85 protein-coding genes are annotated in these 86,311 nt (G+C 73.0%); 43 read left to right on the top strand and 42 right to left on the bottom strand.

Going from position 1 to position 86,311, the window contains the following annotated elements; translation table 11 throughout:
* Positions 1-69 precede the first annotated feature (69 nt).
* Entirely contained in the window at positions 70-1,014 is a 945-nt protein-coding gene (locus tag ABD091_RS04835; protein WP_343916016.1) for an alpha/beta fold hydrolase, read from the bottom strand.
* A 65-nt stretch (positions 1,015-1,079) separates the two neighbouring features.
* On the opposite strand from ABD091_RS04835, the gene ABD091_RS04830 reads away from it, so the two are divergent.
* Positions 1,080-1,916 carry an esterase/lipase family protein gene (locus tag ABD091_RS04830; RefSeq protein WP_343916015.1) on the top strand — a complete coding sequence of 279 codons (837 nt, stop codon included), beginning with the start codon at positions 1,080-1,082 and terminating at the stop codon, positions 1,914-1,916.
* Between the two features lie 23 nt (positions 1,917-1,939).
* On the opposite strand, the gene glpX is transcribed toward ABD091_RS04830, so the two are convergent.
* The 6 genes from glpX to ABD091_RS04800 are packed head-to-tail and all read right to left on the bottom strand — an operon-like array spanning position 1,940 to position 7,180.
* Complete coding sequence (glpX, locus tag ABD091_RS04825; protein WP_343916014.1) at positions 1,940-2,959, bottom strand: class II fructose-bisphosphatase; 1,020 nt, start codon at positions 2,957-2,959, stop codon at positions 1,940-1,942.
* The gene (locus ABD091_RS04820) at positions 2,956-3,951 is read right to left on the bottom strand and encodes an ABC transporter ATP-binding protein (RefSeq protein ID WP_343916013.1); all 996 of its coding nucleotides are present in this window, start codon (positions 3,949-3,951) and stop codon (positions 2,956-2,958) included. Before ABD091_RS04820 ends, glpX begins: the two co-directional genes overlap by 4 nt.
* On the bottom strand, positions 3,948-4,739 hold the full coding sequence (locus tag ABD091_RS04815; RefSeq protein WP_343916012.1) for an ABC transporter permease: 792 nt from the start codon (positions 4,737-4,739) through the stop codon (positions 3,948-3,950). Before ABD091_RS04815 ends, ABD091_RS04820 begins: the two co-directional genes overlap by 4 nt.
* On the bottom strand, positions 4,736-5,491 hold the full coding sequence (modA, locus tag ABD091_RS04810) for a molybdate ABC transporter substrate-binding protein (protein ID WP_343916011.1): 756 nt from the start codon (positions 5,489-5,491) through the stop codon (positions 4,736-4,738). The genes ABD091_RS04815 and modA overlap by 4 nt, the downstream gene beginning before the upstream one ends.
* On the bottom strand, positions 5,488-5,883 hold the full coding sequence (locus ABD091_RS04805; RefSeq protein ID WP_343916010.1) for a TOBE domain-containing protein: 396 nt from the start codon (positions 5,881-5,883) through the stop codon (positions 5,488-5,490). The genes modA and ABD091_RS04805 overlap by 4 nt, the downstream gene beginning before the upstream one ends.
* A 58-nt stretch (positions 5,884-5,941) precedes the next feature.
* Positions 5,942-7,180, bottom strand: a complete 1,239-nt coding sequence (locus tag ABD091_RS04800) for an SLC13 family permease (RefSeq protein WP_343916009.1) — start codon at positions 7,178-7,180, stop codon at positions 5,942-5,944.
* Positions 7,181-7,214: 34 nt separating this feature from the next.
* On the opposite strand from ABD091_RS04800, the gene ABD091_RS04795 reads away from it, so the two are divergent.
* Positions 7,215-7,748: a DUF4245 family protein gene (locus ABD091_RS04795; RefSeq protein ID WP_343916008.1), complete on the top strand. Its 534-nt coding sequence runs from the start codon at positions 7,215-7,217 to the stop codon at positions 7,746-7,748.
* Here the strand turns inward: ABD091_RS04795 and ABD091_RS04790 are convergent.
* On the bottom strand, positions 7,745-7,957 hold the full coding sequence (locus ABD091_RS04790; protein ID WP_343916007.1) for an exodeoxyribonuclease VII small subunit: 213 nt from the start codon (positions 7,955-7,957) through the stop codon (positions 7,745-7,747). The genes ABD091_RS04795 and ABD091_RS04790 overlap by 4 nt on opposite strands.
* Positions 7,954-9,186, bottom strand: coding sequence for an exodeoxyribonuclease VII large subunit (gene xseA / locus ABD091_RS04785; RefSeq protein ID WP_343916006.1), 1,233 nt, complete (start codon positions 9,184-9,186; stop codon positions 7,954-7,956). Before xseA ends, ABD091_RS04790 begins: the two co-directional genes overlap by 4 nt.
* A gap of 66 nt (positions 9,187-9,252) precedes the next feature.
* Here xseA and ABD091_RS04780 point away from each other — a divergent pair, with 66 nt between their 5' ends.
* Positions 9,253-10,263, top strand: a complete 1,011-nt coding sequence (locus ABD091_RS04780) for a 4-hydroxy-3-methylbut-2-enyl diphosphate reductase (RefSeq protein WP_343916005.1) — start codon at positions 9,253-9,255, stop codon at positions 10,261-10,263.
* Positions 10,264-10,266: 3 nt separating this feature from the next.
* Entirely contained in the window at positions 10,267-10,890 is a 624-nt protein-coding gene (locus ABD091_RS04775; protein ID WP_343916004.1) for an L-threonylcarbamoyladenylate synthase, read from the top strand.
* On the opposite strand, the gene ABD091_RS04770 is transcribed toward ABD091_RS04775, so the two are convergent.
* Positions 10,836-11,327, bottom strand: a complete 492-nt coding sequence (locus ABD091_RS04770) for a DUF6542 domain-containing protein (protein ID WP_343916003.1) — start codon at positions 11,325-11,327, stop codon at positions 10,836-10,838. The genes ABD091_RS04775 and ABD091_RS04770 overlap by 55 nt on opposite strands.
* On the bottom strand, positions 11,317-12,363 hold the full coding sequence (locus tag ABD091_RS04765; RefSeq protein WP_343916002.1) for a DNA recombination protein RmuC: 1,047 nt from the start codon (positions 12,361-12,363) through the stop codon (positions 11,317-11,319). Before ABD091_RS04765 ends, ABD091_RS04770 begins: the two co-directional genes overlap by 11 nt.
* 57 nt (positions 12,364-12,420) lie before the next feature.
* Between ABD091_RS04765 and ABD091_RS04760 the strand changes: the two genes are divergently transcribed.
* Positions 12,421-13,650, top strand: coding sequence for a polysaccharide biosynthesis protein (locus tag ABD091_RS04760; RefSeq protein ID WP_343916001.1), 1,230 nt, complete (start codon positions 12,421-12,423; stop codon positions 13,648-13,650).
* Between the two features lie 3 nt (positions 13,651-13,653).
* Here the strand turns inward: ABD091_RS04760 and rffA are convergent, their stop codons facing one another.
* From rffA to ABD091_RS04735, 5 genes are all read right to left on the bottom strand, one after another.
* On the bottom strand, positions 13,654-14,808 hold the full coding sequence (gene rffA / locus ABD091_RS04755; protein WP_343916000.1) for a dTDP-4-amino-4,6-dideoxygalactose transaminase: 1,155 nt from the start codon (positions 14,806-14,808) through the stop codon (positions 13,654-13,656).
* On the bottom strand, positions 14,805-15,563 hold the full coding sequence (locus ABD091_RS04750) for a sulfotransferase family protein (RefSeq protein ID WP_343915999.1): 759 nt from the start codon (positions 15,561-15,563) through the stop codon (positions 14,805-14,807). The genes rffA and ABD091_RS04750 overlap by 4 nt, the downstream gene beginning before the upstream one ends.
* Positions 15,560-16,501, bottom strand: a complete 942-nt coding sequence (locus tag ABD091_RS04745; RefSeq protein ID WP_343915998.1) for a glycosyltransferase family 2 protein — start codon at positions 16,499-16,501, stop codon at positions 15,560-15,562. The genes ABD091_RS04750 and ABD091_RS04745 overlap by 4 nt, the downstream gene beginning before the upstream one ends.
* Complete coding sequence (locus ABD091_RS04740) at positions 16,498-18,036, bottom strand: hypothetical protein (RefSeq protein ID WP_343915997.1); 1,539 nt, start codon at positions 18,034-18,036, stop codon at positions 16,498-16,500. Before ABD091_RS04740 ends, ABD091_RS04745 begins: the two co-directional genes overlap by 4 nt.
* 83 nt (positions 18,037-18,119) lie before the next feature.
* Entirely contained in the window at positions 18,120-18,716 is a 597-nt protein-coding gene (locus tag ABD091_RS04735; RefSeq protein WP_343915996.1) for a VOC family protein, read from the bottom strand.
* 118 nt (positions 18,717-18,834) lie between these two features.
* Here ABD091_RS04735 and ABD091_RS04730 point away from each other — a divergent pair, with 118 nt between their 5' ends.
* A complete protein-coding gene (locus tag ABD091_RS04730; RefSeq protein WP_343915995.1) occupies positions 18,835-19,242 on the top strand; it encodes a cupin domain-containing protein in 408 nt (135 codons plus the stop codon).
* 34 nt (positions 19,243-19,276) lie between these two features.
* Here the strand turns inward: ABD091_RS04730 and ABD091_RS04725 are convergent, their stop codons facing one another.
* Positions 19,277-20,047, bottom strand: coding sequence for an exodeoxyribonuclease III (locus tag ABD091_RS04725; protein ID WP_343915994.1), 771 nt, complete (start codon positions 20,045-20,047; stop codon positions 19,277-19,279).
* A gap of 138 nt (positions 20,048-20,185) precedes the next feature.
* On the opposite strand from ABD091_RS04725, the gene ABD091_RS04720 reads away from it, so the two are divergent.
* Together ABD091_RS04720 and ychF are read left to right on the top strand one after the other, a co-directional pair.
* Entirely contained in the window at positions 20,186-21,010 is an 825-nt protein-coding gene (locus tag ABD091_RS04720) for a M57 family metalloprotease (RefSeq protein ID WP_343915993.1), read from the top strand.
* A 53-nt stretch (positions 21,011-21,063) separates the two neighbouring features.
* Complete coding sequence (gene ychF / locus ABD091_RS04715) at positions 21,064-22,140, top strand: redox-regulated ATPase YchF (RefSeq protein WP_343915992.1); 1,077 nt, start codon at positions 21,064-21,066, stop codon at positions 22,138-22,140.
* A 35-nt stretch (positions 22,141-22,175) separates the two neighbouring features.
* Here the strand turns inward: ychF and ABD091_RS04710 are convergent, their stop codons facing one another.
* The 3 genes from ABD091_RS04710 to ABD091_RS04700 are packed head-to-tail and all read right to left on the bottom strand — an operon-like array spanning position 22,176 to position 26,837.
* Positions 22,176-23,540 (bottom strand): FAD-binding oxidoreductase, encoded by a 1,365-nt coding sequence (locus ABD091_RS04710; RefSeq protein WP_343915991.1) that lies wholly within the window; start codon positions 23,538-23,540, stop codon positions 22,176-22,178.
* Positions 23,533-26,340 carry an ATP-binding protein gene (locus ABD091_RS04705; protein WP_343915990.1) on the bottom strand — a complete coding sequence of 936 codons (2,808 nt, stop codon included), beginning with the start codon at positions 26,338-26,340 and terminating at the stop codon, positions 23,533-23,535. The genes ABD091_RS04710 and ABD091_RS04705 overlap by 8 nt, the downstream gene beginning before the upstream one ends.
* A 17-nt stretch (positions 26,341-26,357) precedes the next feature.
* Positions 26,358-26,837: a cupin domain-containing protein gene (locus ABD091_RS04700; RefSeq protein WP_343915989.1), complete on the bottom strand. Its 480-nt coding sequence runs from the start codon at positions 26,835-26,837 to the stop codon at positions 26,358-26,360.
* Positions 26,838-26,897: 60 nt separating this feature from the next.
* On the opposite strand from ABD091_RS04700, the gene ABD091_RS04695 reads away from it, so the two are divergent.
* The gene (locus ABD091_RS04695; protein ID WP_343915988.1) at positions 26,898-27,224 is read left to right on the top strand and encodes a glyoxalase superfamily protein; all 327 of its coding nucleotides are present in this window, start codon (positions 26,898-26,900) and stop codon (positions 27,222-27,224) included.
* Positions 27,225-27,298: 74 nt separating this feature from the next.
* Here the strand turns inward: ABD091_RS04695 and ABD091_RS04690 are convergent, their stop codons facing one another.
* Together ABD091_RS04690 and ABD091_RS04685 are read right to left on the bottom strand one after the other, a co-directional pair.
* The gene (locus ABD091_RS04690) at positions 27,299-31,987 is read right to left on the bottom strand and encodes a chitobiase/beta-hexosaminidase C-terminal domain-containing protein (RefSeq protein WP_343915987.1); all 4,689 of its coding nucleotides are present in this window, start codon (positions 31,985-31,987) and stop codon (positions 27,299-27,301) included.
* Positions 31,988-32,101: 114 nt separating this feature from the next.
* Positions 32,102-32,428: a DMT family transporter gene (locus tag ABD091_RS04685; RefSeq protein ID WP_343915986.1), complete on the bottom strand. Its 327-nt coding sequence runs from the start codon at positions 32,426-32,428 to the stop codon at positions 32,102-32,104.
* A gap of 65 nt (positions 32,429-32,493) precedes the next feature.
* Here ABD091_RS04685 and ABD091_RS04680 point away from each other — a divergent pair, with 65 nt between their 5' ends.
* Positions 32,494-33,045 carry a TetR/AcrR family transcriptional regulator gene (locus ABD091_RS04680; protein ID WP_343915985.1) on the top strand — a complete coding sequence of 184 codons (552 nt, stop codon included), beginning with the start codon at positions 32,494-32,496 and terminating at the stop codon, positions 33,043-33,045.
* Here ABD091_RS04680 and ABD091_RS04675 read toward each other — a convergent pair.
* Positions 33,042-35,558, bottom strand: a complete 2,517-nt coding sequence (locus ABD091_RS04675; protein WP_343915984.1) for a hybrid sensor histidine kinase/response regulator — start codon at positions 35,556-35,558, stop codon at positions 33,042-33,044. The two genes, ABD091_RS04680 and ABD091_RS04675, sit on opposite strands and share 4 nt — an antisense overlap.
* Positions 35,559-35,635: 77 nt before the next feature.
* Positions 35,636-36,697, bottom strand: coding sequence for a hypothetical protein (locus ABD091_RS04670; RefSeq protein WP_343915983.1), 1,062 nt, complete (start codon positions 36,695-36,697; stop codon positions 35,636-35,638).
* 37 nt (positions 36,698-36,734) lie between these two features.
* Between ABD091_RS04670 and ABD091_RS04665 the strand changes: the two genes are divergently transcribed.
* The 5 genes from ABD091_RS04665 to ABD091_RS04645 are packed head-to-tail and all read left to right on the top strand — an operon-like array spanning position 36,735 to position 40,476.
* Positions 36,735-37,127 (top strand): (deoxy)nucleoside triphosphate pyrophosphohydrolase, encoded by a 393-nt coding sequence (locus ABD091_RS04665; protein ID WP_343915982.1) that lies wholly within the window; start codon positions 36,735-36,737, stop codon positions 37,125-37,127.
* The gene (locus tag ABD091_RS04660) at positions 37,124-37,423 is read left to right on the top strand and encodes a hypothetical protein (RefSeq protein ID WP_343915981.1); all 300 of its coding nucleotides are present in this window, start codon (positions 37,124-37,126) and stop codon (positions 37,421-37,423) included. Before ABD091_RS04665 ends, ABD091_RS04660 begins: the two co-directional genes overlap by 4 nt.
* Positions 37,424-37,456: 33 nt before the next feature.
* Complete coding sequence (mshB, locus tag ABD091_RS04655) at positions 37,457-38,365, top strand: N-acetyl-1-D-myo-inositol-2-amino-2-deoxy-alpha-D-glucopyranoside deacetylase (protein WP_343915980.1); 909 nt, start codon at positions 37,457-37,459, stop codon at positions 38,363-38,365.
* Positions 38,366-38,369: 4 nt separating this feature from the next.
* Positions 38,370-38,738, top strand: a complete 369-nt coding sequence (locus ABD091_RS04650; RefSeq protein ID WP_343915979.1) for a hypothetical protein — start codon at positions 38,370-38,372, stop codon at positions 38,736-38,738.
* A 10-nt stretch (positions 38,739-38,748) separates the two neighbouring features.
* Entirely contained in the window at positions 38,749-40,476 is a 1,728-nt protein-coding gene (locus tag ABD091_RS04645; RefSeq protein ID WP_343915978.1) for a VanW family protein, read from the top strand.
* A 4-nt stretch (positions 40,477-40,480) separates the two neighbouring features.
* Here the strand turns inward: ABD091_RS04645 and ABD091_RS04640 are convergent, their stop codons facing one another.
* On the bottom strand, positions 40,481-41,557 hold the full coding sequence (locus tag ABD091_RS04640) for a sulfite oxidase (RefSeq protein WP_343915977.1): 1,077 nt from the start codon (positions 41,555-41,557) through the stop codon (positions 40,481-40,483).
* 83 nt (positions 41,558-41,640) lie between these two features.
* Between ABD091_RS04640 and ABD091_RS04635 the strand changes: the two genes are divergently transcribed.
* Positions 41,641-42,609 carry a DUF389 domain-containing protein gene (locus ABD091_RS04635; protein ID WP_343915976.1) on the top strand — a complete coding sequence of 323 codons (969 nt, stop codon included), beginning with the start codon at positions 41,641-41,643 and terminating at the stop codon, positions 42,607-42,609.
* Here ABD091_RS04635 and ABD091_RS04630 read toward each other — a convergent pair.
* Complete coding sequence (locus ABD091_RS04630; RefSeq protein WP_343915975.1) at positions 42,585-43,541, bottom strand: GNAT family N-acetyltransferase; 957 nt, start codon at positions 43,539-43,541, stop codon at positions 42,585-42,587. The genes ABD091_RS04635 and ABD091_RS04630 overlap by 25 nt on opposite strands.
* A gap of 59 nt (positions 43,542-43,600) precedes the next feature.
* On the opposite strand from ABD091_RS04630, the gene fdxA reads away from it, so the two are divergent.
* A complete protein-coding gene (fdxA, locus tag ABD091_RS04625) occupies positions 43,601-43,927 on the top strand; it encodes a ferredoxin (protein WP_343915974.1) in 327 nt (108 codons plus the stop codon).
* A complete protein-coding gene (gene dapC, locus ABD091_RS04620) occupies positions 43,924-45,036 on the top strand; it encodes a succinyldiaminopimelate transaminase (RefSeq protein WP_343915973.1) in 1,113 nt (370 codons plus the stop codon). The genes fdxA and dapC overlap by 4 nt, the downstream gene beginning before the upstream one ends.
* Positions 45,037-45,045: 9 nt before the next feature.
* Here dapC and ABD091_RS04615 read toward each other — a convergent pair whose 3' ends face one another.
* The 8 genes from ABD091_RS04615 to ABD091_RS04580 form a co-directional block, all read right to left on the bottom strand.
* Positions 45,046-45,324, bottom strand: a complete 279-nt coding sequence (locus ABD091_RS04615; RefSeq protein ID WP_343915972.1) for a hypothetical protein — start codon at positions 45,322-45,324, stop codon at positions 45,046-45,048.
* Between the two features lie 130 nt (positions 45,325-45,454).
* A complete protein-coding gene (locus ABD091_RS04610) occupies positions 45,455-46,423 on the bottom strand; it encodes a VldE C-terminal domain-containing protein (protein ID WP_343915971.1) in 969 nt (322 codons plus the stop codon).
* Positions 46,424-46,433: 10 nt separating this feature from the next.
* Positions 46,434-47,402: a 2,3,4,5-tetrahydropyridine-2,6-dicarboxylate N-succinyltransferase gene (dapD, locus tag ABD091_RS04605; protein ID WP_343915970.1), complete on the bottom strand. Its 969-nt coding sequence runs from the start codon at positions 47,400-47,402 to the stop codon at positions 46,434-46,436.
* A gap of 26 nt (positions 47,403-47,428) precedes the next feature.
* On the bottom strand, positions 47,429-48,223 hold the full coding sequence (locus ABD091_RS04600; RefSeq protein ID WP_343915969.1) for an alpha/beta hydrolase: 795 nt from the start codon (positions 48,221-48,223) through the stop codon (positions 47,429-47,431).
* 64 nt (positions 48,224-48,287) lie between these two features.
* Positions 48,288-48,980 (bottom strand): hypothetical protein, encoded by a 693-nt coding sequence (locus ABD091_RS04595; RefSeq protein ID WP_343915968.1) that lies wholly within the window; start codon positions 48,978-48,980, stop codon positions 48,288-48,290.
* A gap of 82 nt (positions 48,981-49,062) precedes the next feature.
* Positions 49,063-49,974: a DMT family transporter gene (locus tag ABD091_RS04590; RefSeq protein ID WP_343915967.1), complete on the bottom strand. Its 912-nt coding sequence runs from the start codon at positions 49,972-49,974 to the stop codon at positions 49,063-49,065.
* 43 nt (positions 49,975-50,017) lie between these two features.
* Positions 50,018-50,842, bottom strand: a complete 825-nt coding sequence (locus ABD091_RS04585; protein ID WP_343915966.1) for an ABC transporter permease — start codon at positions 50,840-50,842, stop codon at positions 50,018-50,020.
* A complete protein-coding gene (locus ABD091_RS04580; protein WP_343915965.1) occupies positions 50,839-51,822 on the bottom strand; it encodes an ATP-binding cassette domain-containing protein in 984 nt (327 codons plus the stop codon). The genes ABD091_RS04585 and ABD091_RS04580 overlap by 4 nt, the downstream gene beginning before the upstream one ends.
* Before the next feature lie 195 nt (positions 51,823-52,017).
* Here ABD091_RS04580 and ABD091_RS04575 point away from each other — a divergent pair, with 195 nt between their 5' ends.
* The 8 genes from ABD091_RS04575 to ABD091_RS04540 all read left to right on the top strand — a co-directional run bounded on the left by ABD091_RS04575 (position 52,018) and on the right by ABD091_RS04540 (position 60,930).
* Positions 52,018-53,061: a hypothetical protein gene (locus tag ABD091_RS04575; RefSeq protein WP_343915964.1), complete on the top strand. Its 1,044-nt coding sequence runs from the start codon at positions 52,018-52,020 to the stop codon at positions 53,059-53,061.
* A 349-nt stretch (positions 53,062-53,410) separates the two neighbouring features.
* Positions 53,411-56,620, top strand: coding sequence for an isoleucine--tRNA ligase (gene ileS, locus ABD091_RS04570; protein ID WP_343915963.1), 3,210 nt, complete (start codon positions 53,411-53,413; stop codon positions 56,618-56,620).
* Between the two features lie 31 nt (positions 56,621-56,651).
* Positions 56,652-57,575 (top strand): NAD-dependent epimerase/dehydratase family protein, encoded by a 924-nt coding sequence (locus ABD091_RS04565; protein ID WP_343915962.1) that lies wholly within the window; start codon positions 56,652-56,654, stop codon positions 57,573-57,575.
* Positions 57,576-57,604: 29 nt separating this feature from the next.
* Positions 57,605-58,663 carry a succinyl-diaminopimelate desuccinylase gene (gene dapE, locus ABD091_RS04560; RefSeq protein ID WP_343915961.1) on the top strand — a complete coding sequence of 353 codons (1,059 nt, stop codon included), beginning with the start codon at positions 57,605-57,607 and terminating at the stop codon, positions 58,661-58,663.
* Positions 58,663-59,367 carry an LOG family protein gene (locus ABD091_RS04555; protein ID WP_343915960.1) on the top strand — a complete coding sequence of 235 codons (705 nt, stop codon included), beginning with the start codon at positions 58,663-58,665 and terminating at the stop codon, positions 59,365-59,367. Before dapE ends, ABD091_RS04555 begins: the two co-directional genes overlap by 1 nt.
* Positions 59,364-59,681, top strand: a complete 318-nt coding sequence (locus tag ABD091_RS04550) for a DivIVA domain-containing protein (RefSeq protein WP_343915959.1) — start codon at positions 59,364-59,366, stop codon at positions 59,679-59,681. Before ABD091_RS04555 ends, ABD091_RS04550 begins: the two co-directional genes overlap by 4 nt.
* Before the next feature lie 14 nt (positions 59,682-59,695).
* A complete protein-coding gene (locus tag ABD091_RS04545) occupies positions 59,696-60,118 on the top strand; it encodes a hypothetical protein (RefSeq protein WP_343915958.1) in 423 nt (140 codons plus the stop codon).
* An 11-nt stretch (positions 60,119-60,129) separates the two neighbouring features.
* On the top strand, positions 60,130-60,930 hold the full coding sequence (locus ABD091_RS04540; protein WP_343915957.1) for a M14 family zinc carboxypeptidase: 801 nt from the start codon (positions 60,130-60,132) through the stop codon (positions 60,928-60,930).
* Here the strand turns inward: ABD091_RS04540 and ABD091_RS04535 are convergent.
* Together ABD091_RS04535 and ABD091_RS04530 are read right to left on the bottom strand one after the other, a co-directional pair.
* Positions 60,927-61,718: an enoyl-CoA hydratase-related protein gene (locus ABD091_RS04535; RefSeq protein ID WP_343915956.1), complete on the bottom strand. Its 792-nt coding sequence runs from the start codon at positions 61,716-61,718 to the stop codon at positions 60,927-60,929. The genes ABD091_RS04540 and ABD091_RS04535 overlap by 4 nt on opposite strands.
* Positions 61,719-61,749: 31 nt before the next feature.
* Positions 61,750-62,526, bottom strand: coding sequence for a PaaX family transcriptional regulator (locus tag ABD091_RS04530; RefSeq protein ID WP_343915955.1), 777 nt, complete (start codon positions 62,524-62,526; stop codon positions 61,750-61,752).
* Between the two features lie 138 nt (positions 62,527-62,664).
* Here ABD091_RS04530 and ABD091_RS04525 point away from each other — a divergent pair, with 138 nt between their 5' ends.
* Genes ABD091_RS04525 through ABD091_RS04515 form a run of 3 tightly spaced genes read left to right on the top strand, consistent with a single transcriptional unit; the run spans position 62,665 to position 64,744 of the window.
* Complete coding sequence (locus tag ABD091_RS04525) at positions 62,665-62,832, top strand: DUF3117 domain-containing protein (RefSeq protein ID WP_343915954.1); 168 nt, start codon at positions 62,665-62,667, stop codon at positions 62,830-62,832.
* 5 nt (positions 62,833-62,837) lie between these two features.
* Positions 62,838-64,394: a leucyl aminopeptidase family protein gene (locus ABD091_RS04520; protein ID WP_343915953.1), complete on the top strand. Its 1,557-nt coding sequence runs from the start codon at positions 62,838-62,840 to the stop codon at positions 64,392-64,394.
* Positions 64,394-64,744: a hypothetical protein gene (locus ABD091_RS04515; RefSeq protein ID WP_343915952.1), complete on the top strand. Its 351-nt coding sequence runs from the start codon at positions 64,394-64,396 to the stop codon at positions 64,742-64,744. Before ABD091_RS04520 ends, ABD091_RS04515 begins: the two co-directional genes overlap by 1 nt.
* 15 nt (positions 64,745-64,759) lie before the next feature.
* Here ABD091_RS04515 and ABD091_RS04510 read toward each other — a convergent pair whose 3' ends face one another.
* On the bottom strand, positions 64,760-65,314 hold the full coding sequence (locus ABD091_RS04510) for an O-methyltransferase (RefSeq protein ID WP_425571484.1): 555 nt from the start codon (positions 65,312-65,314) through the stop codon (positions 64,760-64,762).
* A gap of 330 nt (positions 65,315-65,644) precedes the next feature.
* Here ABD091_RS04510 and sigE point away from each other — a divergent pair, with 330 nt between their 5' ends.
* Genes sigE through ABD091_RS04495 form a run of 3 tightly spaced genes read left to right on the top strand, consistent with a single transcriptional unit; the run spans position 65,645 to position 68,054 of the window.
* Positions 65,645-66,217: an RNA polymerase sigma factor SigE gene (sigE, locus tag ABD091_RS04505; protein ID WP_343915951.1), complete on the top strand. Its 573-nt coding sequence runs from the start codon at positions 65,645-65,647 to the stop codon at positions 66,215-66,217.
* A complete protein-coding gene (locus ABD091_RS04500; RefSeq protein WP_343915950.1) occupies positions 66,214-66,711 on the top strand; it encodes an anti-sigma factor in 498 nt (165 codons plus the stop codon). The genes sigE and ABD091_RS04500 overlap by 4 nt, the downstream gene beginning before the upstream one ends.
* Positions 66,712-66,743: 32 nt before the next feature.
* Positions 66,744-68,054, top strand: a complete 1,311-nt coding sequence (locus ABD091_RS04495) for a S1C family serine protease (RefSeq protein WP_343915949.1) — start codon at positions 66,744-66,746, stop codon at positions 68,052-68,054.
* A 30-nt stretch (positions 68,055-68,084) separates the two neighbouring features.
* Here the strand turns inward: ABD091_RS04495 and ABD091_RS04490 are convergent, their stop codons facing one another.
* Positions 68,085-68,327 carry a helix-turn-helix domain-containing protein gene (locus ABD091_RS04490; RefSeq protein ID WP_343915948.1) on the bottom strand — a complete coding sequence of 81 codons (243 nt, stop codon included), beginning with the start codon at positions 68,325-68,327 and terminating at the stop codon, positions 68,085-68,087.
* A gap of 101 nt (positions 68,328-68,428) precedes the next feature.
* On the opposite strand from ABD091_RS04490, the gene ABD091_RS04485 reads away from it, so the two are divergent.
* Both ABD091_RS04485 and ABD091_RS04480 read left to right on the top strand, forming a co-directional pair.
* Complete coding sequence (locus tag ABD091_RS04485) at positions 68,429-69,067, top strand: hypothetical protein (RefSeq protein WP_343915947.1); 639 nt, start codon at positions 68,429-68,431, stop codon at positions 69,065-69,067.
* Positions 69,064-70,284 carry a CpaE/TadZ family protein gene (locus ABD091_RS04480; protein ID WP_343915946.1) on the top strand — a complete coding sequence of 407 codons (1,221 nt, stop codon included), beginning with the start codon at positions 69,064-69,066 and terminating at the stop codon, positions 70,282-70,284. Before ABD091_RS04485 ends, ABD091_RS04480 begins: the two co-directional genes overlap by 4 nt.
* On the opposite strand, the gene ABD091_RS04475 is transcribed toward ABD091_RS04480, so the two are convergent.
* Together ABD091_RS04475 and ABD091_RS04470 are read right to left on the bottom strand one after the other, a co-directional pair.
* Positions 70,263-71,588 carry a hypothetical protein gene (locus ABD091_RS04475; protein WP_343915945.1) on the bottom strand — a complete coding sequence of 442 codons (1,326 nt, stop codon included), beginning with the start codon at positions 71,586-71,588 and terminating at the stop codon, positions 70,263-70,265. The genes ABD091_RS04480 and ABD091_RS04475 overlap by 22 nt on opposite strands.
* 1 nt (position 71,589) lies before the next feature.
* The gene (locus ABD091_RS04470) at positions 71,590-71,952 is read right to left on the bottom strand and encodes a hypothetical protein (protein WP_343915944.1); all 363 of its coding nucleotides are present in this window, start codon (positions 71,950-71,952) and stop codon (positions 71,590-71,592) included.
* Positions 71,953-72,081: 129 nt separating this feature from the next.
* Between ABD091_RS04470 and ABD091_RS04465 the strand changes: the two genes are divergently transcribed.
* The 4 genes from ABD091_RS04465 to ABD091_RS04450 all read left to right on the top strand — a co-directional run bounded on the left by ABD091_RS04465 (position 72,082) and on the right by ABD091_RS04450 (position 75,839).
* Positions 72,082-73,527, top strand: a complete 1,446-nt coding sequence (locus ABD091_RS04465; RefSeq protein ID WP_343915943.1) for a WS/DGAT/MGAT family O-acyltransferase — start codon at positions 72,082-72,084, stop codon at positions 73,525-73,527.
* Positions 73,524-73,868: a DUF6912 family protein gene (locus ABD091_RS04460; RefSeq protein ID WP_343915942.1), complete on the top strand. Its 345-nt coding sequence runs from the start codon at positions 73,524-73,526 to the stop codon at positions 73,866-73,868. Before ABD091_RS04465 ends, ABD091_RS04460 begins: the two co-directional genes overlap by 4 nt.
* 44 nt (positions 73,869-73,912) lie before the next feature.
* Positions 73,913-75,541, top strand: a complete 1,629-nt coding sequence (gene pruA, locus ABD091_RS04455; RefSeq protein WP_343915941.1) for an L-glutamate gamma-semialdehyde dehydrogenase — start codon at positions 73,913-73,915, stop codon at positions 75,539-75,541.
* A gap of 136 nt (positions 75,542-75,677) precedes the next feature.
* Positions 75,678-75,839: a hypothetical protein gene (locus ABD091_RS04450; protein WP_343915940.1), complete on the top strand. Its 162-nt coding sequence runs from the start codon at positions 75,678-75,680 to the stop codon at positions 75,837-75,839.
* Here ABD091_RS04450 and ABD091_RS04445 read toward each other — a convergent pair.
* Complete coding sequence (locus ABD091_RS04445) at positions 75,830-76,732, bottom strand: hypothetical protein (protein WP_343915939.1); 903 nt, start codon at positions 76,730-76,732, stop codon at positions 75,830-75,832. The genes ABD091_RS04450 and ABD091_RS04445 overlap by 10 nt on opposite strands.
* The gene (locus tag ABD091_RS04440; protein WP_343915938.1) at positions 76,714-77,199 is read right to left on the bottom strand and encodes a DUF2505 domain-containing protein; all 486 of its coding nucleotides are present in this window, start codon (positions 77,197-77,199) and stop codon (positions 76,714-76,716) included. The genes ABD091_RS04445 and ABD091_RS04440 overlap by 19 nt, the downstream gene beginning before the upstream one ends.
* 99 nt (positions 77,200-77,298) lie before the next feature.
* Here ABD091_RS04440 and ABD091_RS04435 point away from each other — a divergent pair, with 99 nt between their 5' ends.
* From ABD091_RS04435 to ABD091_RS04415, 5 genes are all read left to right on the top strand, one after another.
* Positions 77,299-82,140, top strand: a complete 4,842-nt coding sequence (locus ABD091_RS04435; RefSeq protein ID WP_343915937.1) for an NAD-glutamate dehydrogenase — start codon at positions 77,299-77,301, stop codon at positions 82,138-82,140.
* 43 nt (positions 82,141-82,183) lie between these two features.
* The gene (locus ABD091_RS04430; RefSeq protein ID WP_343915936.1) at positions 82,184-83,572 is read left to right on the top strand and encodes an amidase; all 1,389 of its coding nucleotides are present in this window, start codon (positions 82,184-82,186) and stop codon (positions 83,570-83,572) included.
* A gap of 31 nt (positions 83,573-83,603) precedes the next feature.
* Positions 83,604-84,353: an ABC transporter ATP-binding protein gene (locus tag ABD091_RS04425; protein ID WP_343915935.1), complete on the top strand. Its 750-nt coding sequence runs from the start codon at positions 83,604-83,606 to the stop codon at positions 84,351-84,353.
* Positions 84,350-85,423: an ABC transporter permease gene (locus tag ABD091_RS04420; protein WP_343915934.1), complete on the top strand. Its 1,074-nt coding sequence runs from the start codon at positions 84,350-84,352 to the stop codon at positions 85,421-85,423. Before ABD091_RS04425 ends, ABD091_RS04420 begins: the two co-directional genes overlap by 4 nt.
* A 10-nt stretch (positions 85,424-85,433) precedes the next feature.
* The coding region (locus ABD091_RS04415) for an SDR family NAD(P)-dependent oxidoreductase (RefSeq protein ID WP_343915933.1) at positions 85,434-86,311 on the top strand (878 nt) is incomplete at its 3' end.

Raw genomic sequence — 86,311 nt, 5'->3', positions numbered from 1 at the left:
GTCGCGCCCCGGTGACACCTCGGTGTCGCCGCCCCGCGACTCATGTGTCACGAGTCCGCGACTCGCGCGTCACAGGTCCGCGACTCGACCTCGGGTGGCGCGGGCCGCGGTGCGGGTGATGGCGTCGACGAAGGTCGGGAAGAGGTCGCGGGGCAGGTCGTGGCCCATCCCGTCGACCACCAGCAGCTCGGCGCCGGGGACGGCGCGCGCGGTCGCCCGGCCGCCGGAGACGTGCACCATCTTGTCGGCCGTCCCGTGGATGACCAGCGCGGGGAGGGACAGCGCCCGCAGCCGCGGCCCGCGGTCGGGCTCGGCGAGGATCGCCAGCATCTGCCGCAGCACCCCGCTCGCGGACACGCCACGGTCGAAGGTGTCGAAGGCCCGGGACAGGACCTCCTCCTCGGTCTGCGGATAGGCCGGCGAACCGATCAGGTGCCACATCCGCGCCGAGCCGGCGGCGTACGCCTCGCGGCCGGAGCCACGCGGGGCGATCATCATCGGCAGCAGTCGTGGGTGCTGCCAGCCGACGGTGCGCTTGCCGGTCGTCGACATGATGCTGGTCAGCGAGCGCACGCGAGCGGGCTCCGCGATCGCCATCGCCTGGGCGATCATGCCGCCCATCGAGACCCCGACGACGTGGGCGGACGCGAGCCCGAGGTGGTCGAGCAGGCCGAGGCCGTCGCGGGCCATGTCGGTCAGCGTGTAGGGCGGTCGCACCGGGCGCCCCGCGAACGCGCGGATCAGCGCGCCACGGCGTACTCGCTCCTTCATCCGGGTCGACCGGCCGGTGTCGCGGTTGTCGTAGCGCACGACGTAGTGGCCACGGGCCGCGAGCTGGCGGCAGAAGTCGGGGTCCCACCAGGTCATGGGGCCGCCGAGACCCATGACGAGCAGGACCGGGGCGTCGTCGGGACTGCCGTAGGTCTGGTAGCAGAGCTCCACGCCGTCGCCGACCGGGGCGAAGAGCTCCTCGGACACGGCGACCTCGGCCCCCTGGCTGGTCGGTGACGTCATACCGGCAGTATCCCCACCCGCCGAAATCCCGCACAACCGGGTGCAGGACCCCTAGCCTCGATCGGGTGGCACGCAGCGTGGGCACCTTCCTGCTGCCCGAGGGCTTCGCGCCCCCGGGTCTGGCCGCGGTGCTCCGCGAGGGCTCGGTGGTCGGCGAGGCCGGGCGCCACCTGGTCTGGGCCGCGGGCGAACGGCGGACCCGCCGCGCGACGCCGTACGCCGCCCGGCCCTCGACCCGCGGCGCGCCGGTCGTGCTCGTCCCCGGTTTCCTGGCCGGTGATGCGTCGCTGTCGCTGATGGCGCGCTCGCTGCGGCGCCAGGGCTACCGCACCTATCGCTCGCTCATCGGCGTGAACGCCGGCTGCACCCTGGCCGCGGCGACCCAGCTCGAGGCGCGGATCGAGGCCGTCGCCCAACGGCGCGGCGCCCGCGTCCACGTCGTCGGTCACAGCCTCGGCGGGATGCTCGCGCGGGGCCTCGCCGTACGCCGCCCCGACCTGGTCGCCGGCATCGTCACCCTCGGCAGCCCGATGCTCGCGCCGGGAGCCCACCACGCCTCGCTGGCCCGCAGCGTGGACGTGCTCGTCCGGCTGAGCCGTGCCGGGCTGCCCGGGCTGATGGCGGAGGACTGCGTGGCCGGCGTGTGCGCCCGGCAGAGCTTCGACGAGAGCCGCCAGCCCGTCCCCGGCGGCGTCGGCTTCACCGCGGTCTACAGCCGTCGCGACGGCATCGTCGACTGGCGGGCGTGCGTCGACCCCGTCGCCCACCAGGTCGAGGTCACCGCGTCCCACGTCGGAATGGCGGTCGACCCGTCGACGATCGAGGCGGTGCTGGCGGCGCTGCTCGCTCAGCAGCCCGCCGCCGCGGGGGAGGCCTGGTCGCCGCTCGCCGGGTCCGCCTGAGGCCCGACTCCGCCGGCGACGTCTCAGTGGTCGAAGTCGATGGAGGCGAAGGTGCGGAGCTTGGCGAGCTGGTGCTCGCTGCTGATCAGCCGGATGGTGCCGCTGCGGGCGCGCATGACGAGCGACTCCGTGGTGCAGCCACCGGCGCGGTAGCGCACGCCCTGCATCAGCTCGCCGTCGGTGATGCCGGTCGCGACGAAGAAGGCGTCGTCGCCGCGGACCAGGTCGTCGGTGGAGAGGACGTGGTCGTCGGAGAGGTCGTGACCCGCGTCGAGGGCCCTCTGGCGCTCCGCGTCGTCCTGCGGCCACAGCTGGCCCTGGATCACGCCACCGGTGCACTTCATCGCGCAGGCCGCGATGATCCCCTCGGGCGTGCCGCCGATGCCGAGCAGCAGGTCGATGCCGGTGTTGGCGCGGGCGGCCATGATCGCGCCGGCGACGTCGCCGTCCTGGATGAACTTGATGCGCGCGCCCGTACGCCGGATCTCGGCCGCCAGCTCCTCGTGGCGGGGCCGGTCGAGCAGCACGACGGTGACGTCCTCGACCTGGGAGCCCTTGGCCTTCGCCACCGCCCGGATGTTCTCGGCGACCGGCTTGCGGATGTCGACGACGTCGGCGGCCTCGGGGCCGGTGACCAGCTTCTTCATGTAGAAGACCGCGGAGGGGTCGTACATCGCGCCGCGCGGGGCGACCGCGAGCACCGCGATCGCGTTGTTCATGCCCTTGGCGGTCAGCGTGGTGCCGTCGATCGGGTCGACGGCGACGTCGCACTCGGGGCCGGTGCCGTCGCCGACCTCCTCGCCGTTGTAGAGCATCGGAGCCTGGTCCTTCTCGCCCTCGCCGATGACGACGGTGCCGGCCATGCTGATCGAGGAGATCATCACGCGCATGGCGTTGACGGCCACGCCGTCGGCGCCGTTCTTGTCGCCCTTGCCGACCCAGCGGCCGGCGGCCATGGCGGCGGCCTCGGTGACCCTCACCAGCTCCATCGCGAGGTTGCGGTCGACCTTGCCGGCGTTGAGGGGGAGCTGGGCCTCAGTCATGGCGAGACCGTACCCCAGTCGTCGGGGTGCGACTCGTAGCGCCTGACCGCCGTCTCCTTGGCCGAGAGCCACACCGCGCGGCCCGGCGCGAGGCCGAGCTCGGTGGCCGCGCCGGGGGTCACGTCGGCGATCAGGTCCGGACCGCCCGTGGTGTGCACCAGCAGCCGTACGGCGTCGCCGTGGGGCGACACGTCGGCGACCTGCCCCTCCCAGCGCAGCCGCGGCGAGCCCTCGGGCGGCGCGAGCGACACCGCCACGACCTCGGGCGGGAAGGCGACCAGCGTCTCGGCCTCCCGGACCACGTTGAGCCCGACCAGCCGCGCGACGTGCTCGGTGCGGGGACGCTGCGAGACCTCCGCCGGCGTGCCGACCTGGGCGACCTGGCCGCCGTCGAGGACCAGCACCCGGTCGGCGATCGTGAGGGCGTCGATCGCGTGGTGGGTCACCAGCAGCGTCGCCCCGTCGTACGCCGCGAGGTGACGGCCGAGCTCGATGCGCAGCGCCATCGCGACCTTGACGTCGAGGCCGGTCAGCGGCTCGTCGAGCAGCAGCAGCCACGGGTCGGTGGCCAGCGCCCGGGCGATGGCGACCCGTTGGGCCTGGCCGCCGGAGAGCTGGCCCGGCCTGCGGTGCCCGAGGTCGCCGAGGCCGAACCGCTCCAGCCAGTCGGCGGCGACCCGCTCCGCCTCGGCGCGGCCGGTGCCGCGGGCTCGCGGACCGAAGGCCACGTTGGCGAGGGCGGAGAGGTGGGGGAAGAGGAGCTGCTGCTGGAAGACGAGCCCGACGTGACGGTCCTTGGCCGGCAGGGCCAGCAGGTCACGACCGTCGAGCAGCGCGGTGCCCTCGGCCGGCACCAGGCCGGCCAGCGCCTGCACGAGGCTCGACTTGCCGGCGCCGTTGGGGCCGATGACGGCGAGGACCTCGCCCCGCGCGACCTCGAACGCCGCCTCGACCCGGCCCGGCACGCGCAGGTCCACCTGCAGCCCGCTCACGGCGTGCCCAGCCAGCGGTCGCGGAGCAGCAGCAGCACGGCCACCGAGACCAGCAGCATCACCAGGCTCAGCGCGAGGGCGGCGTCCTGGTCGGACTGGCGGGTGACGTAGATCAGGTTCGGCATCACCTGGGTGGTGCCGGGGTAGTTGCCGTTGAAGGTGATGGTCGCGCCGAACTCGCCGAGCGCCCGGGCCCAGCCGAGGACCAGGCCGGCGACGATGCCGGGCAGGGCGAGCGGGACGCTGACCCGCCGGAAGGCCGTCCAGCGGCCGGCGCCCAGGGTGGCCGCGGCGGCGTCGTACTCGCGACCCGCGGCACGGAAGGCTCCCTCGACCGAGATCACGACGAAGGGCAGCGCGACGAAGACGTGGGAGAGGACCACGCCCCAGGTGGTGAAGGGGAAGCTGAACCCGGTCAGCTCGAGGATCGGCTCGCCGAGCAGGCCGCGGCGGCCGAAGGCGGTGCGCAGCGCGACGCCCGCAACGACCGGCGGGAGCACCAGCGGCACCGACACCAGGGCGCGCACCACGCTGCGGCCGGGGAAGTCGATGCGCGCCAGGACCCAGGCCAGCGGCAGGCCCAGGACGAGGCAGATCAGCGCGGCCGCCGTCGCGGTCGTGAGCGAGAGCCACAACGCCTCGCGCAGCGGCTCGGACCGCAGCTGGGCGGGCAGCCCGGACCAGGTGGTCGCCGCCACCATGGCGGCGAGCGGGACGACGAGGAGCGCGGTGGCCAGTGCGGCGGGGACCAGCAGGACGGCGGGGGCGCGGCCGAGCGGATCCCTCACGGGGAGGAGAATCCCGCGTCCTCCAGCGCCTGTCGACCCGACGCGCTCTCGACGAGCTCGATCCAGTCGCCCGCCAGGTCGGCGTCGGAGCTCTGGGCGAGGGGAGCCAGGTAGTAGACGGCGGGGACCTCCTGGGCTCCGTCGATCGCCACCGACTCGACGTCGTCACCGGCGGTCACGGCGTCGGAGGCGTAGACGAGGCCGGCGTCGGCCTCACCGGTCGCGACCTTCTCGAGCGTCGCCTTGACGTCGACCTCGAGGCTGACCGGTTCGGCGGTGACGCCGGCGCCGTCGAGGAGCGAGAGGGCGACCCGACCGCACGGGACGTCGTCGGCGCAGCGGACCCAGTCGACGTCGGCGAGGTCGTCGAGCGACTCGACGCCCGCGGGGTTGCCGGGGGCCGTGACGATGACGAGCTGGTTCTCGGCGAAGACGACCGGCTCCTCGGCCGTCACGTCGGCGTCGACCGCGATCTGCATGGCGGTCTCGTCGGCGGTCGCGAGGACGTCGCCGGGCGCACCGTCGGCGACCGTCTCGGCGAGGTCGGTGCTCGAGCCGAACTGGAGCTCCACCTCGACGCCGTCGTGATCGGTCTCGAAGTCGTCGGCGAGGGTGGTGAAGGCCTCGGTGAGGGATGCCGCAGCGAGGACCTGGAGCTTCTCGGGATCGCCGGCACCTGCCTCGGAGTCGCCACCGCACCCGGCGAGGGCGAGGGGGAGCAGGAGGACGAGGACGGGCAGGTTCTTGGTCACGGGCGCTCCACGACGACGTTGGTGGACTTGACCGACGCGATGGCCCTGGCCCCGGGTTCGAGGCCGAGCTCGTCGGCGGCCTCGGCGCTCATCAGGGAGACCAGCCGGTAGGGGCCGCAGATCATGTCGACCTGCGCCATGACGGTGTCCTTGACGACGCGGGTGACGATGCCGGGCAGCCGGTTGCGGGCGCTGACGGCGCTCGCGCGGTTCTGCTCGCGGTCGGGATGGTCGGCGAGCTCCTCGGCGAGCCGGGCCACGTCCACTCCTCTGACCGTGGCCCGGCCTCCCCCCGAGCCGGCGGGCAGCCGCCCCGCCTCGACCCAGCGCCGCACCGTGTCGTCGCTGACGCCGAGCACCTCGGCCACCTCCGCGATCCGGTACGTCGTCACGGTGGGAGAATGCCGCACCTGCGGAAGATTTACAACGCTGAGTCCGCACGTGCGGGATTCAGGAGGTCAACCAGAGGGTGGCGACGGCGGCCACCAGGCACGCCGGCGTCAGGGTGAGCGACACGCGGTGCAGCTCCCGCGACGGCGCGGGGAGCCCCTGGCGCAGCAGCGAGCGCCGCCACAGCAGGGTGGCCAGCGACCCCGTCCACGTCAGGCCCGACCCGATCGTCAGCCCGAGCAGGGCAGCGAGCACGGCCTGGTCGCCCAGACCGGTGAGCATCGGCACCAGCAGCAGGGTCGCCGAGAGGTTGGTGACCAGCGCGGACAGCAGGGCCGCGACCACCGCGATCCAGAGCAGGTCGACCAGGTCGGTCCCGTCCGGCACCAGGCGCGCCAGGTCGTCGCCGAGAACCCCCTCGCCCAGCGCCGCGACCACCAGGCCGAGCGCGAGCACGAACACCGCGAACGACGGGTGGGCCGCATGCAGCACCCGCGCCGGGGTGGTGAGGCCGCGTCCGGCGGCCCAGGCGGTCATCGCCAGTGCGGTCACGCCCGACACCCAGGCCGGGTCGAGACCGGCCGCGGACGCCGCCGCGAACCCGACCAGCATCAGCCCGACCGCGGTCACGGGCACGACCGGCACCGGCAGCGGCGCGGTGGCCGGCGCGCGGGTCGGAGGCTGCGACAGGTCGCGCCGGTGGAGCAGCCGGAGGCCGGCGTACTCCACCACGAGGACGACGGCCAGCACGGGTGCCATCGCCAGCGCGAACCCGGTGAAGCCGAGGTCGAGGTGGGGGAGGGCCAGCAGGTTGGTGAGGTTGGAGACGGGGAGCAGCAGCGAGGCGGAGTTGGCCATCCGCAGGCAGGCCGTCGCGCCGGGTCGGTACGGCGTGCCGAGGGCGAGGCTGGTGGCGACGACGACCGGCGTGAGCAGCACCACGGTCGCGTCCAGGCTCAGCGCGGTCGTCACGAGGGCGGCGGCGACGAAGGTGCCGGTGAACACCGCCGTCGTACGACCGCCGCGGAGCCGGCCGATCCGGTCGGCCGCCCACGTGAAGACGCCCGCGGCCGCGCAGACGTCGGCGACGACCAGGATGGTCACGAGGAAGACGACGACCGGACCGAGGTGGGTGATCGTCGGCCCGACCACGGTGTCGTCGAGGTGGCCGGTCGCGGCCACGACCGCCACGGCCAGGACGCCCACGACCAGCTCGACCCGCCCCGACGGGTGCCGGAAGGCGGTCACCAGGAGGGCTGCGAGCGCGCCGAGGGCGAGCAGGTCGGCGACGGGTGGCACCTGCGGAATCTACGGCACCTGTGAGACTGGTTCCGTGAGCGAGCAGCCCGGCCGTTACCAGCGATCCTTCTCCGGCATGCTCGGAGCACTGGTGGTCCTGCTGCTGGTCATCGGCGGCTACGTCGCCTTCCGGGCGATCACGCGTGAGGACCTCGAGGTCGAGGTCGATGCCGTCGACTACCTCGAGACCGTCGGCTTCGCCCAGGACGCCGACCTGACCGTGGTCTACCCGCCGACCGTGCCGGAGGGCTGGAAGGCGACCAGCGTCGACTCCCAGCCGGGGCGCGAGTGGAGCATCGGGTTCCTGACGCCCGACGGGTTCGCCGGCGTCCACCAGTCGGAGGCGTCGTCGTCCTCGATCATCGAGACCTACGTCGACCCGGACGCCAACGAGGGCGATCCTGTCACCATCGCCGGCTCGGACTGGGACACCTGGACCGACGAGGGCGGCGACGTCGGCTACCTCGGCGAGGTCGACGGCCAGCAGGTCCTGGTCTACGGCTCGGCGCCCCCCGACGCCCTCCGGTCCCTCGCCGCCTCCCTCACCACCGAACCGCTGACGGGTTAGCCCTCGTCGGCCTCGAGGACGGCGTCGAGGCGCTCGCGGGCTCCGTCGAGCCAGGCCTGGCAGGTGGTGGCGAGCTGCTCGCCCTTCTCCCACAGGGCGAGCGACTCCTCGAGCGTCAGGCCACCGGCCTCGAGGGCGCGCACGACCTCGACGAGCTCCTCGCGGGCCCGCTCGTAGGGGATCTGCTCCTCGCTCGCTTCCTTGCTCATGACGACTCCTTCTCGGTCTCGGTGGTGGTGGCGAGCACCCGGCCGTCGGCGACGCGGACGCTCACCGACTGGCCGGCGCTGACCCCGTCGACGCTGGTCACGACGTGGCCCGCGTCGTCCTGGAGGACGGCGTAGCCGCGCTGGAGGGTGGCCAGCGGTGAGAGCGCGCGGGCGCGGGCGCGCTGGTGGTCGAGGTTGTCGGCGGCCCGGTCGAGCGCGTGGCGCAGCGATCGTCGGGCGCGGTCGCGCAGGGCGACCACCTCGTCGGCGCGCTCGGCGACGAGGCTGCGGGGGTCGGCGAGCACCGGGCGTGACCGGAGCGCGTCGAGCGCCTGCTGCTCGCGCGCGACGAGCCGGGTGATGTCGCCGCGCAGGCGGGCGCGGGCGGCGTCGACCTGGGCCAGCTCCTCGGCCATGTCGGGCACCAGCAGCTTGGCGGCGTCGGTCGGGGTCGAGGCCCGGACGTCGGCGACGAGGTCGAGCAGCGGGCTGTCCGGCTCGTGGCCGATCGCCGAGACCACCGGGGTCCGGACCGCGCGGACGGCGCGGACCAGCCCCTCGTCGGAGAACGGCAGCAGGTCCTCGACCGAGCCGCCGCCCCGGGCCACGACGATCACGTCGACGTGGGCGAGCCGGTCGAGCTTCTCGACCGCCTCCATGACCTCCAGCGCCGAGCGCTGCCCCTGCATCGCGGCGTACGCCGTCTCGAACCGCACCGCCGGCCACCGCCGCCGGGCGTTGTCGACGATGTCGCGCTCGGCGGCCGAGCCCGGGGCGGTGACCAACCCGATGCAGGAGGGCAGGAACGGCAGGCGCTGCTTGAGCGCGGGGTCGAAGAGCCCCTCGGCCGCGAGCAGCTGGCGCCTTCGTTCGAGCCGCGCCAGCAGCTCGCCCAGGCCGACCATCCGGATGTCGGTGGCGGCCAGCGAGAGGCTGCCGTTGGCGGGGTAGTAGCTGGGGCGGGCGTGGATGACGATGCTCGCCCCCTCGACCAGGGGCGGGTTGAGCGAGTCGAAGAGGGTGCGCGAGCAGGTCACGGGCACCGACACCTGGGCGACGGGGTCACGCAGGGTGAGGAAGACCGTCGCGAGCCCGGGTCGGCGGCTGAACTGGGTGACCTGGCCCTCGACCCAGACGGCGCCGAGCTGGCCGATCCACTGGGACAGGGCGTTGGCGACCGCGCGCACCGGGGCCGGTGACTCGACCGTCGCGTCGCGGAGGGAGGGCACGCGCTCACCCTAGGGGCAGCTGCCGACGACTCGGCGCGAGCCGCCGTGGTCCGTAGACTGAGCCGCATGTCGACCGACCTCGGAAACCCGCGTGTCCTGACCGAGGACGAGCGCAGCGTGCTCCTCGCAGCCCCCCGCGGCTACTGCGCCGGTGTCGACCGGGCGGTGGTGACCGTCGAGCAGGCGCTCGACCTCTACGGTGCCCCGGTCTACGTGCGCAAGCAGATCGTGCACAACAAGCACGTCGTCTCCACGCTGGAGGACCGCGGCGCGATCTTCGTCGAGGAGCTCGACGAGGTGCCGGAGGGCGCCACCGTCGTCTTCTCCGCCCACGGCGTCTCCCCGGAGGTCCACCGCCAGGCCGGCGAGCGGTCGCTGAAGACGATCGACGCGACCTGCCCGTTGGTGACCAAGGTCCACCACGAGGCGAAGCGGTTCGCGAACGAGGACTACGACATCCTGCTGATCGGCCACGAGGGCCACGAGGAGGTCGAGGGCACCGCCGGCGAGGCGCCGGACCACATCCAGCTCGTGCAGAGCCCCGCCGACGTCCCGGGCATCGTCGTGCGCGACCCCGAGCGGGTCGCCTGGCTCTCGCAGACCACCCTCAGCGTCGACGAGACGCTCGAGACGGTGGCGGCGATCCGCGAGCGCTTCCCGGCTCTGCTCGACCCGCCGAGCGACGACATCTGCTACGCGACCCAGAACCGCCAGCTCGCGGTGAAGGAGATCGCCCAGGACGCCGACCTCCTCATCGTGGTCGGCTCCGGCAACTCCTCCAACAGCGTGCGGCTGGTCGAGGTCGCCCTCGAGGCCGGCGCGAAGGCCTCCTACCGCGTCGACGACGCGAGCGAGATCGACGAGGCCTGGCTCGAGGGGGTCTCCACGGTCAGCGTGACCAGCGGTGCGAGCGTCCCCGAGGAGCTCGTCGAGGGCGTGCTCGCGTTCCTCGCGGAGCGGGGCTACCCGGACGCGAAGGCGGTCCACTCCGCCGAGGAGTCGCTGATCTTCGCGCTCCCCAAGGAGCTGCGCAGGGACCTCAAGGCGGCCCAGGCCGCCGCGGCGGGCCGGGCCTGAGCCGTGGCCCGCTACGTCGACATCCACCCCGTCGACCCCCAGCCCCGGCTGGTGGGCCAGGTGGTCGAGGCGCTGCGCGACGACGCCCTGATCGCCTACCCGACCGACTCGGGCTATGCGCTGGGCTGCCAGCTCGGCAACCGTGACGGCCGCGACCGGATCCTGCGGATCCGTCAGCTCGACGACCGCCACCACTTCACGCTGATGTGCAAGGACTTCGCCCAGCTCGGGCAGTTCGTCCACATCGACAACGCGGCCTTCCGGGCGATCAAGGCGGCGACGCCGGGTCCCTACACCTTCATCCTGCCGGCCACCGGCGAGGTCCCGAAGCGGCTGATGCACCCCAAGAAGCGCACCGTGGGAGTCCGGATCCCCGACCACACGCTGGTCTGCGCGCTGCTCGAGGAGCTCGGCGAGCCGATCCTCACCAGCACGCTCATCCTCCCCGGTGAGGAGGAGCCGCGCACGATGGGGTGGGAGATCAAGGAGGACCTCGACCACCAGGTCGACGTCGTCGTCGAGGCGGGTGAGACCAGCGCCGAGCCGACCACCGTCGTGGACTGGTCGGAGGGCTATCCGGAGGTCGTGCGGGTGGGAGCGGGCGACCCGGACAGGTTCGCCGCCTGACGCTCCCGGCCCCGGGTCACGAACCGGTGGCGTACGGCGAGCACCGCCAGGCAGAGCAGGTAGCCGACGACCAGGGCGCCCGCGTGGTGGGCCAGCCCGGTGACGACCGACTGGACGGCGCCGTCCTGGGGCTCACCGAGGACGGCGGGCCGCGTCACCTCGATCAGCACGAGGACGCCGAGCATCAGCAGGGGCGGCAGGACCCCCACGGTGAAGAAGTCGCGGGGCCGCACGAGCAGCGCGACCGCGAGGCAGAGGCCGACGAAGGCGATGTCGAAGAGCCAGCCGAGGTCGCCGCCGAGCGCGAGATCGAGCGCCACGCCGGTCAGCGCCACGGCCGCTCCGAGCGCGACGACCTGCCGGCCGGGCTCGTGGCCCTCCTCCCAGAGGGTCCGCCCAGCCGGGCCCGTCCGTGCAGGCGCGTGGCTATCGGGCACGAGGCCAAACTAGGGCGACCTCGTCGTCCTCGGGGGGCGGCGCGCCGAGCGAGCGCACCCCGGCCTCGACCTGCCGGGGGCCCTCCAGCGCCTCGTCGGTGACCGAGAGGTCGCGGAACCGGCGGGCCGAGACCATGACCCGTGCCTCGAGGCTGCCGACCGCGGCGTTGTAGTGACCGACCGCCGCGCCGAGCGACCGACCGACCGAGTCGAGGTGGCCCGCGAACGTGCCGAGCCGGTCGTGGAGGTCGCGTCCGAGCGCCTGCACCTCGCGCGCCTGGTCGGCGAGCGCCTCGTGGCGCCAGCCGTGGGCGATGGTGCGCAGGAGGGCGATCAGGGTCGTCGGCGAGGCGAGCACGACGCCACGGTCTGCGGCGTACTCGATCAGGTCGCGGTCGGCCTCGAGGGCAACCGCGAGGCAGGACTCGGCCGGCACGAACAGCACCACGAACTCCGGGCTCTCGTCGAGCGCCCGCCAGTAGGCCTTGGAGCCGAGCTGGTCGACGTGGCTGCGGAGCTGGCGGACGTGGCGACGAACGGCCTGCTCGCGCGCGGCCGGGTCGTCGGTGGCCGTCGCGTCGAGGTAGGCCTCGAGCGGCACCTTGGCATCGACGACGACGCTGCGCCCGCCCACGAGCCGCACGACGAGGTCGGGGCGGAGCGTGCCGCCCGCGACCTGCACCTGCTCACGGAAGTCGCAGCGGTCGACCAGGCCGGCCAGCTCGACGGCGCGGCGGAGGTGGAGCTCGCCCCAGCGCCCCCTCACCTGGGGACGCCGCAACGCGGTCGAGAGGGTACGCGTCTCGGTCTGGAGGTCGCTCACATGGCGGCGGAGCTCGCCCTGCCAGGTCGCCCGCTGGCGGTCGAGGTCGATCAGCTGGTCGCTGAGCCGGTCGAGGCCCTGCATCACCTCGGCGCGCTCGAGCGCACCCTCGACGACCTCGCCCGTGGCACGCGTGCGCGCCCATAGCGCGCCGATCACGCCGCCGAGCACGAGCCCGAGCGCGAGTCCGGTCACCAGCCACACGATCTCCATGGCGCTCAGCATGCCGGTGACCACCGACAAGGCCGGGGACCGGCACAATCACCCCCGATGACCGACACCAGGACGGACGGGCGCGGACGGCGCGACACCACGGCGCTCGCCGTGGGGTCGGTGCTCAACGGGGTGCTGGCCTATGTCTTCTTCGCGCTCGTCACCCGCGCCCTCGGCGCGGGTCCGGCGGCACCCGTGGCCGTGCTCTGGGCCTGGTGGAGCTTCGCCGGCGCCGCCTTCACCTTCCCGGTGCAGCACTGGATCACCCGCACCTGCTCGCTCCCCGCCGGGGAGCAGGGCGTACGCCGCGGGCTGGGCCGCGTCGCCGCCGCCGTCGTGGCCGCGTCGCTGGTCGCGGGCGCTTTGTCGTGGGCGTTCGGGGAGCGGCTGTTCGGCGCGGACGCCGGCGGGTTCCCGCTGCTGGTCGTGGCGGTCGGCGTCGGCTCGGGAGTCCTGGGCGTGGTCCGCGGGCTGCTCAGCGGCCGCGACCGGTTCGGGGCGCTCGGGCTCAACCTCGTGCTCGAGAACGGTGTGCGCTGCGTCGTCGCCGGGGTGCTGATGGCTGCCGACAACGAGCACGCGGCCGCCTACGGGCTGGCGCTGCTCGCCGGCTATGCCGTCGCGCTCCTGAGGCCCTCGGCGCTGGTGCCCCGCTCGACCGGCGAGGGAGAGGCTCCCGGGGCGTTGTCCTTCGTCACCGGGGCCTCGGCCGGCCAGCTCCTGGCACAGGTGACGCTGACCGGCGGTCCGGTGCTGCTCGCCGCCGTGAACGGCGCGCCCGCCGAGGTGACCGCCCTCTTCGCGGGGCTCGCCCTGTTCCGCGCTCCCTACACGCTCGCCCTCGGGATGGTGGCCGGCCTGACCGGCCGCCTGACCCGGCTGGTCGAGGACGGCCGCCACGACGCGCTCGTCCGCGTGCGCGAGGTGGTGGTCGTGGCGACCCTGGTCCTCGCCGTGCTCGGAGGGCTCGGGGGTGCGTGGCTCGGCCCGTGGCTCATGGAGCTGGTCTTCGGCGAGGGGGTCCGCCTCGGTGGGGGAGACACCGCGATCGTCGCGGTCGGCAGCGTCTTCGCGCTCGCCAACCTGGTCCTGACCGTCGGCCTGCTCGCCCGCGGGCTGCCGGGCACGGTCGCCCGTACGTGGCTCGCCTCGCTGCCGTTCGGGGCGGTCGCGCTCGTCGTCGCCCCCGGCGACGCGCTCACCCGGACCTGCTGGACCTTCCTCGTCGTGGAGGTCGCCGCGTGGATCGGGTTCCTGCTGCTGGAGCGTCGCGCCGACCGCGGCTAGGTCTCAGCCGTGGCGCTCGACGGCCGCCACGAACGACGTCGCCACGCGGGAGACCTCGTCCGGGGTCAGGGTGTTGAAGAACGGCAGCCGCACCAGGCGGGAGCTCGCGTCGACGGTCACCGGGCAGTCCGTCTCGCGCCTGGCGAAGCGGCGGCCGCCCTCGGAGTCGTGGAGCGGGACGTAGTGGAAGGTCGTCGCGATGCCCTCCGACCGCAGGTCGTCCATGACGGCACGGCGGGCGTCGGCCCTCGGCAGCAGGACGTGGAACAGGTGCCAGGCCGGCGCGGCACCCTCGCGTACGCCGGGCAGCGTCAGGCCGAGCCGGTCGGCGTGGGGCGCCAGCGCGGCGGCGTAGCCCTCCCAGACGGCGCGGCGCCGGGCCTGGATGTGGTCGGCGACCTCGAGCTGGCCGGTGAGGTAGGCCGCGAGGACGTCGGACATGCCGAACGAGGAGCCGGTGTCGCGCCAGGAGTACTTGTCGACCTGGCCCATGAAGAAGGCCTGGCGGTCGGTTCCCTTGTCGTAGAGGACCCGCGCCCGGTCGACGTCGGCCGGGTCGTTGAGCAGGAGAGCGCCGCCCTCACCGCAGCTGAAGTTCTTGGTCTCGTGGAACGACAGGCTCGCGAACCGCCCGATGCTGCCGAGCTTCTCGTCGCGGAAGGCGCCGTGGAGACCGTGGGCGGCGTCCTCGACGATGACGACGTCGGGTCGGTCGGCCAGCACCCCGCGGATGCCGTCGACGTCGCAGGCGATGCCGGCGTAGTGGACGATGACGACCGCCCTGACCGAGTCGTCGAGCAGCTCGGCGAGGTGTCGGGGGTCGAGACCCAGGGTGTCGCGCTCGACGTCGCAGAACAGCAGCTTCGCGCCCTGGCGGGCGAAGGCGAGGGCGCTGGTGGTGAAGGTGAACGACGGCACCACGACCGTGTCGTAGGGGCCCAGGTCGAGCAGCATCGCGCTGAGCTCGAGCGCGGAGGTGCACGAGGTGGTCAGCAGCACCTCGCCGGCGTCGGTGGCCCCCTGGATGAGGGCGCCCGCCTGCTTCGAGAAGGGCCCGCCGGAGGAGGTGTGGCCGCCGGTGATGGCCTCGCCGACGAGCTCGAGCTCGCGTCCTGCGACCTCGGGACGGTTGAACGGGATGGAGGGAGGGGTGGTCATGGGTCCTTCCGGCTGTCGGTTCGCCAGGGCAGCTCGCGCCCCAGCAGCTCGGCGACCTGCTCGTCGCTCTCGCGGTAGTGGTCGCGGAGCTCGGCGACCAGGTCGGGGTCGAGGTCGGGCGACTCGGTGGCGCTGGCGTTGACCGGCCCGTCGCCGAGCTCGGGTCGGACGTCGGGGTCGACGCCCAGCCAGGAGTAGAGGCCGCCGATCGTGTCGCGGTCGGCGAGCAGGTCCTCGAGCAGCTGGACGTGGATGCCGGCGTCGCCGAAGTGCTCGCGCCAGCGCAGCAGGTCGGCGGCGTAGCGCCCGCGCGAGACGTAGGCGTAGGGGGAGACCGACGACGACGTGCGGTCCCACTCCTGCGCCCCGTCGAGGTCGGCCCGCAGGGCCTCCTCGAGCGGCCGCTGCTCGACGCCGTGGTCGCGGCTGAAGCTCCAGTTGGAGACGGCGCGGGCGACCGGGTCGCGCAGCTGGACGACGATCAGGGGCCGCCCCAGCACCGCCACCACGCGTTCCGGCACCCCCTCGACCTCGAGGTAGGACGTGCTCTTCTCGCCCAGCAGGTCGTCGGGGCCGGCGTGGCCGAAGAACTCGGCGCGGTAGTCGGCGGCCGACGGCGGGCGCTCACGCAGGAAGACCTTCGGCTCGGGGCGCATCGGGCGCGCCATCGAGACCTGCGGGTGGCCGGCCAGCAGGTCGTGGAGGTACGTCGTGCCGCAGCGCTGGGCGCCGACGACGAGGAAGTGGCGGTTCACCGACCCACCCGCCGCGTGACGTGGAAGTTGTCGCCGGTCGAGACGGTCTGCAGCGTCCGCACGACGTACTCACCGATCATCGACAGCAGGGCGATGATGAACCCGGCGAACAGCGAGAGCAGGACCATGATCGAGGTCCACCCGGGGAAGACGGTGTCGAGGACGAGCGCGCGCACGACCAGGTAGGCGCCGAGCAGGAAGCTCAGCCCGGAGATCGCGAAGCCCAGGACCGCCGCCGCCCGCAGGGGCCACGAGGAATAGCTGAAGAGGATCGTCAGGACGAGGCGGGCGATCCGGCTCAGGCTGTAGGTGCTCTTGCCGACCGGGCGGGGGTCGTGCCGCACGAGCACGTTGGCGCGGTCGCCGGAGAACATCAGCGCCTGGCCGGTGATGTAGGGGAACGAGGTGCGGTGGGCGACGATCCGGTCGACGACGTCGCGGCGCAGGATCCGGAAGTTGCTGACGGTGAGGTCGACGGGCTTGCCGAAGATCCGGTTGTTCATCATCCCGATGACCTTGGTCCCGAGGACCCGGAAGCCTGCGGCCTGCTTCTGCTCGAACTGGCCGAAGACCACCTCGTGGCCCGCCATCGCGGCGTCGATGAGCAGCAGCGCCTGGTCCGGCGGGTTCTGGAGGTCGTCGTCCATCGTGATGACGTAGTCGCCGCGCGCCTCGGTGAGGCCGGCGAGGTTGGCGTAGTGCTGGCCGTAGTTGCGCATCAGGTCGAGGGCGACGACCTGCTCGTGGCGCGACGCCCGCTCGGAGATGACCGACCAGCTGTCGTCGGGGCTGCCGTCGTTGACCAGGATCAGCTCGAAGCGGAGTCCGGCCTGCGTGAAGACGTCGACGACCCTCTCGACCGTGTCGCCCACGATCTGCTCGGAGTTGTAGACGGGGATGACGATCGAGTAGAGGAAGTCTTCGCGGTTCAGGGTCACGGTCCGCTCTCCAGGATCTCGCGCATCTCGGCCAGCTTCTCCTCGCCGAGCGAACGGTCGGCGTACCACGTGAAGTCGAGGGTGGTGCCGACCTCCTCGTAGTGGGCGTCGATCGTCGGGTCCATCCAGTAGTACCAGTCGGGGTGGTCCATGGTGATGTAGGTCGGCCGGGCGTCGTCGATGGCGGCGGCGACGCCGGCGAGCCCGCCGGGGTAGTTCTCGTCGAGGTAGTCCTGCAGACCGGCGATGAACATCTGGTGCTGGATCGGGTTGCGGAGCTGGCCGAGCACGAGCGGCTGGGGTGCGCCGACCGACGCGACGGAGACCTCGGGCCCGGCGAGCGCCAGCATCGCGTCGGTCTCGGCCCGCATCGGCGCGAGCTCGTCGGGCCGGGTCACCCACGTGTCGACGGCCGCGACCACCAGGACGACGACGGTGTAGGCCGCCACGACCGCCGCGCCCCGTGGCTGCACGCGGCGGAGCACCAGCGCGCCGAGCCCGCCCATGCCGATCGCGGCGAAGGGCAGCATGACGACGGCGTCGGCCCAGCCGTTGAAGACGCCGATCGACCACAGGACGTAGCCTGCGGTGCCGATCCCGAACGCGATGACGGCCGCGTCGTGGCGGTCGCGCCGGTCGCCGTGGCGCCAGGCGCGCACCCCGAGTGCCACGGAGGCGACCAGTCCGGCCACCACGAGCCAGATCGACCAGCCGAAGCCGCTGCTGATCTCGTAGGGCTCCTCGATCAGCATCTGCACCAGGCCGATCTGCCGGGTGGAGGTCGCGTTGAGGAGCAGGAAACCGTCGAAGAACGCGTCGAGCGCTCCGACCGACACGAAGTAGAGCGTCATGAGGGCGGTGGCCGCGATCCCGCCGAGGGCGACGCGGACCACGCCCGTGAGGCGGCGGCCCCCCTCCGCGCCCACGAGCACCCCCGCGACGGCCATCGCGATGGTGGCCCAGAAGGCCGGCTGCCAGGTCAGGGTGGCCAGCGCGATGGCGAACCCTGCCCAGAACCAGCGCCGGTGGAGCACCGCGAGCATCGCGCAGACGACCAGCAGCATCATCGTCGTCTTCTCGCGGGGCCCGCCGCCGGAGTAGGTGACGAAGCCCTGGAAGGCGAGCAGGGTGGCGACCGACGCGGCGCCTGCCAGGCGCGAGCGGAAGGTGTCACGGCCGAGCAGGTAGGTGAGCCACACCGCGACGACCGACAGCCCCATCATGAGCGCCCGCTGGGTGATCAGGTCGTCGGTCCCGAGGCCGCGGGCGATCAACGCCCCGAACCCCGGGACGATGTGGGCAAGCGGCCCGGCCCGGTTCATGACGCCCTCGTAGGGCGGCACCCCCTCGGCGAACTGCTGGCCGGCGTAGGCGTAGAGCGCGAGGTCGCGGGTGAGCAGTCCGCCGAATCCGTGGAGCAGGAAGATCACGAGTCCCACGAGCGAGAGCACGGGTCCCCAGGGGTCGACCTGCCACCAGCGGCGCTCGCCGTCGGTGGTGGCCCGCTCGGCAGCCGTGTCGTCGTGGGTCAGCACGTCCGTCAGCGTAGGGGGAGGCAGCGACCGGGGGGTGAATCGGCGGCGCGTGGGGGGCGTCGGGCAGCGGGCCCGGCGTACTCTCAGCGTGGCAGGGGGTTCGGGCCCGTCGCGGTCACGAGCCGCTGCGGCACCCAGTCCTCGACGTGGTGGAAGCCCGGCCGGAACGGTCCGGCGTCCTGCTCGACCGAGGCTCGCAGCGAGTGTCGGTAGAACTTCACGTGGGTGAAGTCCTCGAACAGGATGTAGACGGGATCGGGGTTGCTCCGGGGGCCCTGGAACTGCTGGCCCGTCAGCACCGGCTTGTGCACCGTGACGAACTCGTCGAACGTGTCGCCGACCACGACCCCGAGGTGCTCGAGCCCCATCTTGTAGACCCGCTGGTGCACCGGCGGGATGAGCTCGATGAGCGGGACCTCCTTGCCGTCGAGGACCTCGAGGGGTTCGGCGAGCACGATCAGGGAGATCGGACGTCCGTTCCACACGTTCTCGCTGTTGCTGACCGCACAGCGCTCGAGCTGGTCGCGTACCCGGAGGTAGTCGTCCCACTCCGCCGTGCGGAAGGCGAGATGGCTGAGGGCGCACGACTCGATGTCGATGCCACGCTCGGTCAGGCGCTGCCGCTGCGTGGCTGCGAACGCGTCGTAGTCCCCGATGACCTGGGCCACTGGGTCGATCACGTCGCCTCCTCTCGGCCGCAGCCTAGAGCGGGTCGACGCACCCCACCAGCACGGATCGAGCCGGACCCCAGGACGACCGGCGCTAGCCTGTGGCGGGGCACCCGACGGAGGAGGTCATGTGAGGACCACCAGGCTCGAGACGGCCGTCCTGGGACGCTCACCTCTCGGGGCCCACATCCGGTTCCTGATGGAGGGGCCGCACGGGAACATGATCCACTCCACCGTGCCCCCGACCATGGTCGGCCGGGCCTGCCACTTCCGCACGATCGACGAGTACTGGTTCGTCCTCTCGGGAGCGGGAGAGCTCTGGCGCCGGTCGCCCGACGGGCAGGAGACCACCACCCGGCTGGTGCCCGGTGTCTGCGTCGACATCCCGCTCGGGACGAGCTTCCAGTACCGCTGCACCGGCAGCGAGGCACTGGTCTTCACCTGCACGGCGCTCCCGCCGTGGCCGGGCGACGACGAGGCCGTCCTCATCGATGGTCCGTGGGTTCCGAGCGTCGGCACGGAGGCCGGGGGCGAGTGACGACCGGACCGAGCGGATCGGGAACCGGGAGCGCTCAGTCGGCGAGGTCGACGACCACCGGCGCGTGGTCGGACGCGCCGGTCCCCGCCCGCTCCTCACGGTCGATGAATGCGCCGGTCACCTGGCCCGCCAGCGGGGGAGAGGCGACCACGAAGTCGATCTTGAGGCCGCGGTCGCGCTCGAAGCGCTGCCGGTAGTAGTCCCAGTAGGTGTAGCCGGGCGCGTGCTCGCGGGTGACCTCGGCGTAGCCGTCGTCGAGGAAGGCCTGGAAGGCGACCCGCTCCGGAGGGGTCACGTGGGTGCTCCTCGCGAACTGGGCGGGATCGAAGACGTCGTCGTCGGTCGGGCAGATGTTCCAGTCGCCGACGAGCGCCGTCGGGGTGTCGAGCCAGGCTCCCGCCGCCTCCCGCAGCCGCGCCAGCCAGTCGAGCTTGTAGACGTAGTGGGGGTCGTCGGGCTTGCGGCCGTTGGGCACGTAGAGCGACCACACCCGTACGCCGCCGCACGTCGCGCCGAGCGCGCGCGCCTCCGTCTCGGCCGGCTCGCCCCACCCCGGCTGGCCGGGGAACCCGACCTCGACCTCGTCGAGCCCGACCCGGCTGATGACGGCGACGCCGTTCCACTGGTTGGTGCCGGCGGCGGCGACCTCGTAGCCCATCGCCTGCAGGCCCATCAGCGGCAGCTGCTCCTCGCGTGCCTTGGTCTCCTGGAGTGCGAGGACGTCGACGTCGTGGCGCTGGAGGAAGGCCTCGACGCGGTCGATGCGGGAGCGGAGGGAGTTGACGTTCCAGGTGGCCAGGCGCACCGCTCGAGGCTAACCGGCGACGTTGCCTCATCTTCTGGCAGTGCAGGTTTCTGAGGCGCCGGGGGTGTGGTCGGGCGTCCGGAAGTCGCGCTTCACTGCCCGGCATCCGTTCGACCCCCGACGCGAAGGAAGTCACGCATGAACCCGCGCAAGACCCGGACGCTCGCGGCCGCCACCCTGGCCGCCGGCGCCCTCGCCGCCTCGATGCTCCCCGCGACCGCGGCCACCGAGTACGGCGACATCCCCACCTACCAGCAGTTCCGAGCCGACACCTTCGTCGACGCCGACGCGCAGTACGTCGTCAACGGTGACGAGCCCGTCTCCAGCGACGGCAAGCTGCGCCAGTTCTACGACGACATGGTCGGCGACAAGCACACCGGCAAGCAGCTCGAGGGTGGGCTCATCGTCAACACCGTCCAGGGCAAGGACGACAAGTGGAGCGCGTCGCAGGCGATGAACCTCACCTACTGCGTCTCGACCAAGTTCGGCAGCGACTACTCGCGCATGGTCACGGCCATGGCCAGCGGCTCCGGCCAGTGGGAGGCGGCGTCGTCCAAGGTCGACTTCGTCCACGTCCCCTCCCAGGACAGCAGCTGCAACACGCGCAACAACAACGTCCTGTTCTCGGTCGAGCCGGTGAACACCACGCAGTACATCGCGCGTGCGTTCTTCCCGAGCACCTCCAAGCGCTCGCGCAACGTGCTGGTCGACGACTCGATCTGGACCTCGGGCTCCTGGACGCCGTCCAACATCCTCGCCCACGAGCTCGGCCACTCCCTGGGCTTCCGCCACGAGCACACCCGTCCTGAGTCGGGCACCTGCTTCGAGGACAACAACTGGCGGCCGCTGACGCCCTACGACTCCTCGTCGATCATGCACTATCCGCAGTGCAACGGCTCCTCGTCCGACCTCAGCATGACCAACCAGGACCGCGCCGGCATCCAGGCGCTCTACGGCTCCTGAGCGCGCCCTTGTGATTCGGTGAGCCACGGGCGGCCCCTCTAGACTCGCCGCCCGTGGCTCTCACCATCGGCATCGTCGGACTCCCCAACGCGGGGAAGTCGACCCTCTTCAACGCCCTGACCAAGAACGACGTGCTCGCGGCGAACTACCCGTTCGCGACGATCGAGCCCAACGTCGGCGTCGTCGGGGTCCCCGACGAGCGGCTACCGCGGCTCGCCGAGGTGTTCGAGAGCCAGAAGGTGCTGCCCGCGACGGTCGAGTTCGTCGACATCGCCGGCATCGTCCGTGGCGCCAGCGAGGGCGAGGGCCTCGGCAACAAGTTCCTCTCCCACATCCGCGAGTCGGCGGCGATCTGCCAGGTGACCCGCGTCTTCCGCGACGAGGACGTCACCCATGTCGACGGCAAGGTCGACCCCGCCAGCGACATCTCCACGATCCAGACCGAGATGATCCTCGCGGACCTCCAGACCGTGGAGAAGGCGATCCCGCGGCTGGAGAAGGAGGCGCGCGGCACCAAGTCGCTCACCGCCAACCTCGACGCCGCCAAGGAGGCGCTGGCGGCGCTGGAGGGTGGAACGCCGGTGATCGCGACGACGATCGACCGTGACCTGCTCCGCGAGCTCTCGCTGCTGACGGCCAAGCCCTACATCTACGTCTTCAACTGCGACGCCGACGAGCTCGCCGACGAGGACCTCAAGCAGCAGATGCGCGACATCGTCGCCCCCGCCGAGGCGATCTTCCTCGACGCCAAGTTCGAGGCCGAGCTCGTCGAGCTCGACGACGACGCCGAGGCCCGCGAGATGCTCGCCGAGATGGGCGTCGAGGAGTCGGGCCTCGACCAGCTCGCCCGCGTCGGCTTCGACACCCTCGGGCTGCAGACCTACCTCACCGCCGGCCCCAAGGAGTCGCGCGCGTGGACGATCAGGAAGGGCGCGACCGCGCCCGAGGCCGCCGGCGTCATCCACACCGACTTCCAGCGCGGCTTCATCAAGGCCGAGGTCGTCTCCTTCGACGAGCTGATGGCCGCCGGGTCGATGCTCAAGGCCAAGGAGGCCGGCAAGGTCCGCATGGAGGGCAAGGACTACGTCATGGCCGACGGCGACGTGGTCGAGTTCCGCTTCAACGTCTGAGGCGCGAACGTTCGGGGCCCGTGACCCACAACTCCTCACGTGGCGGGCGCGACGTTCTGGTTCAGGCTGAAGACGTTGTGCGGGTCGTACGCCGCCTTCACCGCGGCGAGCCGGGCGAGGCGGTCCCCGAACGCCGCCGGGACGTGGGCACCGCCGGCGTCGGGCTCGTAGTTGACGTAACCACCGCGCGAGTGAGGGGCGAGGGCGGCAGCGGTGTCGCGGGCCCAGGCGACGCAGTGAGCCTCGTCGGCGGGATCGGTCCAGTTGGCTGCGATGAGGACGTCGTGGCTGGCACCGCGATGGGCGAACGCGCCGTCGCCTGCGGTGATCGCACCACCGAGGTGCTCCACGATGAGCTCGAGCGCGGGCGGTGCGGAGACGTCGCTCGCCCGGTCGACCAGGACGTCGATGACGGCGTCGGTGAGGTCGTCGAGGAAGCACGAGCGCCAGTAGTGGTAGGCGCCCCGGGGGTAGGCCTCGTCCATCCTGCTCTGCTGCTGGAGGTAGGTCAGCGGCCCCAGGCCGTCGAGCAGCGGCTCGCCCACGGCGGCCTTGAGGGGGTCGAGCAGGCGGGCTCCCTCGGCCGGATCGCCGGCGTAGCACGCGGCAACCGCGGCCACGGGCGTCCCGTCGGGACCGTCCGTCATCGCGGTGTAGGTCGTGAGGTCGTCGGGGGCCTCCCGGGTCAGCTCCCGGTAGGCCTCGAGGACGGCACGTCGCCGCCCGCGGTCGAACATCACGCCCCCGCCGTAGACCGTGGGACCGACCGGGTGCAGCCGGTACTCGAAGGACGTGGCGACCCCGAAGTTGCCGCCGCCTCCCTTGAGGGCCCAGAAGAGGTCCGGGTGCTCGTCCGCGCTCGCCCTGAGGACGCGGCCGTCGGCGGTGACCAGCTCGACAGCGAGCAGGTTGTCGCAGGCGAGCCCGTGCTTGCGCATCAGCCACCCGATCCCGCCGCCCAGGGTCAGCCCGGCGATCCCGGTCGTGCTCACGACTCCGAGCGTGGTGGCGAGGCCGTGCTCCTGGGTCGCGCGGTCGACGTCGGCCCCGGTGGCCCCGCCCCCGGCCCGCGCCACGCGCCGCTCCGGGTCGACGCTCACGGCGCGCATCCCACCGAGGTCGATGACCATCCCGTCGTCGCAGGTCGAGAACCCGGCGACGCTGTGCCCTCCACCGCGTACGGCGACCGGGAGGCCGCGAGCCACGGCGAAGCCCAGGGCGGTCTGCACGTCGGTGACGTCGGCGCAGGAGGCGATCAGCGCTGGTCGCCGGTCGGCGGTGGCGTTCCACACGCGCCGCGCCTCGTCGTACCCCGGTTCGCCCGGCGCCAGCAGCCGGCCGTGCATGGCCTCCCGCAGGTCCCCGACGTCTGCCTCGTTCGCGAGTCCTGTCTCAGCCATGCGTCGAACGGTAGGGCGTGGAGCGGCCCTCCGTAATCGGGGAAGTCCCTCGGCCGTCAGTGTCCGCGGCGGTCGCCGAGGCGCCCGACAGGCGGGCGACCAGCTCGGCTCGCGAGCGGACGCCCAGCTTCCGGTAGGAGCGGGAGAGGTTCGCCTCGACCGTCTTCGTGCTCAGGGAGAGCGAGGCGGCGATCTCCCGGTTGGTGTAGCCCCGGGCGACCAGGGCCGCCATCTGCTGCTCGACCGGGGTGAGGTCGGCCTGGGCCGCCGAGCGCACTCCCAGGCGGGCGATCTCCCCGCGCGCCCTGCCGGCCCAGAGGGTCGCGCCGCGCCCCTCGAAGAGGGCGAGCGCCTGCTCGAACGTCGTCCGCGCGGCCGCCCGTCGTCTCATCCTGCGCTGGACCACGCCGCGGGCGAGGAGGGTCCGACCGAGCTCGAGCGGCATGGGCAGTCGTTCGTGGGCGGCCAGGGCCCGGTCCAGGGACCGGTTCGCGGCGTCGAGGTCGTTGCCCGCAGCCAGGACCAGGGCGCGGGACCGAGCACTGGTGGCCGTGGTCCAGGCCCGTCGCGTCGCCCGCGCGACCTCCTCCGTCCACGAGGTCAGGTCCTCGGCGCGTGCCAGGTCACCGGCGGCCACCAGGGCCTCGATCTCGTCGGGGACCATGTGGCAGTCGCCGAACTCCCGGTGCCACCGCGGCCGCATCAGGTCGGTCGCCTCGCCCAGCGGCCCGAGCGCGGACTGGTGGTCGCCGAGCGACAGGTCGACGAAGCCCAGGACGTGCAGGTTCTGCATCTGGAAGACCACGTCCTCCGTACGCCGCGCCTCGGCCAGGCCCGCCGCGGCCAGGGTGCGCGCGTCCTCGACGTCGCCGAGGCACGCGCGTGCCATGGCCTCGACGTAGAGGGGCGCCTCCGACTGGTGGAGGTGCTGTCGCAGCTGGAGGCTCTCCCGGGCGTGCTCGACGGCTGCGCCCCACTCGCCGGCCCACAGGTCCAGCTCGGCCAGGTGGAACCGGTGGGTCGACGCCGAGTCGAGGTCGCCGGTTGCCATGGTCTGGTCGAGCAGAAGGGTGAGCATGGCCCGGGACTCGTCGTGCCCGTCGTCGTCCATGAGGACCTTCGCCAGGTGGCTCCGCGGGGATGCGGCGGCGGCCGACCCGTCAAGCGTGATCGCGCGATCGAAGAGGTCGCGGCGGATCCCTCCGCCGCCGCAGTAGGTCCAGTGGGCGAGCTCGGCGACGGCCATCCCCAGTGCCTCGTCGTCACCGCCGCGCTCGGCCAGTGCGACGCCCAGCCCGGCGTGACGCTCGGCCTCGGGCACGTCGCCCAGGAAGTAGCAGATCGCGCCCCGGGTCCGGTGGACCCGGCTCGCGAGCGCCCAGTCCTCGCCGGCCTCGTCGAGTGCCTGGTCGCACAGGGCGATGCCCTGGCCCAACGGCGTCGAGAGCTCCGCCAGCCATCGCTGGGCAGCGGCACGTGCGGGTCCCGCGGGCGCCTCCACGACCGCGCGCTCGAACAGGGTGCGCGAGCGGGTGCGGTCACCGGCCGCCAGGGCGTGCACGCCCGCGGTCGTCGCACGGCGGTAGCAGGCGGGGTGGTCGTCCGCCGGGGTGAGCTCCAGGGCCTGCTGTGCATAGGTCGCGGCGACGTCGCTGGCGCCCCTCAGGGCGATGCGGGCGGAGGCGTCCTCGAGCGCCGCGGCCACCGCCTCGTCCGGAGCGGCGCAGGCGCGGGCGAGGTGCCGGGCTCTTTCCTCGGGCTCCTCGCCCGCGTCGGCCAGCTCCCGGTGGACCATGCGCCGTTGCGCGGGTGAGGCGGCGTCGTACACGGTCGCCGCCATCAGCGGATGGGTGAACCTCACCGTCCCGTCACCGGAGTCCACGACTCCCGCCAGCTCCGCCAGCGCCAACTCCGGCTCCACCGGGTGGCCGCAGGCCCGCTCCAGCCGCGGCACCCCCGGCGTTCCCATCGCGGCGGCGAGGAGCAGCACGCGCCGCGTGCTCCCCGGCAGGTCCTCCAGCCGGCGACGGAGCAGGGCGCCGAGGTGCTCCGGCACCGGGAGGTCGTCCACGCCGGCCGTGCCGTGGTCGGTCCAGGCCCGGGCAAGCTCGAGGCTGAGGAACGGGTTGCCCCCCGATGCCTCGTGGACCCGGGCGAGGACCGGCTGCGGGAGGGTGACGCCGAGCCTGCTGTGCACGAGCCGGTAGGTCGCGCCCGGTGACAGCGGCGGGACCGCGATCCGGGTGACCGGGAGGCGGGCGGGGAGCAGGTCGACCGGCTGGGCGTCGCGACGCGTGGTGATCACCGCGACCGGCGCGGAGCCGAGGCGTCGCAACGCGAACCCGAGGGCTTGCGTGGTGGGGACGTCGAGCCACTGCGGATCGTCGATCGCGACGACCGTCGGCGCGTCGCCGGCCAGGGTGCGCAGGAGGTTGACCACCGCGAGGGCGACCGCGCCCTGGCCCACGGGGGCTTGCGACGTGCTGCGCAGCAGTGCTACGTCGAGGGCACGGCGCTGGGGTTCGGGCAGCGCGGGAGAGGTCTCCTCGACCCACGGACCCACGAGGTCGATCAGGCCGGCGAACCCCAGCCCGACCTCGTTCTCGCCGGGGCGGCAGACGAGCACTCGGTGACCGCGCTGCTGCGCCTCACGCACGGCCTCCTGCCACAACCACGTCTTGCCGATGCCGACCTCGCCCTCGATCACCAGCGCGCTGGGCGGGCCGACGGCGCCGTCCAGGAACGCGCGGATCGAGACGAGCTCCGGGTCGCGCCCGATCGTGGTCTGCGGGGTGTCCATGACGCGCAGGCGTGGTGTCAGCCGAGCGGCGGCCCGACGACCGGGCGTGTCTCGGCGCCGGGCAGCGTCGCGAACGCTGCCGGGTCGGGTGCCTGACCCGGCGGGAGCGAGGCCAGGTGGTCGCGCTGGACCCGGAAGAAGTCCTCGATGCCGCCGGGGGTGACGACCGTGAGGAAGCGGCACGGCGCGGCGCCGAGGTTGGCCACCGCGTGCGGGACCCGACGAGGGAACCACAGCAGGCCTCCGGGGGAGAGGACGCCGTCCTCGTCGCCGACCCGGTAGGTGAGCTCGCCCGCGAGCACCACCACCACCTCGTCCTCGGCCTCGTGGACGTGGAGCGGCGGGCCGCCCTGCTCGACGACCCCCTCGAACACCGTGACGAGCCCCGCCGACTGCTCGCTGGTCACCCGCAGCAACAGCACGCTGCCACCGCCCATGTCGAGGTGCTCCAGCGCGTCGCCGGGCGCGAGGGCCTGTCCGCCGTCGTGCAGGGTCATGCACCGATGATGGCTGCGACCCTCGCGCCGCGCCAGCCTCGCGGTTAGGTTGGCCGGGTGGTGAGCGCCGTCCCGGTCCTGCGCGTGAGCGACGTCGACCGCGCGCTCGCGTGGTGGGCCCGACTCGGCTTCGTCGAGGAGTTCCGCCACCGGTTCGAGGGCACCGAGCCGCGGTACGTCGGGATCGTGCGCGACGGCTGCCGGATCCACCTGTCCGAGCACGAGGGGGACGCCTACGGACACGGACTCGTCTACCTCTGGGTGCCGGATGTCGACAGGGTGGCCGCCGACTTCGGCGTCCCGGTCGACGACATGCCGTGGGCACGTGACTGCGAGGTGACCGACCCCGACGGCAATCGGATCCGCGTCGCCACGGCCCACGACTGACGGGCACGGGGCACCGGGACGCACGTCGACACCGGGACCCGCCTGGGGGACGGGGCCCGGTGCGACGTGCCCGATCAGCGGGTGACGGTCAGGCTCGCGGTCGCGGTGGCGGCCAGGTGGTCGGCGTCGCCGCCCCAGTCGGCCCTCACGGTCCAGACGCCTTCCTTGCCGGGCGCCTTGGTCGCCACCGACCAGGTGCCGTTCGCGGCGACCGTGGCCGTGACGGCCTTGGGTGAACGCTGACCGGTGAGGGTGAAGTTGACGGTCACCCTGCTGCCCTGGTGCGCCGGGTTGAGCGTGCCCGACACCGTCATGTTGCGTCCCCGGCCGATCGAGTTCATCGGGTTGATGGTCACGATCGCCCGGACGCCGACCTGCTGGGTGGCGCTCACGGAGCCCTGGGCCTGGGCGCCGCCCGCGTAGGCGACGCGGTAGCGGGTGGTGGCCGTGGGTGCGACGCCCGCCAGGGTGAATCGTCCGTCCGTTCCGGTGGTGGCGCTCAGGCCGGTCGACTGCCAGGTGGTGGCGCCGATGGCCTGCGACTCCAGGGCCACGACGGCGCCGGAGATCCCGGTCGTGCCCGTCAGGAGTCGTCCGGACAACGTCGTCGACTCACCGATCGTCAGTGTCGCCGGCGACGGAGTCCCCAGGGTCAGGCTCGAGGTCGGCAGCCCGATCACGAAGCTCCACGACCCGACCTGGCTCTGGTTCCCGGCGGCATCGAACGCGCGCGCCTTGAGGGTCAGGCTCTGGGTCACGGTCAACGGAGCGGTGTAGCGGGTGCTGGTCGCCGTCGGCGTCGAGCCGTTGGTGGTGTAGCGGATGACCGCGTCCGGGTCGTCGCTGCTGAGCGTCACCTGCTGCGAGCCGGGGAAGCTGCCCCCCGCCGGGCTGGCCGAGACGGTGGGAGCCACCGTGTCGATGACGTAGGTCTCGGTGACGACCGGCGAGGTGCTGCCGTCCGTCCCGATCGCCAGGAACTTCAGCTGCGTGGCCCCCTCGGCGGTGATCGCCACCGGGCCCGTGTAGAGCGTGCTCGCTGCCGTCGGTGTGGAGCCGTCGGTGGTGTAGTGGATCTCGGCCGTCGGCTCGCTGGCCGCGAGCGTCACCTGCTGGGCCGCGGTGAAGGTGCCGCCCTTCGGAGTCGCCGTGACCCGCAGCTCGGCCAGCTTGCCCTGGACCACGAACTGGTCGGTCTGGCCGAGCGTGACCGGGGTGGCCAGGGGTGCGCCGCCGCCCGTGGTGACCTGCTCCATCCGGAACACGTTCGTCCCGTAGGGGCTGCCGACCACGGCGTGCGGGGTGGCACCGTCACCGACGTAGCCGGTGGGGGCGCCGGTGTCCCAGCGGAGGAAGGGACCGATGGGGCCGCGGAGCACCAGGCCGAAGTCGCACGGTGCGCTCAGGCACCCGGTGTCGTCGGTCACGAAGATCGATCCGGCACCGTCCGCGCGGAGCTCGACCACGCCGTAGGGGTGCGTCACCCGGTAGGTCGCGCCCGGCACCAGGTTGTCGGCCCGCACCCGGATCCGGGCGAAGGCGATCTGGTCGTTGGCCTTCGGGGCACCGCCACCGAAGGCGGCCTCGGCGCCGAGGACCAGCCGGGCCTTGGTGGCACCCGCGTCGAAGCCCGCGTCAGCGGACCACCAGAAGGCCTCGTCCGGGAAGTTGCCCGGGAAGGCCACGGGCGAACCCGGGTCCGGCCGGTCGCCGATGACCGGGCACAGCGGGTCGTCGAGGCACAGCTCCAGCTTCGCCGGCTCCAGGGTCGGCGAGCCGAAGTCCTGGAACCAGGTCGGGAACCCGTTGGCGGGGGACACCGGCCCGACCGCTCGGAGGTTCTTGATGTCGTAGTCGAACCTCGCCACGGGGCCGGGGGAGCCCAGCTCGCTGATCGCGAAGGCACGGACGGTCGTCGGACGGCCGACCGTGAACGGTCCGGTGTAGGCCCGGGTCGATCCCATCGGTGCCCCCGAGGCGTCGACCGCCGGGGTCGTCCCGTCGGTGGTGTAGAAGATGTCGTTGACCGAGCTGGTGAGGGTGACCTGCTGGGCCCCTTCGAAGGTCGTCCCGGTCGGGTCCGGGGTGGCCGACACGGTCGGCAGGGCCCCTTCGACCCGGTACTCCTCCGTGTAGACCTCGGAGGTCATGGTCGGGTCAGCGAGGTCGATCGCCTGGAACTTCAGCGTGGTCAGGCCCTCGGGGATGGTCAGCTGGGCCGACTGTGGCGGCGAGGACGGACCCGAGCTGCTCGGCACGAACACCTCGGTACCCGTCCCGGGCACGGGGTCTCCTGCCGCATCGACCTGGGGATCCGAGCCGTTGGTCGTCCACACGATCTTCGCGTCGTCCGGGAACGATGCGGTGATCCGCACGTCCTGCGGCCCACCGTAGAGCCCGCCCCCCGGCGAGGCGGCCGCGCGCAGCTCGGCGATCTTGCCCTGGACGGCGAACATGTCCGTCTCGGCGCTGCCCACCCCCGGGCCCTCGACCCGGAAGTAGTTCGTGCCGCGCGGGCTGCCGACGACCTCGTGCTCGACCAGCGGGTTGCCGACGTAACCGGCGGGCGCGGCCGGGGAGACCGCGGGGTCCCAGCGGAGGAACGGGCCGACCCGGCCGTCGAGCGCGGCCTCCCAGGTGGTGCACGGGGTGGTGAGGCACCCGATGTCCTCGGTCATCCGGGCCCGGCCACGGTCGTCGGCCTCGACCACGTCCACGCCATAGGGCGTCGTGACCGTGTAGCGGGCGAAGGGGGTGACGTCGTCGAGCCGGATGCGGAGCCGGGCGAACGCGATCTGCTCACCGGGAGCGACGTCGGCCGCGAACGCGGCCTCCTGCGCCAGCACCAGGAGCGCCGAGCCGCCACCCGGAAGGTCCATCGCTGCCTCGCCGGACCACCAGAAGCTCTCGTCGGGGAAGTTGTCGGGGAAGGACAGTGGCTGGGCCGGGTCGGGGAGGTCGCCCACCACCGGGCACAGCGGGTCCTGCAGGCACAGCTCGAGGCGCACCGGAGGCTCACCCGAGCCGGTGCCGCTGGAGGTGCCGCCGTCGCCGTACCAGTACGGGTAGCCGTTGGAGGCGTCCACGGGACCGACGGCCTCGAGGTTGCCCCCCTGACGGTTGTCGGGGATGTCGACGTTGTAGACCTCGGTCATCACGGTGGATTGGCCGGCGGTGCTCGCGGCGAGGAACTTCAGCGTCGTGAGCTCCGTCAGGTGGATCGGGTCGTTCGTGTACTCCGTGCCGTGCACCACGCCGGTGACGGCCAGCGTGTCGGGGTCCTGGGTGATCTCGGGGTCCTGGCCGTCGACGGAGTAGTAGATCGTCGCGGCCGGGTCCGTCGCCTCGAGGGTCACGTCGACGGCCTGGCCGAAGGAACCGCCCCGTGGGCTGGCCGTCACGTCGGGCGCGTCGATCGTGTACTCGCGGCGCACCACTGGGGAGGCGTTGCCCGCGTCGTCGTAGGCGATCGCCTTGATGACGGTGGTGGCCTCGTCGAGGTTGCCGTTGACCGGGATCCTGCCGGTGTACGGCGTGCTCTCCTCGTTCGGGTCGGCGGGGTCCTGCCCGCCCGGGGGCACGAGGGCCTTGGTGTAGTAGATGCGCGGCGTGGAGGCCTTGTCGTCGGTGGCCGTCAGGGTCACCAGCTGGGCCGAGGCGTAGGTGCCGCTCGAGGGACTGGCCGCGAGGTCGGGGGCGACGGTGTCGACGACGTAGGCGACCTCCGTCGCTGCCGCGACCTGGCCGGTGACGGGGTCGTCGACCGCCACGCCGGCGACGGCGTTGACGGCCCTGATGGTCACGTCGTCGGTCACCGGGACCGGGCCGGAGTAGACCGCGGCGGTCGCGCCCTGGGCTCCGGTGGCCGTGGCGGGGTCGGACCCGTCGGTGGTGTACCAGACCTCGCCACCGGGCTCGGTCCCGACGAGGGTGGCGTCGAATCCGGCGGCGTAGGAGCCGGCGACCGGTGTCGCCATCACGCGGGGGCGGGCGATCTTGCCCTGGACGCTCATCGCGTCGGTCCGGGCGACCTCGGTCTCGAGGGTGGCGCCCGGGTCGGTCGGGTCGTCGGTGAGGCGCACCACGGCGACGTGGTTGACGCCGATCGGGCTGCCGGTGATCCGGTGCTCGGTGACGCCGTCACCGAGGAAGCCGGTGGGCGCCTCGGGGGCGAAGGCGGGGTCCCACCGCAGGAACGAGTCACCGACACCGCCGTCGCCGGAGTCGGCGAGCTCGGCGAAGTCACCGCAGGGCGAGGTCAGGCAGCCGATGTCCTGGGTGTCGTTGATGCGCAGGTCCGCGCCGACGTCGTAGGTCTTCGACCCGTAGGGGTAGTCGACCCGGTAGCGGCCGGGCTCGGGGAGGTCGAGTCGGATGCGCACCCGGTTGAAGGCGATCTCCTGGTCGGGACCGTCGGCGCCGAACGCCGCTTCCGTGGCGACCTCGACCAGACCGGACGCGTCGCCGGTCAGCGTGGCCCCGGCCTGGAACCAGAAGGCCTCGCCGTCCGGAGGCGCGAGGTCTGCTCGGGTACCGAGACAGTTCGGGCCGTCGAGGCACAGCTCGAGGCGGTCGGTCCCGGTCGTCACCCACGCGGGGAACCCGGTCGCGGGGTCGACCGGTCCGACCGTGAGGGTCCCGGCCGCGGCCGGTGCGACCAGTCCCAGCTGGGCCGCGACGACGGCCAGCAGGGCGATCAACGCCTGTCCGATCCTGCGTCGTGCCGTCGTGCTGGGTGCTTCTGTGCTGCGCTGGTTCTGCATGACTACCCCTCCCGGAGTCCGCGGTCGTGCACGCACAGAGCGGGCACGGGAGGAGGGTCGCGCAGGCGACTTGCGGAATCCTTGGGCCCGGGTCAGGGGGGCGAGGCCGCAGGCTCAGTGGGCGCCGGCGAGGTTGAGGCCGACGACGCCGACCACGATCATCGCGAGCGAGGCGGCCTTCAGGGCGGTCATCTGCTCGCCCAGCCACAGATAGCCGATCACCGCGACGATGGCCGTCCCCAGGCCCGACCACACGGCGTACGCCGTCGACACCGAGATGGTCCGGACCACGACGGCGAGCAACCAGATCGACACGGCGTAGCCACCCATCACGGCCACCGACCACCACAGGTCGGTGAACCCGGCGGTACGGGGGAGCAGAGCGGTGGACGCCACCTCGATGGCGATGGCGACCACGAGCAGCAGGGCGGCGACGAACATGACTTCCTCTCACTGATGTAGCGAGTGCTACAGCAGGCCACTGTAGCACTCGCTACAGTGGAGGCGTGAGTCGTCGCGAGGAGCTGCTGGACCAGGTCGCCGCCCACGTGCTCGAGCACGGGCTGATCGGGTTGACGCTGCGACCTCTGGCGGCAGCCATCGGCACCAGCGACCGGATGCTGATCTACCACTTCGGCAGCCGGGACGGGCTGGTCTCCGACGTGGTCTCACGCGTCACCGAACGTGCGATCGCGGCCGTCGAGGCGATGCCGGCCGCGCCGTCCGTACGCAGCGCCGTCAACCGGCTCTGGGATTCCTACTGCGACGACCCGCTCGGGCCCTGCCTCACGCTCTACTGCCAGGCCGCGGCAACGGGCCTCATCGGCGAGGAGCCCTACCTCACCGCGGCACGCGCCACCAACGCGCAGTGGGCCGGTGCGCTCGGCGACTACCTGCGCCGCTCCGGCGCGCCCGTACGCCGCGTGCGCCGGATCGTGACGCTGGTCGACTCCGCGCTCTACGGCTTCCACCTCGACCTGACGACCGACCGTCCCGAGGAGCTCGCCCGCGGGGTCGACGACCTCGCCGTCGCCGCGCAGGCGCTCGCGGACCGCTAGCGGGGACCGGCCTGCGGGACCGGCACCCACCGCTCGAGCGTCGCAGCCAGTGCCTCCAGCGCGATCGGGCGGGTGACGTGGTCGTCGATGCCGGCCGGCCCGAGGACCTCCATGGCGTCGCCGTCGGCGTCGTCGGGGTCGCGGGTGGTCATCGCGACGACCGGGAGCCGGCCACCGGCACCCTCGAACCGACGGATCTCGGCCACGGTCGCCGCCTCCTCGCGCAGCGGGAGGTGGCAGTCGAGGAGCACCACGTCGTAGGGCGCCCGGGCGAGCGCGATCAGGGCCTCCACGTCGTCGCCGGCGGTCGAGGCGTGGAAGCCGAGGTACTCGACCATGCCGGCGGTGATCAGCTGGTTGGTGGGGTTCTCGTCGACCACGAGCACGCGGACCGGGGCGGGCTCCTCGGGAGCCGCCTGGGGTGCCTGTGCCAGGGCGGCGAGCACCCCCCGCAGCTGGTCGGAGTGCACCGGCTTGGTCAGCGTCGCCGAGAACCCCGCCCGCGAGGCGCGTGCCTGGTCGACGGCGGGATCGGAGGTCAGCAGCACCAGCCGCGGACCGCCCCCGGCCGCCTGCTGGACGCGGGCGGCCAGCTCCATGCCGGTCATCACGGGCATCATCAGGTCGAGCACGCAGACGTCGTAGTGGGCGTTGTGGGCGAGCGCCTCGAGCGCCGCCGTGCCGCCGTCGACGGTGTCGACCTCCGCCCCCCAGCCGCGCAGCAGGTCGCCGACGACGAGCCGGTTGGTGGCGTTGTCGTCGACGGCGAGCACGCGGAGGCCGTCGAGCCGCGGGAGCTCGGCCTGGTCCTGCGGCGCGAGCACCTCGAGGTGGAGCTCGACCCAGAACGTGCTGCCCGAGCCGGGCTCGGACTCGACCCCGATGCGGCCGCCCATGAGCCGCACCAGCTTGCGCGCCGTCGCGAGACCGAGGCCGGTGCCCTCGTACTGACGGGTGTGGGAGGAGTCGCCCTGGGAGAAGGCGTCGAACAGCTGGCCGCGCAGCTCCTCGCCGATGCCGATGCCGGTGTCGTGGACCTCCAGGCGGACGTCGACCCAGCCGTCGCCCTCGCCGAGCACCGCACCTCGCAGGGTGACCTCGCCCGCGGCGGTGAACTTGACCGCGTTGCTGGCCAGGTTGAAGACGATCTGGCGCAACCGGGCACCGTCGGCCCGGACCAGGTCGGGGACCGGTCCGTCGATCCGGGTGACGACCTCGAGCCGCTTGCCGTGGGCGGTGGGGGCGATCAGGTCGGCGGTCTCCTCGAGCACGTCGACGAGGGACACCTCGCCGAGCCTGAGCTCGACCTCGTCGTTCTCGACGCGGGCGAAGTCGAGGATGTCGTCGATGAGGTTGAGCAGCATGCCGCCGGCGCCGGACACGCCCTCGGCGTACTGGCGCTGGCGCTCGTCGAGGTCGGTCTGCATCAGCAGCTCGGACAGCCCGATGACCCCGTTCATGGGCGTACGGATCTCGTGGCTGATCGTGGCGAGGAACTCCGACTTCGCGCGGGAGGCCTGCAGCGCCTCGTCGCGGGCGGCGGCGAGCGCCGCCTGGTCGCGCTGCTGGGCGCCCAGCAACCGGGCCGTGCGCACCAGGGCGAGGAGGAGCAGCACGGTCGCGCCGAGGATCAGCGGGATCGACCCGACCGGCTGGGCGGTGAAGCGGTCGTAGGCCAGCAGGACGGGGACGGCGAAGAGCGGCCCGATGGCGACGAAGAGCCGGACGACCGTGTGGTCGCCCCGGCCGAGCTCGTGGGTCCACGCGCGTCCGCCCCGGTGGAAGCGCGCCATCAGCAGCGCGCCGAGCATCCAGCCGGCGTTCTCCCAGTTCTCGTGGAAGTCCGTCAGCGGGAGCGTCAGGAACCCGATGTCGGCGACCAGCCAGGCGGCCACGCCGACGCCGAACCACGGGTCGACCCACTGCCGAGCGTGGCGGTCGGTGGCGATGCGCAGCACCAGCGCGATCAGCAGCGCGTCCGCGATCGGATAGCTCGACCACACCAGCTTGATGAAGGGCGTCAGCGTGGCGTCGCCGGCGATCGCCGAGACGGAGATCGTCCAGAGCACCATCACGCTGACGGTCACGATGGTGGCGGCGTCGATGAGCGAGTCGACGTCGCGCTCGTGCCCGGCGCGCGAACGGCGCAGGACCACGACCAGGGCCGCGATGAGGAAGACGTAGGCGGTGAGCCAGCCGACGTCGGCCAGCGAGGCGTCGGTCGACTCCGAGTCGATGATCCAGAGATACCAGGACAGCTCGCCGAGGGCGTTGCTGGCCAGTCCGGCGGCGACGAGGCGGGCCGGGAGCCGCAGCTCCTCCCGGGCGGTGCGGCTGCCCCACCAGGCCGCCGCGGCCGAGCCGGCCTGGACCCCGACGAACGCGACCGCGACCCACGTGTCGGACGGGCGGACGACGTGGACCGCGACGGCGACCACCCAGACCGCCGTGACGGCGGCAGCCCACAGCGCCCGGCGGACTCGCGCCGGCGTCTCCGCGGAGGGCGGGGTCATGTGGGGTCCCCCTGTCTGTCCCGAGGACCCGATTGTCGTCCCCGCTGACCTGCGGGGACGGGGATTTGGACGATTTGTTACCCGTCGCGCGTACGCCGCGGGGCGGCCGGTCCCGGCCACGAGAACACCCACCGCCGACCCGGGTGCTCCGACACCGACCAGAACCGCCCGCTCGAGGGCCACCAGGTGAGGTCCTCCGGACCCATCGGCAGCGCCAGCGGCCGCAGCCGCAACGCCCCGGGACGACCGTGCGCGAGCCCACCCGGGACCCACGGCCCCATCGAGACCGTCGCGTGCCACGTCCCGCCCACGCAGGCCGCACCCTGCATCCGGGCCCGGGCCCCGTCCTCGACCGAGGTCGGACGCGCGCGGCCGTCGTCGTCGGTGGCCAGCAGCGAGCTGGCGGCGCCGACGCCGAACCGGGCCAGCCGGGTGGTCGCGCCCCGCCGGCGCCCGTACTCACCGGCGACGAGGACGGGCGCGCCTCCTGGGTCGGTGCGGTCGAGGGAGACGAAGGAGTAGCGCAGCCGCTCGTGACCACGCTCTGCGCCTGCCCGCCAGGCCGAGCGGACGGGCAGCACGAGGTCGTGGCCGTGGGACTCGACCCCCGGCCCCGCGACCATCACGTCGTCGAGGTGGCAGGTCAGCAGACCCCGGGCCGTGGCGGCGACGTGGACCGCGCCGCCGAGCCACACGATCCCCCCGGCGTGGACGGTCAGCGGCTCCGTCGTCGCCCGTCCCTCGTCGTCGATCCGCGGGACCACCAGCAGCACGTGCCGATAGCCGAGCGAGTCGAGGTCGAGCACGGTCAGCCGCACTCCGTGGGACGCACCGCCCACGGGGTGGGCGTACCAGCTGACCAGCACCAGCCGCCGGCCCAGGACGCGTTCGGAGGGGTCGGCGTCGGCCGAGCTGGAGACGCCCTGCGGCCACCACCGGCGGTCGCGGGCGTCCTGCCGCTCCCAGGCGTAGGCCTCGTCGACGAGCCGACCGGCCAGCCGACCGAGTCGTGAGGGTTGCGCGCGCCGGTCGAGCCGGTCGAGCACGCCCGCCAGCCCGACGCGACCGCCGAGCAGCTCGGCGAGTGCGTCGATCTCGACCGCACGGTCGTCGGTGAGGGTCAGGTGCACGCCGGCCACGCCTCGCACGCTAGCCGCTCGGCGTAGCCTCCTGCGGGTGACGCGGGTGCTGGTGGTGGGTGCGGCGGTGCTCCGTGACGGCCGGGTCCTGGCGGCCCGGCGTACGGCGCCGCCCGAGGCGGCGGGCCGGTGGGAGTTCCCGGGCGGCAAGGTCGAGCCGGGCGAGTCGCCCGAGACCGCCGTGGTGCGGGAGGTCCGGGAGGAGCTCGGCTGCACCGTGGCGGTGGAGGAGTGGCTCGGGGGCGAGGTGCCGATCGGGGAGCGGCACCTGCTCCGGGTCGCGCTCGCCACGCTGGTCGAGGGCGATCCCGTCCCCGTCGAGCACGACCGGCTCCGCTGGCTCGGCCCCGACGAGCTCGACGACGTCGACTGGCTCGAGCCGGACCGCCCGTTCCTGCCGGTGCTCCGGCAGGCGAGGATGGCGCCGTGAGGGGCATCTTCTTCGAGGAGGACGACGCGCAGGCGGCGGCCGCCCAGCTGCGGGCGGACGGCTACGACGCGGTCGTCGCACGAGAACGACTGGCCGGCGAGGACGACGACGAGGACCACCCCTGGGCGGTCACGACCGACGCGCCGGAGATCGCGCTCGAGCTGCTCGTCGAGCGCTACGACGGCTGGCTCGACGTCGAGCCGGACGCCCGGGAGCGGCCGCGCCCGGTCCTCGACCTGCCGACCGGGCCCCGACGCCACCACCGGCCGCCCGGTCCGGGGCAGCCACCGGTCTGAGGCGCCGTCAGGGGGCGTGGCTATTTTGGAGCCATGCCCGACACGCCCGACCAGCGGCTGCTGCTGGTGCACGCACACCCCGACGACGAGACGATCAACAACGGCGCGACGATGGCGCGCTACGTGGCCGAGGGACGCGGGGTCACCCTCGTCACCTGCACCGCCGGGGAGATGGGGGAGGTCCTGGTCCCCGAGCTCGAGCACCTCGCCTACGAGCGCGACGGCGGCCTCGGCGACCAGCGGCTGGAGGAGATCACCGAGGCGATGTCGATCCTCGGGGTCACCGACCACCGGTTCCTCGGCGGCTTCGGGCGCTTCCACGACTCCGGCATGGCCTGGCACCCCGACGGCCACGCGATCGCCGGTGAGTTCGTGCCCGACAATGCCTTCTGGCACGCCGACCTCACCGTCGCCTCCGACGAGCTGGTCCGCGTCATCCGCGAGGTCCGGCCCCAGGTGCTGGTCACCTACGACCAGTTCGGCGGCTACGGGCACCCCGACCACATCCAGGCCCACCGGGTCGCGACCTACGCCGCCGACCTGGCGGCGGTGCCCTCCTACCGGCTCGACCTGGGCGAGCCGTGGGAGATCGCCAAGGTCTACTGGACCGCGATGTCGGAGGGCCGGATGCGCGAGGCGCTGCGGGCGATCCGCGAGAGCGGCGACACCGAGACCTTCGCCGGCATGGAGCCCGACGGGGACCTGCCGCCCTTCGTGACCCCTGACGACCTGATCACCACCGAGGTCGCCGCCGACGACCTGGTCGACCTCAAGATGCGGGCGCTGAAGGCCTACCGCACGCAGATCCGCTCCGACGACAAGGCGTTCGGGGGTGGCGAGAGCGGCCACGCGTTCTGGGGGTCGGAGTACTACCGCCTGGCCCGGGGCACGGCCGCCCCCGGGCCGGACGGTCGCGAGACCGACCTCTTCGCCGGGCTCTGACCCCGTGCCCCGAGCGCGACGCCTGGCTGCCGCGGCCGGCCTGCTGGTCGTCGGCGTCATGACCGGCCTGGCGGCCGCGGTGTCCCACGAGCTGTGGTGGAGCCTGCCGCTGACGACCGCCGGGCTCGGGGCGGCCTACCTCGCCGTGGGGCCGGGCTTCACGACCCGGCTGCCGCTGGCACTGGGCTTCACGGGTGCGGTCGGCTGGGCCCTGCGCGGGCGACCCGAGGGTGACTACCTCGTGTCCAGCTCGACCCGCGGCCTGCTGCTGCTCGGCGTCGTGCTGCTGTCGATCCTCGTCGCGGTCGCGACCCTGCCGCGACCGGGCTCGTCCCGCGTGCCGGGGCCCGGACCGGTCGACACCACGACCTAGCATGGCGCGCGTGACTGGTCCGGAGCGCGAGAAGGAGGGCGGCCGCGTCGTCCTGCTGCTGCTGGTCGGGCTGGCGCTGCTCGCCGGCGGTGCCTACGCAGCGGCCTACCTCGCCGCGGGCGACCGGGTGCCGCGAGGCGCGACGGTCGCGGGAGTGGCGATCGGAGGCCAGACCCCGGCCGAGGCGCGCGCCACGCTGGAGGAGGAGCTCGCCCAGCAGGTCCGCGCCCCGATGGAGGTGAGCGTCGGTGCGACCACCCGGCGGCTGCGTCCCGACGACCTCGGCCTGGCGGTCGACGTCGCCGCCTCGGTCGAGGCGGCCGGCGGCGGCCGCTCCTGGGACCCCGCGCGGCTCTGGAACTACTACACCGGCGGCGACGAGCTCCCGGCGGTGCTCGACGTCGACGACGACGCCATGACCGCCGCGCTCGCCGAGCTGGGCGAGGAGGTCGGGACCCCGGCCCGCGACGGCGCCGTCACCTTCGAGGGCGGCCAGATCGTCCAGCGCGAGCCGCGGGACGGCCGGCAGCTCGACGTCGAGGCCGCCCGCGCCGCGATCGAGGAGGGCTGGCCCGCCGAGGAGGGCCGTCCCGTCGAGCTCGAGCTGGTCACGGTCGAGCCCGCCATCGACGCCGCCGACGTGCGTGCGGCCGTCGCCGAGTTCGCCAACCCGGCCGTCTCCGCCCCCGTGACGCTGCTCTTCGACGACTCCGAGATCCGCCTCAACCAGCGGGAGTTCCTGCCCGCGCTCCGGCTGCGCCCCCAGGACGGCGAGCTCGTCCCGGGTGTCGCGAAGAAGCCGCTCTCGCGGCTCCTCGACCGCCGCATCAGCTCCGGCGAGCCGGTCGACGCGACCGTCCGGCTCGTGGGCGGTCGGCCGCGCGTGGTGCCCGCCAAGCCCGGGGTCACCTTCGAGCCCGTCGACGTCGAGCGACAGCTGCTGCGCGTCGTCGTCCGGCCGTCGGGGGAGCGGGAGGCCCGGATCGAGGCGGTGGCCGAGAAGTCCGAGGTGTCGACGAAGGAGGCGCGCAGCTGGAAGATCAAGGAGCGCGTCTCGACCTTCACGACCTACTACCCCCACGCCGACTACCGCAACACCAACATCGGCCGGGCCGGGGAGCTCATCGACGGCACGGTGCTCGCGCCGGGCGAGACCTTCTCCCTCAACGGCATCGTCGGAGAGCGCACCCGCCAGAACGGGTTCACGGAGGGCTTCATCATCTCCGACGGCATCCTGGTCGAGGACCTCGGTGGCGGTGTCTCCCAGATGGCGACGACGGCCTTCAACGCTGCCTTCTTCGCCGGGCTGAAGGACGTCGAGCACAAGCCCCACTCGTTCTACATCGACCGCTACCCGGTCGGCCGCGAGGCCACCGTGGCGTGGGGTGCCGTCGACCTGCGGTTCCAGAACGACACCGACTACGGCGTGCTGGTCGACGCCGAGGTCACGCCGAGCACACCCAGCACCTCCGGCGTCGTGACGGTGAGCATGTGGTCGACGAAGACGTGGGACATCACGACGCGGACCTCCGACCGCTACAACATCACGCAGGAGGACACCCGGCGCATCGACACCCCCGACTGCCACGCCAACGACGGCTACGGCGGGTTCGACGTCGACGTCTGGCGCTACTTCCGCCGACCCGGCTCCGACGAGCTGGTCAAGCAGGAGAAGCTCCAGACCACCTACACCCCCAGCGACACCGTCATCTGCACCAACCCGCGAGCCGACGGCTGACGGGTCAGTCGGCGCAGCCGGCGACCGTCAGCGACTGCCGGATCGGGGCCGAGAACAGGTAGCCCTGGTCGTTGTCGGGCGAGACGTCCGGCTGCGTGCGACCGTCGGTGTCGACGGCGCGGGTGACCAAGCAGTGCTCGCCGGCCCGGTCGAAGACCACCTCCGCCTCCCAGGCGGTCCAGCACGACGCCCGGTTCTGGCCGACGAGCCGCGCCGCGCGCCACGACGCGCCACCGTCGGTGCTGAGCTCGACGCCGGCGATCGCGGCCTCGCCGGACCAGGCGCGGCCGCGGAGCACCACCGGCCTCCCGGCCGGCACCGGCTCGAGCGTGTCGACCAGGCTCTTGACCGGCATCCGGCCCAGGACGGCCTCCTCGCCGTGCCAGCCCTCGCCGTGCATGCGGTACCACCGGGTGTTCCAGGGCGACGGCTCCGGACGGCGGGTCACGCGGAGCTCGCCGAGCCACTTGATCGAGGCGATGCCGACCCAGCCGGGCACGACCAGCCTCACCGGGAACCCGTGGTCCGGCGGGAGCGGCTCCCCGTTCATCTCCCAGCAGACGAGCACGTCGTCGAGGGCCTTCTGGATCGGTAGCGGCCGGCGCACGCGCCCGTGGTCGACACCGTCCTCGACATAGGGGTCGTCGAGGCCGACGGCCATGACCGAGACCGCGTCGGGGCGGAGGCCCACCCGTCGGAGCACCCGCGCGAGTGGTACGCCGGTCCAGCGGGCGACGCCGATCGCGCCGGTCTCCCACTGGGTCCCCGGTCGCGGCGTCCCCTGCTGGCGGTCGAAGTAGTGCCGCCCGTTGCCGGTGCACTCCAGCGCGAGCTCCTCGGTGACGGGGGAGAGGTCACGGAGGTCGGCGAGCGAGAGCGTCGTGTCCTGGTAGAGGCCGTCGCCGGTCAGCAGCAGCCGCCACAGCCCGGCGTCGACGACCGGCGGCCGTGTGTGGTTGCGCACGAAGAACCGGTCGATGGGGGTCACGGCGGGAACGTCGGACTCCCACCGGGTCTCGACGTCGGTGCCGTGGACGATGAAGCCGTCGGTCAGGGGTCGGTCGAGGGCGTCGCGCAACATGGTTTAACTCTATCCAATGAGTAGACAATGGGTGTGGGTGGGTCGGCACCCCGGCGGGTCGGAGCGGTCCTACTCTCGGGGCCATGCTGGTGCACCTGAGGATCACCGTGCCGACCGACATGACCGACGACGTACGCCGCCTGCTGCTCGCCGAGCGGTGCGTCACCAACCTGGTGGTGCTCGAAGGGGTGGTGGTGGAGCCCGAGGGCGACCTGCTCGAGGTCGACGTGGCCCGGGAGGAGACCGGTGCGCTGCTCTCGCAGCTCGACGACGCGGGGGTGACCGAGCGCGGCGGCGTCGTGGTGGTCAGGCCGTCGGCGGCGCCGTTCGCTCGGGCCCGCGAGCTCGAGGCCGAGGCGCCGGGGCACCCGGACGACGCGGTGATCTGGGAGTCGGTCGCCGCAGCCGCCGACGACGGCAGCGTGCCGACGGTGTCCTACCTGGTGTTCCTGGTGCTCGCGGTCGTCCTGGCGGCCATCGCCGTGGTGACCGACTCCTCGGTGCTCGTCGTCGGCGCGATGGTCGTGGGCCCGGAGTTCTCCGCCGTCGCCGCGGCCTCGGTCGGGGTGGTGCTTGGCCGCTGGGCGACGGTCGGCCGGTCGTTGGCGCTGCTCGCGCTCTCGTTCACCTTCGCGGTGGTGGTGGTCGTGCTGCTCGCCCTGCTGGCGCGGGCGACCGGCCTGCTGACGGCCGACCTGGTCACCCGGCCTCGCCCCAACACGGGCTTCATCTGGCACCCGGACATCTGGTCGTTCATCGTCGCGCTGGTCGCAGGAACTGCCGGCGCGCTCGCGCTGGCGATCGAGAAGACGGCCACCATGGTCGGGGTGTTCATCTCCGTGACGACCGTGCCGGCCGCGGGCAACCTCGCCCTCGGGCTGGCGGTCTGGGACCGCGGCGAGATCCTGGGCTCGCTCGCCCAGCTGGGCGCCAACGTCGCCGGCATGGTCATCGCCGGCACCCTGCTGCTGGGCTTCATGCGGCTGTGGTGGCCGCGGGTCATGCGGCTCTCGGAGCGCGTGCTGCCTCAGCGTCCCGCGGCGCGCAGGTAGCGCAGCCGGTGGTGGGTGCGGAAGCCCATCCCGGCGTAGAGCGCCAGCGCCGGCTCGTTGTCGACCTCGACGTGGAGCCAGGTCGTGGTGGCCCCCTGCGCGCCGCCCCAGTCGAGCAGCCGCGCCATCATCGCCGTGGCGAGTCCACGACGGCGCAGCCGCGGCTCCATGCCGAGGGCGTGCACCCCGAGCCAGTCGCCGTCCAGCGCGGCCCGGCCGCCGGCGACGACCTCGCCCGAACGCACCAGGCGGAGCTCCACCCGGGGGCCGTCCTCGAGCTCGACGAGCTCGGCGGCCTCGGCGGGCTCCCGACCCCCGCACGCACGGAGGGCACGCGCGAGGGAGGCGACCTGGAAGTAGGACGCGCCGCCCTCGACCTCGGTCCACCCGGCGACATCGAGGTGGGTGTCGACCTCGCTCCCGGCCTCGACCTGGGCCAGTGCGTCGCGGTCGCGGTCGGCGTAGAACGCGCGGACGCGCGCGGCCGCGTCGTCCAGGGAGACGCCGGGATCGCCGATGGCGAGGCACGAGTTGGCGCGCTTGAGCAGCCGGCCGACCGGGGCGGGATCGGTGCGCATCACCCAGTCGCCGAGCGCCTCGGTCTCGACGTGGGGCCACATCGCGAGCGCATGACCCTCGGCCTCGCGGGCGTCGACCCGGTGACGCACCGAGGGGCGGGGCGGCACCGGCTTCCCCGACACGACCAGGGCCAGCGGGATCGTCACGGGCTCACCGGTCTCGGGCTGGACGACGCACTCGTCGTCGGACCAGCGCAGACAGGTGCCGAGCACGTCGGTCATGGCGGGGCCGCCGCTGGGACCGGTCTCGCCGGGCACGACGCGGCGTACGACGACGCGCTGTCCGACGACGTGGGGACCCAGCGTGTGACCAGCCTGGTGCTCATTGCGGTGGGCCTGCGACGACGGGGGCACGCGGAGAGACTAGGCTGCCGTCTGCAGCAGCTTTCGCACCGTCTTACGAGGAGGATCTGGTGACCTACGTCATCGCCCAGCCGTGCGTCGACCTCAAGGACCGGGCCTGCGTCGACGAGTGTCCTGTCGACTGCATCTACGAGGGCAAGCGGATGCTCTACATCCACCCCGACGAGTGCGTCGACTGCGGTGCCTGTGAGCCGGTCTGCCCGGTCGAGGCGATCTTCTACGAGGACGACACCCCGGAGGAGTGGAAGGGCTACTACGACGCCAACGTCCACTTCTTCGACGACCTCGGCTCGCCCGGTGGTGCCGCCAAGATGGGCGAGATCGACCACGACCACGAGCTCGTCGCGGCGCTCCCGCCGCAAGAGCACGACGAGTGACCTCGCGGCCGGTCTCCGGCCGGCTCCCGGACTTCCCCTGGGACCAGCTCACGGCGTACGCCGCCACGGCGCGGGCGCACCCCGACGGCATCGTCGACCTCTCGGTCGGCACCCCCGTCGACCCGACGCCGCTCGTCGTCCAGGACGCGCTTCGCGCCGCCGCTGACGCGCCCGGCTACCCGACGACCCTCGGGCTGCCGGAGACCCGGCAGGCGGCGGTCGACTGGCTGGCCCGTCGCCACGGCGTCACCGGGCTCGGGCTCGACGGCGTGCTGCCGGTCATCGGCTCCAAGGAGCTGATCGCCTCCCTGCCCGGCCATCTCGGCGTCGGGGAGGGGGACCTGGTCGGCTATCCCGAGGTCGCCTACCCCACCTACGAGGTCGGCGCCGCGCTCTGCGGGGCCCGTGCGATCGCGACCGACTCGCTGACCGCCTTCGGTCCGGAGGTCCCGGCGCTGCTCTGGCTCAACTCGCCCTCCAACCCGACCGGACGGGTGCTGCCACTCGACCACCTCCGCAAGGTCGTCGAGTGGTGCCGCGAGCGCGGGACGCTGCTGGTGTCCGACGAGTGCTACGTCGAGTGCGCCTGGGAGGGCGAGCAGCCGGTCTCGGTGCTCCACCCGGAGGTCTCGGGGGGCAGCCACGAGGGCATCCTCGCCGTCCACTCGCTGTCCAAGCGGTCCAACCTCGCGGGCTACCGCTGTGCCTTCGTCGCCGGCGACACGGAGGTCCTCGCCGAGCTGCTAGCGGTCCGCAAGAACCTCGGCCTGATGATGCCGACGCCCCAGCAGCGGGCGATGGCCGCCGCGCTCGACGACGACGACCACGCGGTGGCCCAGCACGCGACCTACGCCGCGCGGCGCGCGGTGCTCCGCGAGGCCTTGGAGCGGGCCGGGTTCCGGGTCGACCACTCGGAGGCGTCGCTCTACCTCTGGACCACGCGGGAGGGCGCGTCGGACTGCTGGGAGCTGGTGCGGTGGTTCACCGACCGCGGCATCCTGGTGGCACCGGGGTCCTTCTACGGCCGCGCGGGCCGTTCACACGTCCGGATCGCCTTCACCGCGACCGACGAGCGGGTCGGCGCCGCGGTCGCGCGGCTGGCCGGCTGAGCAGTCGGGTCAGCCGACCTTCACCAGCGGCGCAGGAGCCTCGAAGGGCGCCCACGGCTCGGGCTCGGGGTCGTCGAGCGGCTGCTCGGCGTGGACCCGCACCGCGGAGATGTCCCCGATCCGGACCACGTGGTGGCCGGAGTCCGAGCCGGTCAGGACCACGCCGTGGCCGTCGACCTCGTTGACCAGGCCGTCGATCCAGTGGCCGCCGACGAGCACGGAGACGACCACCTCGTGGTCGCGGGCACGTCCGAGTGCAGTGCCGATGGTGTAGATCGTCGATGACATGGCTTCCTCTTATCCCCGCGCCGGCCGCCCACGAGGCCGGTCCGTCACCGACGTTAGGGGACTGAGGGTCTCCCGTCACCGGTCCGTGGAGAAGTCTGGCCGGACGGGCGCGGGGCATGGCCCGAACGGGTCATGGGTAGACGTCGACGTGGACGTGGTCCCGGTGCTCGAGCACGGCCGCGGCAGCGGCGTCGCGGCCCGAGGTGTCCGGACGGTAGGGCCGCCACCCGTCCGCAGACCGCCAGCCCGCGGTCCAGATCCGGCCGTCGAAGATGACGGTGCGGACGTCGAGCCGCTCGGCGTGGGCGACGAGGTAGTGGGCCATGGCCCAGCCGCGGTCCTTATTGGCCTCGTTGACCGGTCGGAAGAACACGTCGACGGCCCGCCCGTCGTAGTGGGCCGAGCCCGGCATGTGGCCGTCGGTGACCCCGCCGGGGGCGAAGCCGCCCAGCGACTGGGGTCCCCAGACCCGCTCGAGGTCACGGCGCACGGCGGCGGCCCGAGGGGTCAGGCCCGCGTCGTCGAGCCGGGTGGGGCCCGCGTCGGGCTCGTCGGTCTGGACGCAGTGGAGTGCGTGCCAGGACTCCCCCGTGAGCGCGCTGGCGAGGACCCGGGCGTCGGCCTCGTGGTCGGCGTAGGCGGTCGGGTAGGCGGAGCGCTGCACCTCCTGGGCGGCGACGGTCACCTCCAGTTCGGTGTAGCCGTCGACCTCGACGAGCGCGTCGTAGAAGGCGTTGGTCGCGTAGACGGGGTCCATCAGCTGCTTCGGCGTGCCCCACCCCTGGGAGGGGCGCTGCTGGAAGAGGCCGAGGGAGTCGCGGTCGCCGAACTCGATGTTGTGGAGCTTCGACTCCTGGTAGGCGGTCGCGAGGGCGATCGTCGCCGCGCGTGCCGGCAGTCCTCGCTCGACGGCGATCGCCGAGATCAGGGCGGCGTTCTCGGCCTGCTCCGGCGCGAGCACGACCGTGGTGCCCTGGACGGTCGCGCGGCACTCGTCGGCGCGCAGCAGGGGGACGACGTCGTCCCCGAGCAACCGCCAGGCGACGAAGCCCGCGGCCACGAGCCCGAGGGCCGTACCCGCGGCCCAGAGCCGCTTCACGGTCGGTCCATCAGTTCGCGTGCAGCGCCGCGTTGAGGGCGATCCCGTCGCCCTGCCACGGGACGGCCTCGATGGCGCCGGTGACCGAGTTGCGGCGGAACAGCACGTTGCTCGCCCCTGAGAGCGTCGCGGCCTTGACGACCTTCGGCTTGGAGTCGATGTCGGAGATGGTCACCTTCGTCCCGGCGGTGACGTAGCAGCCGGCCTCGACGACGCAGTCGTCACCGAGGGAGATGCCGATGCCGGCGTTGGCGCCGAGCAGGCAGCGCTCACCGATCGAGATGACCTGCTTGCCGCCCCCGGAGAGGGTGCCCATGATCGACGCGCCGCCACCGACGTCGGAGCCGTCGCCGACCACGACGCCCGCGGAGATCCGGCCCTCGACCATCGAGGAGCCGAGGGTGCCGGCGTTGTAGTTGACGAAGCCCTCGTGCATGACGGTGGTGCCGTCGGCGAGGTGGGCGCCGAGCCGGACCCGGTCGGCGTCGGCGATGCGGACGCCCGTCGGGACGACGTAGTCGACCATCCGGGGGAACTTGTCGACGCCGAGGACCTCCACCGGGGCGCGGCCGCGCAGGCGCAGCCGGGTCGCCTCGAAGTCGTCGACCGGGCAGGGACCGTGGTTGGTCCACGCGACGTTGGCGAGCACGCCGAAGATGCCATCGAGGTTCTGGCCGTGGGGCTGCACGAGCCGGTGGGAGAGCAGGTGGAGACGGAGGTAGGCGTCGGCCGCGTCCTGCGGCGGGTCGGCGAGGTCCACCTCGACGGTCACGACCTCCGTGCGGACACGACGCTCGGGGAACTCCCCGGCAGCGGCGACCAGCTCGGCAGGCGGCTCGTCGCCGGAGGGGCGCTCGCCGAGCGCCGGCGCCGGGAACCAGGCCTCCAGGACGGTGCCCTCGGAGGCACCGCTGGTGACGATCGTGGCCAGGCCGTGGCCCCAGGCGGAGGTGGGGGCTGAAGTCGCAGTCTCGGTCACGAGTCCAGCCTACGGAGTGGGCCCCGCTAGGCGAACGTCGTGGTGAGCCAGCGGAGCATGTCGATCGTGTGCTCGTTCCAGTAGACGCGGGTGTGGCCGCCCTCGCCCGCCACCTCGCGCGCCGGCGGGGGTGCGGCAGCCAGCAGGGCGTCGGCGCCGTCGCGGAAGGGGTCCCCGTCGCCGCACCACAGGCCCCACGGCAGCTCCTCCAGCGCCGACAGGTCGGCCAGGGCCTCGTCGCCGGGGTGGAGGGCGGGGCTGAAGAGGGCCAGCCCGCTCGCCCAGTCCGGCTCGGTCTCGACGAAGCGCAACGCGCCGTACCCGCCGCGCGACCAGCCCCACAGCGCCCGACGATCGCCGAAGCCGCGGTCGGCCAGCCACTGCGGCAGCTCCTCCCGCAGCATCGCCTGCGGGTCGAGACCGTCGGCCGGCAGCCAGCCTGCCGGTCCGTCGTCGGTCCCGGCGACGACGAACGGAGGTGCTCCCGCCTCGACCGCCGCCGTGACGAAGCGGGCCAGCCCGAAGCCGCGCAGGGCCGCGGCGGACGCCGAGGCGCCGTGGAGCACGACGACGACCGGCAGGCCCGCGCCGTCGCCGTAGCCGTCGGGCACCGCGGTGACGAGGTCGATGTCACCGAGGTGGACCGAGCTCACGCGCTCGAGGGAGACCCGACCCTCGGCCGCGTCCGGGACGAACGGCTCGGGGGTCAGCCCGACGGCCGACCGGGCGCGCCACCGGACGTCCGGAGGGGCGAGGGCCCAGCCGGCGGCCCCGACCCCGAGCGCGGCGGCACCCCCGAGCAGGGCGCGTCGACCGATCACGCCGTGAGGCTAGCGCCGGTCCGCCCGCGCCGTCGCCGGATCGTCGGGCGGGCGGACCGGTCGGTCAGCCGATCCCGAGCCGCTTGAGCAGGGCGCGACCCTCGGCCGTGCCGACGCGTGCGTCGGCGGTGCGGCCGTAGACCTTGCTCCCGGCGGCGGGGAAGCTGATGCCCTCGAGGATCAGACCGAAGCTGGCATCCCCGGTCCAGTAGACCGTGCCCGCGGGGAGCGACAGGCCGGGGACGTTGATGCCGTTGCGGCTCACGATCAGCAGGGTCCCACCGGTTCCCCCGTCGCCCTGGGTGCTGATCGCGTGCTTCTGCGGGCGGTACTTCGCCGGCAGTCGGAAGACGCGGGCGTCCTCGCTCTGGTCCCCGCACACGCCGTCACCTCCGGGGCCGTTCGTACCGACCACCAGTCCGCTCAGGTGGACGGTGCCGAAGCGGTCGAGCCGGTAGCCGACGCGGGCCAGTCCGGGAAGCAGGTCCTGGGCCGACTGCCACACGCAGTCACCCTCCCCGCCGTCGTCGAAGGCCGCGGCCCTGACGTAGGTGAAGGGCTTCTCCTTCACCAGGTCGGCGGCCTTGAGCGTGCCGTTCTTGACCTTCGGCGAGGTCACGGCGTTGTCCTTCAGGTCGGAGGTGCCGATCTTGCCGGCGGCGTAGCCGGCGCCGGCGGCGCTGAGGACGAGGGCGAGGATGGCGACGAGCATCGCCGCGGGGGACAGGGCGGCAGAGAGACGTTGGCGGATGGACACGAGAACCCTCCCGAGGGTCTGGCTGATGGTGTCCCCCGACATTGGCAGCGCGCGTCGGAGGTGTCGCGCTGGTCTGGACGGGTCAGCCGGCCGGCCGCGGTGCCCGGCCGGTGACGGCCAGCGCCACGCCGCTGACGGCCACGACCAGGCCGGCCAGCTCCCGCAGGTCGAGGGTCTCGCCCAGGACCAGCCAGGCCATGACGGCGGTCACCGGTGGTGAGAGGAAGAAGACGCTCGAGCCCGCGCCGGCCCCGCCGCGGCGTACGACGGCGCCGAGCAGCACCAGGCCGACGATCGAGTTGATCACCGCCAGGAATCCGATGGTGAGGGCGCCGACGACCGGGTCGCGGACCGCGTCGGTGCCCTCGAGGGTCAGGGCGAGGACCACCATGACCGGGGTCGTGGCCGCGAACTGGAGGGTGGCCGACCACCACGGGTCGACCCGCGGCGGGATCCAGCGCTGGCCCATCGTGCCGAGGCTGAGGCTGAGCATGCCCAGCAGGCCGAGGGACAGTCCGAGCAGGCCGCCCGCCTCGTCGACGTCGGGGCCGAGGACCAGGACGACACCCGCGACGCCGACGGCCAGGCCCGCGACCTGCCGTCGCCCGACGCGCTCGCCGAGGAAGAGGCCGGCGAGGACGACCGTGAGGACGGGGGAGAGCGAGTGGAGGAGCGCGGCCAGGGTCGCGCCGAGACCTGCCTCGAACGCGAGGTACATGAAGCCGAACTGGACGCCGTTCATCACCACCCCGACGGCGCAGACCCGCAGCAGCGCCTGACGGTCGATCCGCAGCGGCCCGCGGAACCAGCGGGCGACGGGGAGGAACAGCAGGGTCGCCAGCGCGAACCGCAGCCCCAGCACCGTGAAGGGCTCCGCCGCGGCCACGCTCGCCGGGCCGGCGATGTAGCCCGAGGACCAGACCAGGACGAAGCCGGCGGCGGGGAGCCACGGGAAGGGCGTCGTGCTGGTGTGCTCCGGCGCCCGAGTCGTCACCCCCGCACCCTCGCACGGAGGACGCCGGGGCGACGAGCAGCGGTCACTTGCTGGTCGAGAGGTACTGGCGCACGGACAGCGGGGCGAAGACCGCCACGATCGCCGCCGACCAGATCAGGGTGTAGAGGGCGGGGTTCTGCATCGCCCACGAGTCGGGCACCGGGATGCCGGGCGCGGTGTTGCCGAAGAGCTCCCGGGTCGCCTGGGTGACGGCCGAGACCGGGTTCCACTCCACGAACGTGCGCAGCACGCCGTCGAAGGACTCCAGCGGCACGAACGCGTTGGAGACGAACGTCAGCGGGAAGATCACGACGAACGAGGCGTTGTTGACCACCTCGACGCTGGGCACGATCAGGCCGACGTAGGCCATGATCCAGCTGACCGCGTAGGCGAAGACGAGCAGCAGCAGGAAGCCGAGCAGCGCGTCGACGACGCCCTCGCGGATCCGCCACCCCACGAGCAGCCCGGTGAGGGCCATGATGACCAACGAGATCACGTTGTAGGCGACATCGGACGTCGTACGCCCGACCAGGACCGCCGAGCGTGACATCGGCAGCGACCGGAAGCGGTCGATGATGCCCTTCTGCATGTCGTCGGCGAGGCCGTAGCCGGTGAACGTGGCCCCGAAGACCACGGTCTGGGCGAAGATGCCCGCGATCAGGAACTCCTTGTAGTCGACGTCGCCCGGGACGTCGATCGCCCCGCCGAAGACGTAGGCGAAGAGCAGCACGAACATGATCGGCGAGATCAGGACGAACACCAGGATGTCGGGCACCCGCTTGATCTTGATCAAGTTGCGCTTCGCGACCACCCAGCCGTCGGACAACGCCCGCCCCGCCCCGCCGCGGCTCACCTCGGTCGTGCTCATGCCGGCACCTCCTGCTCGTCGGTCGTGGTGGTGTCCTCGGCGGCCCGGCCGGTGAGGCTGAGGAAGACGTCGTCGAGGGTGGGGCGTCGCAGGCCGATGTCGAGGACCTCGACCTGCTCGGCCTCGAAGCCGGTCAGCACCCGGGCGAGCGCCTGCTGCCCGCCGTTGACCGGGGCGACCAGGCTGCGGCCGGCGCCGTCGCCGTCGTCCCCCACGTCGCCGGTCGCCACCGTGGCGAGGATGCGCGTCGCGACGTCGCGCTGGGCCGGGTCGCTGAGCACCACCTCGATCCGCTCGCCGCCGGTCTGCGATTTGAGCTCGTCGGCCGTGCCGCGGGCGATCGCCCGGCCGTGGTCGATGACCACGATGTCGTCGGCCAACCGGTCGGCCTCCTCGAGGTACTGCGTCGTCAGCAGCAGCGTCGCCCCGCTGCCGACCAGCTCGCGGATGACGTCCCACATCTGCTGGCGGCTGCGGACGTCGAGCCCCGTCGTCGGCTCGTCGAGGATCAGGACGGGCGGCTCGGCGACGAGCGCACCCGCGAGGTCGAGCCGCCGCCGCATGCCGCCGGAGTAGGTCTTCGACGGCCGGTCGGCGGCGTCGCTGAGGTCGAAGCGCTCGAGCAGCTCTCGTGCACGCGCACGGGCGCGCGACTTCGGGAAGCCGTAGAGCCGGCCGACCATCTCGAGGTTCTCGTGGCCGGTGAGGTGCTCGTCGACCGCGGCGTACTGGCCCGACAGGCCGATCCGCGCCCGTACCCCCGCGGGGTCGCCCAGCACGTCGACCCCGGCCACCTCGGCGCTGCCGCCGTCGGGCTTGATCAGCGTCGCGAGGCAGCGCACCGCCGTCGTCTTGCCGGCGCCGTTGGGCCCGAGCAGCGCCAGGACCTGCCCCTCCGGCACCTCCAGGTCGAGCCCTGCGAGTGCCTCGACGTCCTTGTAGGTCTTCACCAGTCCGCTGGCGCGGATCATCGTCGTCATGCGTGCCCCTCCCGGTCACCGTCGACGGTAGTGACCACCTCCGACAACCGAACTCATCGATGACGCGGTAGTCCGGTTGATTTGTGCTCGTTCCGGGCCCGATCTCGACACATATCGACCGGAGTACCGACCGCCGGCGGTCCGGGCCTGTGGAGAAGTCCGGGGCCGACCGGCGGACGGCGGCACGATCGTGCGGTGTTCGTTCCGCACCCGTTCCACCCTCGCCGAGGAGGGGTCGTACCCCCGGCGCGGGTGGACCCGGCCGGGCTCACCGGGCCGACGCTCGGACAGGCGAGGGGCCGCTCATGGGTTCGCACGTCACCGGGCCTGTTCCTGCCGCGTGCGGTCGACCTCGACGACCCGGACCAGAGGATCCTCGCGGCGGCGGGGGTCCTCGAGCCCGGGGAGGCGGTGACCGGCTGGGCCTCGCTCCGGTGGCGGAGAGCCCGCTGGTTCGCCGGGCTCGACGCCGGCCAGCGACCGCTCCCGGTTCCGCTCCTCGTCCAGCGGCACCTGGTGAAGCACCCCTCCTACCGCCTGACCCGGGAGTTCCTGTCACTGCACGACCTCGAGGAGGTGGACGGTCTCTCCGTGTCGAGTGTCCGGTGGGCTGTCTGCTTCGAGGCTCGCTGGGCGGACGACCTGGTGTCCGCGGTGATCGCGGTCGACATGGCGGCGTACTCCGACCTCATCTCGGTCGACGAGCTGCGTCCGTACGTCCTGTCGCGGATGGCGCCCACGGGCATCGAGCAGGCACGCAAGGCCGTCGAGCTGGCCGCCGAGAACAGCTGGTCGCCGCAGGAGACAGTCATGAGGCTGGTCTGGAAGGCGTGGCGCCCCGAGAGCACGCTGCTCTGCAACCGGCCCGTGTTCGACCTCGCCGGCCGACACCTCGCGACGCCCGACCTGCTCGACCCGGAGGCCGGCGTGGTGGGGGAGTACGACGGAGCGGTGCACCTGGCGGCGGAGCAACGGGCGAGCGACGTACGACGCGAGGCACTCCTCCGGGCGGTCGGGCTCGAGCTCGTCACCATGGTCGGTGCCGACCACGCCGACGACCACCGTTCGTTCCGCCTGCGGCTGGCGGGTGCCCACGACCGGGCAGCGGAGTCCGGCTCGTCTCGCCGGTGGACGCTCGAGCCACCGCCATGGTGGACCGACACCTCCACCGTCGCGGCTCGCCGCGCCCTTGACCCGCGGGTCCGCCGGCGGCTGCTGGCACACCGCTGGCTGGGGTGACGGGCGCGATCGCGCGGTAGTCCGGTCGATTCGTGCTCGATCGGCGCCCGATCTCGACACAAATCAACCGGACTACCGCCACCACGCCCCCGAAGCCAAACCGATTGGCAGCCGCACCGGCCCGCGCCGTACGCTGGCACCACAGGCATCCGAGCCGTCATCAGCGGTGAGCCTCCGGAAGAACAGGCGCCCCGAGCCGGGGGTGGCCCCACTAGACCCGGACGGGTAGGCCCGTCACAGCCGTGAACGAGCGGTCGGCGTACGCCGGCAAGCGGGGTGGTACCGCGGCAGACCTGATCCAGGGACGTCGTCCTCGTGGACGAGACCGACCACCGCAGGAGCCCCGCCCATGACCTATCCGAAGGTCGCCACCGGCCAGTCCGGCGAGCACACCCACGTCCCGAGCCAGCCGAACTTCCCGGCGATCGAGGAGCGGGTGCTGGCCTACTGGAAGGACGACGCCACCTTCGAGGCCAGCGTCGACCAGCGCGAAGGCGGCGAGGACGGTGCGAACGAGTTCGTCTTCTACGACGGCCCGCCGTTCGCCAACGGCCTGCCCCACTACGGCCACCTGCTGACGGGCTACGTCAAGGACCTGATCCCCCGCTACCAGACGATGCGCGGCCACAAGGTCGAGCGACGGTTCGGCTGGGACACCCACGGCCTGCCCGCCGAGCTCGAGGCGATGAGCCAGCTCGGAATGAAGACCACCCAGGAGATCCTGGACCTCGGCATCGAGGGCTTCAACGCGGAGTGCCGCCGCTCGGTCCTCGCCTACACCGACGAGTGGCGCGACTACGTCACCCGCCAGGCGCGCTGGGTCGACTTCGACCGCGACTACAAGACGCTCGACCGCGACTTCATGGAGTCGGTGCTGTGGGCGTTCAAGAACCTCTACGAGAAGGGCCTCGTCTACGAGGACTTCCGGGTCCTGCCCTACTGCTGGAACGACGAGACCCCACTCTCCAACCACGAGCTGCGGATGGACGAGGACGTCTACCAGAACCGGCAGGACCCCGCGGTCACCGTCGGGATGCGCCTCGAGGACACCGGCGCCGGAAGCGCTCTCGACGGAGCGATCGCCCTGGTGTGGACGACGACCCCGTGGACCATGCCCAGCAACCTGCTGATCATGGTCGGCGAGGACATCGACTACGTCGTGGTCGAGTCCGACCTGCCCACCGGCACGACGGAGCGCTACGTCGTCGGGGCCGAGCGGCTGGCGGCGTACGCCCGTGAGCTGGGCGAGGACGCCGTCGTCGTCGAGCGGCTGAAGGGCAAGGACCTCGTCGGGCGCTCCTACACGCCGCCGTTCTCCTACTTCGAGGGCACCGAGCACGCCCACCGCGTGGTCGAGGCCGACTTCGTCACCACGGCCGACGGCACCGGCCTGGTCCACAGCGCCGGCGCCTACGGCGAGGAGGACAAGGTCATCACCGACCGCGAGGGCATCGAGCTCGCCGTCGCCGTCGGCAAGGACGGGAAGTTCACCTACCCCGTCACCGACTACGCCGGGATGCACGTCTTCGACGCCAACATCCCGATCATCGAGCACCTCAAGAACGCCACGAAGGGGCAGGGCGAGACCGGGGCGGTCACGCCCGGCACCGTGCTGGTGCGCCGGGAGTCCTACGAGCACTCCTACCCCCACTGCTGGCGCTGCCGGCAGCCGCTGATCTACATGGCGGTGTCGTCGTGGTTCGTCGACACCCGCAAGATCCGCGACCGCATGCTCGCGCTCAACCAGGAGATCCAGTGGGTCCCCGACCACGTCCGCGACGGCCAGTTCGGCAAGTGGCTGGAGAACACCCGGCCGTGGTCGATCTCGCGCAACCGCTTCTGGGGCAGCCCGATCCCGGTGTGGCGCTCCGACGACCCGGAACACCCCCGGGTCGACGTCTACGGCTCGCTCGACGAGCTCGAGCGCGACTTCGGCGTCCGGCCCGACGACCTCCACCGGCCCTTCATCGACGAGCTGACCCGGCCCAACCCCGACGACCCGACCGGGAAGTCCACGATGCGTCGCGTCACCGACGTCTTCGACTGCTGGTTCGAGTCGGGGTCGATGCCGTTCGCCCAGGTCCACTACCCGTTCGAGAACGCCGACTGGTTCGAGAGCCACTACCCCGGGGACTTCATCGTCGAGTACATCGGCCAGACCCGCGGCTGGTTCTACACGATGCACGTGCTGGCCACCGCGCTGTTCGACAAGCCGGCGTTCTCGACCTGCGTGAGCCACGGCATCGTGCTGGGCTCCGACGGCAACAAGATGTCGAAGAGCCTGCGCAACTACCCCAACGTCTACGAGGTCTTCGACCGCGACGGTGCCGACGCGATGCGCTGGTTCCTGATGTCGAGCCCGATCCTGCGCGGCGGCAACCTGATCGTCACCGAGCGCGGCATCCGCGAGTCGGTGCGCCAGGTGCTGATCCCGCTCTGGAACACGTGGTACTTCTTCGCGCTCTACGCCAACGCCGCCCACGGCGGCGAGGGCCACGCCGCCCGGCGGAGCACGACGAGCACCCACGTGATGGACCGCTACGTCCTCGCCAAGCTGCGCGAGTACGTCGCGGACATGACCCGGCAGCTCGACGCCTACGAGGTGGCGAACGCCTGTGACTCGACGCGGTCGTTCCTCGAGGTCCTGACGAACTGGTACGTCCGTCGGTCGCGCGACCGCTTCTGGGGGGAGAGCGAGGAGGCCTTCGACACGTTGTGGACCGTCCTCGAGACCGTCTGCCGCGTAGCCGCTCCGCTGCTGCCCCTGACGACCGAGGAGGTCTGGCGCGGGCTGACGGGGGAGCGGTCGGTCCACCTGGCCGACTACCCGTCGGTCGACGAGCTCCCCGCCGACGACGCGCTCGTCGCCGCGATGGACGAGGTGCGCGACGTCGCCTCCGCCGGGCTCGCGCTCCGCAAGGCCCACGCGCTGCGGACCCGGCTGCCGCTGGCCTCGCTGACGGTGGTGGTCGACGACGCCGAGGCGCTGGCCGGCTTCGAGGGCATCCTCGCCGACGAGCTCAACGTCAAGCAGGTGCGGCTCGTCACCGCCGGGTCCGACGAGGCGGCGGCGTACGCCGTCGAGCAGCGGCTCACCGTCAACGCCCGGGCCGCGGGTCCGCGGCTGGGTCGCGACGTCCAGACGGTCATCAAGGGCTCGAAGGCGGGGGACTGGTCGGTGGCCGACGACGGCACCGTGACCTGCGCCGGCTTCGACCTGGTCGAGGGTGAGTACACGCTCGAGACGGTGGCCGGCGACGACGCGGGTGACGCGGCGACCGCGGTGCTGCCGCGCGGCGGCTTCGTCGTCCTCGACACGGCGACCACGCCGGAGCTCGAGGCGGAGGGCGTCGCCCGCGACCTGGTCCGCTCGGTCCAGCAGGCCCGGCGTGACGCCGGCCTCGAGGTGTCCGACCGGATCACGCTGACCGTCTCCGGGCCCGACGAGGTGCTGGCGGCGGCCCGCGCCCACGAGCAGCTGCTCGCGGGGGAGACCCTCGCGGACACCGTGTCCTACGCCGACGCGACCGAGACCTCGGTGGCGGTCGACAGGGCCTGAACGCTGCGGGGCCGCGTGGCAGGGTGAGGGCATGGAAGACCTCCCCACTGCCAGCGCTCCCGTCGTCGTGGTCACCGGCGCCAACGGCCTCGTCGGCTCCCGGACCTGTGCGGCCCTCGCGGGCCTCGGCGCGACGGTGCGTGCCGTCGTACGCCGGGAGGGGGCCGCGCCCGACCTCGCCGGGGTCGAGGAGCACGTCGGTGACTTCACCGACCCGGCCTTCGCCACCGACGTCGTCGTCGGGGCGGACGCCGTGGTCACCACCGTCCACCCGATGGGCAGCGACCGTGAGACCCAGCGGCGGGTCGGCGTCGAGGGCACAGCGGCGCTGGCACGGGCGGCCCGCGACGCGGGGGTGCGTCGCCTGGTGCACGTCTCGACGGCTGCGGTCTACGACCGGTCGCCGGGGGTGGGTGACGTCGACGAGTCGTCGCCGCTCGTGGGCGACGACGGCAACGACTACGCCGTCACCAAGCGCGACGCGGACCGTGCGCTCGCCGAGGTCGCCGGCGACGGGCTGAGCGTGGTGCTGCTGCGGCCGCCGGCCATCCTCGGTCGCGGCGAGTCGTCGGTGTGGAACACGCTGCGGCCCGCGGAGATGCGCGAGGACCCCGCGGAGCGGCGGGCCAACCCGGCTGCGACGTTCTCCTGGGTCCACGTCGACGACCTGGCCCGGCTGGCCGCGGACGTGGCGTCGGGCCAGGTCCTGCGGTCCGACCAGTCGGCGCTCGGTCCGGTCGAGGACGGCTGCACGGCCGTCAACGTCACCGCCGCCCCGGCGACCGCCCGCGACTACTACACGGCCGTCACCGGCGCCCTGGGTCTCGAGCCGGAGTGGACCGACGAGGAGGCGTGGACCGGCCGGCTCGTCGGCGAGCGGGCGCGCGGCTGGGGGTGGGAGCCCGAGGTCGGCCTCGACGACGCGCTGGCCGAGCTCCGGCAGGGACTCGCCTAGGAGCCGGCTGCGACTGGTTGGATGGGGGCATGCTCGACCTCACCGCCGACCCCGTCACCCTCACCCGCCAGCTGGTCGACATCGAGTCGGTCAGCCGCGGCGAGCAGCAGATCGCCGACGAGATCGAGGCGGCGCTGCGGGCGCTGCCCCACCTCGAGGTGACGCGGCGCGGCCACACGGTCGTCGCTCGCACCCACCTCGGGCGGGCCGAGCGGGTCGTCATCGCCGGACACATCGACACGGTGCCGCTCAACGACAACCTGCCGTCGCGCCTCGAGGACGGGATCCTCCACGGCCTCGGCAGCTGCGACATGAAGAGCGGTGACGCCGTCCTGCTCCACCTCGCCGCCACGCTCTCCGAGCCCAACCGCGACCTCACCTTCGTCCTCTACGAAGCCGAGGAGATCGAGGACGAATTCAACGGGCTCCGCAAGCTCAGCGAGAGCGATCCCCACCTGATGGAGGCCGACTTCGCGATCCTCATGGAGCCTTCCGGTGCGATCGTCGAGGCCGGCTGCCAGGGCACCTTGCGCGTCGACGTCCGGACGACCGGTGAGCGCGCTCACGCTGCCCGCAGCTGGAAGGGCGTCAACGCGATCCACGGTGCCCACGAGGTGCTCGCCCGCCTGAACGCGTACGACGCGCGCCGACCGGTCATCGACGGGCTGGAGTACCACGAGGGCCTCAACGCGGTGTTCATCAGCGGTGGTGTCGCCGGCAACGTCCTGCCCGACGAGTGCATCGTCTCGGTCAACCACCGCTTCGCCCCCGACCGCTCGGTCGAGGAGGCCGAGGCGTTCGTCCGCGAGTTCTTCGGCGGCTTCGAGGTGACGGTCCGCGACAGCGCGCCGGCCGCGATGCCCGGGCTCGGCCTCCCCGCCGCCAAGGAGTTCCTCGACGCGGTCGGCGGCGAGGTGCGGCCGAAGTTCGGCTGGACCGACGTCGCCCGGTTCAGCGGACTCGGCGTCCCGGCCGTGAACTTCGGGCCCGGCGACCCGATGCTGGCCCACAAGCAGGAGGAGCACGTGCCGGTCGAGCACATCGAGCGCTGCGAGCGCCAGCTCCGCGCCTGGCTCGGAGGCGCCTGATGGCCACGCAGGACAGCCACGACCCGGGGCACCAGGGCAGCACCGCCGACCAGCGCCTGCTCGACCGCGGCACCCGGCTCGACACCCACCACGACTACTGGCGGGTGCTGCGGATCCAGGCGGAGTTCGTCGAGGGCTTCGGCAGCCTCGCCGACCTCGGTCCCGCGATCGCCGTCTTCGGCTCGGCCCGCACGAAGCCGGACTCGCCCTACTTCCAGCGGGGCGTCGAGGTCGGGCGAGGCCTCGCCGAGGCCGGTTTCTCGGTCATCACGGGCGGCGGCCCGGGAGCGATGGAGGCGGCCAACCGCGGCGCGCAGGAGGCCGGCGGCACCTCGGTCGGCCTCGGCATCGAGCTGCCCTTCGAGGCCGGCCTCAACCCCTACGTCGACCTCGGCATCAACTTCCGCTACTTCTTCGCGCGCAAGACGATGTTCGTGAAGTACTCCCAGGGATTCGTGGTGCTGCCCGGTGGCCTCGGGACCTTCGACGAGCTCTTCGAGGCGCTGACCCTCGTCCAGACCCAGAAGGTGACCTCCTTCCCGGTCGTCCTGCTGGGCAGCGACTACTGGCAGGGCCTGCTCGACTGGCTGCGTGACACGGTCCTCGCGGCCGGCAACATCGCGCCCGCCGACCTCGCGATGCTGACGGTCACCGACAGCGTCGACGAGGCGGTCGCGGCGATGGTGGAGGCCCGGGACGCATGACCTGGGTGTTCGCGATCCTCGCGGTGCTGGCGCTCGGCGGTGTCGCCGTCGTCGCCGCGGGTCGCGGCGCGCCCCTCGCCCCGGCCTACGACGACCGGCCGGACGCGCTCGTGCCGTCCGAGGGGCCGCTGTCCGGCGACGACCTCCGCCGGGTGCGCTTCTCGCTCGCCTTCCGGGGCTACCGCATGTCGGAGGTCGACGCGCTGCTCGACCGGCTGGCGCGTGAGCGCGAGGCCGTGGACGACCGCGAGGTTCGGGAGGACGACACTCCGCCGCCACCCGGCGGGGGTCGTGGCGACACCGAGATCGACTAGGGCACACTGCCCCCGTGTCCACCGAGGTGATCGTCTACGTCCTCACCGCCCTGGCCGCCGTCGTCGTCGTCCTCACGAGGCTCCGGCTCGGCAAGCAGGAGGGTGCAGGGCGGCTCAACGTCGGCTCGGGCCTGCTCAACGTCCACACCGTCGCCGGCGTCCTCGCGCTGGTCGTCTGGGTGGTCTACCTCGTCTCCCCGGAGTCGACCGCCACCGGCGGTCCCGTGGTCGGCATCGTGGCGCTCGCCCTGTGGTGGGTCGTGGCCCTCGCCGGGCTGCTGATCCTAGTGCGCTGGCTGCCGAGCAAGGGGCGCCACGCGACGGTCGCGAAGGAGGACACCTGGTCGGAAGGGCCCGGTCTCTCGGTCCTCGCCCACGTCGGGATGCTGGTCGGCGTGCTGGTCTTCTCCTACGCCTACGCCACCTCGCTGGTCTGAGGTCGCGCGACGTGGTCGGCCGCTCGGGCATCGCCGGCCTGGTGCTGCTCGCCGCGCTCGTGCCCGCCACGGCGTACGCCGGGCCCGCGGCGAGCGTCGCCGCGCCGACCGTGACGGCCGCCGTCCCCGCGTCGGTCGACGGCGCGGTCGTGAAGCGGCGCAAGATCGGGGAGTCCGTCGACGGGCGGGCGATCATGGCCTACCGGCTCGGGGAGAAGGGGCGCCCTCCCGTCGTCCTGATCTCGACGATGCACGGCAACGAGCCCGACACCCGCCGGATCCTCACCTCCCTCAAGGACGGACCCAGGATCGTCGGGGTCGACCTGTGGGTCGTGCCGACCTACAACCCCGACGGCCTCGCCGCGGGCACCCGCAAGAACGCCCACGGCGTCGACCTCAACCGCAACTTCCCCTACCAGTGGACCGACCTCGACGGGAACTACGAGTCGGGGCCGAAGCCGAAGTCGGAGCCCGAGACCCGGGCGATGGTGCGTTTCCTCAAGCGGGTCGAGCCGCGCCGGATCATCTCCTTCCACCAGCCGCTCCACGGCGTCGACACCGACACGAAGAACAAGAAGTTCGCACGGAAGGTCGCCCGGAACCTCAAGCTGCCCCGCAAGACCTTCGACTGCGGCGGCGTCTGCCACGGCACCATGACCAGCTGGTACAACCACAAGTTCGACGGCGCCGCCCTCACCGTCGAGTACGGCGACGCGCCGAGCCGCCGGATGATGCGGCGGACGGCGCCGAAGCGGACGCTGGCGGTCTTCGGGGCCCGCCGGGTCCGGCTCCAGGGCGAGATCGTCGACTAGCGACCCTCGAACACCGGCTTCTCCTTGGCGAGGAAGGCGGCGACCGCGGCCGCGTGGTCGGCCGTGCCGCCGGTGAGCGTCATCATCCTGCTCTCGACCTCGAGCGCCTCGGTGAAGGAGTGGCCGGCGGCGTAGGCGACCGACTGGCGCATGGCGCCGAGGGCGACCGTCGGGCCGGCGGCGAGCCGGGCCGCGACCTCGCCCACGCGGCCGGAGAGCTCGTCGGCCGGCACGACCTCGGTGGCCAGCCCGAGGTCGAGAGCCTCGGTGGCCGACAGGGTGCGGGGGAAGTAGAGCAGCTCGATGGCCTTGGCCCGGCCGACGAGCTGCTGGAGGTGATAGCTGGCGCCGGTGTCGCAGGAGAGGGCGATGTTGGCGAAGGCCAGGTTGAACCCGGCGCTGTCGGCGACGTAGCGGAGGTCGCAGGCGAAGGCCAGGCTGGCGCCCGCTCCGGCGGCCACCCCGTTGACGGCCGCGACGACGGGCTTGGCCATGCCGGCCAGGGTCGTGACGATCGGGTTGTAGTGCTGGTCGACCGTGGAGAACAGCTGGTCGCTCCCGCCGTTGTGGAGCAGCTCGACGTGCTCCTTGAGGTCCTGGCCCACGCAGAACGCCCGGCCCGTGCCGGTCAGCACGACGCAGCGGGCCGCCGGGTCGTCGGCCACGGCGCGCACCGTCTCGAGCAGCGCCTCCTTCGTCGCGACATCGAGGCTGTTCATCGCGTCGGGGCGGTCGAGGGTGATGGTGGCGACGCCCTCGGTGACGTCGAGCTGCACGGGAGAGGTCATGGGCCGCAGTCTGCCCCACCCCCCGCGGACCTCAGTCGAGGCAGGTGGCGACGAACCTGTCGGCGGCCGGCTTGAGTCGCGCCGCCTCACCCGAGAAGAGCCGGGCGGCGGCGTGCCCCGGCCAGTCGTCGGGCAGCAGCTCGGGCGGCAGGCCGGGATCGGAGAAGAGGAACTTGCGCCATTCGTGGACCAGTCGGAAGCGGGCCGCGAAGGCGGCCTCGTCCGCGCGCTCCGCGGGTGCGTCGTCGGCGTCGCCGAGCAGCGCGTCGGCCTCCGCCACGAAGGAGTCGTACGCCGCCGCGAGCCCCGGCAGGTCCCAGGCGCCGATCGGCGACGGCTCGACGCGGTCGGCGCGCACCCGGCGGGCCGTGGCCCCCGCGCGACCGAGCACCTCGTCGAGCCCGGCGCGCTCGTAGGGGCTGATCCACGTGTGGGGCGTCAGCTCGGCGTAGCCGACGAACTCGAGGTCGGCCCGGAGCCGCTGCCGCTCTGGCCGCTCGCCCTGCTGGTCGACGAGGACGAGGTGCCAGTGGCCGTCCCACGGGTCGACCGCTGCCCGGTAGACGCGCGCGGCGACGTCGTCGAGCCATCGGATCGTGCGGTCGGTGGCGCGGTAGCCACGGCCGCCGGGCAGCTGCACCGGCTCGAGCCAGCCCTCGGACACCATCCGCGAGATCGCGGTCCGCACCGCCGGTGCCTGGATGCCGACGGGGTCGAGGACCCGCACCAGACCGGCCACCAGTGCGCGGCTCCCGCGGCTGCGCAGGTGGTCGCCGTACACGTCGAAGAGGGCGGACCGGGCGTGCATGCGGGGGAGTCTGCCACCGACCCCGGGCCCTGTGGTCGGCATCACGCCCGCCATGGGGGATAATGGTCCGGTATAGACCTGAAGGGGGGCCGCACCGCGGCACGCAGGTCCTGGGACGAACAAGGAAGAGGTGCGCGGATGGCGGCGATGAAGCCCCGGACGGGTGACGGTCCGCTCGAGGTCACCAAGGAGGGTCGCGGTCTGGTGATGCGCGTCCCGCTCGAGGGTGGTGGCCGACTGGTCGTCGAGCTCAACGCTGACGAGGCCGCGGAGCTGCGGACGGCGCTCGAGGGCGTCACCGGCTGATCGGCGTGACCTCCGCCGCCCCGCCGACCATCCCGCCGCAGGTCTCTCCGCCCGAGTTCGCGCTCACGCCCGACCGCCCCCACGCCGTCCCCGGCGTCGAGGTGGTCGCGGTCGCGCTGATCCCGGCCGGGACCGACGACGCCACCGACGGACCCACGCTGGGCCCGGGCGCGCTCGAGCTCGGCGACGCCGCCGGCGTCGACCTGCTCGAGGCCGCGGCCGTCCAGCAGGCCACCGGCCGCCCGGGCGAGGTGACGGCGGTCCCGGTGCCGCTCGGCACCGACGACAACCCGGCGCTCCGGCTCGTCCTGCTGGTCGGTGTCGGGAGCCAGAGCCCGCGCGACCTCCGTCGTGCGGGCGCCGCCCTGGCGCGAGCGACGCGTGACCGTGAGGCCGTGGCCGCCGCCGTGGCGGCCGGCACCGACCTCGAGGGCCTGACCACCTTCGTGGTGGGCCTGACCCTCGGCAGCTTCGCCTTCCACCTCGGCGCCGGCCCCGGACACCGCCCGGTCCAGCGGGTGGTGCTCGCCGCCAGCGGTGCCGACGACGCGGCCGACGAGGCGATGCGCACGGGCGTCGTGCTCGGCGGCGCCGGCTGGCGCGCCCGGATGCTCGCCACGGTGCCCTCCAACATCAAGAACCCGCCGTGGCTCGCCGACCAGGCCGAGCAGCTCGCAGCCGAGACCGGCCTGACGGCCGAGGTCTGGGACGAGCAGCGCCTCACGAAGGAGGGCTTCGGGGGGATCCTCGGGGTCGGCCAGGCCTCGGCGACGCCGCCGCGACTGATCCGGCTCGACTACGTGCCGCCGAAGGGCCGCCGCGCGCCGCGCGTCGTGCTGGTCGGCAAGGGCATCACCTTCGACACCGGCGGGCTCTCGATCAAGCCGGCCGAGGCGATGACCAACATGAAGCGCGACATGACCGGCGGTGCCGTCGTCATGGCCGTGATGGGGGCGCTCCGCGACCTCGGCTGCGAGGTCCGGGTCACCGGGCTGGTCGCCGCCGCCGAGAACGCCGTCAGCGGCAACTCGCTGCGGCCCGGTGACGTGCTGCGCCACTACGGCGGCCGCACCAGCGAGGTCACCAACACCGACGCCGAGGGGCGCCTGGTGCTCGCCGACGGGCTGGCCTACGCCGTCGCCGAGCTCGACCCGGTCGTCGTGGTCGACGTGGCGACGCTGACCGGTGCGATGAAGGTGGCGCTGGGCCAGCACACCGGGGGGTTCTTCGCCAACCGCGACGAGCTGTCCGCGGCGCTGCTGACGGCCGGAGAGGCCGCGGGCGAGCCGCTGTGGCGGATGCCCCTGGTGCCCGACTACGAGGAGTACCTCGCCTCGCCGGTCGCCGACGCCGACAACGGCCCGCGCCATGCGGGCGCGATCTCGGCGGCGCTGTTCCTCCAGCACTTCGTCGGTGACGTCCCCTGGGCCCACCTCGACATCGCGTCGGTGGGCGACGCGCCCGACGACCGCCACGAGTGGACGAAGGGCCCGACCGGCTTCGGCGTACGGCTGCTGCTGCGCTGGCTCACCTCCGACGACCCCCTGGGAGGGATCTCCTGATGTCCGGCACCCTCTGCGGCCTCACCGTCCGCTGGTCGCTCGAGGACGCCCCGGAGGGCGTCGAGGAGACCCTCGCGACCTACGTCGCCGAGAAGTCCCACGGCCGCTTCAACGACATGCCGGGGCTGCGGTTCAAGACCTGGCGGATGCGGGCGGGCCAGTGGTTCGAGGGCTGCTACGTCTTCGCCTCCAGCGAGGACCGCGACGAGTTCCAGCGATCCTTCAGCCAGAAGGCGGCCGAGTCGCCGGGCTCCCAGATCGTCGGCAGCGCGCCGGTGCTGATCGAGGAGTGCGAGATCGTCGCGATCGCCGAGGGCCGCGACGGCTTCCAGTCCGCGTCCCGCTACTGAGCGGGCCGGCGGGTCCTACTCGCCGACCTCGGGGGTCCAGACCTTCTTCGCGCACAGCAGGCCGTCGCCGACGGGCAGCAGCACCGCGACCAGGTCGTCGTGCTCGGCGACCCGCTTGCCGAGCTCGCGCACGGTGACGGTCTCCTCGTCCCGCTGGGCGGGGTCGGCCACCTTGTCGTGCCACAGGGCGTTGTCGAAGGCGACCACGCCGCCGGGGCGCAGCAGCCGCAGCGCCTCGGTGAGGTAGGCGTCGTACTCGCGCTTGTCGCCGTCGCAGAAGACGAGGTCGTAGTGGCCGTCGGTGAGGCGGGGGAGGACGTCGAGCGCGGCGCCGGAGATGGTGCGGGCGCGCTGGGAGGGGATGCCGGCCTCGGCGAAGGACTGCTTGGCCAGCCGCTGGTGCTCGGCCTCGATGTCGACCGTGGTGAGGATGCCGTCGGCGCGCATCCCGCGGAGCAGCCAGAGCCCGGAGACGCCGGTGCCGGTGCCGATCTCGACGACCGCGCGCGCCTCGAGCGCAGAGGCGAGGAACTGGAGCGCCGCGCCACCGCCCTGGCCGATCGGCACCACGCCGACCTCCTCGGCGCGGCCGCGCGCGGCAGCGAGGACCTCGTCCTCGGCGACGAACGACTCGGCGTAGGACCAGCTGGCGGGCTTGAGGGGCCCGGGCGTCGATGCGGTGATGGTGGCCTCCTGAGTCCGGCCGCCCGAGTCGGCGACGCGTGCTCGGCACCTTATCGCGTGCGCCGCCGCCGCCCGGGAACACGCGGCACCGCCCGGTCGTTGGTGCAGTCAGGAAGTGAGGGGGCTGCTCACAGGTTCTTCTCAGCCCGGAGCCCTAGCGTCGTCGACACAGAGGATGGTCCGCTGTTCACCAAGCGTCAGCCCCAGGAGCCCACGATGAGCGAGCCGCACGAGGTCCCGTCGTGGGAGGAGATCGTCGAGCGCCACTCCGACCGGGTCTACCGGCTGGCCTACCGCCTCACGGGTGACCGCCACGACGCCGAGGACCTGACCCAGGAGGTCTTCGTCCGGGTCTTCCGTCGGCTCGACACCTACACGCCCGGCACGTTCGAGGGCTGGCTCCACCGGATCACCACCAACCTCTTCCTCGACGGGGCTCGCCGCAAGCAGCGGATCCGCTTCGACGCGCTCTCCGACGAGCGCGCCGGCACGCTCCGCAGCAGCGGCCCCGCGCCCGACATGGCGCTCGACGACCGCATGTTCGACGACGACGTCGAGGCCGCGCTGGGCTCCCTGCCGCCCGACTTCCGCGCCGCGGTCGTGCTCTGCGACGTCGCGGGACTCTCCTACGAGGAGATCGCCGACATCCTCGGCGCCAAGCTCGGCACCGTGCGCTCGCGCATCCACCGCGGCCGCGCGATGCTGCGACGGTCGTTGGCCCACCGCGCGCCGACCGAGGGCCGGGTCCGCTACTCCGGGCCGGTGATGGCCCCGGGGGGAGCGTCGTGATCGGTCACCTCGGCTCCCGCGTCAGCGCCCTGCTCGACGGCCAGCTCCCGCCGGCCGAGGCCGAGCGCGCCTGGGCGCACGTCCACACCTGCCACCTCTGCCGCGACCTGGTCGAGCGCGAGGGGTGGGTGAAGACCCGGCTGTCGGGGCTGCCCGAGCACCCGCGGGGCACGGCGGCGCCCGACCACCTCAAGAGCTCGCTGCGCTGCGGCGCGCCGTCGCCCTCGGGCTATCTCGACCCCCACGCCGACGTCGACCGGCCGCGTCGCGCGGCCGTCGTCCTGCTCGGCGGGTCGGCCGCCGGCGTCGCCGTGCTCGGCGTCCTCGCGCTCGGCCTCGGACAGGCGCAGCCGCCCGCCCCCGACCGGCGTGCACCGGTCACCGACATCGGTGGTGAGCTGGACCGTGGCACGGCCGGTGAGGATGCCGGTCCGGTGCCCGTCGAGGTGCCCGGGCAGCTGCTCCACCAGACCGCCCCCAGCCCCTCGCGGTAGGTCCGTCACCGGCGTCGGGTCACAATGGCTCGGTGACGCACCCCCAGGACGACGACACCGAGCCGACGCAGCCGATCCGGCCCGCCCAGCCGTCCCCACAGTCGGACGCCGGTGCGTCCTGGCTGCCCCCGGTCCACCAGTCGCCGCCCGGCGGGTGGGCGGCCGCGGACACCCGCCCGCTCCCGCCGTACGCCGGGACCTACGGGGGTGCGCCGGCCCCGAGCGGTGCCGTCCAGCGCACCCAGCGCTCCTCGGTGCCCGGCTGGCTCTGGCCCGGCGTGGCCGCGCTCGCCCTGCTGCTCGGCGTGGTCGGGGGAGCGGTCGGCAGCGCGCTGGTCGAGTCGACCGGCGGGCCCGGCTCGGTCTCCGGGGGGCTCGACGGCGTCGAGACCAACAACACCCCGCCGCTCACCGGCAGCAACAGGTCCGTGGTCCGGGTGGCCGACCAGCTGCTGCCGAGCACCGTGCAGATCGTCGCCGAGTACGAGGGGCAGGCAGGCGGGGCCACGGGCTCGGGTTTCGTCCTCGACAAGCAGGGCCACGTCGTCACCAACAACCACGTCGTCGCCGACGCCGCCTCCGACAAGGGCGAGATCGAGATCGTCGACCAGGACGGTGAGCACTATGCGGCGACCGTCGTCGGGCGCAGCGCCGTCTACGACCTGGCCGTCCTCTACTCCGAGGACATCGTCGGGCTGCCGCCGGCCGCGCTCGGCGCGTCGAAGCGGCTCAGCGTCGGCGAGCCCGTGGTCGCCTTCGGGTCGCCGCTCGGGCTGAGCTCGACCGTGACCTCGGGCATCGTCAGCGCCCTGAACCGTCCGGTCACCACCGGCGACTCGGCCAACGACTCCTCCTACATCAACGCGGTCCAGACCGACGCGGCGATCAACCCCGGCAACTCCGGTGGCCCGCTGGTCAACCTGCGCGGCCAGGTCGTCGGCGTCAACAGCGCCATCGCCACCACCGGCGGGGGGCTCGGGGGCGAGGCCGGCAACATCGGCGTCGGCTTCGCGATCCCGATCGAGCAGGTCCGGATCACCGCCGACCAGATCCTGCGGACGGGCGAGGCGCGCTACCCCGTCATCGGGGCGAAGGTGCAGACCGGCGGCAACGACACCGACGGTGCCCGGATCGACGAGATCATGCCTGACACGCCTGCCGAGTCCAGCGGCCTGTCCGAGGGGGACGTGGTGGTCGCCGTCAACGGCCAGCGGGTCACCGACGGCATCGCCCTGATCGTCGCGATCCGCACCTACCAGCCCGGCGAGACCATCGAGTTCACCGTTCGGCGCGACGGCGAGACCCGCACCGTCTCCGTCACCCTCGACTCCGAGGTCGGCTGACCGGGAGCGCGCGGCCCGTACGACGCCCGGTCAGGAGTCGACGGGGGTCTCGGACTCCTCGTAGGGGTGCTCGTCGACGAACGTGCGGGTCTCGGCGTACATGCGCTGGATGTAGTCCTCGAGCTGGGCCGACTCCACGCGCCACTGGCCGCGACCGCCGATCTTGATCGCGGGCAGGTCGCCGCGCCGCACCAGCGCATAGACCTGCGCGCTGGAGGTGTTGAGCACCTCGGCCACGTCGGCGAGGGTCAGGAAGCGGGGCGATCCGGCCATGGCGACATCGTCGCACTGCGTGGGTCGCGTCGGCGACGTCGACCCGCGTGCCTGTGGACGAGCGGGTTTGGAGGACGCCGGGGCCGGACATGATGGGGCGCGTGAGCAGTCTCGGGGACTCCCAGCAACCGGCGCCCGCCACCCGCGCCACGCGGCCGGGGTGGCGCGACCCCCGGCTCTGGGTCGGCGTCGTCATCGGCATGGTCTCGGTGGTCGCGGGAGCCCGGCTGCTCGGCAGTGCCGACGAGTCGGTGCCGGTGTGGGCGGCCGCGAGCGACCTCGCCGCCGGCGAGGAGCTCGCCGGCGACGACCTCCGCTCCCAGCGGGTCAGGTTCGTCGACCCCGCCGACCTCGACCGCTACCTCGCGGCCGACGTGCCGCTGCCGGCCGACGCCCGCCTGTTGGTGGGGGTCGGCGAGGGCGAGCTGCTGCCCCGGTCCGCGCTGGGGGACGCCGCCGAGACGGGCGTGCTCCACCTGCCGCTGGCCGTCGAGCCGACGTTGGTGCCGCGCAGCGTGCGCACCGGTTCCGTGGTGAGCGTCTACGTCCGCGACACCGGCCCGTGCCGTGCCTGCGAGGGCGCTGCCCTCGAGGGGGTCACCGTCGTCGACGCCCCGTCGGCCGACGACCTGACCGGCGCCCGCCAGGTCGTGGTCGCGGTCGACCAGGGCCAGGCCGACGCCTGGTTCTCCCTGCTCGCGGGGCTCGAGGCGCCCGTCGTGACGGTCGCGGCCGGATGAGCCCGGTGGTCGTGACCCTGGTCCTCGCGGCCGGTGCCGCGTGGGAGTCCGCCGCCCTCACCCGGCTCGGTGAGCGTCCCGACGTCGTCGTGCTCAAGCGCTGCGTCGACGCCCCTGACCTGCTCGCCTCCGCGGCGGCCGGCCAGGCCGACGTCGCCGTGGTCGCTCTCGACGCCCCCGGCCTCGACCACACGGCGGTCGACCACCTGCGCGGCCACGGCGTGAGACCCGTCGCCGTGCTGCCCGGCGGTCCCGAGCTCGACGCGGCGGCCCTGCGTGCGACCCGGATCGGTGTCCGCGCCCTCGTCGGCGACCACGAGCTGGCCGCGCTGCCCGACCTGGTCGCCGCGGGGGACGAGCCCGACGACACCGTGGTCCGCGACGATCGCGCGCTCGAGCAGGAGCCGTTGCCCGGACCGGGCGAGGCTGGTCCTGTCGTGGTGGTCTGGGGTCCCGCCGGTGCCCCGGGCCGTACGACGCTCGCGACCGGGCTCGCCGCCGAGATCGGCCGCCACCACCGCACGGTGCTGGTCGACGCCGACCCGTGGGGCGGCGCCGTGGCCCAGCAGCTCGGCATCGTCGACGAGGCGAGCGGCCTGCTGACCGCGGCCCGGCTGGTGGCGAGCGGCCAGCTCCCCGAACGGTTCGGTTCGGTGCAGCGCTCGCTGGACCACCGGCTCACGGTCGTCACGGGCCTGCCGCGCGCCGACCGGTGGGTCGAGGTGCGTGCCGGCGTGGTCGACCACCTCCTCGACGTCGCGCGCGGCCACGGGGTGACGGTCGTCGACACCGGCGCCAGCCTCGAGCGCGACGCTGCCCTCGACGCCGGACGTACCGGTCGCAACACGATGACGATCGAGGCGCTCGAGGCCGCCGACGAGGTCGTGGTCGTCGGCGGAGCCGATCCCGTCGGGCTGGCCCGGCTCGCCCGCGGCCTCGTCGAGCTGCGCGAGACGGTCGGCCGGGTCGCGCCGTGGGTCGTGGTCAACCGGATGCGCCCGACCCTCGGCTGGAGCGAGCAGTCGATCGCGGCGATGCTCGGTGGCCTCGCCGTCCCCGAGCGGCTCCACTTCCTCCCCGACGACCGTGCGACGGTCGACCGCGCCCTCGTCGCCGGCCGGTCGCTCGCCGAGGTCGGGGACTCCGCGGTGGGACGTGGTGTCGCCGCGGTGGCGCAGGCCCTGGTCCCGGCGGCTCAGGCGGCGAAGAGCAGGTAGAGCCCGCCGGCGGTGAAGCACACCATCACGGCCAGCATCGGCAGCTGACCGGTGACCTGGTGGTGGCGCGGCAGGATCCGCACCGCCCGGTCGTGGGCCGCGACGGCAGCGACGACGTGGCCGATGACCACCGCGACCACCTTGAGCGAGGCCAGGAACGTCGGGTGCGACGACAGCCAGGTGATCCGGTCGAGGTCACCCGTGCCGAGCCAGTTCGCCCCGTTGCTCAACGGGTCGCTCGCGAGCACGAGGGTGTCCCAGCCGACCTCGACGAAGTAGTTGACGTAGTGGGCGACGATGTAGCCGACGATGATGGGCACGATCGAGTGGGCCAGCAGGTTCGGCAGCTCGCGACGGCGTACGTCCGGACCGACGCCGGTCGCAGCAGCCCCGCCCGCCAGCAGCAGGGTCACGCCCGCGCAGAAGGCGAGCAGGGCGAGGTTGTCGAGCAGGACCGTCGACACCGTCGACGCCTGGGTGAAGCGGATCCACTCCAGGCTGTCGCGGAAGGAGTCGAACGCGGTGCTGCCGAAGAGCACGCCGACGACGGCCACGAGCCCGGCGCGGGGGGTCACCGTGTCGAGGTTGGCGAGCGGGCTCCGGACGACGAGGTCGCCGTCGCGCCGACCCCACGGCGAGAGCTTGGCGCAGAGCGAGGAGTAGACCTCGAACGGGTCGGCGCGCTCGTAGAACGTCGAGCCGAAGACCGCGCCGCCCAGCAGCATCGCCGCGACGTAGGCGGCGACCCAGAGCCGGACCGGGCCCAGCTCGGTGGAGAACGGGTAGACGAGCTCGATCCAGACGAAGGCGTAGAGGCCGACCGCGGCCGGCCAGTGGCCGAGCCGGTCGGGGTAGTCGACCAGGCCGCGGTCGGGATCGCTCCCGGTGAGCCGCGCGAAGCCGGCGTTGAGGCTGCGGACCGGGCTGATCGTCTTCCACACCGGCCCGAGCAGGACCGACGCCGGCACCAGGCCGACCCACCACCAGACGTAGAACATCCCGAAGACGGGGTTGGTCAGCAGGTCGCGGCCGAGCACCGCGGCCAGGCAGAACCAGCCGAAGCCGAGCAGGCCGACGACCCGCAGCGCCACGCCGTACGCCGGGTGGTCGACGACCCCGGCGAGCCACGCCGGGGCGGGGCGCCCGGAGGTGGCGGCGTCGTAGCGGGGCGAGCGCCAGGCCACGGCCAGGATCGTGAAGGAGACGACCAGGGCCGCCACCGCGCCCGCGATCGCGAGCTCCGGCGGGATGGGCAGGTCGGCAGGCCCGCCCAGGCCGTGGGCGAGGAGGTCCCAACCCTCCACGTCAGCTCACTTCGAGCTGGAGCACCAGCGCCTCGGGCTCGTGGCGCTCGATGTCGACGACGCCGGGCTGGTCGATGGTGACCGTGAGCGTGGTGGTGCCCTCCTCGTAGTCCAGCTCCTCCTCGGGGTCGGAGTGGACGTGGAGCTCGCCGGGCTGGTCGGACTTGATGACGATCTCGACCTTCTCGCCGACCGCGACGGGCACCCGCTGGACCTCGGGGGCCTCGTCGCCCTCGAACGTGACCTCGATCCGGCCGCTGTCCGTCGATCCCGAGCCGGAGTCAGGGTCGGGGTCGTCCGAACCGCACCCGGACAGCGCCAGCAGGGTCGTCAGCACGGTCGCCAGGAGCGCCACACGTCGCACGTCTCGGTCCTCTCGTCGACGGGACGGACCATCACCGGGGTGGGGCCCGTCCGGATACCTCTGCCAGAATCCCACGACGGACAACCCGCGGCGCGAGCGCCCCGGGAACGGCTCGGAAAGGGGACGGCTGTGGGTCAACGGCTGCGACCGCGCGACCTCGACCTGCTCGGGCTCGAGTCGCCCTCGGCGCCCATGCACCACGCCACGGTCGAGGTCTTCGACCCCGGCGACTCGGGCTTCGACCACGACCGGCTCGTCGAGCTGATCGCCGACCGGATCTCGTTCGTGCCGCGCTATCGGCAGAAGCTGGTGTCGGTCCCCGGTCGGCTGGCCAACCCGACGTGGCGCGACGACCCCGACTTCGACCTCGCCTACCACGTACGCCGCTCCGCGCTGCCGCGCCCGGGCTCGATGGACCAGCTGCGCGAGCTCGTGGCGCGGATCGTCTCGCGCTCGCTCGACCGCAGCCGACCGCTGTGGGAGGTCTACTTCGTCGAGGGCCTCGAGGGCGGCCGGGTCGCGGTGCTGACGAAGTCGCACCTCGCGCTCGTCGACGGCGTCGACACCGTCGACCTGGGCCAGGTCCTCCTCGACACCACGGCCGAGCCGAAGTCGCTGGGCGGCGACGAGTGGCGACCCGCGCGACGGGCCACGCCGTTCGGGCTGGTGGCCGAGGCCGTGGGTGACACGATCGACCGCCCGGGGCTCGCGCTCGACACGGTCCGCGGCAATGCGGCGGCCCTGCTGCGCACCGCCGGCCACGTCGCGGGTCGCGCCGGCGAGGTCGCGGACGCGCTGACCAACCGCCGCCCCACGCCGGAGTCGCCGATCACCGGCGGGCTCTCCCAGCAGCGCCGGGTCGTCACCGTCCGGCTGCCGCTGGCCGACCACCGTGCGGTCCGCGACGCCCACGGCGGCACCGTCAACGACGTGGTGCTCGCGACCGTGACCGGCGCGCTGCGCGGCTGGGCGATGGCCCGCTCCGAGTCGCTGGCGGGCGTCCGCAACGTCAAGGCCGTGGTGCCGGTGTCGGTGATCGACGACGAGCTCGAGGCGACCTCGCTCGGCAGCCAGATCGCCGCCCACCGGGTCTCGCTGCCGGTGGGCGAGCCCAGCCCGGTCGTGCGGCTCCACCAGGTCTCCTACTCCTTCCAGGTCCACCGCGACACCGGCCGTGGCGTCGCCGCCAACCGGCTGGCCGGGATCGCCGGGTTCGCCCCCGCGACCTTCCACGCGATCGGCGCGCGGGTCGCCGCCGAGGAGCTGCGCCGCGGCTTCCAGCTGGAGGTCACGAACGTCCCCGGTCCGCAGTCACCGCTCTACGCCGCGGGCGCCCGCATGGTCGAGACCTATCCGGTCCACCCGCTGCTGCCCGGCCACGCGCTGGCCGTGGCCGTCACCTCCTACGACGGATGGGTCCACTACGGACTCACCGCCGACCGCGACCTGCTGCCCGACGTCGACGTGCTCGGGCAGTGCCTGTCGGAGGCGCTCGAGGAGCTCCTCGACGCCGCGTCCGACGCACGACCGCGAGCGCCGCGGGGCCGTCGGCCCTCACGGACGGGCGACCGGTGAGCCGCGCCTACGTCCCGGCGACGCGGCCGCTGCTCGCCGCCTGGCACGCAGCCGGCGGCGTACCGGCGGACGCGGAGCGGGTCGTGGCGCCGGCCGACGACGAGGACAGCGAGTACGCCGCGCTCATGACCGCGGCCGACCTCGCCACCGCCCTGGGTCCGGCCGACGGCCGCCGGGTCGTGGTCGTCGCGGACGCCCCCGGCGACGCCGATCGCGACCTCCCGCTGGCGACGTGGGCCGCGGTCCACGCCGACACCGCCGACCGCACCCCCGACGGCGACCCCGACGACGACCTCCTCTGGTTCGGCGTCCAGGAGATCGCCGCGGTCCTGGCCGGCTGAACCGGAGGTGACGGCCCGCTCGACCCGCGGCTAGGGTCGGCCGCATGGACGCGATCACGATGCCCCCGGCTCCGCTGAACGAGCCGAACCTGACCTACGCGCCCGGTACGCCGGAGCGTGACGAGCTGGTCGCAGAGCTCGACCGGCAGGAGCGCCGGCAGCCGGTGCTGCGCGCGGTGATCAACGGCAAGCGGCGCAACGGAGGCGGCGCCGAGACGAAGGTCGTGCAGCCCCACGACCACCAGCACGTGCTCGCCACCTTCAAGGGCGCCTCGACCAAGGACGCCGAGGCTGCCGTGAAGGCCGCCCTCGACGCCGCCCCGATGTGGCGCGCGATGCCGGTCGACGAGCGGTGCGCGATCCTGCTCAAGGCCGCCGACCTGCTCGCCGGCCCGTGGCGCCAGCGGATCAACGCCGCGACCATGCTCGGCCAGTCGAAGACGGCGTTCCAGGCCGAGATCGACTCCGCCTGCGAGCTGATCGACTTCTGGCGCTTCAACGTCCACTACGCCAAGCAGATCCTCACCGAGCAGCCGATCGCCAACAGCCGGGGCATCTGGAACCGCACCGACCACCGCCCGCTCGAGGGCTTCGTCTACGCGATCACGCCCTTCAACTTCACCGCGATCGCCGGCAACCTGCCGACCGCTCCGGCGCTGATGGGCAACACGGTCGTCTGGAAGCCCTCGCCCACCCAGCAGCTCGCCGCGTCGCTGACGATGGAGCTGCTGGAGGAGGCCGGCATGCCGCCGGGCGTCATCAACATGCTCCCCGGCGACGGCCTCGACGTCTCCAAGGTCGCGCTGAACCACCCCGACCTCGCCGGCATCCACTTCACCGGCTCCACGCCGACCTTCCAGCACCTGTGGCGCACCGTCGGGGAGAACATCTCCGGCTACCGCTCCTACCCGCGGATCGTCGGCGAGACCGGCGGCAAGGACTTCGTCGTCGCCCACCCGAGCGCGGACCCCGACGTGCTGCGCACCGCCCTGATCCGCGGCGCCTTCGAGTTCCAGGGCCAGAAGTGCTCGGCGGCCTCGCGCGCCTACGTCGCGAAGTCGGTGTGGGACCGGATGAAGGACGACCTGGTCGCCGAGACCGAGGGCATCGCCATGGGCGACGTCACCGACTTCTCCAACTTCATGGGCGCCGTCATCGACGACCGGGCCTTCGCCAAGCACAAGAAGGCGCTGGGCCGGGTGCGTGCCAACAAGCACCTCACGACCCTCGCCGGCGGCCAGCTCGACGACAGCGTCGGCTACTTCGTGCGGCCCACGATCGTGCAGTCGACCGACCCGACCGACCAGATGTTCAAGGACGAGTACTTCGGCCCGATCCTGGCCGTCCACGTCTACGACGACAGCCGCTACGAGAACGTCGTGCGCCAGATGGAGTCGTTCGCGCCGTACGCCCTGACCGGCGCGGTCATCGCGCAGGACCGGCAGGCCATCGCGTGGACCCGCAAGGAGCTGCGCTTCGCGGCCGGCAACTTCTACATCAACGACAAGCCGACCGGCGCGGTCGTCGGCCAGCAGCCGTTCGGCGGTGCGCGGGCCTCCGGCACCAACGACAAGGCCGGCGCCCCGCAGAACCTCATGCGGTGGACCAGCCAGCGCTCCATCAAGGAGACCTTCGACCCGCCGACGGACTACCGCTACCCCTACATGGGGTGACCACCCGGGCCGGCCGAGCCGGTCGGCTCGTGGCCGGCAACGAGTCCTGCGGGTTCACGCGCGTCGCGCAGGGCGGGGTGGTGACGGAGGGGCCGGAACCGGCCTGCTCCGCACCGTCGGATGAGAGCATGGGGCGATGAATCCGATGCACCTCGGTGCCCTGCACGGCGTCGAGCAGGCCCTCACCATCGGCCTGGCGTTCGGCCCGTTCGTCCTCCTCGCCCTGGTGATCCTCGTGCGCCGCCGGCAGGACGCGCGCGACACCGGTGCCGATGAGCAGGAGCAGCCTCAGGGCTGAGCCTGCTCGCAGTCCCGAAGGTCCTGCTCGAACTCGTCGCCGGCGTCGCCGAGCTCCACGACGGCGGCCGGCGGCGGTGGCGAGAGCGACACCCGGCTGCGGGACTGGCTGAACGACACGATCGCGTGGCGGGTCGACTCGCGGCCCCCGGGCAGCGTCGCGTCGGCCTCCTTCAGGCCGGCGTTGATGGCCGGGCCGTCGACGACCAGGGTCGTGACGTGGCCGTCGACGATGCGCAGCCGGGCGTCGACGCGCGTGCGGTCGGCGCGACTGAGCCCGGCGGCACGCAGCGCCGGCGCACCGACCAGCTCGATCACCATCGCGAGCCGGGTCGTGCCGGGGTGGTTGCCGGAGCTGTCGGGCTCACCGGTGCCCTTGAACGCCCCGAGGACGTTCACGCCGCTCGGCACCACCGGTCGAGGCGCGCTCGCCGGGGTCCACGCGACCGTGCGGGTCGTGAAGCCCTGGAGCGCGTCGGGCGTGGTGTGGATCCAGCAGGTGAGCTCCTGCGGGGCGAGCAGCCGGTACCAGAGGTCCTGGCCCACGACGGTGCCCTCGATCTCGACCGTGCCGTCGGGGGAGGTGAGCTGGCGCCGGATCGTGAAGCCGCGCGCGAGGTCGTAGGTCGCCTCGTCGGTCACCCGCAGCGGACCGAGGGTGAGGGTGGTGGTGACCCGGCCCGTGCCGGACGCGAGCTGGCGGCGTACGGCGTGCCGGACGGCGGGGGTCGATCCGGGTCCACCGTCGTCGCCGCCCCCCTCCGACTCCGGGTCGGACCCCGACGCGCTCGGTGAGGGCGTGGGTGCCGGCGGGTCCCCGAGTGGTGTGACGTCGATGCCGCAGCCGGCCAGCAGCAGCGCGGTGGCCGCGAACGTCAGCCCCGCGCGAGCCATGCCCGACCCACCGTGTGCTCCGCCCGGAGCGCCTTGAGCAGCAGGTCGGCGATCAGGCCCTCGATCTTGCCGCCGACGAGCGGGATCGAGACCTTGACGGTCAGGTCGACGGTCTCGGTCGTGACGCCGCCCGACTCACGGAGGGTGGCGGTGCCGGACATCTCGCCGGGCTTGCCGGGGATCTCCAGGACGATGTCGCCGTGGTCGTCCGCCGTCCACACCTCGCTCTGGACGATCTGGATCTCGTCGCCCACGATCCGGGTCGCGAACGACGGCAGGCCCTTGGCCGCCTGGACCTGCTCGATGCGCACCCGCATGCCGGCGCCGGAACCCGTGACGTCGACGTCGTGGCGCAGCACCCGCTGGTGCTCGCAGACCTCCTCGCGGAACGCCGGGTCGGCCAGCATCGCGGCGACGTCGGCCAGCGGTGCGTCGTAGGTCAGGTCGTGGGTGATGCGCTTCGCCATGGGGCACATCATGGCCGACGAGCGACCTCGACGCGCCCTCCGGAGGGGGGTGACGACCCCGTGTTGTCGGCACCGCCCGGTGGTCATAGTGTCGGCCTCGTGGCGACGACGCTCGACGAGGAGAAGTCCGCTCTGCTGACCGCGGCCGCGTCCGTGGACGCCGGCCCCGTCGCGGAGGGTGACCGCTCGGGTCCGCCCTCCGGCCCGCTGGTGCGGCCCTACTACCGCAACGTCGCCGCCGAGGACGTCTGCGAGCTCGGCGCTGACGACCTCGCCGGGGCGCTGGAGTCCCACCTCGAGCTCGCGGCGCAGCGGCCGCAGGGCACCGCGCGGGTCCGCGTGCTGACGCCGGGCCCCGACGCGGGCTGGTCCGCGGGCGGCCACAGCCTGGTGCAGGTCGTCACCGACGACATGCCCTTCCTCGTCGACTCGCTCACCATGGAGCTCGCGCGGCTCGGCCACGACGTCCGCCTGGTCGTCCACCCGCAGATGGACGTCGTGCGCGACATCACGGGCGCGCTGCAGGAGGTCCACGGGGTCGAGGACGGGTCCGTCGCCGTGGCCGACGGCGCGGTCCGCGAGTCGTGGATGCAGGTGCAGATCCCGCGCGTCGGCGACGTGGAGGAGGCGCGCTCGCTGGAGGAGGCGCTGCAGCGCGTCCTGGGCGACGTGCGCGACGCCGTCGAGGACTGGCCGAAGATGCACGCGACGGCGCTCCAGGTCGTCGACCAGCTCGTCGCCGACCCGCCGCCGCTGCCGGCCGGGGAGGTCGCCCAGGGCGCCGAGCTGCTGCGCTGGCTCGCCGACGACCACTTCACGTTCCTCGGCTACCGCGAGTACCAGCTCGAGACGGTCGACGGCGACGACGTGCTGCGGGCGCTCCCCGGCACCGGCCTCGGCATCCTCCGGTTCGACCAGGACATGTCGTCCTCCTTCGGCAAGCTGCCGGCCGCCGTCCGTGCGAAGGCGCGTGAGAAGACGCTGCTGGTGCTGGCCAAGGCCAACAGCCGCGCGACCGTCCACCGCCCGGCCTACCTCGACTACGTCGGTGTCAAGACGTTCGACGCCGCGGGCGAGGTCGTCGGCGAGCGCCGCTTCCTCGGCCTCTTCTCGAGCGCCGCCTACACCGAGTCGGTCACCCGGATCCCGATGCTGCGCGAGAAGGCGCGCGAGGTCCTCAAGCGGGCGGCCTTCGACCCGCGCAGCCACGCGGGCAAGGCGTTGATGGACACCCTGGAGAACTTCCCGCGCGACGAGCTCTTCCACACCTCCACCGACGAGCTGGCCGACACCTCCGTGCAGGTGATGCAGGCGCGTGAGCGTCGCCAGGTCAAGATCTTCATCCGCAAGGACACCTACGGCCGCTACGTCACGGCGATGGTCTACCTGCCGCGCGACCGCTACAACACCAGCGTCCGCGAGCGGTTCTCCCGGATCCTCCAGGAGCAGCTCGGCGGCGAGCACGTCGAGTTCTCGGTCCGGATGGGGGAGTCGGCCACGGCCAACGTCCACTTCGTCGTCCACCCGCCGGCGGGGGAACGGATCCCCGACGTCGACCCCGGCGAGCTCGAGAAGCTGTTGGCCGAGGCGTCGCGCTCGTGGCGCGACGACTTCATCTCCGCGGCGATGGCCGAGCTGGGGGAGGACCGCGGAGCCGCGCTCGCGCGGGCCTACGCCGACAGCTTCCCGGAGGCCTACAAGGAGGACTTCTCCCCGGCGATCGGCGCTGCCGACCTCGCGCTCGTCGACGGCCTGTCCGACGACGGCATCGCCATCCGGCTCTACCGCCCCGACGACCGCGCGATCGACGGGCGGCTGAAGGTCTTCCGCACCGGCAGCCCGCTCTCGCTCTCGCAGGTGCTGCCGATGCTGTCGTCGATGGGCGTCGAGGTCGTCGACGAGCGGCCCTACGTCCTCGCCGGCCTCGCGCGCCCGACCTTCGTCTACGAGTTCGGGCTGCGCTACGACAAGAGGACCGCGCCCGACTCGCCCGACCGCTTCCAGGACGCGCTGCGCGCGATCTGGGACGGCAACAACGAGATCGACGGCTTCAACCGGCTGGTCCTCGACGCCGGCCTCACCTGGCGGCAGGCGACCGTCCTGCGCGCCTACGCGAAGTACATGCGTCAGGGCAACAGCCCCTTCGCCCTCGACTACATCGAGGACGCGCTGTCCGGCAACGTCGACATCACCCGGCTGCTCGTCCGGCTCTTCGAGACCCGCTTCGACCCGGCCGGCAAGGACGACGACCGCGCCGAGCGCACCGCGGCGCTCGAGGAGCGCATCGGCAGCGCCCTCGACGACGTGGCCAGCCTCGACCACGACCGCATCCTGCGCTCCTACCTCACCCACGTCCGCGCGACGCTGCGCACCAACTACTTCCAGCCCGGTCCCGAGGGCGCGACGAAGTCCTACCTGTCGTTCAAGCTCGAGCCGTCGGCGATCCCGGACCTGCCGGAGCCGCGGCCGTCCTTCGAGATCTTCGTCTACTCCCCGCGGGTCGAGGGCGTCCACCTGCGCTTCGGCCCGGTCGCCCGCGGCGGCCTGCGGTGGAGCGACCGCCGCGACGACTTCCGGACCGAGGTCCTGGGCCTGGTCAAGGCACAGATGGTCAAGAACACCGTCATCGTGCCGGTCGGCGCCAAGGGCGGGTTCTTCTGCAAGCAGCTGCCCGACCCCGGCGACCGCGACGCCTGGCTCGCCGAGGGCGTGGCCTGCTACAAGACCTTCATCTCCGGCCTGCTCGACATCACCGACAACCTGGTCGAGGGCGAGAACGTCGCGCCGCGCGACGTCGTGCGCCACGACGGTGACGACAGCTATCTGGTCGTGGCGGCCGACAAGGGGACCGCGACCTTCTCCGACATCGCCAACGGCGTGGCGAAGGACTACGGCTTCTGGCTCGGCGACGCGTTCGCCTCCGGCGGCTCGGTCGGCTACGACCACAAGGCGATGGGCATCACCGCCCGGGGCGCGTGGGTCTCGGTGCAGCGCCACTTCCGCGAGATGGGCGTCGACTGCCAGACCGAGGAGTTCACGGCCGTCGGCATCGGCGACATGTCCGGCGACGTCTTCGGCAACGGCCTGCTCTGCTCGCAGACCACCCGGCTGGTGGCCGCGTTCGACCACCGCGACATCTTCCTCGACCCGACGCCCGACGCCGCGGCGTCGTACGCCGAGCGGAAGCGCCTGTTCGAGCTGCCGCGGTCGAGCTGGCAGGACTACGACTCCTCGCTCATCAGCGAGGGTGGCGGCGTCTACTCCCGCTCGATGAAGTCGATCCCGGTCCACGAGAACGTCCGCCGTGCCCTCGGCCTCGGCGACGACGTCACGTCGATGACGCCGGCCGAGCTGATGCGCGCGATCCTGCTGGCGCCGGTCGACCTGCTGTGGAACGGCGGCATCGGCACCTACGTCAAGGCGGCCGAGGAGACCCACGCCGACGCCGGCGACAAGGCCAACGACGCGATCCGCGTCAACGGCCGCGACCTGCGGGTCAAGTGCGTCGGCGAGGGAGGCAACCTGGGGCTCACCCAGCTCGGCCGGATCGAGTACGCCGTGCGCGGCGGTCGGATCAACACCGACTTCATCGACAACTCCGCAGGCGTCGACACCTCCGACCACGAGGTGAACCTCAAGATCCTGCTCGACCGGGTCGTGGTCGGCGGCGACCTGACCGAGGACTCCCGCAACGACCTGCTCGCCCAGATGACCGACGAGGTCGCCCACCTGGTGCTGCGCGACAACTACGAGCAGAACCTCGCGCTGGCCAACGCGGTGGCCCACGCCCCCTCGTTGCTCCACGTCCACGAGGACTGGATGAAGCAGCTCGAGCGTCGCGGCGTCCTCAACCGCGATCTCGAGGCGCTGCCCACGTCGCGGCAGGTGCGCCGCCGGCTCGAGCGCGGCGGTGAGCTGACGGTGCCGGAGCTCTCGGTCCTGATGTCGTGGACCAAGATCGTGCTCGCCGACGAGCTCCTCGCCAGCGACCTGCCCGACGACCCCTACTGCGACGTCGACCTGGTCGGCTACTTCCCGAAGCCGGTGCAGGAGGCGTTCCTCTCGCAGGTCCGCGACCACCCGCTGCGGCGCGAGATCATCGTGACCCAGGTCGTCAACGACCTCGTCAACGGTGCCGGCATGACCTTCGTGCCGCGGCTGTCCGGCGAGACCGGGGCAGGCGCCGCAGAGCTCACGCGGGCCAACTTCGTCGCCCGCGAGATCTTCGGGTCGCTGCCGCTGCGGCAGGAGCTCGAGCGCTGGGACAACCGGATCGACGCCGGGGTCCAGACCCGGATGCGGATCCAGATGCGGACCCTGGTCGAGCGCGCCTCGCGCTGGCTGGTCACCAACCGCAGGCCCCCGCTCGACAGCTCCGCGACGGTCGACCACTTCCGTGGTCCGGTGCAGTCGCTGATGGAGCGGCTGCCCGACCTGATGACGGGCCGCGAGCGGGAGGACCTCGAGGCCCGACGTGATGCCTGGGTCGGCCAGGGGGTGCCCGAGGAGCTCGCCACCCGGGTGGCCGTCCTCGACCCGGCCTACGCGCTGCTCGGGATTGTCGAGGTCGCGCAGGCCCGCGACGACCTCGATCCTGCCGACGTCGCCCGCGTCCACTTCGCCCTCGGCGAGCGGCTCGGGCTCCCGCTCCTCGTCCGCCGGATCTTCGCGCTGCCGCGCGAGGACGTCTGGCAGACGATGGCGCGCGGTGCGCTCCGCGACGACCTCTACGGCGTCCACAGCCAGCTGACCGCCCAGGTCCTCGACGGGACGCCACCCTCTGACTCGGCCGCCGCCCGGATCGCCGCGTGGGAGGAGGCCGACCAGGTCACCGTCACGCGTGCCTCCGCCACGCTGGAGGAGATCTGCCGTGACGACGAGGCCGACCTGGCCCGGCTGTCGGTCGGCCTGCGGGTGGTCCGCGGCCTGCTGCAGGGCTGACCCCCGTCCCCACGCCCGGCGACCCGGCCCCTAGGGTCCCCGCATGACCGACACCGTCGCCGCGACCGCCGCCGCCGTGGCGGCGGGGCAGACCACCGCCCGCGCCACGACCGAGGCCTCGCTGGCCGCGATCGCGGAGGCCGACGGCGAGCTCAACGCGTTCAGCGTCGTGCTGCGCGACCAGGCGAGGGCCGAGGCCGACGCCCGTGACGAGCAGCAGCGCCGCGGCGACGCGCTGGGCCCGCTCCACGGCGTACCGGTCGCGGTCAAGGAGGAGCTCGACGTCGCCGGCTGCGTGACCACCTTCGGTGGTCGGGGGAACAGCACCCCGGTCGCCGCGGACGGCGAGGTCGTACGCCGCCTCCGGGCGGCGGGGGCGGTCGTGGTCGGCAAGACCCGGATGCCCGAGTTCGGCGCCTGGCCCTACACCGAGTCCGCGGCCTACGGCGCCACGCGCAACCCGTGGGACCCGACGCGGACGCCGGGCGGCTCGAGCGGGGGCACGGCCGTCGCGGTCGCGTCGGGGATGGTGCCGATCGGGATGGGCGGCGACGGTGGCGGCTCGATCCGGGTCCCGAGCGCGATGTGCGGCCTCTTCGGCCTCAAGCCGCAGCGCGGCCGGGTCACGACCGCGCCGCACCCGCACCTGTGGTGGTCGCTCGGGGTGGTCGGGCCGCTGACGCGGACGGTCCTCGACAGCGCGATCGTCCACGACGTCGTCGACGGCTCGCTCGACGGCGACCGGTGGCGGGCCGGGGAGATCGGGTCGTTGGTGGCTGCGGCCCGACGGGAGCCGGGCCGGCTGCGGATCGGCTGGTCGGTGAAGCCGGCAGCGCCCGGCGTACGCCCCGACCCGCGCCACGTGGCCGCGGTGGAGCAGACCGCCCGGCTGCTCGTGGAGATGGGACACGACGTGGTGGAGGTCGACCCGCGCTACCCCGACCAGACCCTCGCGTTCGTCCCGCAGTTCTTCGCCGGCATCCGGACCGAGGCCGACGAGGTCGAGCACCACCGCCGCCTCGAGCGGCGTACGCGGACCACCTACCGGCTCGGCGGCTGGGTGACCGACGGCGTGATCGAGCGGGCACTCGCCGCGACCGAGCGGGTCTCGGCGAAGGCGAACCGCGTCTTCGACCGGGTCGACGTGCTGCTGACCCCGACGACTGCCCACCGACCGCCCGAGGTCGGGGTCCTCGACGGCGTCGGCCCGGTCGGCGCGGCCCTGCGCTCGATGCCGGCCATCGCCTACGCCGCGCTCTGGAACGTCGCCGGCAACCCGGCCGCCGCCGTTCCGCGCGGGGTGGCCGACGACGGGCTGCCGCTCTCGGTGCAGCTGGTCGCCCCGACCGACGGCGAGGAGGTGCTGATCTCGCTCGCGGCCCAGCTCGAGGCCGCCGACCCCTGGCCGCAGACGGCTACCAAAGTCGGTTGAGGCGCCGGGCCGGCGCGAGTTGGCTGGACCCATGCCAGCAGCGATCGAGGTCCACGACCTCGTCATGACCTACGGCGACCTGCGGGCGGTCGACGGCGTCGGGTTCGAGGTGGCCGAGGGGGAGTTCTTCGGCATCCTCGGCCCCAACGGCGCCGGGAAGACCACGACGCTGGAGATGGTCGAGGGGCTCCGCGAGCCCGACTCCGGCACCATCACCGTCCTGGGGGAGCCGGTCTGGCCGCGCAACCCCGGCCTGCTCCCGCGCGTCGGCGTGCAGCTCCAGGCCTCCTCGTTCTTCGAGCGGCTGACGGCGCGCGAGCAGATCCACACCTTCGCGGCGCTCTACGGCGTGCCGGGCGCGCGCGGCGACGAGTGGATCGAGCGGGTCGGCCTCGTCGACAAGGCCGACACCCGCGTGGAGGACCTGTCCGGCGGGCAGACCCAGCGGCTCTCGATCGCGTGCGCGCTGGTCCACGACCCCGAGCTGGTCTTCCTCGACGAGCCGACGGCCGCGCTCGACCCGCAGGCGCGGCGCAACCTCTGGGACCTGCTGCGCGGCATCAACGAGGCGGGCCGCACCGTCGTGCTGACGACCCACTACATGGACGAGGCCGAGGTGCTCTGCGACCGGGTCGCGATCATGGACCGCGGCCGGCTGCTGCGGCTCGACACCCCCGCGGCGCTCGTCGAGGCGCTCGACGCGCCGGTCCGGGTCGTGGAGAAGCGCGGGACCCTCGAGGACGTCTTCCTCGACCTCACCGGCCGGGAGTACCGCCAGTGACCGCCGCGACCTCCGCCTTCCGCTCGCTCTCGCTCGCGATCGTCCGGGGCTTCGTCCGTGACAAGGCCTCGCTCTTCTTCGCCCTCGTCTTCCCGCTGATGTTCCTCGTCCTCTTCGGCGGCCTCTTCGCCGACCAGGGCACCTCCAAGGTCGAGATGGTCCAGGTCGGCGAGGTCGCCCTGTTCGACGACCTGCCGCCCGGCGCGCAGGAGGCCTTCGACGAGACGTTCGAGGTCGAGCAGTCCGACGACCTCGATGCCGCCATCGCGACCGTGCGGGACGGCGACGCCGACGTGGCGGTCGAGATGCAGGGCGACGAGCTGGTCGCCCACTACACCCAGACCGACCAGGTGAAGGCCGCCGTGACCCAGGGGACGCTGCGTGCGTTCGTCGACGGCGCCAACGTGGCAGCGACCGGCGCGCCGCCGACCTACACGCTCACCGCGGAGCGGGTCGAGGACGACAGCCTCACCACGATCCAGTTCGTCACCCCCGGTCTGCTCGGCTGGGCGGTCGCCATGAGCGCCGCGTTCGGTGCGGCGGCCACCCTCCAGGGCTGGCGCCAGAGCAAGCTGCTGCGCCGGCTCCAGCTGGCGCCGGTCTCCACCCGCACCGTCGTCGCCGCCCGGGTCGTCGTCACGATCGGGATCGCCCTGGTCCAGCTCGCCGTCTTCCTCGGCCTCGGCGCCGCGGCGTTCGGGTTGACCCTCACCGGGTCGTGGTGGGCCTCGATCCCGCTGCTCGTCGTCGGCACGCTCTGCTTCATGGCCGTCGGGCTCTTCGCCGGCGCCATCGCCAAGACCGTCGAGGGCGCGGTCAACATGGCCAACTTCATGGTCCTGCCGATGGCCTTCCTCAGCGGGTCGTTCTTCCCCCTCGACGCCGCCCCGCCGTGGCTCCAGGCGTTCTCGCGGCTGCTGCCGCTGCGCTGGCTCAACGAGGGCATGCTCGACGTCATGGTCCGCGGCCAGGGGCCGGCCGCCGTGCTGGTGCCGATGGCCGTGCTCGCCGGGTTCGCCGCCGTGCTGACGCTGCTGGCCGCCCGGTTCTTCCAGTGGGAGACCCACTAGGTTCGCTCGGGTGGGACTGCTCCTCGAGACGCCTCGTGCCCGGTGGCGCCGCCGGCTGGGCCGGATCTCCGGCCGGACGACGCCCAGCCCGCTCGCGGGCCGGACGGTCGTGGTCACCGGTGCCTCCTCCGGCATCGGGGAGGCGACAGCGCGCCTGGCCGCGCAGCGCGGCGCGACGGTGGCGCTCGTCGCCCGCCGCGGCGACCACCTCGAGCGGCTGCGGTCCGAGATCGTCACCGCGGGCGGGTCCGCGGCGGCGTACCCCTGTGACGTGACGGACGCCGGGGCGGTCGACGCCCTGGTCGCGACGCTGCTCGCCGAGCACGGGGTGGTCGACTACCTGGTCAACAACGCGGGGCGCTCGATCCGCCGGTCGCTGCACCTCTCCCACGACCGGCTGCACGACTTCGAGCGGACGATGGCGGTCAACTACTTCGGCCCGGTGCGGCTGACGATGGGGCTGCTCCCGGCGATGCGGGCCCAGCGGTTCGGCCACGTCGTCAACGTGGTCAGCTGGGGCGTCCAGATGAAGGCGCCGAAGTTCGCCGCCTACCTCGCCTCCAAGTCCGCGCTCGACACCTGGTCGCGGATCGCCGGCCGCGAGACCTACGCCGACAACGTCACCTTCACCAACATGCGGTTCGGGCTGGTGCGGACCGCCATGGTCGTGCCGACCGACTCCTACGAGGACCGTCGCGCGTTCACCCCGGAGCAGGCCGGCGCCCGCGTCGTCCGGGCCCTGGAGGAGCGGCCCGTGACCGTCGACCTGCTCGCCGGGCGGGTCGGGGAGCTGCTCAACATCGCCGCACCCCGCCTGTCGGACGCCCTCATGGCCCGCTACGACCGGATGTCGCCCGACTCCCGCGCCGCCCGCGGCGAGCCCCCAGC

The sequence above is a fragment of the Nocardioides aestuarii genome, assembly GCF_039527245.1.
Classification (GTDB): domain Bacteria; phylum Actinomycetota; class Actinomycetes; order Propionibacteriales; family Nocardioidaceae; genus Nocardioides; species Nocardioides aestuarii.
The sequence above is the reverse complement of the archived record's forward strand: the minus strand, read 5'-3'. Positions and strand labels throughout refer to the sequence as shown.

What these genes read in the sequence shown, in the direction of transcription:
- ABD091_RS04640 (WP_343915977.1), bottom strand. Translation starts at nt 41,557, where the DNA reads ATGTTGCGCGACGCCCTCGACCGACCCCTGACCGACGGCTTCATCGTC.
- ABD091_RS04635 (WP_343915976.1), top strand. Translation starts at nt 41,641, where the DNA reads ATGCTGGTGCACCTGAGGATCACCGTGCCGACCGACATGACCGACGAC.
- ABD091_RS04515 (WP_343915952.1), top strand. Translation starts at nt 64,394, where the DNA reads ATGTCCGGCACCCTCTGCGGCCTCACCGTCCGCTGGTCGCTCGAGGAC.
- ABD091_RS04615 (WP_343915972.1), bottom strand. Translation starts at nt 45,324, where the DNA reads ATGTCATCGACGATCTACACCATCGGCACTGCACTCGGACGTGCCCGC.
- ABD091_RS04675 (WP_343915984.1), bottom strand. Translation starts at nt 35,558, where the DNA reads ATGACCCCGCCCTCCGCGGAGACGCCGGCGCGAGTCCGCCGGGCGCTG.
- ABD091_RS04685 (WP_343915986.1), bottom strand. Translation starts at nt 32,428, where the DNA reads ATGTTCGTCGCCGCCCTGCTGCTCGTGGTCGCCATCGCCATCGAGGTG.
- mshB (WP_343915980.1), top strand. Translation starts at nt 37,457, where the DNA reads ATGCCCGACACGCCCGACCAGCGGCTGCTGCTGGTGCACGCACACCCC.
- ABD091_RS04580 (WP_343915965.1), bottom strand. Translation starts at nt 51,822, where the DNA reads ATGACGACGATGATCCGCGCCAGCGGACTGGTGAAGACCTACAAGGAC.
- ABD091_RS04790 (WP_343916007.1), bottom strand. Translation starts at nt 7,957, where the DNA reads ATGAGCAAGGAAGCGAGCGAGGAGCAGATCCCCTACGAGCGGGCCCGC.
- ABD091_RS04490 (WP_343915948.1), bottom strand. Translation starts at nt 68,327, where the DNA reads ATGGCCGGATCGCCCCGCTTCCTGACCCTCGCCGACGTGGCCGAGGTG.
- ABD091_RS04780 (WP_343916005.1), top strand. Translation starts at nt 9,253, where the DNA reads ATGTCGACCGACCTCGGAAACCCGCGTGTCCTGACCGAGGACGAGCGC.
- ileS (WP_343915963.1), top strand. Translation starts at nt 53,411, where the DNA reads ATGACCTATCCGAAGGTCGCCACCGGCCAGTCCGGCGAGCACACCCAC.
- ABD091_RS04480 (WP_343915946.1), top strand. Translation starts at nt 69,064, where the DNA reads ATGAGCCCGGTGGTCGTGACCCTGGTCCTCGCGGCCGGTGCCGCGTGG.
- rffA (WP_343916000.1), bottom strand. Translation starts at nt 14,808, where the DNA reads ATGACCACCCCTCCCTCCATCCCGTTCAACCGTCCCGAGGTCGCAGGA.
- ABD091_RS04430 (WP_343915936.1), top strand. Translation starts at nt 82,184, where the DNA reads ATGACCGACACCGTCGCCGCGACCGCCGCCGCCGTGGCGGCGGGGCAG.
- ABD091_RS04565 (WP_343915962.1), top strand. Translation starts at nt 56,652, where the DNA reads ATGGAAGACCTCCCCACTGCCAGCGCTCCCGTCGTCGTGGTCACCGGC.
- ABD091_RS04835 (WP_343916016.1), bottom strand. Translation starts at nt 1,014, where the DNA reads ATGACGTCACCGACCAGCCAGGGGGCCGAGGTCGCCGTGTCCGAGGAG.
- ABD091_RS04530 (WP_343915955.1), bottom strand. Translation starts at nt 62,526, where the DNA reads ATGCACGCCCGGTCCGCCCTCTTCGACGTGTACGGCGACCACCTGCGC.
- ABD091_RS04555 (WP_343915960.1), top strand. Translation starts at nt 58,663, where the DNA reads ATGGCCACGCAGGACAGCCACGACCCGGGGCACCAGGGCAGCACCGCC.
- ABD091_RS04450 (WP_343915940.1), top strand. Translation starts at nt 75,678, where the DNA reads ATGAATCCGATGCACCTCGGTGCCCTGCACGGCGTCGAGCAGGCCCTC.
- ABD091_RS04550 (WP_343915959.1), top strand. Translation starts at nt 59,364, where the DNA reads ATGACCTGGGTGTTCGCGATCCTCGCGGTGCTGGCGCTCGGCGGTGTC.
- ABD091_RS04585 (WP_343915966.1), bottom strand. Translation starts at nt 50,842, where the DNA reads ATGAGCACGACCGAGGTGAGCCGCGGCGGGGCGGGGCGGGCGTTGTCC.
- ABD091_RS04525 (WP_343915954.1), top strand. Translation starts at nt 62,665, where the DNA reads ATGGCGGCGATGAAGCCCCGGACGGGTGACGGTCCGCTCGAGGTCACC.
- ABD091_RS04440 (WP_343915938.1), bottom strand. Translation starts at nt 77,199, where the DNA reads ATGGCGAAGCGCATCACCCACGACCTGACCTACGACGCACCGCTGGCC.
- ABD091_RS04720 (WP_343915993.1), top strand. Translation starts at nt 20,186, where the DNA reads ATGAACCCGCGCAAGACCCGGACGCTCGCGGCCGCCACCCTGGCCGCC.
- ABD091_RS04705 (WP_343915990.1), bottom strand. Translation starts at nt 26,340, where the DNA reads ATGGACACCCCGCAGACCACGATCGGGCGCGACCCGGAGCTCGTCTCG.
- ABD091_RS04765 (WP_343916002.1), bottom strand. Translation starts at nt 12,363, where the DNA reads ATGGAGATCGTGTGGCTGGTGACCGGACTCGCGCTCGGGCTCGTGCTC.
- glpX (WP_343916014.1), bottom strand. Translation starts at nt 2,959, where the DNA reads ATGACTGAGGCCCAGCTCCCCCTCAACGCCGGCAAGGTCGACCGCAAC.
- ABD091_RS04425 (WP_343915935.1), top strand. Translation starts at nt 83,604, where the DNA reads ATGCCAGCAGCGATCGAGGTCCACGACCTCGTCATGACCTACGGCGAC.
- pruA (WP_343915941.1), top strand. Translation starts at nt 73,913, where the DNA reads ATGGACGCGATCACGATGCCCCCGGCTCCGCTGAACGAGCCGAACCTG.
- ABD091_RS04690 (WP_343915987.1), bottom strand. Translation starts at nt 31,987, where the DNA reads ATGCAGAACCAGCGCAGCACAGAAGCACCCAGCACGACGGCACGACGC.
- sigE (WP_343915951.1), top strand. Translation starts at nt 65,645, where the DNA reads ATGAGCGAGCCGCACGAGGTCCCGTCGTGGGAGGAGATCGTCGAGCGC.
- ABD091_RS04760 (WP_343916001.1), top strand. Translation starts at nt 12,421, where the DNA reads ATGACCGACACCAGGACGGACGGGCGCGGACGGCGCGACACCACGGCG.
- ABD091_RS04710 (WP_343915991.1), bottom strand. Translation starts at nt 23,540, where the DNA reads ATGGCTGAGACAGGACTCGCGAACGAGGCAGACGTCGGGGACCTGCGG.
- dapE (WP_343915961.1), top strand. Translation starts at nt 57,605, where the DNA reads ATGCTCGACCTCACCGCCGACCCCGTCACCCTCACCCGCCAGCTGGTC.
- ABD091_RS04535 (WP_343915956.1), bottom strand. Translation starts at nt 61,718, where the DNA reads ATGACCTCTCCCGTGCAGCTCGACGTCACCGAGGGCGTCGCCACCATC.
- ABD091_RS04700 (WP_343915989.1), bottom strand. Translation starts at nt 26,837, where the DNA reads ATGACCCTGCACGACGGCGGACAGGCCCTCGCGCCCGGCGACGCGCTG.
- ABD091_RS04445 (WP_343915939.1), bottom strand. Translation starts at nt 76,732, where the DNA reads ATGGCTCGCGCGGGGCTGACGTTCGCGGCCACCGCGCTGCTGCTGGCC.